The sequence below is a fragment of the Rhodanobacter aciditrophus genome, assembly GCF_050026795.1.
Classification (GTDB): domain Bacteria; phylum Pseudomonadota; class Gammaproteobacteria; order Xanthomonadales; family Rhodanobacteraceae; genus Rhodanobacter_A.
On the sequence record NZ_JALBWP010000007.1, the window covers coordinates 110056 to 222130 of the forward strand.

The 112075-nt window shown below is 68.6% G+C and carries 107 protein-coding genes and 1 tRNA gene (2 of these 108 running past the window's edge); 71 read left to right on the plus strand and 37 right to left on the minus strand.

Annotation, left to right across the window (positions count from 1 at the left end):
* Positions 1–190, plus strand: partial view of a histidine triad nucleotide-binding protein gene (locus ACQGNW_RS01045; RefSeq protein WP_426661206.1) — the 3' portion only. It extends 155 nt beyond the left edge of the window; the window shows 190 of its 345 coding nt (coding positions 156–345); the start codon falls outside the window, past its left edge; the stop codon is at positions 188–190.
* Between the two features lie 64 nt (positions 191–254).
* On the opposite strand, the gene ACQGNW_RS01050 is transcribed toward ACQGNW_RS01045, so the two are convergent.
* The 6 genes from ACQGNW_RS01050 to ACQGNW_RS01075 all read right to left on the minus strand — a co-directional run bounded on the left by ACQGNW_RS01050 (position 255) and on the right by ACQGNW_RS01075 (position 6018).
* Positions 255–842 (minus strand): Slp family lipoprotein, encoded by a 588-nt coding sequence (locus ACQGNW_RS01050; protein WP_426661207.1) that lies wholly within the window; start codon positions 840–842, stop codon positions 255–257.
* A gap of 47 nt (positions 843–889) precedes the next feature.
* Positions 890–2845: a transglutaminase TgpA family protein gene (locus tag ACQGNW_RS01055; RefSeq protein ID WP_426661208.1), complete on the minus strand. Its 1956-nt coding sequence runs from the start codon at positions 2843–2845 to the stop codon at positions 890–892.
* Positions 2842–3777 (minus strand): DUF58 domain-containing protein, encoded by a 936-nt coding sequence (locus ACQGNW_RS01060; protein WP_426661209.1) that lies wholly within the window; start codon positions 3775–3777, stop codon positions 2842–2844. Before ACQGNW_RS01060 ends, ACQGNW_RS01055 begins: the two co-directional genes overlap by 4 nt.
* 167 nt (positions 3778–3944) lie before the next feature.
* Positions 3945–4892, minus strand: a complete 948-nt coding sequence (locus ACQGNW_RS01065) for an AAA family ATPase (protein ID WP_426661210.1) — start codon at positions 4890–4892, stop codon at positions 3945–3947.
* Positions 4893–4981: 89 nt separating this feature from the next.
* Positions 4982–5572 carry a Maf family protein gene (locus tag ACQGNW_RS01070; protein WP_426661211.1) on the minus strand — a complete coding sequence of 197 codons (591 nt, stop codon included), beginning with the start codon at positions 5570–5572 and terminating at the stop codon, positions 4982–4984.
* The gene (locus ACQGNW_RS01075) at positions 5569–6018 is read right to left on the minus strand and encodes a hypothetical protein (protein ID WP_426661212.1); all 450 of its coding nucleotides are present in this window, start codon (positions 6016–6018) and stop codon (positions 5569–5571) included. Before ACQGNW_RS01075 ends, ACQGNW_RS01070 begins: the two co-directional genes overlap by 4 nt.
* A gap of 189 nt (positions 6019–6207) precedes the next feature.
* On the opposite strand from ACQGNW_RS01075, the gene ACQGNW_RS01080 reads away from it, so the two are divergent.
* The 52 genes from ACQGNW_RS01080 to ACQGNW_RS01335 all read left to right on the plus strand — a co-directional run bounded on the left by ACQGNW_RS01080 (position 6208) and on the right by ACQGNW_RS01335 (position 60029).
* Entirely contained in the window at positions 6208–6687 is a 480-nt protein-coding gene (locus ACQGNW_RS01080) for a YceD family protein (protein WP_426661353.1), read from the plus strand.
* Between the two features lie 64 nt (positions 6688–6751).
* Positions 6752–6946, plus strand: coding sequence for a 50S ribosomal protein L32 (rpmF, locus tag ACQGNW_RS01085; protein WP_367854592.1), 195 nt, complete (start codon positions 6752–6754; stop codon positions 6944–6946).
* A gap of 160 nt (positions 6947–7106) precedes the next feature.
* A complete protein-coding gene (locus ACQGNW_RS01090; RefSeq protein ID WP_426661213.1) occupies positions 7107–8081 on the plus strand; it encodes a beta-ketoacyl-ACP synthase III in 975 nt (324 codons plus the stop codon).
* An 86-nt stretch (positions 8082–8167) separates the two neighbouring features.
* On the plus strand, positions 8168–9118 hold the full coding sequence (gene fabD, locus ACQGNW_RS01095; RefSeq protein ID WP_426661214.1) for an ACP S-malonyltransferase: 951 nt from the start codon (positions 8168–8170) through the stop codon (positions 9116–9118).
* An 87-nt stretch (positions 9119–9205) separates the two neighbouring features.
* A complete protein-coding gene (locus ACQGNW_RS01100; RefSeq protein ID WP_426661215.1) occupies positions 9206–9544 on the plus strand; it encodes an ArsR/SmtB family transcription factor in 339 nt (112 codons plus the stop codon).
* Complete coding sequence (locus tag ACQGNW_RS01105; protein WP_426661216.1) at positions 9528–9962, plus strand: SRPBCC family protein; 435 nt, start codon at positions 9528–9530, stop codon at positions 9960–9962. The genes ACQGNW_RS01100 and ACQGNW_RS01105 overlap by 17 nt, the downstream gene beginning before the upstream one ends.
* Before the next feature lie 131 nt (positions 9963–10093).
* Positions 10094–10669, plus strand: a complete 576-nt coding sequence (locus tag ACQGNW_RS01110) for a dihydrofolate reductase family protein (protein WP_426661217.1) — start codon at positions 10094–10096, stop codon at positions 10667–10669.
* A gap of 12 nt (positions 10670–10681) precedes the next feature.
* Positions 10682–11494, plus strand: coding sequence for a DUF899 domain-containing protein (locus ACQGNW_RS01115; RefSeq protein WP_426661218.1), 813 nt, complete (start codon positions 10682–10684; stop codon positions 11492–11494).
* A gap of 62 nt (positions 11495–11556) precedes the next feature.
* Entirely contained in the window at positions 11557–12300 is a 744-nt protein-coding gene (gene fabG / locus ACQGNW_RS01120) for a 3-oxoacyl-ACP reductase FabG (protein WP_426661219.1), read from the plus strand.
* 230 nt (positions 12301–12530) lie between these two features.
* Positions 12531–12770 carry an acyl carrier protein gene (gene acpP, locus ACQGNW_RS01125; protein ID WP_077483687.1) on the plus strand — a complete coding sequence of 80 codons (240 nt, stop codon included), beginning with the start codon at positions 12531–12533 and terminating at the stop codon, positions 12768–12770.
* 193 nt (positions 12771–12963) lie between these two features.
* Positions 12964–14202, plus strand: a complete 1239-nt coding sequence (gene fabF / locus ACQGNW_RS01130) for a beta-ketoacyl-ACP synthase II (protein WP_426661220.1) — start codon at positions 12964–12966, stop codon at positions 14200–14202.
* Positions 14203–14472: 270 nt separating this feature from the next.
* Positions 14473–15825 (plus strand): aminodeoxychorismate synthase component I, encoded by a 1353-nt coding sequence (locus ACQGNW_RS01135; RefSeq protein ID WP_426661221.1) that lies wholly within the window; start codon positions 14473–14475, stop codon positions 15823–15825.
* On the plus strand, positions 15822–16637 hold the full coding sequence (gene pabC / locus ACQGNW_RS01140) for an aminodeoxychorismate lyase (protein ID WP_426661222.1): 816 nt from the start codon (positions 15822–15824) through the stop codon (positions 16635–16637). The genes ACQGNW_RS01135 and pabC overlap by 4 nt, the downstream gene beginning before the upstream one ends.
* Complete coding sequence (mltG, locus tag ACQGNW_RS01145) at positions 16634–17656, plus strand: endolytic transglycosylase MltG (RefSeq protein WP_426661223.1); 1023 nt, start codon at positions 16634–16636, stop codon at positions 17654–17656. The genes pabC and mltG overlap by 4 nt, the downstream gene beginning before the upstream one ends.
* Positions 17653–18288, plus strand: a complete 636-nt coding sequence (gene tmk, locus ACQGNW_RS01150; RefSeq protein WP_426661224.1) for a dTMP kinase — start codon at positions 17653–17655, stop codon at positions 18286–18288. The genes mltG and tmk overlap by 4 nt, the downstream gene beginning before the upstream one ends.
* The gene (gene holB / locus ACQGNW_RS01155; RefSeq protein WP_426661225.1) at positions 18285–19220 is read left to right on the plus strand and encodes a DNA polymerase III subunit delta'; all 936 of its coding nucleotides are present in this window, start codon (positions 18285–18287) and stop codon (positions 19218–19220) included. The genes tmk and holB overlap by 4 nt, the downstream gene beginning before the upstream one ends.
* 23 nt (positions 19221–19243) lie before the next feature.
* Positions 19244–20164, plus strand: coding sequence for a PIG-L deacetylase family protein (locus ACQGNW_RS01160; RefSeq protein WP_426661226.1), 921 nt, complete (start codon positions 19244–19246; stop codon positions 20162–20164).
* An 84-nt stretch (positions 20165–20248) separates the two neighbouring features.
* Positions 20249–20602, plus strand: coding sequence for a PilZ domain-containing protein (locus ACQGNW_RS01165; protein WP_077483679.1), 354 nt, complete (start codon positions 20249–20251; stop codon positions 20600–20602).
* 254 nt (positions 20603–20856) lie between these two features.
* On the plus strand, positions 20857–21213 hold the full coding sequence (locus tag ACQGNW_RS01170; RefSeq protein ID WP_426661227.1) for an NADH-quinone oxidoreductase subunit A: 357 nt from the start codon (positions 20857–20859) through the stop codon (positions 21211–21213).
* On the plus strand, positions 21204–21761 hold the full coding sequence (locus ACQGNW_RS01175) for a NuoB/complex I 20 kDa subunit family protein (RefSeq protein ID WP_426661228.1): 558 nt from the start codon (positions 21204–21206) through the stop codon (positions 21759–21761). Before ACQGNW_RS01170 ends, ACQGNW_RS01175 begins: the two co-directional genes overlap by 10 nt.
* A 10-nt stretch (positions 21762–21771) precedes the next feature.
* Entirely contained in the window at positions 21772–22503 is a 732-nt protein-coding gene (locus ACQGNW_RS01180; protein WP_426661229.1) for an NADH-quinone oxidoreductase subunit C, read from the plus strand.
* Positions 22504–22507: 4 nt separating this feature from the next.
* On the plus strand, positions 22508–23764 hold the full coding sequence (locus ACQGNW_RS01185; protein WP_426661230.1) for an NADH-quinone oxidoreductase subunit D: 1257 nt from the start codon (positions 22508–22510) through the stop codon (positions 23762–23764).
* 21 nt (positions 23765–23785) lie between these two features.
* Positions 23786–24313 carry an NADH-quinone oxidoreductase subunit NuoE gene (nuoE, locus tag ACQGNW_RS01190; RefSeq protein WP_426661231.1) on the plus strand — a complete coding sequence of 176 codons (528 nt, stop codon included), beginning with the start codon at positions 23786–23788 and terminating at the stop codon, positions 24311–24313.
* 7 nt (positions 24314–24320) lie between these two features.
* Positions 24321–25646, plus strand: coding sequence for an NADH-quinone oxidoreductase subunit NuoF (nuoF, locus tag ACQGNW_RS01195; protein ID WP_426661232.1), 1326 nt, complete (start codon positions 24321–24323; stop codon positions 25644–25646).
* Positions 25643–27970, plus strand: a complete 2328-nt coding sequence (gene nuoG, locus ACQGNW_RS01200) for an NADH-quinone oxidoreductase subunit NuoG (protein WP_426661233.1) — start codon at positions 25643–25645, stop codon at positions 27968–27970. The genes nuoF and nuoG overlap by 4 nt, the downstream gene beginning before the upstream one ends.
* 5 nt (positions 27971–27975) lie before the next feature.
* Complete coding sequence (gene nuoH, locus ACQGNW_RS01205; RefSeq protein WP_426661234.1) at positions 27976–28992, plus strand: NADH-quinone oxidoreductase subunit NuoH; 1017 nt, start codon at positions 27976–27978, stop codon at positions 28990–28992.
* A gap of 7 nt (positions 28993–28999) precedes the next feature.
* Positions 29000–29491 (plus strand): NADH-quinone oxidoreductase subunit NuoI, encoded by a 492-nt coding sequence (gene nuoI / locus ACQGNW_RS01210; protein WP_426661235.1) that lies wholly within the window; start codon positions 29000–29002, stop codon positions 29489–29491.
* A 12-nt stretch (positions 29492–29503) separates the two neighbouring features.
* Positions 29504–30142: an NADH-quinone oxidoreductase subunit J gene (locus tag ACQGNW_RS01215; protein ID WP_426661236.1), complete on the plus strand. Its 639-nt coding sequence runs from the start codon at positions 29504–29506 to the stop codon at positions 30140–30142.
* Positions 30139–30444, plus strand: coding sequence for an NADH-quinone oxidoreductase subunit NuoK (gene nuoK / locus ACQGNW_RS01220; RefSeq protein WP_426661237.1), 306 nt, complete (start codon positions 30139–30141; stop codon positions 30442–30444). Before ACQGNW_RS01215 ends, nuoK begins: the two co-directional genes overlap by 4 nt.
* A gap of 4 nt (positions 30445–30448) precedes the next feature.
* Entirely contained in the window at positions 30449–32485 is a 2037-nt protein-coding gene (gene nuoL / locus ACQGNW_RS01225) for an NADH-quinone oxidoreductase subunit L (protein WP_426661238.1), read from the plus strand.
* Positions 32486–32768: 283 nt separating this feature from the next.
* Positions 32769–34277 (plus strand): NADH-quinone oxidoreductase subunit M, encoded by a 1509-nt coding sequence (locus tag ACQGNW_RS01230; protein ID WP_426661239.1) that lies wholly within the window; start codon positions 32769–32771, stop codon positions 34275–34277.
* Between the two features lie 12 nt (positions 34278–34289).
* Positions 34290–35732, plus strand: a complete 1443-nt coding sequence (gene nuoN / locus ACQGNW_RS01235; RefSeq protein WP_426661240.1) for an NADH-quinone oxidoreductase subunit NuoN — start codon at positions 34290–34292, stop codon at positions 35730–35732.
* Between the two features lie 85 nt (positions 35733–35817).
* Positions 35818–35894: transfer RNA gene (locus ACQGNW_RS01240), tRNA-Met, on the plus strand.
* A 197-nt stretch (positions 35895–36091) separates the two neighbouring features.
* Complete coding sequence (locus ACQGNW_RS01245) at positions 36092–36628, plus strand: ribosome maturation factor RimP (protein WP_426661241.1); 537 nt, start codon at positions 36092–36094, stop codon at positions 36626–36628.
* Between the two features lie 170 nt (positions 36629–36798).
* The gene (gene nusA, locus ACQGNW_RS01250) at positions 36799–38304 is read left to right on the plus strand and encodes a transcription termination factor NusA (protein WP_426661242.1); all 1506 of its coding nucleotides are present in this window, start codon (positions 36799–36801) and stop codon (positions 38302–38304) included.
* 126 nt (positions 38305–38430) lie between these two features.
* Positions 38431–41205 (plus strand): translation initiation factor IF-2, encoded by a 2775-nt coding sequence (gene infB / locus ACQGNW_RS01255; RefSeq protein ID WP_426661243.1) that lies wholly within the window; start codon positions 38431–38433, stop codon positions 41203–41205.
* A 180-nt stretch (positions 41206–41385) separates the two neighbouring features.
* Entirely contained in the window at positions 41386–41754 is a 369-nt protein-coding gene (rbfA, locus tag ACQGNW_RS01260) for a 30S ribosome-binding factor RbfA (protein WP_426661244.1), read from the plus strand.
* A gap of 10 nt (positions 41755–41764) precedes the next feature.
* Positions 41765–42694 (plus strand): tRNA pseudouridine(55) synthase TruB, encoded by a 930-nt coding sequence (truB, locus tag ACQGNW_RS01265; RefSeq protein ID WP_426661245.1) that lies wholly within the window; start codon positions 41765–41767, stop codon positions 42692–42694.
* Positions 42695–42860: 166 nt separating this feature from the next.
* Entirely contained in the window at positions 42861–43130 is a 270-nt protein-coding gene (gene rpsO / locus ACQGNW_RS01270; RefSeq protein WP_367845079.1) for a 30S ribosomal protein S15, read from the plus strand.
* A 144-nt stretch (positions 43131–43274) separates the two neighbouring features.
* On the plus strand, positions 43275–45371 hold the full coding sequence (gene pnp / locus ACQGNW_RS01275; RefSeq protein ID WP_426661246.1) for a polyribonucleotide nucleotidyltransferase: 2097 nt from the start codon (positions 43275–43277) through the stop codon (positions 45369–45371).
* A 153-nt stretch (positions 45372–45524) separates the two neighbouring features.
* A complete protein-coding gene (locus ACQGNW_RS01280) occupies positions 45525–46481 on the plus strand; it encodes a glycosyltransferase family 2 protein (RefSeq protein ID WP_426661247.1) in 957 nt (318 codons plus the stop codon).
* Positions 46478–48091: a hypothetical protein gene (locus ACQGNW_RS01285; protein WP_426661248.1), complete on the plus strand. Its 1614-nt coding sequence runs from the start codon at positions 46478–46480 to the stop codon at positions 48089–48091. Before ACQGNW_RS01280 ends, ACQGNW_RS01285 begins: the two co-directional genes overlap by 4 nt.
* Positions 48092–48189: 98 nt before the next feature.
* Entirely contained in the window at positions 48190–49185 is a 996-nt protein-coding gene (locus ACQGNW_RS01290) for a poly(R)-hydroxyalkanoic acid synthase subunit PhaE (RefSeq protein WP_426661249.1), read from the plus strand.
* A gap of 12 nt (positions 49186–49197) precedes the next feature.
* Complete coding sequence (locus tag ACQGNW_RS01295; protein WP_426661250.1) at positions 49198–50265, plus strand: class III poly(R)-hydroxyalkanoic acid synthase subunit PhaC; 1068 nt, start codon at positions 49198–49200, stop codon at positions 50263–50265.
* Between the two features lie 26 nt (positions 50266–50291).
* Positions 50292–50477, plus strand: coding sequence for a PspC domain-containing protein (locus ACQGNW_RS01300; protein WP_426661251.1), 186 nt, complete (start codon positions 50292–50294; stop codon positions 50475–50477).
* A 31-nt stretch (positions 50478–50508) separates the two neighbouring features.
* Positions 50509–51522 carry an S-methyl-5-thioribose-1-phosphate isomerase gene (gene mtnA, locus ACQGNW_RS01305; protein ID WP_426661253.1) on the plus strand — a complete coding sequence of 338 codons (1014 nt, stop codon included), beginning with the start codon at positions 50509–50511 and terminating at the stop codon, positions 51520–51522.
* Entirely contained in the window at positions 51519–51929 is a 411-nt protein-coding gene (locus tag ACQGNW_RS01310) for a GtrA family protein (protein ID WP_426661254.1), read from the plus strand. The genes mtnA and ACQGNW_RS01310 overlap by 4 nt, the downstream gene beginning before the upstream one ends.
* Before the next feature lie 140 nt (positions 51930–52069).
* A complete protein-coding gene (gene gyrA, locus ACQGNW_RS01315; protein ID WP_426661255.1) occupies positions 52070–54679 on the plus strand; it encodes a DNA gyrase subunit A in 2610 nt (869 codons plus the stop codon).
* A 237-nt stretch (positions 54680–54916) separates the two neighbouring features.
* On the plus strand, positions 54917–55915 hold the full coding sequence (locus ACQGNW_RS01320) for a VirK/YbjX family protein (protein WP_426661354.1): 999 nt from the start codon (positions 54917–54919) through the stop codon (positions 55913–55915).
* Between the two features lie 48 nt (positions 55916–55963).
* Positions 55964–56518, plus strand: a complete 555-nt coding sequence (locus ACQGNW_RS01325; RefSeq protein ID WP_426661256.1) for an RNA polymerase sigma factor — start codon at positions 55964–55966, stop codon at positions 56516–56518.
* Positions 56518–57537, plus strand: coding sequence for a FecR family protein (locus ACQGNW_RS01330; protein ID WP_426661258.1), 1020 nt, complete (start codon positions 56518–56520; stop codon positions 57535–57537). The genes ACQGNW_RS01325 and ACQGNW_RS01330 overlap by 1 nt, the downstream gene beginning before the upstream one ends.
* Before the next feature lie 113 nt (positions 57538–57650).
* Entirely contained in the window at positions 57651–60029 is a 2379-nt protein-coding gene (locus ACQGNW_RS01335; protein WP_426661259.1) for a TonB-dependent siderophore receptor, read from the plus strand.
* A 22-nt stretch (positions 60030–60051) separates the two neighbouring features.
* Here ACQGNW_RS01335 and ACQGNW_RS01340 read toward each other — a convergent pair whose 3' ends face one another.
* On the minus strand, positions 60052–60465 hold the full coding sequence (locus ACQGNW_RS01340) for a DoxX family protein (protein WP_426661260.1): 414 nt from the start codon (positions 60463–60465) through the stop codon (positions 60052–60054).
* 111 nt (positions 60466–60576) lie between these two features.
* Positions 60577–61062: a peroxiredoxin gene (locus tag ACQGNW_RS01345; protein ID WP_426661261.1), complete on the minus strand. Its 486-nt coding sequence runs from the start codon at positions 61060–61062 to the stop codon at positions 60577–60579.
* Positions 61063–61238: 176 nt separating this feature from the next.
* On the opposite strand from ACQGNW_RS01345, the gene ACQGNW_RS01350 reads away from it, so the two are divergent.
* A complete protein-coding gene (locus tag ACQGNW_RS01350; RefSeq protein WP_426661262.1) occupies positions 61239–61688 on the plus strand; it encodes an Hsp20/alpha crystallin family protein in 450 nt (149 codons plus the stop codon).
* 93 nt (positions 61689–61781) lie between these two features.
* A complete protein-coding gene (locus tag ACQGNW_RS01355; RefSeq protein WP_426661263.1) occupies positions 61782–62687 on the plus strand; it encodes a DnaJ C-terminal domain-containing protein in 906 nt (301 codons plus the stop codon).
* 78 nt (positions 62688–62765) lie between these two features.
* Here the strand turns inward: ACQGNW_RS01355 and pilH are convergent, their stop codons facing one another.
* From pilH to ACQGNW_RS01400, 9 genes are all read right to left on the minus strand, one after another.
* Positions 62766–63131 (minus strand): twitching motility response regulator PilH, encoded by a 366-nt coding sequence (gene pilH / locus ACQGNW_RS01360; RefSeq protein ID WP_426661264.1) that lies wholly within the window; start codon positions 63129–63131, stop codon positions 62766–62768.
* Positions 63132–63201: 70 nt separating this feature from the next.
* The gene (locus tag ACQGNW_RS01365) at positions 63202–64197 is read right to left on the minus strand and encodes an oxidoreductase (protein ID WP_426661265.1); all 996 of its coding nucleotides are present in this window, start codon (positions 64195–64197) and stop codon (positions 63202–63204) included.
* Between the two features lie 20 nt (positions 64198–64217).
* Entirely contained in the window at positions 64218–64814 is a 597-nt protein-coding gene (locus ACQGNW_RS01370) for an LOG family protein (RefSeq protein ID WP_426661266.1), read from the minus strand.
* Between the two features lie 162 nt (positions 64815–64976).
* Positions 64977–66401: a dihydrolipoyl dehydrogenase gene (gene lpdA / locus ACQGNW_RS01375; RefSeq protein WP_426661267.1), complete on the minus strand. Its 1425-nt coding sequence runs from the start codon at positions 66399–66401 to the stop codon at positions 64977–64979.
* Positions 66402–66582: 181 nt separating this feature from the next.
* The gene (odhB, locus tag ACQGNW_RS01380) at positions 66583–67758 is read right to left on the minus strand and encodes a 2-oxoglutarate dehydrogenase complex dihydrolipoyllysine-residue succinyltransferase (protein ID WP_426661268.1); all 1176 of its coding nucleotides are present in this window, start codon (positions 67756–67758) and stop codon (positions 66583–66585) included.
* Between the two features lie 82 nt (positions 67759–67840).
* Entirely contained in the window at positions 67841–70678 is a 2838-nt protein-coding gene (locus ACQGNW_RS01385; RefSeq protein ID WP_426661269.1) for a 2-oxoglutarate dehydrogenase E1 component, read from the minus strand.
* A gap of 245 nt (positions 70679–70923) precedes the next feature.
* Positions 70924–71427, minus strand: a complete 504-nt coding sequence (locus tag ACQGNW_RS01390) for a DUF7931 domain-containing protein (protein ID WP_426661270.1) — start codon at positions 71425–71427, stop codon at positions 70924–70926.
* A complete protein-coding gene (locus ACQGNW_RS01395) occupies positions 71424–72632 on the minus strand; it encodes a JmjC domain-containing protein (protein WP_426661271.1) in 1209 nt (402 codons plus the stop codon). Before ACQGNW_RS01395 ends, ACQGNW_RS01390 begins: the two co-directional genes overlap by 4 nt.
* Positions 72633–72946: 314 nt before the next feature.
* A complete protein-coding gene (locus ACQGNW_RS01400; RefSeq protein ID WP_426661272.1) occupies positions 72947–73696 on the minus strand; it encodes a sulfite exporter TauE/SafE family protein in 750 nt (249 codons plus the stop codon).
* Between the two features lie 119 nt (positions 73697–73815).
* Here ACQGNW_RS01400 and ACQGNW_RS01405 point away from each other — a divergent pair, with 119 nt between their 5' ends.
* The 3 genes from ACQGNW_RS01405 (at position 73816) to ACQGNW_RS01415 (ending at position 78245) form a co-directional block, all read left to right on the plus strand.
* Positions 73816–75687 carry an assimilatory sulfite reductase (NADPH) flavoprotein subunit gene (locus ACQGNW_RS01405; protein ID WP_426661355.1) on the plus strand — a complete coding sequence of 624 codons (1872 nt, stop codon included), beginning with the start codon at positions 73816–73818 and terminating at the stop codon, positions 75685–75687.
* 138 nt (positions 75688–75825) lie between these two features.
* Positions 75826–77511: an assimilatory sulfite reductase (NADPH) hemoprotein subunit gene (gene cysI / locus ACQGNW_RS01410; RefSeq protein WP_426661273.1), complete on the plus strand. Its 1686-nt coding sequence runs from the start codon at positions 75826–75828 to the stop codon at positions 77509–77511.
* The gene (locus ACQGNW_RS01415) at positions 77508–78245 is read left to right on the plus strand and encodes a phosphoadenylyl-sulfate reductase (RefSeq protein ID WP_426661274.1); all 738 of its coding nucleotides are present in this window, start codon (positions 77508–77510) and stop codon (positions 78243–78245) included. The genes cysI and ACQGNW_RS01415 overlap by 4 nt, the downstream gene beginning before the upstream one ends.
* Here the strand turns inward: ACQGNW_RS01415 and ACQGNW_RS01420 are convergent.
* The gene (locus ACQGNW_RS01420; protein WP_426661275.1) at positions 78211–79254 is read right to left on the minus strand and encodes a LysR substrate-binding domain-containing protein; all 1044 of its coding nucleotides are present in this window, start codon (positions 79252–79254) and stop codon (positions 78211–78213) included. The genes ACQGNW_RS01415 and ACQGNW_RS01420 overlap by 35 nt on opposite strands.
* Positions 79255–79633: 379 nt before the next feature.
* On the opposite strand from ACQGNW_RS01420, the gene cysG reads away from it, so the two are divergent.
* Both cysG and cysK read left to right on the plus strand, forming a co-directional pair.
* Entirely contained in the window at positions 79634–81103 is a 1470-nt protein-coding gene (cysG, locus tag ACQGNW_RS01425; protein WP_426661276.1) for a siroheme synthase CysG, read from the plus strand.
* A 58-nt stretch (positions 81104–81161) separates the two neighbouring features.
* Positions 81162–82103 carry a cysteine synthase A gene (gene cysK, locus ACQGNW_RS01430; protein WP_426661277.1) on the plus strand — a complete coding sequence of 314 codons (942 nt, stop codon included), beginning with the start codon at positions 81162–81164 and terminating at the stop codon, positions 82101–82103.
* A gap of 3 nt (positions 82104–82106) precedes the next feature.
* Here cysK and ACQGNW_RS01435 read toward each other — a convergent pair whose 3' ends face one another.
* Positions 82107–82490, minus strand: a complete 384-nt coding sequence (locus ACQGNW_RS01435) for a winged helix-turn-helix transcriptional regulator (protein ID WP_426661278.1) — start codon at positions 82488–82490, stop codon at positions 82107–82109.
* Positions 82491–82661: 171 nt separating this feature from the next.
* Here ACQGNW_RS01435 and gstA point away from each other — a divergent pair, with 171 nt between their 5' ends.
* Positions 82662–83282, plus strand: a complete 621-nt coding sequence (gstA, locus tag ACQGNW_RS01440) for a glutathione transferase GstA (protein ID WP_426661279.1) — start codon at positions 82662–82664, stop codon at positions 83280–83282.
* Positions 83283–83443: 161 nt separating this feature from the next.
* Here gstA and purB read toward each other — a convergent pair whose 3' ends face one another.
* A complete protein-coding gene (gene purB / locus ACQGNW_RS01445) occupies positions 83444–84811 on the minus strand; it encodes an adenylosuccinate lyase (protein WP_426661280.1) in 1368 nt (455 codons plus the stop codon).
* Positions 84812–84912: 101 nt separating this feature from the next.
* Between purB and ACQGNW_RS01450 the strand changes: the two genes are divergently transcribed.
* Positions 84913–86295: a class II fumarate hydratase gene (locus ACQGNW_RS01450; RefSeq protein WP_426661281.1), complete on the plus strand. Its 1383-nt coding sequence runs from the start codon at positions 84913–84915 to the stop codon at positions 86293–86295.
* 145 nt (positions 86296–86440) lie between these two features.
* On the opposite strand, the gene ACQGNW_RS01455 is transcribed toward ACQGNW_RS01450, so the two are convergent.
* Genes ACQGNW_RS01455 through ACQGNW_RS01480 form a run of 6 tightly spaced genes read right to left on the minus strand, consistent with a single transcriptional unit; the run spans position 86441 to position 90336 of the window.
* A complete protein-coding gene (locus ACQGNW_RS01455) occupies positions 86441–86965 on the minus strand; it encodes a hypothetical protein (protein ID WP_426661282.1) in 525 nt (174 codons plus the stop codon).
* Positions 86966–87013: 48 nt separating this feature from the next.
* Positions 87014–87712, minus strand: coding sequence for a YggN family protein (locus ACQGNW_RS01460; RefSeq protein ID WP_426661283.1), 699 nt, complete (start codon positions 87710–87712; stop codon positions 87014–87016).
* Between the two features lie 34 nt (positions 87713–87746).
* Positions 87747–88724 (minus strand): hypothetical protein, encoded by a 978-nt coding sequence (locus tag ACQGNW_RS01465; RefSeq protein WP_426661284.1) that lies wholly within the window; start codon positions 88722–88724, stop codon positions 87747–87749.
* Positions 88721–89578: an ABC transporter ATP-binding protein gene (locus ACQGNW_RS01470; RefSeq protein ID WP_426661285.1), complete on the minus strand. Its 858-nt coding sequence runs from the start codon at positions 89576–89578 to the stop codon at positions 88721–88723. Before ACQGNW_RS01470 ends, ACQGNW_RS01465 begins: the two co-directional genes overlap by 4 nt.
* Positions 89575–89949, minus strand: coding sequence for a GntR family transcriptional regulator (locus tag ACQGNW_RS01475; RefSeq protein WP_077485172.1), 375 nt, complete (start codon positions 89947–89949; stop codon positions 89575–89577). The genes ACQGNW_RS01470 and ACQGNW_RS01475 overlap by 4 nt, the downstream gene beginning before the upstream one ends.
* Before the next feature lie 3 nt (positions 89950–89952).
* Positions 89953–90336, minus strand: a complete 384-nt coding sequence (locus ACQGNW_RS01480) for a hypothetical protein (RefSeq protein WP_426661286.1) — start codon at positions 90334–90336, stop codon at positions 89953–89955.
* 611 nt (positions 90337–90947) lie between these two features.
* Here ACQGNW_RS01480 and ACQGNW_RS01485 point away from each other — a divergent pair.
* From ACQGNW_RS01485 to ACQGNW_RS01495, 3 genes are read left to right on the plus strand one after another with little or no spacing between them, the layout of a single operon-like run.
* Entirely contained in the window at positions 90948–91913 is a 966-nt protein-coding gene (locus ACQGNW_RS01485) for a LysR substrate-binding domain-containing protein (RefSeq protein WP_426661287.1), read from the plus strand.
* 41 nt (positions 91914–91954) lie between these two features.
* Positions 91955–93100: a pyridoxal phosphate-dependent aminotransferase gene (locus ACQGNW_RS01490; RefSeq protein ID WP_426661288.1), complete on the plus strand. Its 1146-nt coding sequence runs from the start codon at positions 91955–91957 to the stop codon at positions 93098–93100.
* A complete protein-coding gene (locus ACQGNW_RS01495) occupies positions 93097–93903 on the plus strand; it encodes an amidohydrolase (RefSeq protein WP_426661289.1) in 807 nt (268 codons plus the stop codon). Before ACQGNW_RS01490 ends, ACQGNW_RS01495 begins: the two co-directional genes overlap by 4 nt.
* A 51-nt stretch (positions 93904–93954) precedes the next feature.
* On the opposite strand, the gene arsC is transcribed toward ACQGNW_RS01495, so the two are convergent.
* Genes arsC through ACQGNW_RS01515 form a run of 4 tightly spaced genes read right to left on the minus strand, consistent with a single transcriptional unit; the run spans position 93955 to position 97519 of the window.
* Positions 93955–94293, minus strand: coding sequence for an arsenate reductase (glutaredoxin) (gene arsC / locus ACQGNW_RS01500; protein WP_426661290.1), 339 nt, complete (start codon positions 94291–94293; stop codon positions 93955–93957).
* A gap of 20 nt (positions 94294–94313) precedes the next feature.
* Positions 94314–95714, minus strand: coding sequence for a pseudouridine synthase (locus tag ACQGNW_RS01505; protein WP_426661291.1), 1401 nt, complete (start codon positions 95712–95714; stop codon positions 94314–94316).
* Positions 95715–95726: 12 nt separating this feature from the next.
* Positions 95727–96542: an SMC-Scp complex subunit ScpB gene (scpB, locus tag ACQGNW_RS01510; protein WP_426661292.1), complete on the minus strand. Its 816-nt coding sequence runs from the start codon at positions 96540–96542 to the stop codon at positions 95727–95729.
* A gap of 17 nt (positions 96543–96559) precedes the next feature.
* Positions 96560–97519, minus strand: a complete 960-nt coding sequence (locus ACQGNW_RS01515; protein ID WP_426661293.1) for a segregation and condensation protein A — start codon at positions 97517–97519, stop codon at positions 96560–96562.
* Positions 97520–98258: 739 nt separating this feature from the next.
* On the opposite strand from ACQGNW_RS01515, the gene ACQGNW_RS01520 reads away from it, so the two are divergent.
* Positions 98259–98621 carry a PilZ domain-containing protein gene (locus ACQGNW_RS01520; RefSeq protein ID WP_426661294.1) on the plus strand — a complete coding sequence of 121 codons (363 nt, stop codon included), beginning with the start codon at positions 98259–98261 and terminating at the stop codon, positions 98619–98621.
* A 192-nt stretch (positions 98622–98813) separates the two neighbouring features.
* On the opposite strand, the gene ACQGNW_RS01525 is transcribed toward ACQGNW_RS01520, so the two are convergent.
* Positions 98814–100505: an AMP-binding protein gene (locus tag ACQGNW_RS01525; RefSeq protein ID WP_426661295.1), complete on the minus strand. Its 1692-nt coding sequence runs from the start codon at positions 100503–100505 to the stop codon at positions 98814–98816.
* 169 nt (positions 100506–100674) lie between these two features.
* Positions 100675–103359, minus strand: coding sequence for an aconitate hydratase AcnA (acnA, locus tag ACQGNW_RS01530; protein ID WP_426661296.1), 2685 nt, complete (start codon positions 103357–103359; stop codon positions 100675–100677).
* Between the two features lie 212 nt (positions 103360–103571).
* On the opposite strand from acnA, the gene ACQGNW_RS01535 reads away from it, so the two are divergent.
* Positions 103572–104477 carry a LysR family transcriptional regulator gene (locus ACQGNW_RS01535; protein ID WP_426661297.1) on the plus strand — a complete coding sequence of 302 codons (906 nt, stop codon included), beginning with the start codon at positions 103572–103574 and terminating at the stop codon, positions 104475–104477.
* On the opposite strand, the gene hflD is transcribed toward ACQGNW_RS01535, so the two are convergent.
* The 3 genes from hflD to ACQGNW_RS01550 are packed head-to-tail and all read right to left on the minus strand — an operon-like array spanning position 104478 to position 106734.
* Entirely contained in the window at positions 104478–105101 is a 624-nt protein-coding gene (hflD, locus tag ACQGNW_RS01540) for a high frequency lysogenization protein HflD (protein ID WP_426661356.1), read from the minus strand.
* A 20-nt stretch (positions 105102–105121) separates the two neighbouring features.
* On the minus strand, positions 105122–106249 hold the full coding sequence (gene mnmA, locus ACQGNW_RS01545; protein ID WP_426661298.1) for a tRNA 2-thiouridine(34) synthase MnmA: 1128 nt from the start codon (positions 106247–106249) through the stop codon (positions 105122–105124).
* Entirely contained in the window at positions 106246–106734 is a 489-nt protein-coding gene (locus tag ACQGNW_RS01550; RefSeq protein WP_426661299.1) for an NUDIX hydrolase, read from the minus strand. The genes mnmA and ACQGNW_RS01550 overlap by 4 nt, the downstream gene beginning before the upstream one ends.
* 116 nt (positions 106735–106850) lie before the next feature.
* On the opposite strand from ACQGNW_RS01550, the gene clpS reads away from it, so the two are divergent.
* Together clpS and clpA are read left to right on the plus strand one after the other, a co-directional pair.
* Positions 106851–107177 (plus strand): ATP-dependent Clp protease adapter ClpS, encoded by a 327-nt coding sequence (gene clpS, locus ACQGNW_RS01555; RefSeq protein WP_426661300.1) that lies wholly within the window; start codon positions 106851–106853, stop codon positions 107175–107177.
* A gap of 63 nt (positions 107178–107240) precedes the next feature.
* The gene (gene clpA, locus ACQGNW_RS01560) at positions 107241–109514 is read left to right on the plus strand and encodes an ATP-dependent Clp protease ATP-binding subunit ClpA (RefSeq protein WP_426661301.1); all 2274 of its coding nucleotides are present in this window, start codon (positions 107241–107243) and stop codon (positions 109512–109514) included.
* A 78-nt stretch (positions 109515–109592) separates the two neighbouring features.
* Here the strand turns inward: clpA and infA are convergent, their stop codons facing one another.
* Positions 109593–109811, minus strand: a complete 219-nt coding sequence (gene infA / locus ACQGNW_RS01565) for a translation initiation factor IF-1 (RefSeq protein WP_077485337.1) — start codon at positions 109809–109811, stop codon at positions 109593–109595.
* Between the two features lie 91 nt (positions 109812–109902).
* On the minus strand, positions 109903–110178 hold the full coding sequence (locus ACQGNW_RS01570; protein WP_426661302.1) for a polyhydroxyalkanoic acid system family protein: 276 nt from the start codon (positions 110176–110178) through the stop codon (positions 109903–109905).
* A 124-nt stretch (positions 110179–110302) separates the two neighbouring features.
* Between ACQGNW_RS01570 and ACQGNW_RS01575 the strand changes: the two genes are divergently transcribed.
* Together ACQGNW_RS01575 and serC are read left to right on the plus strand one after the other, a co-directional pair.
* Positions 110303–111070 (plus strand): FHA domain-containing protein, encoded by a 768-nt coding sequence (locus ACQGNW_RS01575; protein ID WP_426661303.1) that lies wholly within the window; start codon positions 110303–110305, stop codon positions 111068–111070.
* Between the two features lie 172 nt (positions 111071–111242).
* A protein-coding gene (gene serC / locus ACQGNW_RS01580) for a 3-phosphoserine/phosphohydroxythreonine transaminase (RefSeq protein ID WP_426661304.1) crosses the window boundary here: on the plus strand, positions 111243–112075 show its 5' portion. The gene runs 253 nt beyond the window's last position; 833 of the gene's 1086 nt are visible here — the first part of the coding sequence; its start codon is at positions 111243–111245; the stop codon falls past the right edge of the window.

A 112075-nucleotide genomic window follows, 5' to 3' on the forward strand; every position in this document is an offset into this window, starting at 1 on the left:
CGCCACGCCCGAGGACGCGGCGCTGCTGGGACGCCTGCTGCTGGCCGCGGCCCAGTACGCGAAGCGCGAAGGTTTTGCCGGCCAGGGCTATCGCACGGTGATCAACTGCAACGAATACGGTGGCCAGACCGTGTTCCACCTGCACGTGCACCTGCTGGCCGGCCGGCAGATGCACTGGCCGCCGGGCTGAGCCACGCGCTTCGACGGGTACGAAAAAGCCGGCCAGTGGGCCGGCTCTTTCGTCGGTGCGCCGCTTACTTCTTGGGCGGCGGCGGGGGCGGCGGCGGACGCACCACGATCACCCGCGGGGCGCCCCAGTACGGATACGGGCCGTAGCCCCACGGACCCCACGGACCCCAGAACGGGTCGTAGAAACCGGGTGGATAGGGCGTGCTCACGTACACCGGGCGCTTCGGCCACAGATAGACCACGTCGGCTTCCACGCGCGGATAGGGGTAGTCGTAGTCGCCCACCTTTTGCGTCACCGTGCCGTGGATGGTGCCGGTCACGGTCAACTCGCGGCCGCGGGTGAACACCTCGGGATCGTAGAAGCCGCTGTGGCAGGCCACGAAGCGGCCCTGGTCGTTGCCCGAACGGCCGGTCTCGGGGCGGGCCTGGCTGTCCAGCGGACGCGCCAGGACGTAGAAGCAGGTTTCCTGCGGGCCCGGTTCGGTCTTGATGATCTCGCCGCCCCAGCGTACGCGGGTGCCGCCGGCACCACCCTGCCGGGCGGCAGCGCTGGAGATGGCGGTGTAGTTGCCTTGCAGCGGTTGTGGAATGGTCGCGCAGCCGCCCAGCAGGGCGACGGCCGCGACTAGCGAGAGGGGGCGGTAGAGGGACATGGCGGTTTCTCCATCATGGATGTTTGTGTGCGCAACCCTGTCAACGCCTATTTGACCATGCGGACGGCAGGAAAATCCCGCACCGCGCGTCGCAGCGCGCGGAGGGATTCGGATGTCGGCTCGGAGTGGGCATAGCGCAGTTCGAGGTAGTGGTGCATGAGCTGGATCAACGTGTCGTGTTGTGCCGGCAACGCGCGGGCGGCGCGCTGCAGGTAGTCCCGCGGTCCTTCGCCGGCCTGCCGCGCCACCCCCAGCCGCGCCAGCTTGCGTTCCAGCCGGCGCAGCGCGGCGCGCGCAGCGTCCTCCGGTTCGCGCCGCCGCCACACCCATGCCAGTCCGGCAGCCATCGCCAGCACGCAGCCGATGGCCAGCAGCAGCGCAAGCGTGGACGTGTCCGCCTCGCGGATGCCGAACGGCTTCAGCAGGCCGCGCTGGCGCAGCGCGTCGAAGCCGTTAACGCCCAGGTTCCACCAGCGGTTGACGATGTCCCAGTGGTTGCGCAGCGACTGCAGCCAGCCGCTCTGGTACCAGGGCAGCTGACCCGCCACCGCGGCGGCGGCGCCCCGGCTGATCCGCTGCGGCCGCACCGCGGCGGTGGGGTCGACCCGCACCCAGCCGCGCCCGTCCAGCCACACCTCGCTCCAGGCGTGTGCGTCGGAATTGCGCACCAGCAGGTAGCGTCCCAGTGCATTCCAGTAGCCGCCCTGGTAGCCGGTGACCACGCGGGCGGGGATGCCGGCGGCACGCATCAGCACGGTGAAGGCCGAGGCGTAGTGCTCGCAGAAGCCTTCGCGGGTGTCGAACAGGAAATCGTCCATCGCGTCGCGGCCCAGTGGCGCGGGGGCCAGCGTGTAGCGGAAGCCGCCGTCATGGAACAGCGCGAGCGCGGCGTGCACGATGGCGGCATTGTCGCCGCCGTAGCGTGCGCGCCAGGAACGGCCCAGCGCCAGCGTGCGCGGGTCGAAGCCGGCGGGCAGCTGCAGCCAGCGGGCGCGATACCGGCCGAGTTGCGGTTCCAGCCGGTAGCGGGTGGCGGACTCCAGCGTGTAGTCGCGCAGGTTGTCCACCGGGTGGTCGGCGATCACCTCGCGGTCACGGCGCAGGCTGGCACCGGGCGGCGCGGCCAGCGGCACGTCCAGCGTGGGCAGCACGCGCTGCCGGGTCGGCTCCAGGCTGACGTGGTAGCGGATCACTTGCCCAGCCTCGACCGGAGCCGGTCGCTGCCTGGCTGCGTCGCGGTAGGTCCAGCTGCTGCCGTCGTAATGCTCCATGACGTAGGCGCGGAAATAGCGCTGATCCGGAGGCGGAAGCTGGCCATCGAAGCTCACCCGCAAGGCGGGACTGTCGTCGACCAGCAGCTGGGTGAAGCCGGCCGGGGTCATGCGGTCGCTCAGGCCGGTGCGCTGTTCGCCGGCATTCGGTGCGCCCCACAGCGGCGAGCTCAGCCGCGGCAGCAGCAGGAAGCCGAGCAGGGCCAGCGGCAGCGCGACGGCCAGCAGGCCGAGGCCGGGCAGCAATTCGCGCCACAACCTGGCGGGCTGCCGTCGCCCGGGCTCCAGTGCGCGCAGCGCAGCCAGCGGCGGCAGCAGGCCCAGTGCCACGGTGGTGGTGGCGGTGAGGCTCTGGTCGAACAGCAGCGCGGCCATCAGCGTGAAGCAGGTGAAGCTGGCGCCCACGCGGGCATCGCGTACGGTTTCGGTTTCCAGCAGCTTCAGCACCAGCAGGCCCACCGCCAGCGCGGCACCGGGAGCCTGGCCGAACAAGTTGCCGTACCAGCTCACGATGGCGAGCAGCAGGGCGGCCAGCAGCGGCAGCTTCAGCCAGACCGGCGCGCGCACTTGCCGCTGCCGTCGCAGCCACCAGCGCAGGCCGAGGATCGGGGCCAGCGTGGCGCCCAGCCACCACGGCAGGTGCGGCGCATGCAGCGCCAGCACGGCAGCGAGGCCGAGCGCGACCAGGTCGAAGCCGCGCGTGGTCAGCGGCGTGGTGGCGGGGTTCGTCACGGCAACACCGCCAGCGCGCTCATGCAGCGTGCGTAGTGGGCAGGGCCGCAGCCGACCTCGATGCGCTCGCTTGGCAGGTGCAGGCTGTAGCGCCGGCCCTCGGCCTCGGCCTCGCCCAGCCAGCGCGCCAGCCGGGCGATGCGCGCTTCGCGATCCAGCGCGCGCAGGGCGTTCCAGTCCAGGCGCCAGGTCTCGCGGGGCTCGGGACGGTCGAAATCCTTCACCAGCAGGTCGTGGTGGCGGGCGCTGGCCTTCCATGCGATGTGCCTGGGCGCATCGCCGCGGCGGTAGTCGCGCAGCGCGGCGAGTTCCTCGCCCGCCTGCGGGCGCAGGCGTTCGGGCGCATCGCCAGGCAACAGCGGCGGCGGACCGGCGGTTTCCGGGCGCGGCCACACCAGCACGGCGTGCTGCGGATGCAGCCAGCTCCAGGCGCGGAACAGGCCAAGCGGCCAGGTGCTCCACAGCTTCAGCCGCGGCAAGGGCTGCCAGCCGCGCCTGGTGGTGGCCAGCTGCATCCGCAGTTCCGTGGCGCCTTGCGGCGCGAAGGCGAGCGACTCGCCGACGCAATCCAGGCGCACGGCTTCGCGGGGACGCGGTGTCGCGAAGTCCAGCACCAGCTCCAGCGGTTCGCCGGCGATGGCGTGGCCGGCACGGATGCCGCGCAGGCACAGGCCGTCCAGGGTGCGGAACGCGAGCAGCATGCTCGCCGCGGCCGCCGAGCCCAGCATGCAGGTCAGCAGCAGCGCCGCGTTGTTGGCGTAGTTCAGCGCGCCCACCAGCATCACCAGCAGCAGCACGCCGAAGCCGAGGCCGAACGCGGTGGGCACGATGTAGATGCGCCGCCGGTTCAGTTCGATCGGCAGCGGTTCGGGCTGGCGCAGGCGGGTGAGTGCGGGCAGGCGGCGTTCGGCCCATTGCTGGATGTCTCGCAACGCCGCCTTCCAGGTGGCGCTGCGAGTCGGCGAGTCCGGTGCATGCCCGGACTCGCCGCCGCCGGCCGAGCCGCGGAGGGCTCGGTCGCGTGCGGCACCTCCTTGTGCCGCGTGCACATCGGCGTTGTCCGATGCGCCTCGTTTCGCGCGGCGCCAAGGGGCGCGCATCAATCCACCGCGACCTCGGCGAGCAGCTGGCGTGCCAGTGCCTCGCCGCCGGCACCGCGCGTGGCCACCAGCCGGTGCGCGGCCAGCGGCACGAACAGCGCCTGCAGATCCTCCGGCAGCACGTAGCCGCGGCCGTCCAGCAGCGCCCAGGCGCGCGCCGCGGCCAGCAGCGACAGGCCGGCGCGCGGCGACAACCCCGTGCGGATCTCGGCATGGCGGCGGCTGGCGGCGAGCAGCGCCTGCAGGTAGTCGAGCAGGGCGGGGCTGGCGGTAACCGCCTGCGCCTGCCGGCGCAGCGCGAGCAGGGCGGCGCCGTCCAATTGCGGCTTCAGCCTGGCCAGCAGGTCGTGGCGGTCGACACCGGTGAGCAGCTCGCGTTCCGCCGCGGGATCGGGGTAGTCCAACGACAGGCGCAGCATGAAGCGGTCGAGCTGGGAGTCGGGCAGCGGGAAGGTACCGGCCAGGTCCAGCGGATTCTGCGTGGCCACCACGAAGAACGGCTGCGGCAGCGCGTGCGTCTCGCCGTCCACGGTGACCTGGCCCTCGGCCATCGCCTCCAGCAGCGCGCTTTGCGTCTTGGGTGTGGCGCGGTTGATCTCGTCGGCCAGTAGCAGGCCGCCGAAGATCGGCCCGGGATGGAAGCGGAACTGGCCGGTCTCGCGCTCGTAGATGCTGACGCCGAGGATGTCCGAGGGCAGCAGGTCGCTGGTGAACTGCACGCGCTGGAACTCCAGCGCGAAGCTGGCCGCCAGCGCGTGTGCCAGCGTGGTCTTGCCCACGCCGGGCACGTCCTCAAGCAACAGGTGGCCGCCGGCGACCAGGCAGGCCAGCGCCAGCTTCACCTGCCGCGCCTTGCCCAGCACCACGCGGTTGAGCTGCGCCTCGGCGGCGGCGAGGCGCTGGCGCAGTTCGTCGGCGGGCGGGGCTACAGGCTGGGGCTGGCTCATCGATCGGGCTCGCGGCGGTTCGTGGACGGGAAGCCGTTCGGCAACGGCGGGTGAGGCGGCAGCGTACCCGGTTTGCGGCAAGCCAGGCTTCAGGGTACGGCCACGCCTGCCGCCCGCAGCAGCCGCGCCAGCGCGATCAGCGGCAGGCCGACGAGCGCGCTGGGATCCTCGCTGTCGATCCGTTCGAACAGGCTGATGCCCAGGCCCTCGCACTTGAAGCTGCCGGCACAGTCCAGCGGCTGTTCGCGTGCCACGTAGCGCTCGATTTCCGTGGCGGTGAGGGTGCGGAAATGCGCGCGGGTGTGGTCGACGTGGAGCTGCTGCTGGCCGTTGCGCGTGTCGAGCAGGCACAGCGCGGTGTGGAAACGCACCATGCGACCGGAGCTGGCGGCGAGCTGGGCGCGGGCATTCGCCGTGCTGCCGGGCTTGTCCAGCGTCTCGCCGTCCAGTTCGGCGACCTGGTCGGAGCCGATCACCAACGCATTGCGCAGATCGGCGGCGGCTGCCAGGGCCTTGGCGGCGGCGAGCCGTGCCGCACGTGCGTATGGCGCCTCGCCAGGCTGCGCCGCCTCGTCGATGCCGGGCGCGCGCTGCTCGAAATCCGGCAGCAGCCGGCGCAGCAGTTCGGCGCGGTAGCGCGAAGTGGAGGCCAGCACGATGCGGGGTGGCGATTGGCTCATTCGGCGTCGCGGTGGATGTGTTCGCGCATCGCGCTGTCCAGGTCGCGCTGGGCGGCACTCAGCGCCTGCAGCAACGGCTGCAGGCGGTCGCGGCTGGCGCGCATCGCGGTGGCGGTTTCGTCCAGTTCCTGCTGGCTGGCGCGGGCGGCGCGGTCGCGGATCCAGATGCGCTGGCGCAGCAGCGCCTGCAGCCCGGCATCGACCGCCTGGCGGGCGTCCTGCTCGCTGGCGCCGGGCAGGTCCGGGTTGATCGCCATCACCGCATGCGCCTGCTGCAGCCCGGTACGGCAGCTTTTCAGGTCGGTTTCCAGCCGGTCGGCCAGATCGAGCAGTTGCTGAAGGTCGGCGGCGCGCCGGTTCTGCCAGCGACGCGAGGAAAGGGCCCAGGCGGCCGCGACGACCAGCGTCAGCAGCGCGAGCACGCCGAGCGTCAGGGAAAGGTTCACGCGGCAGGACCCTGCTTGGGTGGACGTGCAGTCTGCCGCAAGCAGGGGGCACGAGGCAAAATGCACCGCCCGGGCGGCGTCCCGCGGATCACGCAAGCGCTTGATCCATCGGTTGACTTCGGTCGTTCACGAACTTACCATTCGCCGATTATGTCCGTGACGTTGCCAGAGTCCGTGGACGCTTGGCGCATGGTCTCGGCGCGGCGTTCGTTCGAAGGATCGATGCCCGTGGCCCAGCTTGCGCGCCTGTGCGGCGCGCTGGCCGGCAGCGAGGGCGAAGTGAGCTTCCGGCTGGATTTCGGGCGCGACGAGCTGGGCACGGACTACGTGGATGTCCATGCGAAGGCGCCGCTGACGATGGTCTGCCAGCGCACGCTCGAGCCGTTCGTGTTGCCCGTGTCGGTGGACAGCCGGCTCGGCCTGATCCGGCGGGAGCGCGACGAGGCCGGCCTGCCGCCCGGTTGCGAGCCGCTGCTGGTGGCCGAGGACGGTCGCCTGCATCCGGCGGACGTGATCGAGGACGAATTGCTGCTGGCCTTGCCGCTGGTGCCGGTGAATCCGGACAGCAGCCTGCCCGACGCGCTGGTGGATCACGGCGAGCCGGGACAGGACGAGGCGCAGATGCTTGAGAACAATCCGTTTGCGGTGTTGCGCGAACTGAAGAAGTAAACCGGTCGGGGCATGCAGCTCCGATCACGTAGAAATCGAACACAGGTTCAGTTGGAGAACTACCATGGCCGTTGCCAAGAGCCGCCGTACCCCGTCCACCCGCGGCATGCGTCGCGCGCACGACAAGCTGAAGACCGTGCAGCTGTCCACCGACCCGACCAGCGGCGAGGTGCACCTGCGCCATCACGTCACCGCCGATGGCTACTACCGTGGCAAGAAGGTCATCGAGACCAAGGGCGCGGTGGCGGTCGAGGATTGATCGTCGCGGCGGCTTTCCGCGGAAATCCGCCTGAGCGAACCCACCGGAACGGCGCGGCGACGCGCCGTTTCGCGTTATGGGTTCCGCCGTTGCGCCCGGACGGTTGCGCATGCGCCGCGCAGGGCGTTCAATTCACGGTTTACGTTTGACGGAAAACGGCATGGCCCCGATCTACTCACGCATCATCGCCACCGGCAGCGCCTTGCCCGAGCGCGTCGTCAGCAACGCCGATCTGGAGAAGATCGTCGACACCAGCGACGAATGGATCCGCACCCGCACCGGCATCCGCCAGCGGCACATCGCCGCCGAGGGGCAGACCACTGGCGACCTGGCGTTCCTCGCCGCGCAACGCGCGCTGGAAGCGGCCGGGGTGAAGGCGTCCGAACTGGACCTGATCGTGCTGGGCACCACCACGCCGGACATCATCTTCCCGTCCACCGCCTGTCTGGTGCAGCAGCGTCTCGGCGCCAACGGCTGCGCGGCGTTCGACGTCAACGCGGCCTGCTCGGGTTTCATGTACGCGCTCGGTATCGCCGACAAGTTCATCAGGAGCGGGCAGTCGAAGAAGGTGCTGGTGATCGGCGCGGAGACGCTGACCCGCATGATCGACTGGAACGAGCGCGAGACCTGCGTGCTGTTCGGCGATGGTGCCGGTGCGGTGGTGCTGGAGGCTTCCAGCGAGCCAGGCATCCACGCCACCTGCATGCACGCCGACGGCGGCTACAAGGAACTGCTGTGGAACCCGGTCGGCGTTTCCGCCGGTTTCCGCGACGAGCCCAACCACGGCGTGCGCATCAAGATGGCCGGCCGCGAGGTATTCAAGGTCGCGGTGAAGACGCTGGACTCGCTGGTCGGCGAGACGCTGGAGGCCGCCGGCATGCACGAGTCGGACATCGACTGGCTGATCCCGCACCAGGCCAACCTGCGCATCATCGAGGCCACCGCGAAGCGGCTGCAGATGCCGATGGACCGGGTGATCGTGACCGTCGACCAGCACGCCAACACCTCGTCCGGTTCGGTGCCGCTGGCGCTGGACTATGCGGTGCGCTCGGGCAAGGTGCAGCGCGGCCAGAACCTGCTGCTGGAAGCCTTCGGTGGCGGTTTCACCTGGGCATCGGCGCTGCTGCGCTACTGAGCCTGGGCCGGGGATTCTTAAAAGCCGTTTGCCTTGGACATCCGGGGTGAGGGCTTTTGCCTCTGCATTTTTCGGAGAACGTCTGCATGACCGTCACCCACTCCAACCTCGCTTTCGTCTTCCCCGGCCAGGGTTCGCAATCGGTCGGCATGCTGGCCGAGCTGGCTGCTGCGCATGGCGAAGTGAAAGACGCATTCGACGAGGCCTCGCAGGGTGCCGGCGTCGATCTGTGGACGCTCGGCCAGCAGGGGCCGGAAGACCAGCTCAACCGCACCGAGAACACGCAGCCCGCGCTGCTCGCCGCCAGCGTGGCGGTGTGGCGCGTGTGGCGGAAGCTCGGCGGCGCGCAGCCGGCGCAACTGTCGGGGCACAGCCTCGGCGAATACAGTGCGTTGGTCTGTGCCGGCGCCCTGTCGCTGCACGATGCCGCAGCGCTGGTGGCCGAGCGCGGCCGCCTGATGCAGGCCGCGGTGCCGGCGGGTACGGGCGCGATGGCGGCGATCCTGGGCGGCGACGATGCGCAGATTGCGCAGGTATGTGAAGAGGCGGCGCAGGGCCAGGTGGTGGCACCGGCGAACTACAACTCGCCGGGCCAGCTGGTGATCGCGGGCAACGCCGAGGCGGTGGATCGCGCGCTGGCCCGGCTCGCCGAACTGGGCGTGAAGAAGGCCATCAAGCTCGCCGTGTCGGTGCCCTCGCATTGCATGCTCATGCGCGAGGCGGCGGACAAGCTTGGTGAGCGCATGGCCTCGATTTCCTGGCAGTTGCCGACCATCCCGGTGGTGCAGAACGCGGAAGCGAAGCGTTACGGCAGCCTCGACGAGATCCGCGGGGCGCTGCAGCGCCAGCTCTACCTGCCGGTACGCTGGACCGAATGCGTGCAGGCGCTGGCTGCCGGTGGCGCCACGCGAGTCGCCGAATGCGGCCCGGGCAAGGTCCTGGCCGGCCTGGTCAAGCGCATCGACAAGGGGCTGGAAGCCCGTGCGATCGGGGCGCCGACGGAGCTCGATGGCGCGCTGGCCGACTGGCGCGGCTGAGGCTCGGCAAGAGTTGCAGGGAAGGGCGCGCTTGACGCGCCTTTTCGTTGGCGTATTATTCAACCAAAAGGTTGAATGATTGCTGCCATGTCGAACCTCGATCTCGCCTTCGCCGCGCTTGCCGACCCGACCCGCCGCCGCATCGTGGCGCGGCTGACCCGCGGCGAGTTGCGCGTGACCGACCTCGCCCAGCCGTTCGCGATGTCGCTGAACGCGGTGTCCAAGCACGTCAAGGTGCTGGAGGGGGCGGGCCTGGTGCGACGCCGCCGCGAAGGCCGCGAGCATTACCTGCGCCTGCATGCTGCGCCGCTGCGCGAGGTGGCGCGCTGGACCTCGCAATACGAACGCTTCTGGAACCAGCGCCTCGATGCGCTGGGCGAGTTCCTCAATCAGCATAAGGAGAACGACGATGAAGGGTCGCAATGAATCGGCGATGGGCGGGTTCCGTCTCGAGATGCCGCGCAATTACGACGCTTCGCCCGAGCGGGTGTTCCGGGCGTGGACCGATCCGGCCAGCCTGAAGGCCTGGTTGGCGGAAGGCGGCGACGTAGTGGCCGACCCGCGTTCGGGCGGCCTGTTCTACTTCGGCATGATGCATTCGGGCGCGATCCGCCCGCATTACGGCCGCTACCTGCGCGTGGAGAGTCCGCGCCTGCTCGAGTTCACCTGGGTCAGCGAGCACACGTACGGCAAGGAGTCGGTGGTCACGCTGGAATTCGTGCCGCACGGCCGCCGGACCGAATTGCGCCTCACCCACGAAGGCTTGCCCGACGAGCGGATGGCCATGGCGCATACCGAAGGCTGGACGTATTTCCTGGACTCGCTGCCGCAGCACCTGGCCTGACGCGTGGCGTTCACCTGCCGGCAAGTACCGGCATCAGGGATGCTGCCTCGCCGGCTTCTGTGCGGTTCGGTCGCGCGTCGGGCGTGCCGCATCCAACGCAATTCAATCAACGCATCGTGCAGGAGGGTGTCATGCGCAAGCTGATCGCAGGCATGAAGGTTTCCGCGGACGGCAAGGTGGAAGGGCCGGAGGGTTTTGCGGACTGGGTGGACGCCTGGTCGGAAGACTACGGCCTGACCGAACAGATCGACGCCTGCGTGCTCGGCGGCGGCATGTATCCCGGTTACGAGCAGTACTGGACCGCCATACAGGATGCGCCGCACGAACCGCTGCCGATGACCGGGAAGTTGCCGACGCAGGAGGAGGTCGCATGGGGCCGCTTCGCCGCGCGGACGCCGCACTACGTGCTCACGCGTACCCGGAGCGAAGCCAATTGGCCGCACACGCGTTTCCTGCGCGGCGTGGACGAACTGGCGGAGCTCAAGCGGCAGTCCGGCAAGGACATCTATCTGGTGGGCGGTGCGTTGATCACGGCCAGCCTGATCGAGGCCGGACTGGTGGACGAGCTCCGGTTGATCGTCTACCCACTGATCGCCGGCACCGGCAAGGCGTTGTTCGCGAGCGCGCAGCAGCGCCGCGGACTGGAATTGCGCAGCGCCAAGCCGTTGCAGGGCGGGCGGGTCGGCCTGAACTATGCCGTTGCCTGAGGAGAAGCGATCATGAGCACACACGTCGTCGGAACCCGCGAGGAGTGGCTCGCGGCGCGGCTTGAACTGCTGGAGGCGGAAAAGGAATTGACCCGTCGCAGCGACGAACTGGCGCGCCGGCGGCAGGCACTGCCGTGGGTACGCGTGGACAAGGACTACCGCTTCGGCACCGACGAGGGCGAGGCCACGCTGGCGGAGCTTTTCAAGGGGCGCTCGCAGCTGCTGGTCTACCACTTCATGTTCGGTCCCGATTACGCGGCAGGTTGCCCGTCCTGTTCGGCGATCGCAGACGGATTCAACGGGTTTGCCACGCATCTGGCGAATCATGACGTGATGCTGATGGCGGTGTCGCGTGCGCCACTGGCGAAGTTGCTGGCGTACAAGCAGCGGATGGGCTGGACTTTTCCCTGGGCGTCCTCGTTCGGCAGCGACTTCAACCTCGATTTCGCGGTTGGCATCACCGAAGAGCAGCAGCGCGAAGGCGGTGCGGAATACAACTATCGACGCGAAGCCGCCACGCGGAGTGCGCAGACGCCGGATGGTCCGAGCACGCAGTTCGGTGGCGAGCATCCGGTTTCGCAGTTCGCGCGGATGTGCGGCACCGATCCCTTCACCTACATCCGTGAACGGCCGGGCGTGAGCGCATTCGTGCTCGAGGAGGGCGTCGTCTACCACAGCTATTCCGCCTATGCGCGCGGGCTGGACGGCCTGTGGGGGATGTACCAATGGCTGGATCGCGCACCGCTGGGACGCAACGAGGCGGCGGGCATCTGGTGGCGGCGGCACGACGAGTACGCTGGCGCCACGCCTGCCTGCTGCCGATAGGGTGCAGCACGCCCCCGTTTCCGTGTAAGGTTCGCGGCTTTGAATCCTGACGGGACACGGCGATGGACAAGACACTGACGGGCGAGATCGCGCTGGTCACCGGTGCCAGCCGCGGCATCGGCGCCGCGATCGCGGACGAGCTGGCCGCGATGGGCGCCACCGTGATCGGCACGGCGACCAGCGAGTCAGGCGCGGCCGCGATCGGCGAACGGCTGGCCGCGCACGGCGGCCAGGGCCGCGTGCTCAACGTCACCGATTCCGCCGCGGTGGAGGCTCTGGTCGACGGCATCGCCAAGGAGTTCGGCGCAGTGAGCATCCTGGTCAACAACGCGGGCATCACCCGCGACCAGTTGCTGATGCGCATGCCCGAGGCAGACTGGCAGGCCATCCTCGACACCAACCTGAGCTCGGTCTACCGCACCTCCAAGGCGGTGATGCGCGGCATGATGAAGGCGCGCAAGGGCCGCATCATCTCGATCGCCTCGGTGATCGGCCTCACCGGCAACCCCGGCCAGTCCAACTACGCGGCGGCCAAGGCCGGCATCATCGCGTTCTCCAAGTCGCTGGCACGCGAGATCGGTTCGCGCGGCATCACCGTGAACGTGGTGGCGCCAGGTTTCATCGACACCGACATGACCCGCGCGCTGCCCGAATCGGCGAAGGAGGGCCTGCTGGGCCAGATCGCGCTGGGGCGCCTGGGCGAGGCCGGCGACATCGCCAAGGCGGTGGGCTTCCTCGCCTCGCCGGCGGCGGCCTACATCACCGGCGAGACGCTGCATGTCAACGGCGGCATGTACATGCCCTGAGCGCCGTGCGCGGCAGTTTGAAACGCCGCCGCTCCATACGGCGACGCATGCCAAAACTGTCGCGCGTGGGCGCGTTTTCGGCGACAATTGCGTTTTCGCGTCGGACGGAAGCCGGCGTCGCAACATGGCGGCGGACGCATGGCGGCCTGGCGGCTTAGCCACTACAATCCGCCGGTCCTGCCGGCCGCGGGCCGGCCTACAACACAATTCCCCGTGGGAGGTTTGGCAACATGAGCACCATCGAAGAGCGCGTCAAGAAGATCGTCGTCGAGCAGCTGGGCGTGAAAGAGGATGAAGTCACGGCGAACGCCTCGTTCGTGGACGACCTGGGCGCCGACTCGCTCGACACCGTCGAGCTGGTGATGGCCCTCGAGGAAGAGTTCGAGACCGAGATTCCGGACGAGGACGCCGAGAAGATCACCACCGTGCAGCAGGCCGTGGATTACATCAAGGCCCACACCAAGGAATGATCGAGCGGTGGCAGGACGGCGCGATGCGCTGCCGCCCACGTAGCGACACCGGAAGCTGCGCCGTCTCGGCGCAGTTTTCGTTTCTGCATACTGCAACGTCCGATCCCGTATGGTGTGCGGCGATCACGGGCATCCGCGAACGACGGGAGGCGGCCGCACGGCGCCACTCCCCGGAACACGAAGGAACAACAGCATGAGCAAGCGACGTGTGGTAGTGACCGGCATGGGCATCATCTCCCCGGTCGGCAACGATCTGGCCACTGCCTGGGACAACATCCTCAAGGGCGTCAGCGGCATCGTGCCGGTAACCCACTTCGACGCCACCTCCTATGCCACCCGCATTGCCGGCCAGGTGAAGGACTTCAACCCCGGCGACTGGATGGCGCCGAAGGACGTCAAGAAGATGGATCCCTTCATCCACTACGGCATCGCGGCGGGCACCCAGGCGCTGCGCGACTCCGGACTGGAGATCACCGAAGCCAATGCGCCGCGCGTCGGCGTGGCGGTAGGCGCCGGCATCGGCGGCCTCAACACCATCGAGGACACCTCGATCGAGCTGCACGAGAAGGGACCGCGCCGCGTGTCGCCGTTCTTCGTGCCCAGCTCGATCATCAACATGGTGTCCGGGCACCTGTCGATCATGTTCGGCCTGAAGGGCCCGAACATCGCCTGCGTCACGGCCTGCACCACGGCCACGCACAACATTGGCCTCGCCGCCCGGATGATCCAGTACGGCGACGCCGACGCGATGATCGCCGGCGGCGCCGAGTTCGCCACCACCGGCACCGCGATGGCGGGCTTCTGCTCGGCCAAGGCGATGTCCACCCGCAACGACGAGCCGACCAGGGCCAGCCGTCCGTGGGACAAGGACCGCGACGGCTTCGTGCTGTCCGACGGCGCCGGCGTGCTGATGCTGGAGGAATACGAGCATGCGAAGGCGCGCGGCGCGCGCATCTACGCCGAGCTGGTGGGTTTCGGCATGAGCGGCGACGCCTACCACATCACCGCTCCCAGCGAGGGCGGCGAGGGTGCGGCGCGCTGCATGGAGAACGCGCTGCATGACGGCGGCATCAATCCGTCCGAGGTGCAGTACATCAACGCGCACGGCACCTCGACGCCGCTGGGCGACCTCGGCGAGGTGCTGGCCGCCAAGCGCGTGTTCGGCGACCACGCCTACAGGCTGGCGATGAGCTCGACCAAGTCGGTCACCGGCCACCTGCTCGGCGCGGCCGGCGGCGTGGAGGCGATCTTCAGCATCCTCGCCATGCGCGACCAGGTGCTGCCGCCCACGATCAACCTCGACGAGCCGGGCGAGGGCTGCGACCTCGACTTCGTGCCGCACACTGCGCGCGAGGCCAAGCTGGACGTGGTGATCTCCAACTCTTTCGGCTTCGGCGGCACCAACGGCACGCTGGCGTTCCGCCGCGTTTGAGAGCCTGCCCCGTGCCTCCGCATAGCCCGCGTTGTCTTGCCGAGGCCGTCAGGTGGCAGTGCGGGGCGCGGCACCTGCCTGGCTGGCAGGTCGAGCCGCGCGCTGCCGCGTGGCGGCCGCGGCAGGACATCCCTCCGGGTCGGGCCTGTTTGCCCGCATCCCTGCGGCATCACCCGGTCGCGGATGGACGTCCATTTCCTCCTTCTTCCCTGGCCTGCGCGCAAACGGCTACCGGTGCGGGCCATGCGGAGGCATGGGGCAGGCTCTGACGTGACGAACTGCCATCGCCGCATCCTTGGTGGCCGGCGCGACCTGCTCGCACCGGCCGCTGCATTTCCTGGGCGCTATCCGTGCCTGCTGGAGAGCGTGCTGCACGGCACGCCGCAGGCGCGCTTCGACATCCTGTTCGCGTTTCCGCAGGACAGCCTCACGCTCGCGGCGGACGGCGACGTGCGCAACGGCGCCGGCGATGTCGTCGGCGCACGCTTCCTCGACGCGCTGGATGCCTCCTGGCAGGCCGGACGCCTGCCGCGCGAGGACGACGGCCTGCCGTTCCACGGTGGCTGGGCGCTGCTGCTGGGCTATGAGCTGGCCGGCGAGATCGAGCCGAGGCTGCACTTGCGCCCCGATACCGTGCTGCCGACGGCGCTGGCGCTGCGCTGCCCGGTGGCCGCGATCGTCGATCATGCGCGCGACTGCACCGTGCTGGTGGCCGAGGCGGGCAGCGAGCATCTGCTCGATGCGCTGGAGGCGGACCTGGCGGCGACGCCGTCGGTTCCCGCCTTGCCACCGACCGTGCGGCTGGTGGAGGACGAGCCCTCGCGCTTTCTCGACGGCGTGGCGCGTATCCACGAACACCTGCAGGTGGGCGACATCTTCCAGGTGAACCTGTCGCGCGCGTGGCGCGCGCATTACGCCGAACCGCCGGCGCCGGCGGCGCTGCACGCCGCCCTGCGTCGCGCCAATCCCGCGCCGTTCGCCGGCCTGCTGCAGCAGCCGCGCTGGGCGATCGCCAGCTCCTCGCCCGAGCGGCTGGTGGAAGTGCGCGACGGCATCGCGCAGACGCGGCCCATCGCCGGCACCCGCCCGCGCACGGCCGGCGACGACGACGTGGCGCGCATCCGCGAGCTCGCCGCGCATCCCAAGGAGCGCGCCGAGCATGTGATGCTGATCGACCTCGAACGCAACGACCTCGGGCGCGTCTGCATGCCGGGCACGGTCGAGGTGGACGAGCTGATGACGGTGGAGAGCTACGCCCACGTACACCACATCGTCTCCAACGTGCGCGGCTGCCTGCGCGAGGGCGTGACGCCGGGGCAGGCGATCGCTGCGGTCTTCCCGGGCGGCACCATCACCGGCTGCCCCAAGGTGCGCTGCATGGAGATCATCGCCGCGCTGGAGGACGCGCCGCGCGGCGCCTACACCGGTGCGCTGGGCTACCTCGACCGCAGCGGCGATCTCGACCTCAACATCCTGATCCGCACGCTGGCCCTGGCCGGCGACACGGTGAGCCTGCGTGCCGGCGCCGGCATCGTGGCCGATTCGGTGGCGGAGCGTGAGCTGGAGGAAACGCGTGCCAAGGCGCGCGGCCTGCTCCGCGCGCTGGGCGCGGCGGACGCATGATCCTGGTCGACGGCCAGCGGCAGGACACCGTCTCCGCGCTGGATCGCGGCCTGTTGTACGGCGATGGCCTGTTCGAGACGATCCGCTTCGTGGGCGATGCGGCGCCGCTGTGGCCGCGGCACATGCAGCGGCTGGCGCGCGGTTGCGCAAGGCTGCGCCTGCCCGTGCCCGATCCTGCGCTGCTGTGGCGCGAGGCGCAGGCGTCACGCGGTGACATGGCGCAGGCGGTGTTGCGCATCTCGCTCACCCGCGGCGTGGGCGAGCGCGGCTATGGGATGCCCGCGGCACCGCGGGTCACCCGCATCGTGGCGGCGTTTCCCATGCCGGCGCTGGACGCGGCGCCCTACCGCGACGGCGTGCGCCTGCATCTGTGCGAGATGCGCCTCGCGGAGCAGCCGCGGCTGGCCGGCATCAAGCACCTCAACCGCCTGGAGCAGGTGCTGGCGCGCGCCGAATGGAACGATCCCTCCGTCGCCGAGGGCCTGCTGTGCGACGCGCGCGGCAACGTGGTCTCGGCCACCGCGGCAAACCTGTTCGCGGTGGTGGACGGCGTGCCGGTGACGCCCGCGCTGGAGCGTTGCGGCGTAGCCGGCGTGCTGCGCGCCGAGTTGCTGGAGGCGTTCCCTGGGACGCGGGTCCGCGACCTGCCGCTGGCCGAGTGCCTCGGTGCCGGCGAGCTCTTCCTAAGCTCCAGCGTTCGCGGCATCCTGCCGGTTCAGGCCGTGGCGGATAAGGTGTTCGCCCCTGGCCCGGTGGCCCGCGCGATGCAGGCGCATTGGCAAGGGCTCGGCTTTTCGACGGAGCAGGCATGACCCGCAAGACGTGGCGCAACACGATCCTGGTACTGCTGCTGGCGCTGGTGGGTGCGGCGGTCTGGGGCTGGCGCGACTTCAGCCGCTTCGGCGGCGCGCCGCTGCGCGTCGCCACGCAGAACGAGAGCATCGACATCAGCCGCGGCAGCAGCTTCAAGGAGATCGTGCGCCAGTTGCGCGACCAGGGACTCAGCGCCGCCTCGCCGCTGTACTGGCGCCTGCTGGCCGTGCAGATGCGCGTGGCGGGCCGGCTGCACGCGGGCGAATACGCCACGCCGGTCGGCATCACGCCCCGCCAGCTGCTCGCCAACATGGCGGCGGGCAGGGTGCTGCAGCGCAATTTCACCATCGTCGACGGCTGGACCTTCCGCGAGCTGCTCGCGGCGCTGGGCAAGGCGGAGAAGCTCAAGCACGCGACTGCCGGCCTCGACGACGCCGCGATCATGCAGAAGATCGGCGCGGCCGGCGAGCAGCCGGAAGGCCGCTTCCTGCCCGAGACCTACGCTTACGTGAAGGGCGACAGCGACCTGGACATCCTCAAGCGCGCGCACGCGGCGATGACGAAGACCCTGGACGAGCTGTGGCCGCAGCGCGACAAGGACCTGCCGCTGGCCACGCCCTACGACGCGCTGATCCTCGCCTCCATCGTGGAGAAGGAGACCGGCCGCGCCGACGAGCGGGGGAAGATCGCCGGCGTGTTCGTGCGCCGCCTCGAGAACCACATGCTGCTGCAGACCGATCCCAGCGTGATCTACGGCATGGGCGACAGCTACCAGGGCAAGATCCACAAGACCGACCTCACCACCGACACGCCATACAACACTTACACCCGGCCGGGCCTGCCGCCCACGCCGATCGCGCTGCCCGGCAAGCCGGCGATCATGGCGGCGCTGCATCCCGCGCCAGGCACCGCGCTGTATTTCGTGGCGCGCGGCGACGGCACCCACGTGTTCGCCGACACCCTGGCCGAGCAGAACCGCAACGTCGACTGCTACCAGCTCAAGCGGTGCAGCCAGTGACCGCGCGCGGCCGCTTCATCACGCTGGAAGGCGGCGAGGGCGCCGGCAAGAGCACCTTGCTGGCGGGCCTGTGTGCACATCTGGAAAGCCGCGGCGTGGACCTGCTGCTCACCCGTGAGCCGGGCGGCACCGCGCTGGGCGAGGCGGTGCGCGCGATCGTGCTCGACCCCGCGCGGCAGGAGATCTGCGCCGAGAGCGAGCTGCTGCTGATGTTCGCTTCACGCGCGCAGCTGGTGCGCGAGACGGTGGCGCCGGCACTGGCTGCGGGGCGCTGGGTGCTGTGCGACCGCTATGTGGACGCCAGCTATGCCTACCAGGGCGGTGGCCGCGGCCAGCCGCTGTCGCGCATTGCCGCGCTGGAGGAATGGGCCTGTGCCGGCGTGGCGGCCGACCTCACGCTGCTGCTCGATCTGCCCGTGGCGGACGGTCGCGCGCGTGCCGCGGGCCGTGGTGCGGCGGATCGCATCGAGGTCGAGGCCGACGGCTTCTTCGAGCGAGTTCGTGCGGCATATCGCGCGCGCGCCGCGGCCGAACCGCGGCGCTTCCGCGTGATCGATGCCGGCCAGCCGGTCGAGGCGGTGCTGCGCGACGCCGTCGCCGCCACCGCGCATCTGTTCGAGGAACGGGCATGAGTGCGATGCCCTGGCACGCGGCGGACTGGGCGCGGCTGCAGGCGCGCCGGCAGCGCGGTGCCTTGCCGCACGCCCTGCTGCTGTGCGGGCCGGCCGGCCTGGGCAAGCGCGCGTTCGCGCAGCGTTTCGTGCGCGGCCTGCTGTGCGAGCGCGCTCAGGACGGCGAAGCCTGCGGGCAATGCCGCAGCTGTCTGCTGCTCGATGCGGGCACGCATCCCGACGTGGTCACGCTGGGTTTCGGCCAGCGCAAGGACGGCACGCCACGCACCGAGATCGTGATCGAGCAGGTCCGCGAGCTGTCCGCGCGGCTGGCAATGAGCAGCCAGTTCGGCGGCTGGCAGGTGGCGCTGGTCGATCCCGCCGACGCGATGAACGCGGCGGCGGCGAACGCGCTGCTGAAGACGCTGGAGGAGCCGGCCGGGCAGACCCTGCTGATCCTGCTGGCCGATGCGCCCTGGCGCCTGCCGCAGACGATACGCAGCCGCTGCCAGCGCATCGAGTTCGCGGTGCCGGCGGCCGCCGAGGCGCGCGCCTGGCTGGAGGCGCAGGGTGTGGCGCAGGCGCACGCCGCGCTGGACGCCGCGCTGGGCAATCCCGGCCTGGCCCTGGCCTGGGCGCAGCAGGGCGCGCTGGAACGCCGTGCCGAGGTGCGGCGCGACCTGGCGGCGCTGGCCGCTGGTCGTGGCCAGGTCACCGAGATGGCGCGGCGCTGGCTGGACGACGAGGTCGCGCAGCGCCTGTGGTTCGCCGCGCAGGCCGCGGCCGACGAGCGCCGCGCCCAGGCCACGCAGGCCGCCGCGCCGCTCGCCAGCGCGATGGATGGCGAGGCGCTGGTGCACTGGTACGACGCCGCGAACCGCACCCGCGATGCTCTGCGCGGCCCCTTGCGCGGCGATCTGCTGCTGCTGGAATTGCTGGCGCAATGGCGCTGACGGCCGGGCCAGAGGCGTCGCCGTTGCCGTCTTTCACGGCGCAGACCCGCCTGCTGGTGGTGGCGCCGCATCCCGACGACGAGACGATCGCGAACGGCCTGCTGATGCAGCGCGTGCGTGCGGCCGGCGGCTCGGTGCGCGTGCTGCTGCTCACCGATGGCGACAACAACCCCTGGCCGCAGCGCTGGCTGGAGCGGCGCTGGTCGATCGGGCCGGCCGAACGCGCGCGCTGGGGGCGGCGTCGCCGTTCCGAGCTGGACGAGGCGCTGCACCGGCTGGGCCTGCCGCCTGCGGCGCTGCAATCGCTGGGTTGGCCGGACATGGGCGTGCTCGATCGCCTGCTGCAGCCAGGGCAGGAAGCGCTGGCCGAACTGGCGGCGGTGCTGGGTGGCTTCGCCCCCGACTTGGTTGCGTTGCCGGCGCTGGGCGACCGCCACCCCGACCATGGCGCGGCGCACGTGCTGGTGCGCATGGCGCTGGCCAGGCTGGGTCACGCACCGGGGCTGCTCGGCTATCTGATCCACGGCCGCGACGACGGCGTGCCGGTGTCCGGGCAACCCGGCACGCCCGCGCAACGGGACGCCAAACTGCATGCGCTGGCTGCCTACGCCAGCCAGCTGGCCCTGAGCGGCGGCCGCCTGCGCGAACTGGCCGGGCGTCCGGAATGCCATGCGCGGCCGGGCCCGGCACCTTCCGCGGCGCCCCGGATCCTGCCGTGGCGGCCGTCGCCCCTGCTGCAGCCGCGCCTGCGGCTGGCCGCGGCGAGTACTTCCGGCCAGGCACAGCAATGGCCGTGGCACGCCGCGCCGCTGCGACGTGACGGGCAGGGCGGCTGGCGGCTGGACTGGCCGGTGGCGCGGGCGGGCGACGCCTGTTTCGTGCGGTTGTCGCTGGCGCTGCCTTCGCCATGGATCTTCGATCACTGGGGCTGGCGCGAAGTGTGAGCGCGAGTGCTTTGCGCCGCGCGCCGTGCTCGCTAGCATGAAGCGTCGCCGCACCGGCGGCCGAGACGCCGTCCAGGAGCACGCATGAATCCCGTCGCCGCCCGCCAGGGCATCATCTCGCTGAAGATCAAGGACGCCGCCACGCTGTACAACGCGTACATGCCGTTCCTGCGCAACGGCGGCCTGTTCGCGCCCACCGCGCAGCCCTACGCGCTGGGCGACGAGGTGGTGCTGCTGGTGAGCCTGGCCGACGAGAGCGAGCGGCTGTCGGTGGTGGGCAAGGTGGCCTGGATCTGCCCGCCGGGCGCGCAGGGCAACCGCACCGCGGGCATCGGCATCCATTTCAACGATTCGCCGGACGCCGAGGTGGCGCGCCAGCGCATCGAGAACATGCTCGCCGGCGTGCTCAATTCCGAGCGACCCACCCACACCATGTAACGACGCCGCGCTGGGCCGCGCATGAGCGGTCCCATGCCCTGCCGGTGCTCGTCAAGCTGTTGTGGTGTCGGCATGCGCTGATACAATGCGTCGGTTCACGACCCCCGTATCGTGGAGAGTCGGGCGCTCGTCGTCACAAGAGATTGCGAGCGCGGCCGCGAGGCCCATGGTCGTCATGGCCTGCCGAAACGAATTGCCGGACCGTCGCCCCACGGTCACTGATGCGCCCCGATGGCGCGGAGGTAGGTTGCATCGTGATTGCCGAATACTGGCCTGTACTGCTGTTCATCGCCGTGGCCGCCGGCCTCGGCCTCGTCCTGCTGGCGGTCGGCATGCTCGCCGGTCCGCGCCGCCCCGAGTCGGAAAAGCTCTCGCCCTACGAGTGCGGCTTCGAGGCCTTCGAGGATGCGCGTGCACGCTTCGACGTGCGCTACTACCTGCTCGCGATCCTGTTCATCATCTTCGATCTGGAAATCGCCTTCCTGTTCCCCTGGGCGGTGGTGTTCAAGCAGATCGGCATCGTGGCGCTGGTCGAGATGGCGCTGTTCCTGCTGCTGCTGGTGATCGGTTTCGCTTACGTCTGGAAGAAGGGAGCACTGGAATGGGAGTGATCTCCTCCATCGACAAGGTGATGCACAACCCACAGCCGCTGGACGTGGTGGACGACATCCTGCGTCCGGCCGGCGACAACCCCGTCGTGCAGCGCGGCTTCGCCACCACCAGCGTCGATGCGCTGATGAACTGGGCGCGCACCGGCTCGATGTGGCCCATGACCTTCGGCCTGGCCTGTTGCGCGGTGGAAATGATGCACGCCGGCGCCGCGCGCCTGGACCTCGACCGTTACGGCGTGATCTTCCGCCCGTCGCCGCGCCAGTCCGACGTGATGATCGTGGCCGGCACCCTGGTCAACAAGATGGCCCCCGCGCTGCGCAAGGTCTACGACCAGATGCCCGACCCGAAGTGGGTGATCTCGATGGGCAGCTGCGCGAACGGCGGTGGCTATTACCACTACTCCTATTCCGTGGTGCGCGGCTGCGACCGCATCGTGCCGGTGGACATCTACGTGCCGGGCTGCCCGCCCACGGCCGAAGCCCTGATCCACGGCATCCTGCAGTTGCAGAAGAAGATCCGCCGCACCAGCACCATCGCGCGTTCCTGAAGGCGCTGCCATGACCGATACGCAAAAGACCCCGCTGGCCGAGCGGCTGGCCGCACGGTTCGGCGACACGCTGAAGATCAGCGTCGTCCGCCACGAGACCACCGCCGAACTGGCGGCCGCCGACCTGCTCGCCGTGGCCGCCGCGCTGCGCGACGAACCGGGCTTCCGCTTCAGCGAGATGGTCGACCTGTGCGGCATCGACTACCTCGGCTATGGCCAGGTCGAATGGGACACCGTCGACGTCACCAGCACCGGCTTCTCGCGCGGCGTGGAAGGCGAGGCGTTGGGGCGCTTCGACTGGAGCGACCGGCCGCGCGGCGCAAGCCTGCCGCGCCGCTTCGCCGCGGTGATCCACCTGCTCTCGATCGAGCACAACCAGCGCCTGCGCCTGCGCGTGTTCTGCGAGGACGACAGCCTGCCGCTGGTGCCCTCGGTGACCGGCATCTGGCCGGGCGCGAACTGGTTCGAGCGCGAGGCGTTCGACCTCTACGGCATCATCTTCGACGGCCACCCCGACCTGCGCCGCATCCTCACCGACTACGGCTTCGTGGGGCACCCGTTCCGCAAGGACTTCCCGCTGATCGGCAACGTCGAGGTGCGCTACGACCCCGAGCAGAAGCGCGTGGTGTACGAACCCGTGACGTCGGTGGTGCCGCGCGTGCTGGTGCCGCGCGTGATCCGCGACGACGCCGACCTCATGCAGGCCAAGGCCGAAGCCGCCGACGACTGGCGCAGGAACTGATTCGATGGCCCAGGAAATCCGCAACTACACGATGAACTTCGGTCCGCAGCACCCGGCTGCGCACGGCGTGCTGCGCCTGGTGCTGGAGATGGACGGCGAGACCATCGTCCGCGCCGACCCGCACATCGGCCTGCTCCACCGCGGCACCGAGAAGCTGGCCGAGTCCAAGCCGTTCAACCAGTCGATCGGCTACATGGACCGCCTCGACTACGTGTCGATGATGTGCAACGAGCACGCCTACGTGCGCGCCATCGAGACCCTGATGGGGATCGAGGCGCCGGAGCGCGCGCAGTACATCCGCACGATGTTCGACGAGATCACCCGCATCCTGAACCACCTGATGTGGATCGGCTCGAACGCGCTCGACCTCGGCGCGATGGCGGTGTTCCTGTACGCGTTCCGCGAGCGCGAAGAGCTGATGGACGTCTACGAGGCGGTATCCGGCGCGCGCATGCACGCCACTTACTACCGCCCGGGCGGCGTCTACCGCGACTTGCCGGCGAAGATGTCGCAGTACCGCGAGTCGCCGTGGCACAAGGGCAAGGACCTGAAGCGCCTGAACAGCTGGCGCGAAGGCTCGATGCTCGATTTCCTCGACGCGTTCGCCGACGACTTCCCGACCAAGGTGGACGAGTACGAGGAGCTGCTCACCACCAACCGCATCTGGAAGCAGCGCACCGTGGGCATCGGCGTGATCTCGCCGGAACAGGCCCAGGCCTGGGGCATGACCGGCGCGATGATCCGCGGCTCAGGGCTGGCCTGGGACCTGCGCAAGAAGCAGCCCTACGCGAAGTACGCCGAAATGGACTTCGACATCCCGGTGGGCGTCAACGGCGACTGCTACGACCGCTACCTCGTGCGCGTCGAGGAGATGCGCCAGGCCAACCGCATCGTCAAGCAGTGCGTGCAGTGGCTGAAGGCCAACCCCGGCCCGGTGATGGTGGAGAACTACAAGGTCGCCCCGCCGCCGCGCGCGCGCATGAAAGAAGGCATGGAAGAACTCATCCACCACTTCAAGCTGTTCTCCGAAGGTTACGGGGTGCCGGCCGGGGAGACCTACTGCGCGGTGGAGGCACCCAAGGGCGAGTTCGGCTGCTACCTCGTCTCCGACGGCGCCAACAAGCCGTTCCGCGTGCACCTGCGCGCGCCGGGCTTCGCCCACCTGTCGTCGATCGACCCCATCGTCAAGGGACACATGCTGCCCGACGTGGTGGCGATGATCGGCACCTACGACCTCGTGTTCGGCGAAGTGGACCGCTGAGCCGGCGCGACGGAGAAACGCATGAAAGCCACCGGACATTACGACCAGGTCAAGAACGTCGATCCGCTCGTCGTGCTCACCGAGCACACGCGCCACCACATCGACCACTGGCTGACCAAGTTCCCGCCGGACCGCAAGCGCTCGGCGCTGATCCAGGCACTGTTCGCCGCGCAGGAACAGAACCAGGGTTTCCTCACCGACGAGCTGATCGCGGCGGTGGCAAAGTATCTCGACCTGCCCGCGGTGTGGGCCTACGAGGTCGCCAGCTTCTACTCGATGCTGGAGACGAAGCCGGTCGGCCGCAACAACGTCGCCATCTGCACCAACATCTCGTGCTGGCTCAACGGCGCCGACGAGCTGGTGAAGCATTGCGAGAAGAAGCTGGGCATCAAGCTCGGCGAGAGCACCCCGGACGGCCGCGTCTACCTCAAGCGGGAGGAGGAGTGCATCGCCGCCTGCGTGTATGCGCCGGCGATGACGGTGAACGGTCATTACCACGAGCATCTCACCACCGAGAAGCTCGACCAGATTCTGGACGGCCTGGAGTAAGCGCGAGATGGCAAGCACTACCGGTCCGGTCGGACCCGCCCCCCAGGACCACCAGGTCGTCTACACCACGCTGCATTTCGACAAGCCGTGGGCGATGGACAGCTACGAGAAGGTGGACGGCTACAAGGCCTGGCGCAGGATCCTCGCCGAGAAGCCCGACCCGGCCGCGCTGGTCGAGGAGGTCAAGAAGTCCAGCCTGCGCGGCCGCGGCGGCGCGGGCTTTCCCACCGGGCTGAAGTGGAGCTTCATGCCCAAGGGCGACATGCAGAAGTACATCCTGTGCAACTCGGACGAGTCGGAACCCGGCACGGCCAAGGACCGCGACATCCTGCGCTACAACCCGCATGCGGTGATCGAGGGACTGGCGATCGCCTGCTACTGCACCGGCTCCACGGTGGCCTACAACTATCTGCGCGGCGAGTTCCATCACGAGCCGTTCGAGCATTTCGAGGAAGCGCTGAAGGAAGCCTATGCGGCGGGGCTGCTCGGCAAGAACGTGCAGGGCACGGGCATCGACGTGGACATCTATGCCGCGCTGGGCGCCGGCGCCTACATCTGTGGCGAGGAAACCGCGCTGATGGAGTCGCTGGAGGGCAAGAAGGGCTGGCCGCGGTACAAGCCGCCGTTCCCGGCCAACTTTGGCCTGTACGGCAAGCCCACCACGATCAACAACACCGAGACCTACGCTTCGGTGCCGGCGATCCTGCGCAACGGCGCCGACTGGTTCCTCAACCTGGGCAAGCCGAACAACGGCGGCCCGAAGATCTTCTCGGTCTCCGGCCACGTGAATCGCCCCGGCAACTACGAGATCCGCCTCGGCACGCCGTTCGCGGAACTGCTGGAGATGGCCGGCGGCGTGCGCAACGGACACAGGATCAAGGCGGTGATCCCGGGCGGCTCCTCGATGCCGGTGCTGCCGGGTGAGGTGATGATGGGCCTCACCATGGATTACGACGCGATCCAGAAGGCCGGCTCGGGCCTGGGCTCGGGCGCGGTGATCGTGATGGACGAAACCACCTGCATGGTGCGCGCCTGCGAGCGCATCAGCCAGTTCTACCACATGGAGTCCTGCGGCCAGTGCACGCCCTGCCGCGAGGGCACCGGCTGGATGCACCGCGTGCTCACCCGCATCGTGGCGGGCAAGGGCGTGCCCGACGACCTGCATCGCCTGAAGGCGGTGGCCGGCCAGATCGAGGGCCACACCATCTGCGCCTTCGGCGAGGCGGCTGCGTGGCCGGTGCAGGGGTTCCTGCGCCACTACTGGAACGAATTCGAATACTACGTCGAGCACGGCCGCTCCATGGTCGACGACAAGCTTGGAGCCGCGGCATGAGCGCGCAGCCGACCCCCACCCCCGCGCCCGCCCTCGTCAACATCGAGGTCGACGGCAAGCCGATCCAGGTACCGAAGGGCTCGATGATCATCGAGGCCACCGACAGGGCCGGCATCCCGATCCCGCGTTTCTGCTACCACCGCAAGCTGCCGATCGCGGCGAGCTGCCGCCAGTGCCTGGTGGAGGTGGAGATGGGCGGCCGGCCGATGCCGAAGCCGCAGCCGGCGTGCGCCACGCCGGTGGCCGAGGGCATGAAGGTGCTGACCCGTTCGGACAAGGCGTTGCACGCGCAGCGCAACGTGATGGAGTTCCTGCTCATCAACCATCCGCTGGACTGCCCGATCTGCGACCAGGGCGGCGAGTGCGAGCTGCAGGACATGGCGCTGGGCTATGGCCGCAGCGTGTCGCGCTTCACCGAGCGCAAGCGCACCATCGCCGACGAGGACATCGGGCCGCTGGTCGCCACCGAGATGACGCGCTGCATCCACTGCACGCGTTGCGTGCGCTTCATCAGCGAGATCGCCGGCACCTACGAGTTCGGCAGCATGGACCGCGGCGACCGCCACGTGATCGGCACCTACATCGGCAAGAACGTCGAGAGCGAGCTGTCCGGCAACATCATCGACGTCTGCCCGGTGGGCGCGCTCACCAACAAGCCGTTCCAGTTCAAGGCGCGCGCCTGGGAAATGGTCGCCAAGCCGTCGATCGGCTACCACGACGCGCTGGGCTCCAACCTGTGGCTGCACATCCGCCGCGGCGAGGTGCTGCGCACGGTGCCGCGCGACAACGAGGTGGTCAACGAGTGCTGGCTGTCCGACCGCGACCGCTACAGCCACCAGGGCATGTACGCCGCCGACCGCATCGGCGCGCCGGAGGTGAAGCGCAACGGCCAGTGGCAGCAAACCACCTGGGACGACGCGCTCGCCGCCGCCGCCGAATCGCTGAAGGGCGTGCCGGGCAGCGAACTGGGCGTACTGGTGCACCCCGCGACCACGAACGAGGAAGGCGACCTGCTGTTGCGCCTCGCGCGCGGCCTCGGCAGCGCCCATGTCGATCATCGTCTGCGCCAGCTCGACTTCGCCGACAACGCCGTGGCCGCGAGCTTCGGCCTGCCGGTGGCCGACGTGCCGCAGGTCAAGGCCGCGCTGCTGGTCGGTTCCGACCTGCGCCGCGAGATGCCGCTGCTCAACCATCGCCTGCACCAGGCGACCAAGCAGGGCGCCAGGGTGTACGCGGTCAACCCGGCCGCGTTCGAGTTCAACTACACGCTGGCCGGCGCCACCATCGTGCCGCCGCAGGGCATGGTCGACGCGCTGCTGGCACTGGCCCGCGCCGCAGTGGCGGAAGGCGCCGCCGCACCGGCCGCGCTGGCCGGGGCGATCAACGCCGCGGCCAGCGGCGAGGGCGACCACGCCGCCATTGCCGCGCTGAAGGCGGGCAGGGCGGTGGTGATCCTCGGCGAGGCCGCGGCCACCCATCCGGAAGCCTCGTGGCTGCGCGCCATCGCCCGCTTCATCGCCAGCGCCACCGGCGCCGGCTACGACGAGCTGCCGGTGGGCGCGAACGCGATCGGCCTCGGCCAGCTCGGCGTGGTGCCGGGCAATGGCGGGTTGGACGCGCAGGCCATGCTGGCGCAGCCGCGCAAGGGCTATGTGCTGTACGGCGTGGAGCCGCCGCACGACTTCGCCGACGGTGCACAGGCGCTCGCGGCGCTGCGCGGCGCGCAGCAGGTGGTGGCGTTCAGCGCCTATGCCAGCCCCGCGCTGCGTGAGGTGGCGAACGTGATCCTGCCGATCGCGCTGCTGCCGGAAACCGACGGCACCCTGGTCAATGCCGACGGACTGGCGCAGACGGTGCCAGCCGGTGCGAAGGCGCCGGGCGACGCCCGCCCGGGCTGGAAGGTGCTGCGTGCGCTGGGCGGCCTGATGCAACTCGCCGGCTTCGAGTTCGACGACCTCGCCGGCTTGCGCGACGGCATCGTGGCGCGTGGCGCTCCGCTGCGCGACACGCTGGCCGTGCGCAGGTCGGCCAGCGGCTTCTCCCGCATCGCCACCTGGCCGATCTACCGCAGCGATGCGGTGCTGCGCCGCGCCACCGCGCTCAACGCGCACCCGCTGAATCGCGCACCGGCCGTGCGCATCAACGCGGCCGAGGCCGCCCGGCTGGGGCTGGCCGATGGTGCACCGGTGCGTGTCGCCGACGCGACGCTGCCGCTGGTCGTCGACCACGCCGTGCCCGACGGCGCCGCGTGGATCGAGGCTGCGCAGGACACCACCGCCACGCTGCCGCCCTACGGTGCGGCCATCACCCTGGGCAAGGCATAAGCATCATGGCTGATCAACTCATCAACCAGCTCGTCTGGCCGGTCATCCACATCCTGTGCATCGTGCTGCCGCTGGTGATCGCGGTGGCGATGTTCGTGTACTGGGAGCGCAAGGTCATCGGCTGGATGCACGTGCGCATGGGGCCGAACAAGGTCGGTCCCTGGGGCCTGCTGCAGGCCTTCGCCGACGTGGTCAAGCTGCTGCTGAAGGAAGTGATCCTGCCGAGCAAGGCGAACCGCGCGCTGTACTACCTGGCGCCGCTGCTTGCGCTGATCCCGGCGCTGGCGGCATGGGCGGTGATCCCCTTCGGCGCGAAGCTGGTGCTGTCCAACGCGAACGCCGGCCTGCTCTACCTGCTGGCGATGACGTCGCTGGGCGTGTACGGCATCATCCTCGCCGGCTGGGCGTCGAACTCGCGCTACGCGCTGCTCGGCGCGATGCGCTCGGCGGCGCAGGTGATCTCCTACGAGCTGGCGATGGGCCTGTGCCTGGTCTGCGTGCTGGTGCTGGCCGGCTCGCTGAACCTCACCGACATCGTCAACGCGCAGGCCGGCGGCAAGGGCATCCTCGGCTGGTTCATGTGGCCGCTGCTGCCGGTGTTCGTGATCTATTTCATCTCCGGCGTGGCCGAGACCAACCGCGCGCCGTTCGACGTGGCCGAGGGCGAATCGGAGATCGTGGCCGGCTTCCACGTGGAGTATTCCGGCTCGGCGTTCGCGCTGTTCTTCCTCGCCGAGTACGCGAACATGATCCTGGTGAGCTTCCTTGCCTCGATCCTGTTCATGGGCGGCTGGCTCAGCCCGTTCCCGGAGAGCTGGGGCTTCATCGGCCACGGCGGCTTCATCTGGCTGTTCGCCAAGGCCTTTGCCTTCGCCTTCCTGTTCCTGTGGTTCCGCGCCACCTTCCCGCGCTACCGCTACGACCAGATCATGCGGCTGGGCTGGAAGGTGTTCATCCCGATCGCGATCGTCTGGGTGCTGGTGGCCGGTTGCATGAAGTACTACGGCATCGCGGGGGTCTGAGGTTCCGATGAAACGCGTAATCAGTTATTTCAACAGCCTGCTGCTGATCGAGCTGCTCAAGGGCATGGCGCTGACCTGGCGCTACATGTTCAGCCCGAAGTACACGATGCGCTACCCGATGGAGCACATCCCCAAGTCGAACCGCTTCCGCGGCCTGCACGCGCTGCGCCGCTACGCGAATGGGGAGGAGCGCTGCATCGCCTGCAAGCTGTGCGAGGCGGTGTGCCCGGCGCTGGCGATCACCATCGATTCGGCGCCGCGCGAGAGCGACGGGCAGCGCCGCACCACGCGCTACGACATCGACCTGTTCAAGTGCATCTTCTGCGGTTTCTGCGAGGAAAGCTGCCCGGTGGACTCCATCGTCGAGACCCACGTGCACGAGTACCACTTCGAGCACCGCGGCGAGAACGTGGTGACCAAGCCGCAGCTGCTCGCCATCGGCGACCGCTTCGAGGCGGAGATTGCCGCCGCCCGCGAGCAAGACGCGGCCTATCGCTGAGGACGGAACATCATGATCGATCCGAATCTGTTCCAACTCGTGTGCTTCTATGCCTTCAGCGCGGTCACGGTGGCCTCGGCGCTGGCGGTGATCAGCCTGCGCAACTCGGTGCACGCGGTGCTGGCGCTGGTGCTGACCTTCTTCAGCACCGCCTGCATCTGGATGCTGGCCGAGGCGGAGTTCCTCGCCATCGCGCTGATCGTGGTCTACGTGGGCGCGGTGATGGTGCTGTTCCTGTTCGTGGTGATGATGCTGGACATCGACCAGGAGAAGCTGCGCGAAGGCTTCGTGAGGTTCCTGCCGGTGGGCCTGGTGGTGGCGGTGGTGATGCTGGTCGAGATGCTGGCGCTGATCGGCGTGCGCGTGATGCACGCGCAGACGATGGGTGCAAACCCGGCCGGCGATTCCAATACCGCATGGCTGGGCAAGGCGCTGTACACGCAGTACCTGCTGCCGTTCGAGATCGCCGCGCTGATCCTCACCGTGGGCGTGATCGCCGCCGTGGCGCTGACGCTGCGCGAGCGCAGCGGCGTGAAGCGCCAGCTGGCCAGCCAGCAGGTCGCGATCAACCCGCGCGACCGCGTGCGCGTGGTGAAGATGGCGGCCGAGCGTCCCGTCGATGCCGCACCGGCCCAGGAGCCCCTGCCATGATTACCCTTTCGCACTTCATCGTGCTCGGCGCGATCCTGTTCTGCATCGCCGTCGCCGGCCTGTTCATCAACCGCAAGAACGTGATCGTGCTGCTGATGGCGATCGAGCTGATGCTGCTCGCGGTGAACATCAACTTCGTGGCGTTCTCCCGCTTCGGCCACGATGTGGCTGGGCAGGTGTTCGTGTTCTTCATCCTCACCGTGGCCGCGGCGGAGTCCGCGATCGGCCTGGCGATCCTGGTGTTGCTGTTCCGCAATCGCGGCACGGTCAACGTCGCCGAAATCGACAGCATGAAGGGTTGACCCAATGCCGCTTTCGACATCCATCCTGCTGACGATCGCGCTGGCGCCGCTGGTGGGCTGCCTGCTCGCCGGCTTCCTCGGCAAGCAGATCGGCCGAGCCGGCGCGCACAGCGTCACCATCCTGGGCCTGCTGGTCTCCTGCGGCCTGTCGTTCTACGTGCTGTACCAGCTGGTCTGGGGCGGCGCGGCGAACTACGACCAGAACCTCTACACCTGGTTCGAGATCGGCAAGTTCAACGCCAGCGTCGGCTTCATGATCGACCGCCTCACCGCGATGATGATGGTGGTGGTCACCTTCGTGTCGCTGCTGGTGCACGTCTACACCATCGGCTACATGGCGGACGACCCGGGCTACCAGCGCTTCTTCAGCTACATCTCGCTGTTCACCTTCTCGATGTTGATGCTCGTGATGAGCAACAATTTCCTGCAGCTGTTCTTCGGCTGGGAGGCGGTGGGCCTGGTGTCCTATCTGCTGATCGGCTTCTGGTTCAAGCGGCCGACCGCGATCTTCGCGAACCTCAAGGCCTTCCTGGTCAACCGCGTGGGTGATTTCGGCTTCCTGCTCGGCATCGCCGCGGTGCTGTACTTCCTCAACACGCTGGACTACGCCGCCGCGTTCGCGGCGGCGCCGACCCTGATCGGCAAGACGCTGGCGATCACCCAGGGCACGCAATGGGATGCCGCCACGGTGATCTGCATCCTGCTGTTCATCGGCGCGATGGGCAAGAGCGCCCAGGTGCCGCTGCACGTGTGGCTGCCCGACTCGATGGAAGGCCCGACGCCGATCTCCGCGCTGATCCACGCGGCGACGATGGTGACCGCGGGCATCTTCATGGTGGCGCGCATGTCGCCGCTGTTCGAGTTGTCGCAGGGCGCGCTCAGCTTCGTGATGGTGATCGGCGCTACGGGCGCGCTGTTCACCGGCCTGATCGGCATCGTGCAGAACGACATCAAGCGCGTGGTGGCGTACTCCACGCTGTCGCAGCTGGGCTACATGACGGTGGCGCTGGGCGTGTCGGCCTATGCCGGCGCGGTGTTCCACCTGATGACCCACGCGTTCTTCAAGGCGCTGCTGTTCCTGGGCGCCGGTTCGGTGATCATCGCCATGCACCACGAGCAGGACATGCGCTACATGGGTGGCCTGCGCAAGTACATGCCGATCACCTGGATCACCATGTGGATCGGCTCGCTGGCGCTGGTGGCGGTGCCGTTCACCTCGGGCTTCTACTCGAAGGACGCGATCATCGAGGCGGTCGGCGAGTCGCACCGCTGGGGCTCCGGATACGCCTACTTCTGCGTGATGGCCGGCGCCTTCGTCACCGCGCTGTACACCTTCCGCCAGATGTACCTGACCTTCCACGGCAGGGAGCGCTTCACCGTGGTTGAGCACCACGGCCACCACGACCATGACGACCATGGCCACCACAAGCCGGGCGAGCTCGCGCACGCACCGCACGAGTCGCCGTGGGTGGTGACGCTGCCGCTGGTGCTGCTGGCGATCCCGTCGCTGCTGGTCGGCTTCTTCTCGGTGAAGCCGCTGCTGTTCGGCGGCTGGTTCGGTCCCGCCATCCACGTCGACGAAGCGAACAACGTGCTGGGCGAGATGGGCGCGCATTTCGAGGGTGCGGCGGGGATGGCGCTGCGCGGGCTCCTGAGCGTGCCGTTCGGCCTCGTGCTGCTGGCCTTCGCGATCCAGACCTACATCTACCTGTTCAACCCCGCGCTGGCCGGCCGCATCAAGGGCGCGCTGAAGCCGCTGTGGACGGTGCTCGATCGCAAGTACTGGGTCGACGACCTCTACTTCGCGGTGTTCGCCCGCGGCGGCGTGAAGCTGGGCCGCCTGTTCTGGAAGGCCGGCGACGCCGCGGTGATCGACGGCGTGATGATCGATGGCACCACGGCGATGACCCGCCGTATCGCCTCGGGCATGCGCCGGCTGCAGTCGGGTTACCTCTACCAGTATGCCTTCGCGATGATCATCGGCCTGATCCTGCTGCTCGGCGGGTACTGGCTGTTCGGTCCCATGCTGGCTGCGCAATGAAGAGCCTGTTTATGATCCCCAAGCACCCCGCGTTGTCATCGAGTGGCGGTCAGGTGGCAGGGCGTGGCGCCGGCCTGCCTGGCTGGCTGGCCAAGCCGCGCGCTACCGCATGGCGGCCACTCGATGGCAACCCGCAGGGCCGGGTCTGTTTGCCCGCATGCCTGCGTCATCACTCAGTCGTGGACGGACGTCCACTCCATCGTTCCTCCTTGGCCTGCGCGCAAACAGTTCCCGGCGCGGGGCGCTTGGGGATCATAAACAGGCTCTAAGGAAGCAAGCACTCATGTTCAATCACTTGCTCAGCCTGCTGATCTGGCTGCCCATGGCCGGCGCGGTGCCGGTGCTGCTGGCCGGTTCCGCCCGCCCCAATGCCGCGCGCTGGCTCGCGCTGCTGTTCATGGTGCTCACCTTCGTGGTGAGCCTGTTCCTGCTGCCGCAGTACGACGCCACGCAGGGCGGCATGCAGCTGGTCGAGAGCCACCTGTGGATCGCCTCGCTCAATGTGCACTACGGCCTCGCCGTGGACGGCATCTCGGTGGCGCTGATCCTTCTCACCACCATCGTCGGCATCCTCGTGGTGGTCGGCGCGTGGGAGGTGATCCAGAACAAGCCGCACCAGTACATGGCCGCGATGCTGGCACTCGAAGGTCTGATGATCGGCGTGTTCTGCGCCACCGACGCCTTGCTGTTCTACGTGTTCTTCGAGGCGATGCTGATCCCGATGTTCATTCTGATCGGCATCTGGGGCGGCCCGCGGCGCGTGTACGCCACGCTGAAGTTCTTCATCTACACGTTCCTCGGCTCGATCTTCATGCTGATCGCGCTGCTGTATCTCTACCACAAGGCCGGCACGTTCGACCTGCGCACGCTGGCCGCGCTGCCGCTGACGTTCACCGAGCAGACCTGGATCTTCTTCGCGTTCCTGCTCGCGTTCGCGATCAAGGTGCCGATGGTGCCGGTGCACACCTGGCTGCCGGATGCCCACGTGGAGGCACCGACCGGTGGCTCGGTGGTGCTGGCGGCAGTGATGCTGAAGGTCGGCACCTACGGCATGCTGCGCTTCATCCTGCCGATCGTGCCGGACGCCGGCGCGCACTTCGTGTGGCTGGTGGTGGTGCTTAGCCTGGTGGCAATCGTCTACATCGGCTACGTGGCGCTGGTGCAGGAGGACATGAAGAAGCTGGTGGCGTACTCGTCCGTGGCGCACATGGGCTTCGTCACCCTGGGCATCTTCATCGCGTTCATGCTGGCGCGCGGGCTCGGCGATGCCGACTCGGCGCGCCTCGGCATGCAGGGTGCGATGGTGCAGATGGTCTCCCACGGCTTCGTCTCCGGCGCGATGTTCACCTGCATCGGCGTGATGTACGACCGCCTGCATACCCGCCTGATCAAGGACTACGGCGGCCTTATCAACGTGATGCCGTGGTTCGGCTTTTTCTACGTGCTGTTCGCGATGGCGAACTGCGGCCTGCCGGGCACCAGCGGTTTCGTGGGCGAGTTCATGGTGGTGCTGGCGAGCTTCAAGGCGAACCCGTGGATCGCGCTGTTCGCCGCGTTCACCCTGATCATCGGCGCAGCCTACACGCTGTGGCTGGTCAAGCGCGTGCTGTGGGGCGAGATCCACAACCCGCACGTGGCCGAGATGAAGGACATCGGCGGTCGCGAAACCTTCGTGCTGGGCACCTTCGCCGCACTGGTGCTGGCGCTGGGCATCTGGCCGGAACCGCTGATCCACCTGATGGACAGCTCGGTGACGCAGCTGGTGCAGCAGCTGGCCATCCACAAGATTTAAGCAGGATCGAACATGCCTACTCTCAACGACGTCCTGGTCCTGTTGCCGGAGTTCTACCTGGTGGCGGCGGCGTGCCTGCTGCTGCTGCTGGATGCCTTCATGCGGCCCGAGCAGCGCGGCACGCTGCACTGGATCTCCATCGTGGTGCTGCTGGTGGCGGCCTACATGGTGATCGCGGGCCAGCCCGACGTCACCGTGACTGCGTTCGGCGACATGTTCGTGCGCGACCAGACTTCGGAAATCCTCAAGGTGTTCGCGCTGCTGTGCACGGTGCTGGTGTTCGTCTACGCACGGCCGTACCTGCTCGAACGCAGGCAGTTCGTGGGCGAGTTCTACACGCTGATGATCTTCGCGGTGATCGGCGTGATGCTGCTGGTGTCGGCCGGCAACCTGGTGATGGTCTACCTGGGCCTGGAGCTGCTGACGCTGTCGTCCTACGCGCTGGTGGCGCTGAACCGCGACTCGCCGTTGTCCTCGGAGGCGGCGATCAAGTACTTCGTGCTGGGCGCGCTGTCCTCGGGCATGCTGCTGTACGGCATGTCGATGGTGTACGGCGCCACCGGTACGCTGGATCTGGCCCAGCTGCACGCCGCGGTGACCCACAGCGCGATGCCGCACCTCCTGGTGTTCGGCCTGATCTTCATGCTGGTGGGCATCGCGTTCAAGCTAGGCGCGGCGCCGTTCCACATGTGGATCCCCGATGTCTACCAGGGCGCCTCCACGCCGGTCACCACCTTCATCGCCTCCACCTCGAAGCTGGCTGCGTTCGGCATGGCCTGGCGCCTGCTGGAGTCCGGGCTGGGCGACCTGTCGCAGTATTGGCAGCCGATGCTGGCCGTGGTCGCCGTGCTGTCGATGGCGATCGGCAATCTGGTCGCGATCGTGCAGAGCAACCTCAAGCGCATGCTCGCCTACTCGACCATCTCGCATATGGGCTATCTGCTGATGGGCCTGGTCAACGCGGGGCCGGAAGGCTATTCCGCCGCGATGTTCTACGCGATCAGCTACGCGCTGATGAGTACGGTGGCGTTCGGCGTGATCCTGGCGCTGGCCCGCGCGGGCTTCGAGTGCGAGGAGATCGCCGACCTCAAGGGCCTGAACCAGCGCTCGCCGTGGTTCGCCGCACTGATGGCGCTGTCGATGTTCTCGCTGGCCGGCGTGCCGCCGCTGTACGGCTTCTACGCGAAGTACCTGGTGCTGCAGGCGGCGATCGACGCGCACATGCTGTGGCTGGCCCTCGCCGGCGCGGTCTTCGCGATCATCGGCCTGTACTACTACCTGCACGTGGTCAAGGTGATGTACTTCGACAAGCCGGTCGAAGGCGGCGCCGACCAGTCCACCCCCGACGGTTCGCTGCGCGTGGTGCTGTCGATCAATGCGCTGGCGCTGCTGGTGCTGGGCGTGTACTGGGGCCCGCTGCTGGGCTGGTGCCGCCACTCGTTCGGGCTTGGTTGAGCCTTTCCATCGAACGGTTCGATGGAAAGGCCGGCGGCGAGGCTTGCAGTCAATCGCGAGCCTCGCTACAATCTCCGGACTCTGATGCGGGGTGGAGCAGTCTGGCAGCTCGTCGGGCTCATAACCCGAAGGTCGCAGGTTCGAATCCTGCCCCCGCTACCAGATACTTTCTTGGAACAAGAAAGCCTCCTCGCGAGGCTTTTTTGTTGGGCGCCAGGATGGCGCCGCGTTTTCCGCGGCTTGCCGCGGGCAAACGCCCGGGAGCTGCCTGGAGTCGGGACATCGGCGAGGACGCTCCGTCAAGGGGCAGGGAATGGGCCGTCGAGCCCATTTTTTGTTTTCGCGACCTGGAATGCATGATGGACACGCACGCACTCGCACAACGCTTCAGCACCGTTCTGGCCGATCTCGGGCTGGAATGCCTGGGCGTGGAATTCACGCCGTCGCAGGGGCAGAGTACCCTGCGCGTCTACCTGGACATTCCCGAGGGCGCGACCGCCGACGGCGAGCGGCGCGAGGTGGGCATCGAGGATTGCGAGGCGGCCAGCCGCGAGCTTTCCGCGCTGCTGGACGTGGAGGATCCGATCCCCGGCCATTACGTGCTGGAGGTCTCCTCCCCCGGCCTCGACCGCCCGCTGTTCACCGCCGCGCAGTTCGCGCGGGTGCTCGGCCAGGAGGTGAAGCTGCTGCTGCGCGCGCCGCTGGAAGGGCGTCGCCGGCTGCGCGGCAGACTGCTGGCGGTGGAGGGCGAGCGCATCTCGCTGGAGGCCGAGGGCAAGGTGTTCGTCTTCGAGCACGCGCAGGTGGAAAGCGCACGGGTGGTGCCGGACTGGATGGCGCTGGGCTATGCGCCCAAGCCCAAGCCCGGCAAGGCGCCCGGCAAGAAGAAGGCCTGAGCCGTCCCGTCCAGCCGTGCGATCATGAGCGGTCGCTGCCTGACTTTCGTGTTCACGGATGAGTGCAAAAATTGAAGAGTGCAGCCACGGATGGCGGCTTCTTGATCTTCGCGGTCACGGATGAGCGCAAAAACAACGGCCGCCGTTTGGGCGCCCATGGAGTTGCTGCAATGAGCAAAGAACTTTTGCTGGTGGTCGACGCGGTTGCCAACGAGAAGGGCGTGCCGCGCGAGGTGATCTTCGAGGCGATGGAGGCTGCGCTGGCCTCGGCTGCCAAGAAGCGCTACCCCGACGAGGAGCCGGACATCCGCGTGTCGATCGACCACGACACCGGTGAGTACGAGACCTTCCGCCGCTGGGAAATCATCGCAGACGACGGCGAGATGGAGTCGCCGTACTACCAGCTGCGCCTGATGGACGCGCTGGACGAGCGCGCCGACGCCCAGGTGGGCGAGTACATCGAGACGCAGATCGAGAACGCCGAGTTCGGCCGCATCGCGGCGCAGGCCGCGAAGCAGGTGATCGTGCAGCGCGTGCGCGAGGCCGAGCGCCAGCAGGTGGTGGACGCCTACAAGGACCGCGTGGGCGAGCTGATCACCGGCATCGTCAAGCGCGTCGAGCGCGGCAACATCTACCTCGACCTGGGCGGCAACGCCGAGGCCTTCATCCCGCGCGACAAGACCATTCCGCGCGAATCGGTGCGCGTGGGCGACCGCGTGCGCGGCTACCTGTACGAGGTGAAGTCCGAGGTGCGCGGACCGCAGCTGTTCGTGTCGCGCGCCGCGCCGGAATTCATGATCGAGCTGTTCAAGCTCGAGGTGCCGGAAGTCGGCCAGGGTCTGGTCGAGATCAAGGGCTGCGCGCGCGATCCGGGCGACCGCGCCAAGATCGCCGTGGTGGCCCACGACAGCCGCACCGATCCGATCGGCGCGTGCATCGGCATGCGCGGCTCGCGCGTGCAGGCGGTGTCCAACGACCTCAACGGCGAGCGCGTGGACATCATCCTGTGGCACGAGAACCAGGCGCAGTTCGTCATCAACGCGATGGCGCCGGCCGAGGTGCAGTCCATCATCATGGACGAGGACAAGCATTCGATGGACATCGCGGTGGCCGAGGACAAGCTGTCCCAGGCGATCGGCCGCGGCGGCCAGAACGTGCGCCTCGCCAGCAAGCTCACCGGCTGGCAGCTCAACGTGATGACGCAGGACCAGGTGGCCGCCAAGAGCGAGGCCGAGCAGGAGGCCGCGCGGCAGCTGTTCATGGACAAGCTCGAGGTGGACCAGGAGATCGCCAACATCCTGGTGCAGGAGGGCTTCTCCAGCGTCGAGGAAATCGCCTACGTGCCCAGCGCCGAGCTGCTGGCGGTCGAAGGCTTCGACGAGGACATCGTCGAGGAGCTGCGCGCCCGCGCCCGCGACGCGCTGCTCACCGAGGCGCTGGCCGTCGAGGAGACCATCGACGAGCACCAGCCCAGCGAGGAACTGCTCGAGCTGAAGGGCATGGACGAGACCACGGCCTACGCGCTGGCGGCTCGCGGCGTGGCCACGGTCGACGACCTCGCCGACCAGGCGGTGGACGACCTGATCGACATCGAGGGCATGACCGAGGAGCGAGCCGCGGCGCTGATCATGGCAGCGCGCGCGCCGATGATCGAACAACTGGAGAAGGGCGGCTAACCGCGAACGGCGGCGTCCGGGACGGGCGCGCCGAGGAAGGCCGCAGGCCTTCCACCAGGGATGGCGGTGTACGTGCAGGCTAGGCCGCACGGACGACAAGCGCGGGAACGGCGGAGAAAGAACACGATGTCGGATGTCACGATCAAACAACTCGCCCAGGTGCTGGGCATGCCGGTCGACAAGCTGCTGGGCCAGCTTGGCGAGGCCGGCATGAAATTCTCCGATCCGGAGCAGGTCATCAGCAGCACCGAAAAGGTGAAGCTGCTGGGCTTCCTGCGGCGCACCCACGGCAAGAACGAGCCGGCCGCGGAAGTCGCCGACAGCGCGCCGCGCCAGATCACCCTGAAGCGCCGCACCGTGGGCGAACTCAAGGTTTCCACGCCGGGCGGCCGCGGTGCCGCCAGCGCGGCCAAGACGGTCAACGTCGAGGTGCGCGCCAAGCGCACCTACGTCAAGCGCAGCGTGATCGCGGAAGAGGCGAGCGCCGAGCCCGAGCGCGAGGAGGCTGCGCGCAAGCTGGCCGAGTCGCGCGAGCAGCGCAAGCTGGAGGAGCAGGAGCGCCACGAGGCCGAGCAGCGCCGTCAGCAGGAGGCGCATCAGCGTGCGCTGGAGGAACAGCGCCGCGAGCAGGCGGAGGCCGAGGAGCGCCGCCGCCAGGTCGAGGCCGCATCCACTGCCGAAGCCGAGCCCGCCGGCGAACCCGAGAACGTGGCCGGACTGGCGGAGCCGGCCGAAACCGCGGTCGGCGACCTCGCCGGCGAGACGCAGCCCGCGGTACAGCGCATCGACCCGCGCGAGCTGGGCATGATCGTTCCGCGCGTGCACGAGCCACGCAAGCGCGAGAAGCTGGTCAAGCCGGCACCTGCGCCCGCCCCGGCACCTGCACCGGCGCGTCCGGCGGCGGCTGCCGCCGGCGACAGCGCGCGCGGCAAGGCGCGCCATGGCGGCGGTCGCGAGCGCGACGACACGCCGGGCGGCAAGCGTTTTGCCGCCGGCGAGCTGCACCTGAGCGACGCCGACCGTGCCCGCCGTTCCAGCGGCAAGCGCGGCAAGCCCGGCAAGGGCGCCGTGCGCGAAATCGCGCGCGGTGCATCGCCCGCTGGTGGCGCGCATGGCTTCACCCGCCCCACCGCCGCCGTCGTGCGCGAGGTGGTGGTGGGCGACGCCAACGTGGTCGCCGAACTGGCGCAGAAGATGGCGGTCAAGGGTTCCGAGGTGGTCAAGGCGCTGTTCAAGATGGGCGTGATGGCCACCATCAACCAGACCATCGACCACGACACCGCGGCGCTGGTGGTGGAGGAGCTCGGCCACAAGGTGGTCGAGGCCAACGCCAACGACGCCGAGGCCGCACTGGCCGCCCATACCCAGAGCGTGGAGCTGGAGGGCGAGAAGCTGCCGCGTCCGCCGGTGGTCACCATCATGGGCCACGTCGACCACGGCAAGACCTCGCTGCTGGACTACATCCGCCGCACCAAGGTCGCCGCCGGCGAGGCTGGCGGCATCACCCAGCACATCGGCGCGTACCACGTGGACACGCCCAAGGGCGTGATCACCTTCCTCGACACCCCGGGTCACGCCGCGTTCACCGCGATGCGCGCCCGCGGCGCGCAGTCCACCGACATCGTGGTGCTGGTGGTGGCCGCCGACGACGGCGTGATGCCGCAGACGGCGGAAGCCGTGCAGCACGCGCGCGCCGCCAAGGTGCCGCTGATCGTGGCGCTCAACAAGATGGACAAGTCCGACGCCAACCCGGACCACGTCAAGCAGGGCCTCGGCAACCTCGAAGTCATCCCCGAGGAGTGGGGCGGCGACACGCCGTTCGTGCCGGTGTCGGCGAAGACCGGCATGGGCATCGACGCGCTGCTCGACGCGATCTCGGTGCAGGCGGAGGTGATGGAGCTCACCGCCGTGGTGGACGGCCCCGCCTCGGGCGTGGTGATCGAGTCCAGCCTGGACAAGGGCCGCGGCCCGGTGGCCACGGTGCTGGTGCAGCAGGGCACGCTGAAGCGCGGCGACTTCGTCGTCTGCGGCATCGAATACGGCCGCATGCGCGCGCTGGTCGACGAGACCGGCAAGGCCGTGCAGGAAGCCGGCCCGTCGATCCCGGTGCAGGTACTGGGCCTTTCCGGCGTGCCGGAGGCGGGCGACGACTTCGTGGTGGTGGCCGACGAGAAGCTCGCCAAGCAGGTGGCCGCCGAGCGCCAGCAGAAGCGCCGCGAGACGCGCATGGTCAGCAAGGCCAACCGCCTCGAGGACATCATGGCGCAGATGGGCCAGGGCAACGAGCAGCAGACGCTCAACATCCTGGTCAAGGCCGACGTGCAGGGCTCGGTCGAGGCGCTGCGCGAGGCGCTCGGTGCGATCGGCAACGAGAACGTCAAGGTCAACGTGATCTCCGCCGGCGTCGGCGGCATTACCGAGTCCGACGCCACGCTGGCTGCGGCCTCAAAGGCGCTGGTGATCGGCTTCAACGTGCGCGCCGACGCCTCGGCGCGCAAGGTGATCGATACCGCCGGCCTGGACGTGCGCTATTTCTCGATCATCTACGACGTGATCGACCAGGTGAAGCAGGCGGCATCCGGCCTGCTGGGCGTGGAGGTGCGCGAGGAGATCATCGGCATCGCCCAGGTGCGCGAGGTGTTCCGCAGCTCCAAGTTCGGTGCGGTCGCGGGCTGCATGGTCACCGAGGGCCACGTCAAGCGCAACAAGCCGATCCGCGTGCTGCGAGACAACACGGTGGTTTTCGAGGGCGAGCTGGAATCGCTGCGCCGCTTCAAGGACCTGGTCGACGAGGTGCGCAACGGCATGGAATGCGGCATCGCCGTGAAGCAGTACAACGACGTCAGGGTTGGCGACCAGATCGAGTGCTTCGAAAGGATTGAAGTCGCCCGCACCCTCTGACGCCAGCGCCCGGGCGACCCATGGATGGTTGCCCGTTTGGCCTTGGCATTTGTCATGGCCAAACGGAGGCGCCCCGGCATGTGCCGGGGCGCCGAGTCAATCAAGTGCAGGACTGCGCTTTGATTGACATGGATAACGCAGCTCTTGCTCTTCGTTTTCGATAAGGATTCCGATTCCTTCATGCCCTCCCGCGACTTCAAACGTACCGACCGCGTAGGCGCCGAGCTCCGCCGCGAGCTGGGCCTGCTGGTGCATGCCGCGGTGCGCGACCACGGCCTGCCGTCGTGCAGCGTGTCGGACGTGGAGGTGAGCCGCGACCTCGACTTCGCCTCGGTGTGGGTGACCGCGCTGCTGCCCGCGCAGTCGGCAGCGGCGGTGAAGGCGCTCAACACGCTGGCGGGCGAGTTCCGCCGTGCGCTGTCGCGCAGCATGCGGCTGCGCCGCGTGCCCGAGCTGCGCTTCAAGTACGACGACTCGGTGGACAAGGGCGAGCGCATCGACGCGCTGCTGCGCGATGCGGGCGATGCCGCGCCGCCGGACGAATCCTGATCCGAGTTCCATGCCCCGCGAACGCAAGCTCCCCCGCATCGCCTGGCGCGACCTGCACGGCATCGTGCTGCTCGACAAACCCGAAGGCCTGAGTTCCAACCAGGCCCTGCAGGAAGTGCGTCGCCTGCTGCGCGCCGCCAAGGGCGGCCACACCGGCGCGCTCGATCCGATGGCCACCGGCCTGCTGCCGCTGTGCTTCGGCGAGGCCACCAAGCTGGCCGGCAACCTGCTCGGCGCGCGCAAGGCCTACCGGGCCGAGTGCCGGCTGGGCCTCACCACGACCACGGCCGACCGCGAGGGCGAGCCGTTGCGGCAGCGTCCGGTGCCGGCGCTGGATGCCGCGGCCGTCGAGGCGGCGCTGGCGCCGCTGCGTGGCCGCATCGTGCAGGTGCCGCCAGCGTACTCGGCGCTGAAGCAGGGGGGCGAGCCGCTGTACCTCAAGGCGCGCCGCGGCGAGGTCGTGGAGGCGCCGCCGCGCGAGGTGGAGATCCACCGGCTGGAACTGCTGTCCCGCTCGGCGGACACCCTGGTGTTCGAGGTGGAATGCGGTTCGGGCACCTACGTGCGTTCGCTGGCGGTCGATCTGGGCGAGGCGCTGGGGTGCGGCGCCCATCTCACCGCGCTGAGACGGCTGTGGGTGGAGCCGTTCCGCGAGCCGCGCATGGTCACGCTGGCCCAGCTGGAGCAGGCGGCCGGGCAGGGCGACCAGGCCTTGCTGGCCTGGCTGCTGCCCGTGGCGGCAGGGCTGGCCGACTGGCCGAAGCTGCAGCTGGACGAGGCGCAGAGCCAGGCCATCGCGCGGGGCCAGCCCATCGTAGTGAGCGGGGTCGTCGGACGTTGCGCCGCGTTCGCCAGCGACGGCGCCCTGCTGGCGCTGCTGGAGCTGGATGCGGACGGTCGCAGCCGCATCCTGCGCGGCTTCAACCTGCCGCCGCCGTGAGTCAGGCCGATCCGCCTTTGTCGCCCTTGTTGCAAGGGCCTTGCCGCCGCTAGAATAAGCAGGTTATTCCAGTACTTTCATCCATCAGGCGAAGCTTGCGCTTGCGTCACTCCCGGTGGCGCAAACGCAAGCTTCGCATCGCTTTTTCAAGGAAACAGGTATCACCATGTCTCTTACCGCAGAACAGACCGGCAAGATCATCGCTGACTTCGGCCGCGTGCCGAACGACACCGGCTCCACCGAAGTGCAGGTGGCGCTGCTGTCGGCCCGCATCGACCATCTCACCGACCACTTCAAGTCGCACAAGCAGGACCACCACTCCCGCCGCGGCCTGCTGAAGCTGGTCAACCGCCGCAAGAGCCTGCTTGCCTACCTCAAGGATCGCGATCTGGCCCGCTACCAGAGCCTGATCGAGCGCCTCGGCCTCCGGAGGTAACTTTTGCGTTCGTCCTGAACGCGAGAGTCAAAAGGGCGGCCATCCCTGGCCGCACTCTCCAAAGGTTCTGCGTTCGCCCGTGAACGCAAAGATCAAGAGGCGGCCATCCTTGGCCGCCCTCTTCAAAGAGGGCAGGAAATCAACATGGCGAAAGTAACCAAGTCATTCCAGTACGGTAATCACGAGGTCACGCTGGAGACGGGCGAAATCGCCCGCCAGGCGTCCGGTGCGGTGGTGGTCAGCATGGGCGGCACCGTGGTGCTGGTCACCGCGGTGGCGGCGGCCAAGGCGAAGGAAGGGCAGGACTTCTTCCCGCTCACCGTCGACTACGTCGAGAAGTTCTACTCCGCCGGCCGCATCCCCGGTGGCTTCTTCAAGCGCGAAGGCCGTCCGACCGAGAAGGAGACGCTGACCTCGCGCCTGATCGATCGTCCGGTGCGCCCGCTGTTCCCGGAAGACTTCAAGAACGAAGTCCAGGTCATCGCCCAGGTCATCTCGCTCAACCCCGAGATCGACGGCGACATCCCCGCGATGCTTGGCGCCTCCGCCGCGCTGAGCCTCGCCGGCATCCCGTTCAAGGGGCCGATCGGCGCCGCCCGCGTCGGCTACGCCAATGGCCAGTACCTGCTGAATCCGACCGCCGCCGAGCTGGCCGGCTCCAAGCTGGACCTGGTCGTCGCCGGTACCGCCGGCGCGGTGCTGATGGTGGAGTCCGAAGCCGAGCTGCTGTCCGAGGACGTGATGCTCGGCGCGGTGATGTACGGCCACCAGCAGATGCAGGTCGCGATCCGCGCGATCGCCGAGCTGGCCACCGAGGCCAGCCGCCCGTCGATGGACTGGCAGCCGCCGGCACGCAACGAGTCGCTGGTCGCCGCGGTCAAGGGCGCGGTCGGCGACAAGCTGGAGGCCGCCTTCCAGGTGCGCGACAAGCTGCAGCGCCGCGACGCGATCGCCGCGATCAAGGCCGACGTGCTGGAGTCGCTGAAGGCCGATGCCGAGGCGAAGGGCTGGGACAAGGCCGAGCTCGCCAAGGAATTCGCCGAGCTCGAGTACCGCACCCTGCGCGACAGCGTGCTGAAGACCAAGGTGCGCATCGACGGCCGCCAGCTCGACGACGTGCGTCCGATCACCGCCCGCGTCGGCGTGCTGCCGCGCACCCACGGCTCGGCGCTGTTCACGCGTGGCGAGACGCAGGCGCTGGTCGTCGTCACGCTGGGCACCACGCGCGACGCGCAGATCATCGACGCGCCGGCCGGCGAGTCGAAGGACGCGTTCCTGTTCCACTACAACTTCCCGCCGTTCTCGGTGGGCGAAGCCGGCCGCTTTGGCGCGCCGAAGCGCCGCGAGATCGGCCATGGCCGTCTCGCCAAGCGCGGCGTGCAGGCGGTGAAGCCGTCGATGGACGAGTTCCCCTACGTGCTGCGCGTGGTCTCGGAAATCACCGAATCCAACGGTTCGTCCTCGATGGCCTCGGTGTGCGGCTCCTCGCTGGCGATGATGGATGCGGGCGTGCCGCTGAAGGCGCCGGTGGCCGGCATCGCGATGGGCCTGGTGAAGGAGGGCGGCGACTTCGTCGTGCTGTCCGACATCCTGGGCGACGAGGATCACCTCGGCGACATGGACTTCAAGGTGGCCGGTTCGTCCGAGGGCATCAGCGCCCTGCAGATGGACATCAAGATCGACGGCATCACCGAGGAAATCATGCGGGTGGCGCTGGCCCAGGCCAAGCGCGGCCGCCTGCACATCCTCGGCGAGATGGCCAAGGCCATCAGCACCGCGCGCACCGAGATGAGCGAGTACGCGCCGCGCCTGATCACCATCAAGATCCATCCCGACAAGATCCGCGAGGTCATCGGCAAGGGCGGCGCCACCATCCGCTCGATCACCGAGGAGACCGGCGCCACCATCGACATCAACGACGACGGCACCGTGGTGATTGCCTCGGTGAACCGCGACGCGGGCGAGGCGGCGAAGAAGCGCATCGAGCAGATCGTCTCCGACGTCGAGCCGGGCCGCATCTACGAGGGCAAGGTCGCCAAGCTGATGGACTTCGGCGCGTTCGTCACGATCATGCCGGGCAAGGACGGTCTGGTGCACGTGTCGCAGATCTCCAACGAGCGCGTCGAGAAGGTCTCCGACAAGCTCAAGGAAGGCGACATCGTCAAGGTCAAGGTGCTGGAAGTGGACAAGCAGGGCCGCATCCGCCTGTCCATGAAGGCGGTGGCCGAGGGCGAAGGCTGAGCCGCACCGCAGCATTGTGTATCCGTTAGTCTGCGACGCCCGGCATCGAAAGATGCCGGGCGTCGTCGTATGCGGCGACGACAAGCTTGCAGCTGATCGTGCAGCCGATGCTTTGCTAGAATCGCCGCCCGACCGCACCGATCAGGGATTCCGATGCCAGCCAGCAGGACGCCACGCGTGGCCGTGCTGATCCCATGTTTCAACGAGGCCGTCGCCATTGGCAAGGTGGTGTGGGATTTCGCCGGGAGCCTGCCGCAGGCCCGCATTGTCGTATACGACAACAACTCGACCGACGACACGGCGGCGGTGGCGCGTGCGGCAGGCGCCGAGGTGCGTTTCGAGCGTCTGCGGGGCAAGGGTAACGTGGTGCGGCGGATGTTCGCCGATGTGGACGCCGACGTCTATGTGATGGTGGATGGTGACGCCACGTACGATGCCGGCGATGCTCCGGAGATGATCCGCCGCCTGCTCGACGGACATCTCGACCTGGTGGTCGGCAGCCGCGTCACTGGACAGCAGCAGGCCTATCGCTCCGGGCACCGGCTCGGCAATCGCATGCTGACCGGCCTCGCCGGCTGGATTTTCGGGCGCAGCTTCACCGACATGCTGTCGGGTTACCGCGTGATGTCGCGCCGCTATGTGAAGTCGTTCCCGGCCCACGCCCAGGCATTCGAAATTGAGACCGAGCTGGCGGTGCATGCGCTCGAACTGCGCATGCCGGTGGCGGAAATGCCCAGCCGCTATTGCGCGCGCCCGGAGGGTTCGCACAGCAAGCTCAACACCTGGCGCGATGGCTGGCGCATCCTGCTGGCGATCGTCGGGCTGGCCAAGAACGGCAAGCCGCTGGCGTTCTTCTCGCTGGCGTGCGCCATGTGCCTGCTGCTGGCGGTGGTGCTTGCATGGCCGCTCCTGGAGACCTATCTGGCGACGGGCCTGGTGCCGCGTTTTCCGACGGCGATCCTGTGCGCCTCGCTGGGTCTGCTGGGCGGCGTGTTCCTGGTTTGCGGGCTGGTGCTTGACACGGTGACGCTGGGCCGGCGCGAGCAGAAATACCTGGCCTATCTGCGTCAGCCCGCCCCCGATAGCCAGTCTGCAAACGGCCACTCATGATGCCGGTACGCGGCTTGCGAGGCGTTGTAGATCGCTACGGGTTGCCGATCTGCCTGCTGCTCGGCGTGCTTGGCTCGGTGTTGCAGAAGCAGGACGCAAGCTGGGACCTGAGGAATTACCACCTGTACAACGCCTGGGCCATGCTGCACGGACGGCAGTCGCTCGATCTGGTAGCCGCCGGCATGCAGAGCTTCTTCAATCCGCTGCTCGACTTGCCCTACTACCTGCTGGGCACCGGCCCACTTGAACACATGCCGCGCGTGCTCGCCGGCTTGCAGGGGCTATGGTACGGCGGCCTTGTTTTCGTGTTGCTGCGGATCGCTGCGAGGCTTGCCGATTTGCAAGGGCGGGTGTTCGACGCGAGCGACCTGTTCGCTGTCCTGATCGGCGCGACGGGCACCATGGCGGTATCACAGTTGGGTATGAGTTCGAACGAGATGCCGCTGGCCCTGCTGGTGCTGCTGGCCATCTGCCTGTTGCTTCCGATATGCGTGAGCGAGCCGACGGCGCGATCGGGTCGGCGTGTGTTGCTGGCCGGCCTGCTATGCGGCCTAGCGGCAGGCCTGAAACCAACGGCCATCGTCTATCCGCCGGCCATGATGTGCGCCTTGCTGGCGGCATCTGGGTGGCGCCACAGGGCCTGGCGTCTGGGCCTGTTGTTCGCCGGTGCTGCACTGGGCGGATTCCTTGTCGCCTACGGCTGGTGGGGCTGGGCGCTCTATCGCCTCACGGGGAATCCGGTGTTTCCGATGTTCAACCAGGTCTTCCGTTCGGGCTGGGTGCCGACTGTCAGTGGAACCGATGGCCAGTTCTTGCCACGCAGCATCGGGCAGTGGTTGTTCTATCCGTTCTACTGGGTGCGCGAAAACCAGAGGGTGGTCACCGAGGTCAGCTTTGCAGATCCCCGCTATGCCTTGGGTATGCTTGCTTTGCTTGGACTCGCATTATCCGCTTGGTTTCGGCGCCGGCAGCCACCGCGGGGCAGGGAGGCGATGCGCCTGTTGGCGGTGTTCGTGGCGTTGGCCTATGTGGCGTGGCTGGCGCTGTTTTCTATCCTGCGGTATGCCATTCCGATCGAGGCGTTGACCGGATTGCTGGCGCTGGCGGCGTTGCGGGCATTGTCATGGCGTGCGCATGGGGGCGGTGCGTGGCGTCCCTGGTTGGCGTGGTGCATGGCGGGTCTGTTCCTGCTGTCGGCCGGTTGCAGTCGCTATCCGAACTGGGGGCATGTCAGGTATGCCGGTGCAGTTTTCGACGTGCGTGCCCCGGCAGTCGAACCCGGCAGCCTGGTGCTGGTAATGGGGCAGCCGTTGGCCTACGTCGTTCCTTTCATCGGGAACGCGCAATCCAGCCGTTTTGTCGGGCTGACCTGGTTCAACCAGAAGGCTGCGGACGAACGGCTCGGCGTGTTTACCCGCGAGCGGCTGCATGACCACATCGGCCCGGTCTATGCCTTGTTGAACGGACATGCCGCGGCGAGTTTGCCGGTCTTGCGGCAGTGGCTGCCCGGGGCGCAGCTTGCCGGAAAATGCGAAGCGATATCGAGCGCCATGGAGCGCTATCCGCGCGACGGCATCGGTGTGCAGCTGTGCAGGGTTTCGCGCCGCTGATTACGGTTGCGTGACGCCACGCCTCGAGACGTGGATGCCGACACGAGAAGATTCGCCAGACGCGCTAGGATAGCGAGGGCGGCAAACGAGGAAGCGCGATGAGCGGACAGGCAGGCGATTTCATCAAGGACTGGCAGGTGCTTGCGCAGCAATCCTGGGATGCGTGGCTGCGCCAGTTGCAGCCGCCACCCGCCGCCGCGCCGCCGCCCGCAGGCAGCGAGTCGCTGGAGCGCACGCTGGCCGGGCTCAAGGGCTGTTTCGACTGGATGCAGGGCGTGGCGGCGGCCGGTGCCAGCCAGCCCGGCGCGGACTGGCAGACGCTGCTGCGTGCCTGGGCGGGTTCCGGCAATCAGCCGTTTACCCAGGCCTTCAATGGCATCGACAACGCCGCCGCACAGGGCTTCGTGCAGCAGTGGCAGGCCTGGCTGCAGTCGGTGCAGGCCGGCGGTTTTGCCATGCCGGGCGCGGTGAACGGCCCGGTGCCGGCGTTCGGCCTGCATCGCGAGCAGTTGATGAAGCAGCAGGAGCTGGCCGCAGCGATCCAGGCGGCGGTGGAAGCGAACGCGCGCTACCAGGAGCTGATCCAGCGCGCGAACGCACAAGGCCTGGAGCGCCTGCAGGCGCGGCTCGTGCAACGCGACCCGGCCAGTCCGCCGGTCGAATCGCTGAAGGCGCTGTACGACCTGTGGGTCGACGCCGCCGAGGATGCCTACGCCGAGATCGCGCTGTCCGACGAGTTTCGCTCGGTCTACGGCGAGATGGTCAACACGCAGATGCGCGTGCGCCAGCTGCAGCAGCACCAGACCGGTCAACTGTGCCGCGAACTGGGCCTGCCCACCCGCGAGGAGGTCTCGTCGCTGGGGCAGCGACTGCAGCAGCTGCGCCGCGACGTGCGCAAGCAGGGTGCGGGAGAGGCGGGCGCGGAGATCCTCGCGCTGCGCCGCGAGGTGGCGGCATTGAAGCGCGAACTGGCCGCGCTGTCCGCCCCGCCGGCATCGAAGCCCACGCCGGCGACCAGACGCGCCGCGACTCCCGCGAAGGCGCCTGCGCGGGGCAAGCCGGCTTCATCCGCCACCAGCCCGCGCAAGCGCTGACAGGGAGCGCCCATGGATACCCCGCTTCACCTCGACCCGACCCGGCTGATGCAGGAGATCGGAGCGTTCCAGCGCAAGCTCAGCGCCGGCATGGGCCAGCTGCGCGGCATGCGCGAGCCAAGCTATGCCAACACGCCGCGTGAGTTGGTGTACGCCGAGGACAAGCTGAAGCTGTGGCACATGCAGGGCGACCGCGCACCCACCGCGAAGACGCCCACGTTGATCGTCTACGCGCTGGTCAACACGGTATGGATGACTGACCTGCAGCCCGATCGCTCGCTGGTGCGCAACTTGCTGGCGCAGGGCGAGGATGTCTATCTGATCGACTGGGGCTACCCCGACGGCGCCGACCGCTGGCTGACGCTGGACGACTACCTCAACGGCTACCTCGACCGCTGCGTGGACGCGGTGCGCCAGCGCCACGGGCTGGATGTGATCAACCTGCTCGGCATCTGCCAGGGCGGCGCGTTCTCGCTGTGCTACGCGGCGATGCATCCGGACAAGGTGAAGAACCTCGTCACCATGGTCACGCCGGTGGACTTCCAGACGCCGGACAACATGCTGTCGCACTGGTGCCGCGAACTGGACGTGGACCTGTTTGTCGACACCCTTGGCAACGTGCCGGCGATGCTGATGAACTGGGTCTACCTCACGCTGAAGCCGGTGCGGCTGAACCAGCAGAAATACGTGGGCCTGGTGGACATCCTCGACAATCCGGCGGAGCTGGAGAACTTCCTGCGCATGGAGCGCTGGATCTTCGACTCGCCCGACCAGGCCGGCGAGACCTTCCGCCAGTTCGTCAAGGACTTCTACCAGGGCAACAAGCTGGTGAAGGGCGGCCTGGTCATCGGCGGCCACGAGGTCGATCTCGACATGGTCGTCCAGCCGGTGCTGAACATTTACGCGGAGCAGGACCATCTGGTGCCGCCGGACGCCTCGCGCGCGCTGCGTCGGCGCGCCGGCAGTACCGACTACACCGAGCTCGCGTTCAAGGGCGGCCACATCGGCATCTACGTCTCCGGCCGCGCGCAGCGCGAAGTGCCGCCGGCGATCCACCAGTGGCTGCGTGCGCGCGACTGATCCCCCAACCCGCAGGATTCACGAGCATGGAAAAACGTCTCTGCCGTTCCCGCCAGAACCGCACGCTGGCCGGCGTCTGCGGCGGCATCGCCGAATACCTGGGCTGGGACCCGACCCTGGTACGGGTGGCCTGGATCATCCTCACCCTGCTGGGCGGTTCGGGCATCCTGATCTATTTGATCCTGTGGCTGGTGATGCCGGAATCGCCCTGATCTCCCTCCGTTTCACGACACGAACATTCCGATGGATTACGACCGTTACGACCGCGTCCGCGCCGTGCAATGGCGCGGCGCCTACCTGCACTTGCTCGACCAGCGCCTGCTGCCGCAGGAGGAACGCTGGATCGAGTGCCGCGACGCCGCCGAGGTGACGCAGGCGATCCGGGATCTCGCCGTGCGCGGCGCGCCGGCCATCGGCATCGCTGCCGCGTGGGGCGTGGTGCTGGCCGCGCGGCAGGGTGCGACGCTGGATGAAGCTCTGGCGATGCTGCGCGCGGCGCGCCCCACCGCCGTGAACCTGATGTGGGCGCTGGACCGCATGAAGGCACGCATCGCTGCGGGTGCCGATGCCCAGGCGCTGGAACACGAGGCGCAGGCGATCCAGGACGAGGATCTGGCCGCCAACCGCCGCATGGGCGAACTGGGAGCCGCGTTGATCGCCCCGGGTTCCGGCGTGCTCACCCATTGCAACACCGGCTCGCTGGCCACGGCGGGTTTCGGCACTGCGCTGGGCGTGATCCGCGCCGGCGTGGCGCAGGGGCGCGTCGCGCGCGTGTTCGCGGGCGAGACGCGGCCGTGGCAGCAGGGCGCGCGGCTCACCATGTACGAGCTGGTACGCGACGGCATTCCCGCAAAGTTGATCGCCGACTCCGCGGCGGCGCACCTGATGAAGTCCGGTGCGGTGCAGTGGGTGATCGTCGGCGCCGACCGCATTGCCGCGAACGGCGACACCGCGAACAAGATCGGCACCTACCAGCTGGCGATTGCCGCGAAGCATCACGGCGTGAAGTTCATGGTGGTGGCGCCGTCCTCCACGGTGGACATGGCCACCGTTTCCGGCGACGACATCGAGATCGAACTGCGCGATCCCGCGGAGCTGCTGGCCATCGGTGGCCGGCGGGTGGTGGTCGAGGGCGCCGAGGCCTGGAACCCGGTGTTCGACGTGACGCCGGCCAGCCTGATCGACGCCATCGTCACCGAGCGCGGCGTGATCGAGCGGCTGGACGCGGCGTCGATGCGCGCGGTCTTCGACCGGTGAAGCTGCGCCGCGAGATCGCACTGTTCGCGGTGGGCGGTGCGATCGGCTTCGTGGTGGATGCCGGGGTGGTGCAGGCCCTGGTTTCGCTGGCGGACTGGAATCCGTACCTGGCCCGCGTGCTGTCCTTCCTCTGCGCCGCCAGCGTCACATGGTGGTGGAATCGCCGACACACCTTTGCCCATCGCCGCAGCGGTCGCTCGGCAGGATCGGAATGGCTGCATTGGATGGGCCTGATGGGGTTTGGCGCGCTGGTGAATTACGGCATATACGTGGTGGCGCTGCTGGAGTTTCCGCTGACGCACCGCTGGCCGGCGCTGGCTGTGGCCGCGGGTTCGGCGGTCGCTTCGGCGGCGAACTTCGCGAGCGCGCGCGCGATGCTTTTCCGTCACCCCGAAAGTCACATGTAAGTTGTTGATTATCAAGGCGCAAAGACTGTCAATTTGGCGCCGTTCGTGGTAGTCTTCCTCGGCTGTCTTCCACAGGTCTGCACGCGGGTGCGCGCACCCGCGCAAGACAGCCTTTCATCCATTTCCAGGGAAGCCGATTGATGGCAGAACTCGCCAAAGAAGTCATCCGCGTCAACATCGAAGACGAGATGCGCCAGAGCTATCTCGACTACGCGATGAGCGTGATCGTGGGCCGCGCGCTGCCGGACGTGCGCGACGGCCTGAAGCCGGTGCATCGCCGCGTGTTGTTCGCGATGAACGAGCTGGGCAACGCCTGGAACAAGCCCTACAAGAAGTCGGCCCGCGTGGTCGGCGACGTGATCGGTAAATACCACCCGCACGGCGACGCCTCGGTCTACGACGCCATCGTGCGCATGGCGCAGCCGTTCTCGCTGCGCTACATGCTGGTGGACGGCCAGGGCAACTTCGGTTCGGTCGACGGCGACAACGCGGCGGCGATGCGTTACACCGAGGTGCGCATGGCGCGCCTCACTCACGAGCTGCTCGCCGACATCGACAAGGAAACCGTCGACTTCGGCCCGAACTACGACGAGAGTGAGCACGAGCCACTGGTGCTGCCCACCCGCGTGCCGAACCTGCTGGTGAACGGCTCGGCGGGCATCGCCGTGGGCATGGCCACCAACGTGCCGCCGCACAACTTGAACGAAGTCATCGCCGCGACCATCGCGCTGATCGACGAGCCAGCGCTCTCGGTCGACGAGCTGATGCATCACATCCCCGGCCCGGACTTCCCCACCGCCGGCATCATCAACGGCTCCTCCGGCATCGTCGAGGCATACCGCACGGGCCGCGGCCGCATCCTGGTCCGCGCCAAGACCGAGATCGAGACCGAGAGCAACGGCCGCGAGACCATCCTCGTCCACGAGCTGCCCTACCAGGTGAACAAGGCGCGGCTGATCGAGAAGATCGCCGAGCTGGTCAAGGAAAAGAAGCTCGAAGGCATCAGCGAGCTGCGCGACGAGTCCGACAAGGACGGCATGCGCATCGTCATCGAGGTCCGCAAGGACGCGATGGCCGACGTGGTGCTGAACAACCTGTTCCAGCAGACCCAGCTGCAGGTGACCTTCGGCATCAACATGGTGGCGTTGCTGGACGGCCAGCCGCGGCTGCTGAACCTCAAGGACATCCTCGAGGCGTTCATCCGCCATCGCCGCGAAGTGGTGACCCGCCGCACCATCTTCGAACTGCGCAAGGCCCGCGCCCGCGCCCACATCCTGGAAGGCCTCACCGTCGCGCTCGCCAACATCGACGAGATGATCGAGCTGATCAAGACCTCGGCCTCGCCGGCCGAGGCGCGCGAACGCATGCTGGCACGCAAGTGGCAGCCCGGCATGGTGGGCGCGCTGCTCGCCGCCGCCGGCGCCGAGGCTTCGCGGCCGGAGGACATGGATCCACGCGACGGCCTCAAGCCCGCGGGCTACCAGCTCTCCGAGGTGCAGGCGCAGGAAATCCTCGCGATGCGCCTGCACCGCCTCACCGGCCTGGAGCAGGAGAAGCTCTCCGACGAGTACCGCGAGATCCTCGAAACCATCCGCGGCCTGATCGAGATCCTGGAAAACCCCGAGCGCCTGCTCGCGGTGATCCGCGAGGAGCTCGAGACGGTCAAGAACGAATTCGGCGACGCCCGCCGCACCGAGATCCAGCATTCGCAGGAAGACCTGAACGTCCTCGACCTGATCGCGCCGGAGGACATGGTGGTGACGCTGTCGCATACCGGCTACATCAAGCGCCAGCCGGCCAGCGCCTACCGTGCCCAGCGCCGCGGCGGCAAGGGCCGCTCGGCCTCGGCGCTGAAGGACGAGGACGTGGTCGAGCAGTTGTGGGTGGTGAACACCCACGACACCCTGCTCACCTTCACCTCGACCGGGCGCGTGTACTGGCTCAAGGTCTACCAGATGCCGGAGGCCGGCCCTGGCGCGCGCGGCAAGCCGATCATCAACCTGCTGCCGCTGGCCGCGGGTGAGAAGGTGCAGGCGGTGCTGCCGGTGCGCGAATACGCGGAGGATCGCTACGTGTTCTTCGCCACCCGGCATGGCACGGTGAAGAAGACCCCGCTCACCGAGTTCGCGTTCCAGCTGCAGAAGGGCAAGCAGGCGATCAAGCTGGACGAGGGCGACGCGCTGGTCAACGTGGAGCTCACCGACGGCAACAGCGACATCCTGCTGTTCGCCTCCAACGGCAAGACGGTGCGCTTCGACGAGAACACCGTGCGCTCGATGGGCCGCACCGCCACCGGCGTGCGCGGCATGCGCCTGGCGGAGGGCGAGGAAGTGGTGTCGCTGATCGTGGCGGCCGAGGGCGACATCCTCACCGCCACCGCCCGCGGCTACGGCAAGCGCACGGCGTTGGACGAGTTCCCGAAGAAGGGCCGCGGCACCCAGGGCGTGATCGGCATCCAGTGCTCCGAACGCAACGGCGCGCTGGTCGCCGCGGTGCAGGTGAGCGAGAAGCACGAGCTGATGCTGATCTCCGGCCAGGGCACCCTGGTGCGCACCCGTGTGGCGGAAGTCTCGCAGCTCGGCCGCAACACCCAGGGCGTCACCCTGATCCGCCTGCCGGCCGAGGAATCGCTGGTCAGCGTGGTGAGGCTGGAGGCCGACGAGGACAATGGCGAGGAAGCCGGACCGACGGCCGGCGACCTGCCGCCCGAAGGTGGCGCAGAGGCGGGAGCAGGCACGCACGAAACCTGATTCCAGTCCGGCAAGTCGTGCGCAAAGAGCCCCGGCCGGTCCGGGGCTCTTTGCGTTTGGGGAATGCGGCCATGGATGGCCACATGTCTGTCTCTCGCGATCAGGGACCAGCGCAAGGATCGAGGGACCTGCACCGCGGCGGCGCCATTTCAAATTTTTGCGCTGCAAACGTCTTGCTGGCGACGTGATTGCCGCGAGTCGACGACCTTGAACGAAATGGATTCTTCCGTGCGCCGGATGGTGGATGCCGCGCTACTGGGCGGCCGCCCGGCGCCGCGGCGCGCGGTCGGCCACGCGCCGGCCGGCGGCTGGCACGGCGCCGGGATGGCCTGCTTCCTGCGATCGCTGCGCGGCCGTTTCGACTGGCGTGGCGATGCGGCCAAGCGCATGCTGACGGCGGCCAAGTACATCGCCCGCAGCCTGCTGATGTTCCGCGAGCATGCGGATTTCCTCTCCCATGTCGAAAGCGAACCGGCGCTGCAGGCGTTCCGGCGACGCGATCCGCGCATGCAGGAACGCCACCTGCATCGCTACCTCAACCTGGGATGGAGCCGCCGGCGGCGCCTGCGCGCGATCCGCCAGCACTACCGCCACCTGCTCGCGGCGATGCCGGCAGCGCTGTTCCACGCGGTCTATGCGGAAGGCGGTGCCCCGCTGGGCCTGCTGTCGCTGAAGGACGGCAGTCGGCTGATCCTCAGCCTGCAGCCACCGATCTTCCTCGGCTGCGAAGGCGAGCTCGGAATCCAGCTCGGCGACGAACTCGGCAACCCGCTGTACCGCATCGTGGTCACCGTGATCGACGAACGCACACTGGCGATCGGCTGCATCCAGGGTCCGGTCGGCGCCACCGCTCGCGAAGCGGTGCGCCAGCTCACGCGCCAGCTGCACGGCCTGCGCCCGAAATGCCTGATGCTGGCGCTGGCCTGCGTGCTGGCACGGCATTGGGGCCTCGCGCGGGTGCTGGCGGTCGGCAATGCGGCCCACCCGCTGCGCAACGCGCGCCGACGCTTCGTGGCGGATTACGATGCGTTCTGGCAGGAGCAGCAGGGCAGGGACGTCGGCGGCGGCTGGTACGAGTTGCCGCTGCGGCCGCAACGCCGGACCGAAGTGGAAGTGCCCAGCCAGCACCGCTCCGCGTTCCGCAAGCGCGAAGCCTTGCGCGAGGAAGCCGAACGCCTGCTGGTCGAGGCGCTGTGCGTGGAGGCGGAACGCCACGTGCTGTGCGCGGCGGCCTGAAACACCGAACTCCCGTCGCCCGCCCCAGGAAATCGGCGCAATAGCCACATGAAGCAACCGGACACCCTGACCGACGCCGCGATACCGCACGGGCACGTGGCCAGCGTGGCGGCGCTGTTCCGCGAACACAACCGCGCGCTGCTGGCGTTCCTGCAATGCCGGCTCGGTTCGCTCGCCGACGCGCAGGAGCTGGCGCAGGAAGCCTACGTGCGCATGCTCACGCTGGAACATCCCGAACAGATCGATTCGCTGCGCGCCTTCCTGTTCCGCGTCGCGACGAACCTGGCGATCGACCGGCTGCGCATGCGCAAGCTGCGCGAGGCGACGGCCGCCGACGAGGCGGTGGAGCCGGCACCCGAGCTGCACCTGGCGCCGGTACCCGAGCGCCACGCGGCGGCGGCCGAGCAGTGGCGCGAGCTGCAAGAGGCGCTGCGCGAGTTGCCGGCCAAGACCAGTCGCGCCTTCGTGCTGCACGCGATCGAGGGGCGCGATTTCGAGTCGATCGCGCAGAGCATGAATCTCAGCGCGCGCATGGTGCGCTACCACGTTACCCGTGCGCTGGCGCATTGCCGTGTACGGGTCGAAGAACGGGAGATGCCGTGATGGCCAACACCCCCCAACATCCCGACGAACAGTTGCTGCTGGCCGCCGCCGATTGGTGGGCGCGCCTGCGCGATCCGCATGGCGCCGAGGCCGTCCTCGAGCAGTGGCTGGAGTGGACGGCGCAAGACGAGCGCCATCTTGCGGCCTTCGAGTACGTCAGCGCATTCGGCGAGCGGCTGGGCGTGCTGGACGCCGCTGCGCGCCGCCGGCTGCTGGACGAGTTCGCCCCGTCCGCCGTGCCGCGCCGCCGCTGGTTGCCGTTCGCTGTGGCGGCAGCCGTGGCGGTACTGGCGGTCGGTATGGGATTCCTGTTGTGGGACCGCGTCGCCGGCGATGCGGAGGCACCCGTAGTCTATGCCAGCGCGACCGGACAGGACCGCGACATCGTGCTGGCCGACGGCAGCAAGGTGGCGCTGGGCGGTGCCAGCCGACTCAGCGTGCGTTTCGATCGCGGCGGGCGCAAGGTGGCGCTGGAGGCGGGCGAGGCGTATTTCCAGGTAGTGCACGACGCGCGGCGTCCCTTCGAGGTTGCCGCTGGCGACGTCACGGTGCGCGATATCGGCACCGCGTTCGACGTGCGCCGCACCGGAGGCGAGGTGGTCGTGGCGATCACGCGGGGCGAGGTGCGGGTCGCCGCGCCGGGTGGCGCGGCGGCGCCGGCCCGCGTGCTCGATGCCGGGGCGGATCAGCGCGTGGCCTGGAACCCGGTCGCGCGCACCCTGAGCCTGGGCACGGTCACGCCGGAGCAGGCGGTCGGCTGGCGCAGCCACCGGCTGGAATTCGTCGACGAACCGCTGGCGGTGGTGATCGCCAACGTCAATCGCTACAGCCGCCGAGCGGTGCGGCTGGACGGCAGCAGCCTGGCCGGGCTCAGCTTCACCGGCACGGTGCGCACCGACGAGATCGACGGCTGGCTGCGCGCCTTGCCGCAGGTCTTCCCGCTGCAGGTGCGGGAAGACGGGCACGCGGTGACGCTTTCCGCGAATTCCGCGAACGGACCGGTACCGTCGCGGCGCTGACTCGGCCGACTGCCGCCCCGCCCGGCGTTCCGGTCGGGCGTGGCAAAAATCCCGCTGCGTAGCCGTGCGGCGCATGCCACACTTGTCGCTTTCGCCAGGGACAAGCGGATGCCATGAGCCGGTTCGGCCTGCTGCCAGCCTATGCGTGCCTGCTGGCCGCGCTCGGTGCCGCGGCGGTGCCTGGCCATGCCGCCGGCGCGGCCGCGCTGCGTTTCGCGATACCGCCGCAAGCGCTGTCCACCGCACTGATCGCGTTCGGCCGGCAGGCTAACCTGCAGGTGCTTACTGCCGGCGGCGAGGTCGACGCCCTGCGTTCCCGCGGGGCGAGCGGCGACTTCACCGCGGCGGCCGCGCTCGAACGTCTGCTGCAGGGCACGGGGCTGGGTTACCGGTTCGTCGATACCGGTACGGTGGTGGTGATACCGCTGCTTGCCGGCGCACCGGACAGCAGGCACGCCGCGGCACGTGCCGACGTCCGGCAACTGGCGCCGGTGGTGACCACCGGTGTCGTCGACACCGGCGGCTACATGGCCGATGTCGGCAGCGGCACGCGCGTCGACACCGACCTGCTCGAGCTGCCGGCCTCGGCGGGGGAGGTGACGCACGAGCTGCTGGATTCGCAGCAGGCCCGCGACGTGGCCGATGCGGTGCGCAACGTGGCCGGTGTGCAGTACCTGGACGGCGCGGACGCACTGCCGGTGTTCCTGGTACGCGGCTTCCAGGTCGGCAACGGCATGATCGACGGCCTGCCGAACAGCATCGTGTCCTACGGCGACTTCCCGCCGTTGATCGGCATCGAACGCGTGGAAGTGCTGAAAGGGCCCCAGGCGATCGTCGGCGACGCCTCGGTCAACAACAATTTCGGCGGCCTGATCAATCTCGTGACGAAGCAGCCGACGGCCGTGCCCGTGCACCGACTCGAATTCGCGCTGGGCCGGCACGGTGACCGCCAGCTGGGACTCGACCTCGGCGGCACGCTGGGCAGGAGCGGGCACTGGACGTATCGCCTGATTGCCTCGGGCGGATACGCCACCCGTACCCGCCAGGGGCGGCGCGGTCCGCGCCGCGGCTACCTCGCGCCGTCGCTCGGCTGGCGCGACGAGGCGAGCCGGCTGGTGGTGTCCGTGCAGCGCCTCGTGCGGCGCGAGCCGATTCCCGATCACGCGGTGATGCTCGGCGCCAGCCTGTCCAGCGCGACACCACCAGGCCTGATGACCGGCAACCCGGATGACCACTCGCTGTTCCGCACCACGCGTCTGTCGTACACGTTCGCGCACCGCTTCGGCACGGCCTGGACGTTCCGCAGCCGCGGCCAGTACGTGTGGCAGGACTCCGCGGTGCGGGAGTGGAGCCTGGGCAGTCTCTCCCCGAACGGCGATGCGGTTCCGCTCGCCGAGCAGTTCCGCTACCGCGATGCGTTCTACACCGTGCAGAACGACGTGGTGGGGCGCTTCGGCGGCGATGCGGTCCGCCATGTGCTGGTCGCGGGACTCGACTACTCGCGGGCATTGTCCGGCGGCGTCGACGACGTGTTCGGTTTCCTGCCGCAGTCCAGCTACAACCTGCATGCCGGTCCGCCGCTGCCGCCGGTGTCGTCGGTGACCGGCGCGGATACGCGCGTCGGCCTGCACCTGCCCGGCGGCCCGTGGTCGACCGACCACGCGTTGTTCCTGCAGGACCAGATCGCGCTGGGCGGACGCTGGGACGCGCTGCTGGCCCTGCGGCGCACCACCTACGAACTTGCCACCGTGGACGCCGACGGCAACACGCGGACCGCGCACAAGTCGCAATGGGTGCCGAATGCCGGGTTGCTGTACCGGCTCACGCCGGCGTTGTCGCTGTACGCCAGCGCCACCAGCGGTTTCCAGGCCGACGAGGTGCTGGGCAAGGACGGCCAGCCGTTGCTGCCTTCGCGTTCGCGCCAGCTGGAGGCCGGGGCGAAGCTGATGCTGTTCGACCAGCACGCCATGCTCACCGTGGCGGCCTACCGCATCATGCTCGATCACAGCACGGACCTCAGCTCGCCCAGACCGCCGTACTACGGCGTTCCCGGTCCGGGACAGAGCAATCGCGGGATCGAACTGGAATTCAACGGCAGGCCCGCGCCGGGGTTGGACCTGAGCGCCGCCTATACGGACGCGATGGTGCGCAACCACGACGGCTCGTTGCCTACCGGCACGCCGCGGCAGCGCTTCAACCTGTGGGCCAGCTACCGGCTCCGGCGCGGGGTGCTGCGCGGTTGGGGCATCGCCGCCGGCGTGCTGGCGCGCAGCGCCAGCCGCGGCCAGCTGTCGGACGGCTCGGCGTACTTCGCGATACCGGGACAGGCCCGCGTGGACGCGAACCTGTCCTGGCGAGGCGTGCGCTGGAGCGCGACGCTGGGCGTGCGCAACCTGTTCGACCGCGATCTGCACGATGCCGACTTCGACGAGACCTTCGTGCCGCTGCATCGCGGCCGCAGCGTGCTGCTGAGCGGCATCCGGGATTTCTGAGCGTCCCGCGGCACCGCCGCGCCTAGCGGCGATCGACCGAATACCGGCCCGGTCCGGTGAGGCACAGCAGCAACAGGCCGCCGATGATCGAGAGGTTCTTGTAGAAGTTGATCATGTTGGCCATGTGCTCGGCGCCCGCCATCGTCCAGTAGTGGTGCCCGATCAGCGCGGTTCCCAGCGTGTACAGCGCCAGCAGCAGCGCCAGTGGCCGCGTCCAGAAACCGAACGCGATCGCCAGGCCCACGAAGAACTCCATCGCGATGACCACGACCGCGGCCAGTACGGGCAGCGGCAATCCCTCGGCTGCCATGTAGGCGCTGGTGCCGGCGTAGTCGGTAAGTTTTTCCCAGCCGAACAGCACGAACAGCAACACCAGCAGGATGCGGGCCACGAGCAGCAGCGTGTCCCGCTGGCTTTCGAACAGGGCGTAGCGCATGGCGATTCCCCTCGGGTGACGGAAGGCGCGGCCGGCCCGCGCGGACCACGATCCGCCCGGCATCGGCAGGGCGGACTATATCGCGTGCGCTGGTCCGTCGCCCGGACCGGCTCAGTCCCCGAGCGCCGCCAGCATCGCCTCCGCCCCGGAGACGCGGAACTCGCCAGGTGCTTCCACGTGCAGCTGGCGCACCACGCCATCCTCCGCATACAGCGCGAAGCGGCGTGCACGCAGGCCCATGCCGTAGGCGCTGCCGTCCCGCTCCAGGCCAAGCGCGCGGGTGAAGTCGGCGTTGCCGTCGGCGAGCAGCAGCAGGCCAGGCGGCACGTGCTGCGCGGAAGCCCAGGCCTGCATCACGTAGGCATCGTTGACGGCGAGGCAATACACCGCGATACCGCGTGCGCGGAAAGCCTCGTGATGCTGCACGTAGCCCGGCAGGTGCTTTTCCGAACAAGTCGGGGTGAACGCACCGGGCACGGCGAACAGCACGGCCTTGCGGTCGGCAAACAGCGCCCCGGTGCGGGCGGGCTCGATGCGGCCGTCGACGATGGCCTTGATCTCGATGTCGGGCAACGACTGGCCGATCTGGATGCTCATAAGTCCGGTCTGGCGATGGGGGCCGTCCATCCTAGCGCTTGCGCCGGGAGCGGGGCGAGGCGTTTGCCGGCGATCGCCCGGGACGGGCTTCCAAGGGGGCTTGAATCATGTTAGGCGACACCCATTTTCCAGCGATGCGGCGATGGTGCCGCGGTTCAATGCAGAGGAGAATCGAGATGAACATCACCCGTCATGTGGCGTGGGGCATGCCCCGTGATGTGCAGGCGTTTCGCCAGGCCTTCGAGCGGTTCCTCGGTCAGGAGGAAAACGACCAGTCGAACGTGGTGACCAGCCAGTGGGCGCCACAGGTGGACATCAAGGAGGAGGACAGGCGCTTCGTGATCTATGCGGACATCCCCGGCGTCGACCCCGCCTCCATCGAGGTGAGCATGGACAAGGGCATTCTTTCCATCAAGGGCGAGCGCACCGTGGAAAGCAGCGAGCAGCCCGGCCAGTTCACCCGCCAGGAGCGGCTGCACGGCCTGTTCCATCGCCGCTTCGGCCTGCCGGACAGCGCCGACGCGGACGGCATCACCGCCACAGGTCGGCATGGCGTGCTGGAAATCTCCATTCCGAAGAAGCCGGAGACCACGCCTCGACGCATCAACATCGAAACGGGTCACTGAGCAGGCTCCGGCGATTGCGAAAGCGGCCCGCGGCGGAGATGATCCGTCGTGGGCCGTTTCATGATTGACGACCCGAATGGCTTGGAGCCGGCGGTGGAATTCAAAGACTATTACGAGATCCTGGGCGTGAAACCCGAGGCCAGCGAGGCGGAGATCAAGACCGCCTATCGCAAGCTGGCGCGCAAGTACCATCCGGACAAGAACAAGGAGGCTGGCGCCGAGGAGAAGTTCAAGGCCGTCAACGAGGCGCAGGAGGTGCTGCTGGACGCCGAGAAGCGCCGCGCCTACGACCAGCTGCGTGCCGGCGGCTATCGCGGCGGCGAGCAGTTCCGGCCGCCGCCGGGCTGGGGCCAGGGGCAAGGCCAGTCCTTCGATTTCGGCGGCGACGGCGACTTCAGCGATTTCTTCGAGAGCCTGTTCGGCCGGGCTGCCGGCGGCCACAGCCAGCGCGGCCAGCCCCGCGCGCGGCGCGGGCAGGACGTGCAGGCCAGGGTGGAGATCGACCTGCAGACCGCGTTCGACGGCGGCCGCACCCGCCTGTCCCTGCACGGCGGTCGCGGCGAGGAGCGTGTGCTGGAGGTGAAGATCCCCGCCGGCATCCAGCCGGGGCAGGTGATCCGCCTGGCGGGGCAGGGCCATCCCGGTGCCCACGGCGGCCCGAGTGGCGACCTGTTGCTGGAAGTGGGCATCCGCGACGACGCCCGTTTCAAGCTCGACGGTCACAACGTGCTGCACGTGCTGCCGATCAGCCCGTGGGAGGCGGCGCTGGGCGCCACGGTGCCGGTGCCGACCCTGGCCGGCACGGTGGACCTGCGCATTCCGGCGGGATCGCAGTCGGGACGCAAGCTGCGCCTGAAGGGGCGCGGCATGCCGGGCGCGCATCCGGGAGACCAGCTGGTGGAGCTGTCGATCCGCGTGCCCGTGGCCGCCAGCGACGCGCAGAAGGCGGCCTACGAGGCGCTGCGTGCGCAGTTCGCGGACTACGATCCGCGCGCCTGACCGCGGTTGCCGGCGGCGGCCCGAAAACCAGAACGGCGCCGCGAGGCGCCGTTCTCCATCGGCCCGCAGGGAACCGGCTCAGGCCGGCAGCAGTTCCTTCAGCGTGGCCATCAGTTCTTCTTCCTTGATCGGCTTGGTGACGTAGGCGCGCGCACCCTGGCGCATGCCCCACACCTTGTCGGTTTCCTGGTCCTTGGTGGTCACCAGCACCACCGGGATGTGCGCCGTGGCGGCGTCCTTGCTGATCGTGCGGGTGGCCTGGAAACCATTGAGGTTCGGCATCACCACGTCCATCAGGATCAGGTCGGGGATCTCGCGCCTGGCCACCTCGACGCCGGCGGCACCGTCCTCGGCAGTGAGGGTTTCGTGGCCGAGCTTCTCGACAATGCGCTTCAGGCCCAGGAGCTGCGACGGCGAATCGTCGACGATCAGGATGCGTGCCATAAGGTGGGTGTCCCCTTGTTGTTTCGGTGGATTCTATGCCGGTGACGCGGTGCTTCCAAGCCGCGCCACGTCAGTGACCGGCGACGCGCACCACGGTACGGCCGAAGGAATCGCCGGCCAGCATGCGTGCAAACACCCCGGGCAGCTCGTCCAGCGTCGCCTCGCGGGTGGCGATGCGCTCCAGGTGGCGCGGCTTCCAGTCGCCGGCCAGGTGCTGCCAGACGCGCTCGCGCATGGCGCGGGCCGTGCCGGCCGAGGCCACGCCCAGCAGGTTCACGCCGCGGATGATGAAGGGCATCACCGTGCTGTCGAACGCGATGCCGCCCGCGTTGCCGCAGATCGCCACGTTGCCGTAGGGCGCGATCAGCGGCAGCAGGCCGGCGAGCATCGCGCCGCCCACGTTGTCCAGCGCACCGCCGAAACGGGCCGAATCCATCGGCTTGCCGCTGAAGGCCAGCTGGTGACGGTCGATGCATTCGACCGCGCCCAGCGAGCGCAGGAAGTCGAAATGGTCGGCCTTGCCGCTGATCGCGTGCACCTGGTAGCCGGCGCGGCTGAAGATGTCGATGGCAAGCTGTCCCACGCCGCCGCTGGCGCCGGTCACGGCGATCGGACCCAGTGCGGGCGTCTGGCCGTTGTCCAGCATGTGCACCAGTGCCAGCGCGGCGGTGAAGCCGGCGGTACCCAGGATCATGCTCTCGCGCAGGTCGAGGCCGGCAGGCAGCGGGATCGTCCAGCGCGCGTCCAGCCGCGCGTATTCCGCATAGCCGCCGTCGCGCGTCTCGGACAGGCCGCTGCCGGTACAGAGCACCGCGTCGCCTTCCTTGAACTTCGGATCGGTGGAGGCGACCACGTGGCCCGCGACATCGATGCCGCCGTTGAGCGGGTACTGGCGCAGGATCCTGCCCTTGCCGGTGCCGGCCAGCGCGTCCTTGTAGTTGACCGAGGAGTACGCGACCTTGACCAATACTTCGCCGGGCGTCAGTGCGTCGGTGGGCATCTGCTCGATGCCGGCGCGGTAGCCCGCGTCGTCGTTGTGGATGCGGAAGGCGCGGAACATGGTCATGGGGACTCCTCGCGGCCGGTTCAGGCGTGGACGCTGTCGCGGTCGATCCACTTGGGCTGGTAGCTGCCCTCGTAAGCCTGCATCCAGTCGAACAGCGCGTCGATCTCCTCGCCGAACCAGACGCTGGCGCGCTGTTCGGGGCGCACGAAACGCTCGTCGACCATGTGGTCCATCATCACGCGCAGGTCGCGGTAGTAGCCGCGCACGTCGAGGAAGGCGCAAGGGTAGCGGTGCAGGCCGAGCTGCGCCCAGGTCAGCATCTCGAACATCTCGTCCATCGTGCCGAAGCCCCCGGGCAGCGCGACGAAGGCGTCGGACAGCTCGAACATGCGCGTCTTGCGCTGGTGCATGGTGTCGACCACCACCAGTTCGCCAAGGCCGGTGTGCGCCACCTCACGCTCCACCAGCTGGCGCGGGATCACGCCGGTGACCTTGCCGCCGCCCGCCAGCACCGCATCGGCGACGATGCCCATCAGCCCCACGTTGCCGCCGCCGTAGACCAGCGCGATGCCTCGGCTGGCCATCTCGGCGCCGAAGGCGCGCGCCTGTTCGGCGTATTCGGGATGCTTGCCGGCGCTGGAGCCGCAGTAGACGCAGAGGGCGGTAGGTTGGGGCATGGCGGAGGCTTGATCGGTTGCTGGGTCGAAAGCGTACTGTACCGATTTGTCGTTTTCGGTTTCACCGAAAGCGACGCGGCCCGCCCATGTCGCCAGGAGCGGGCCGCGTGGATTCCGGATCAATGCACGTCCATGTGCGCTCCGGATGAGCGCATCATGCGCTCAATTGCCCTTGTGGATGGCGCGCTTGTCCACCGAGAGGGCGGCTTCATGCACGGCTTCCGACAGCGTCGGGTGGGCGTGGACGATGCGGGCGAGATCCTCGGACGAACCCTTGAACTCCATCGCCACCACGCACTCGGCGATCAGCTCGGACACGCCTGGGCCGACCATGTGCACGCCGAGGATGCGGTCGGTCTCGGCGTGGGCGAGCATCTTCACCTGACCCACGGCCTCGTTCATCGCGACGGCGCGACCGATGGCGGCGAACGGGAAGGTGCCCACCCTGTACGGCACGCCCTCGTCCTTGAGCTGCTTCTCGGTCTTGCCGGCCCAGGCGATCTCCGGCTCGGTGTAGATCACCCACGGGATGGTGTCGAAGTTGACGTGGCCGGCCTTGCCGGCGATCCACTCGGCCACCGCCACGCCTTCCTCGGAGCCCTTGTGCGCCAGCATCGGGCCGCGCACGGCGTCGCCGATGGCCCACACGCCGTCGACGCCGGTGTGGCAGTGCTCGTCCACCACGATGCGGCCGCGCTCGTCCAGCTTCACACCGGTGTCGTCGGCCAGCAGGCCGGCGGTGTAGGCGCGGCGGCCCACGGCCACCAGCAGCTTGTCGACTACCAGCTCGTGGGCGCCGTCCTTGTCCTCGTAGGTGAGGTGGACTTCGTTCTTCTTCACCTCGGCCTTGGTCAGCTTGGCGCCGAGCTTGATGGCCAGCCCCTGCTTCTCGAATTCCTTCTTGGCGACCTTGGCCACGTCGGCATCGGCCACCGAGAGGAAGTCGGGCAGCGCCTCGAGGATGGTGACCTCGGCACCCATGCGCTTCCACACGCTGCCGAGTTCCAGGCCGATCACGCCGGCGCCGATCACGCCCAGGCGCTTCGGCACCTCGGCGAAGTCCAGCGCGCCGGCGTTGTCGACGATCATCTTGCCGTCGAACTTGGCGAACGGCAGCTCGATCGGCACCGAACCGGAAGCGAGGATCACGTTGGTGGCGCTGATGGTCTGCTTGCCGCCATCGGGTGCGGTGATCTCGACCTCGTTGCCCTTCAGCAGCTTGCCGGTGCCGAAGTACGGGGTGACCTTGTTGGCCTTGAACAGCTGGCCGATGCCGCCGGTGAACTGCTTGACGATCTTGTCCTTGCGGCCGATGAAGGTAGCCATGTCGACCTTGGCGCCTTCCACGCTGATGCCGTGCACCGGCAGGTTGTGCGCGATGTTCCAGTACTGGCGCGAGGAGTCCAGCAGCGCCTTGGACGGGATGCAGCCCACGTTGAGGCAGGTGCCGCCCAGCGCCTGCTTGCCATCCTTGCCGGTGAAGGCGTCCACGCAGGCGGTCTTCAGGCCCAGCTGCGCGGCGCGGATCGCGCCGACGTAGCCGGCGGGGCCGGCGCCGATGAAGATGACGTCGAATTTGTCGCTCATGTCGTTTCTCGCTTTGTCCCTCTCCCGTCGGGAGAGGGTGCCCAAAGGGGCGGGTGAGGGTATGTGCGGAGCGAGGCGTTGCGGCGGTGCCGGACCCTCACCCCAACCCCTCTTCCTCGCTCTTCAAAGCAGGGCCATCCATGGCCCTTCTTCGCGTCCGGTGGGAGAGGGGCTCGAGGACTCAGATACCCAACAACATCTTGTGCGGGTTCTCAAGCTGGTTCTTGATGTCGACCAGGAACAGCACCGCGTCCTTGCCGTCGATGATGCGGTGGTCGTAGCTGATCGCGATGTACATCATCGGTGCGGCGATCACCTGGCCGTTCTCGACCACGGCGCGTTCCTTGATCGTGTGCATGCCGAGGATGGCGCTCTGCGGCGGGTTCACGATGGGCGTGGAGAGCAGCGAGCCGAAGGTGCCGCCGTTGGTGATGGTGAAGGTGCCGCCCTGCAGGTCTTCCAGGGTGAGCTTGCCGTCGCGCGCCTTCTTGGCGTAGTCGGCGATCGCCTTCTCGATGTCGGCGAAGCTCATGTTCTCGGCGTTGCGCAGCACCGGGGTCACCAGGCCCTTGTCGGTGGACACCGCGATCGAGACGTCCTGGTAACCGTGGTAGATGATGTCGTTGCCGTCCACCGAGGCGTTGACGATCGGGTGGCGCTTCAGCGCCTCGACCGTGGCCTTGACGAAGAAGCTCATGAAACCGAGCTTGACGCCGTGCTCCTTCTGGAACTGCTCGCCGAGGTCCTTGCGCATCTTGCTGACCGCCGCCAGGTTCACCTCGTTGAAGGAGGTGAGCATGGCGATCGAGTTCTTCGACTGCATCAGGCGCTCGGCGATCTTCGCGCGCATGCGGGTCATCGGCACGCGCTCTTCCGGACGCGCGCCCGGGGTCGGGGCCGCGGCCGGCGCGGCGGGAGCCGCAGCCGGACGCGAACCGGCGGCGACCACGTCCTCCTTGATGATGCGGCCGTCGCGGCCGGTGCCGACGATGGCGGAGGTGTCGACCTTGTTCTCGGTGGCGACGCGCTGCGCGGCGGGCGACAGCTCGGCGGCAGACTTCGGCGCGGCCGGGGCGGGCGCCGGGGCGGCGGCAGCCGGTGCTGGCGCGGCGGCCACGGCGCCTTCCTCGATGATCGCGATCACCTGCTGGCTGTTCACCGTGGCGCCGGTGTCCTGCCTGATCTCCTTGATCACGCCGTCGACCGGGGCGGGAACTTCCAGCACCACCTTGTCGGTTTCCAGGTCGACCAGGTTCTCGTCGCGCTTCACCGCATCGCCGGCCTTCTTGTGCCAGGTGGCGATGGTGGCGTCGGAGACCGACTCGGGCAGGACGGGGACTTTGACTTCGATGGACATGACGGGCCCTTGGGTTGGTGCGCTCGCCCTGGAGCGCAAGAATTCGGAAGCGGCCATCCCTGGCCACGCAATGCTTTGAAGCTTACTCCGCGGAGTGGTCGGTGCCGATCGGCGCGACCAGCGCCTGCTCGACCAGCGCGGCCTGCTCGGCGACGTGGGTGTTGAGGTGGCCGGCGGCCGGCGCCGCCGAACGCGCGCGGCCGGCGTAGGAGAGGCTGTGCTTCGGACCCACGCAGGCCTGCAGGTGGTGACGGATCTGGAACCAGGCGCCCTGGTTCATCGGTTCCTCCTGGCACCACACCACTTCCTTCGCCGCCGGGTACTTCTCCAGTTCGGCGGAGACCTCGGCGCGCGGGAACGGGTAGAGCTGCTCCACGCGCACGATGGCCACGTCGGCGAGCCCGCGCTTCTCGGCTTCCTCCAGCAGGTCGTAGTAGACCTTGCCGGCGCACAGCACCACGCGCTTCACCTTCTTCGCGGCCAGCTCGCGGTGCTCGCCGATCACCAGCTGGAAGCTGCCGCTGGCCAGCTCGTCCAGCGTGGACACCGCCAGCTTGTGGCGCAGCAGCGACTTCGGCGTCATAACGATCAGCGGCTTGCGCACGTTGCGCAGCATCTGGCGGCGGATCATGTGGAAATCCTGCGCCGGCGTGGTCGGCACGCAGACCTGCATGTTGTCCATCGCGCAGAGCTGCAGGAAGCGCTCCAGGCGGGCGGAGGAATGCTCCGGACCCTGGCCCTCGTAGCCGTGCGGCAGCAACAGCACCAGCCCGCACAGGCGGTTCCACTTCGCCTCGCCGGAGCTGATGAACTGGTCGATCACCACTTGGGCGCCGTTGGCGAAGTCGCCGAACTGGGCTTCCCAGATGTTGAGCGTATCGGGGTCGGTGGTGGCGTGGCCGTATTCGAAGGCCATCACCGCCTCCTCGCTGAGCAGCGAGTCGATCACTTCCACGTTGGCGCCGTCGCGGATCGTGGCGAGCGGCATGAAGGTGTGGCCGTCCTTCTGGTCGTGCAGCACGGCGTGGCGGTGGAAGAAGGTGCCGCGGCCGGAGTCCTGGCCGACCAGGCGCAGGTTGTGGCCGGCATCGACGACGCTGGCGTAGGCCAGGTTCTCGGCGAAGCCCCAGTCGCCCGGCTGCTGGCCGGAGGCCATCTTGCGGCGGTCGTCGTAGATCTTCGCCACGCGCGACTGCAGGACGATGTCCTTGGGCACGTCCAGCAACCGGTTGGCCAGCTCCAGCAGCTTCTGCTTCGGCAGCGTGGTGTCGGTCTTGTCCGACAACTTGCCCTTGGCGAAGCGTACCCAGTCGATATGGATGTCGCGCTTCGGGGAAGGGTCCAGCTCGGTCATCGGCTTGCCCGCTTCCAGGCGGTCGCGGTAGGCGTCGAAGCGCTTCTGCACGTCGCCGTCGGCGATCACGCCTTCGGCCACCAGCTGCTTGCCGTACAGCTCGCGGGCCGGCGGCAGCTTCTTGATGACCTGGTACATCACCGGTTGCGTGGCGGTGGGCTCGTCGGCCTCGTTGTGGCCGTGGCGGCGGTAGCACACCAGGTCGATCACCACGTCCTTGCGGAAGGTCTTGCGGAACTCGTAGGCGAGGCGGGTCACCTCGATCACCGCCTCGGGGTCGTCGCCGTTCACGTGGAACACCGGCGCGTTGACCATCTTGGCCAGGTCGGTGCAGTACATCGTGGAACGCGCGTCCTGCGGGTTGGACGTCGTGAAGCCCACCTGGTTGTTGATCACGATGTGCAGGCTGCCGCCGATCTTGAAACCGCGCGCCTGCGACATCTGGAACAGTTCCATGTTGACGCCCTGGCCGGCGAAGGCCGCGTCGCCATGGATCAGCACCGCCATCGACTGGGTGCGTTCGCCGTCGTGGCGGCGGACCTGCCGCGCGTGCACGGAGCCGGCCACCACCGGGTTGACGATCTCCAGGTGCGAGGGGTTGAACGCCAGCGCCACGTGGGTGCCGCCCTTCGGCGTCCTGACGTCGGCGGAGAAGCCCATGTGATACTTCACGTCGCCGGAGTGCGCGGGATCGTCGGGATGCTCGAAACGGCCCTCGAACTCGTCGAACAGGGTCTTCGGCGGCTTGCCGAGGATGTTGACCAGCACGTTGAGGCGGCCGCGGTGGGCCATGCCGATCACCAGTTCCTTGATGCCGTTGTCGCCGGCGGCGCAGACCACGTCGTCCAGCATCGGGATCAGGCTGTCGCCGCCTTCCAGCGAGAAGCGCTTCTGGCCCACGTACTTGGTGTGGAGGTAGCGCTCCAGGCCGTCGGCGGCGGTAAGGCCGTCCAGCACGCGCCGCTTGCCGGCGGCGTCGAGGCCGGCGCTGCCGTTGGCCTGTTCCAGCCGGGTGTAGATCCAGTTGCGCTGCGCGTGGTCGGAGATGTACATGAACTCCGCGCCGATGCCGCGCGCGTACACCTTCTTCAGGCGCGCCCACAGTTCGCGCAGCTTCAGGCGCTGGCCGCCACCAGCGTAGGTGCCGCAGTCGAACTCGGTGTCGAGGTCGGCCTCGCTGAGGCCGTGGAACGCGAGGCCGAGGTCGGGCGCCTCCATCTTGCGCGCCAGGCCCAGCGGGTCGAGGTCGGCGGCCAGGTGGCCGCGCGAACGGTAGGCCGTCAGCAGGCGCAGCACGCCGGCCTGCTTGCGCGCATGCTCGTCGCCGACCGGCGCGGCAACTGCCACATGGCGCTGCTTCTGTGCCGCCTCGATGCGCGCGATGGCGCCGGTGTGCGAGACGTCGCCGGCCTCGCGGCCCTTGAAGGTCTCGAAATACTTGCTCCACTCGGCCGGCACCGACGTGGGGTCGGCCAACCAGGTGTCGTACAGGGATTCGACGTAATCGGCGTTGCCGCCAGCGAGTTGGGAGGATTCGAAGAACTCGCGGATCAGGTTTGTACTCACGTCACCACCGGCAGGGGAAGGGAGGCTTGCGGCGATCCTTCGGCAGCGCGGATCGCCGGCGAAAAATCCTGTTAATTATAGCCTTGGGCTGCTGCGCCGCGGCAACCCACGCACGGCCCGGATCGGGCCTGCCGCAAGGGAATTCCGGCCGCGGACTGCCCCGACTTTGGTCGCAAACGGCACCCGGCCGGGCTTTGCGGCGGCCGGGGCCGGCTCTGCGACGCAAGCCGCCCGTTCAGCAGGCGCTACAAGTCGAGCGGCTGCAGCTCGCTGGCGCGGGCGGAGCGTTCCCAGATCTCGTCGAACTGCTGCTGCAAGGGCGCCTGCGCGGCGCGGTCGGCGAGCGCCATGCGCCCCTGCGGCCGGCCGGCATCCGGCAGGAACAGGTAGCCGCCGGTATCGGTGAGCAGCCAGGCACTGGTGCACTGGCGGTCCACGTCCTCCACCGGCGTGCGGATCTGGATCGCGCTGGACAGGCGCTGGAACAGCGCGACCAGCCGGTGATCGTCGCGCAGCGCGGCGGCGGGGTCGTGCAGCAGGATACGGATCCCGGCACGACGGCCGGAGGTGGCGATGCGCTTCAGCTCGGCCAGTTCCGCGTCGTTGCCGTACTCGTCGCGGCCGAGCAGCGGCAGGTGCAGTGCCAGCCGATGGCGCGCGGCGGCGAGCAACTGCAGCCGCGCGGCGGCCAGCGCCTCGCGGCCGTCGATCGCGCGGCGCCCGGTGTCGTCGTCGGCTGGCGCGTTCACCGCCGGCGCGCCCTGCGCAACACCAGGTGCCCCTCGTTGACCAGCGCCAGCAGCAGGGCGACGGCTGCGGCAGACGGCGCGGCATCGACCGCGATCTCGCGCTGCGCGCACAGCTGCCGCGCCAGCGCCGGCGGGGCCGGCCAGGCCTGGCCGTTCGCATACAGGGTGCAGCCGGACCTGCCTCGGCTCCATGCCATGCGCGACCACGGGTGGCGCAGCAGCCGCGCGCCGCCGGCGAGCTGCTTGCGCAGGGTGGCCTCGCTGGTGGTGCGCTCGGGCAGGGCCGGCGTCTGCGCGTTGCGATAGCGGGTGATGAAGCGGCCGAACCAGTCGCGCAGCGTGTCCTCGTCCAGCGCGGCGGCGAACGGCAGCGCCCGGCGCAGCCGCGTCAGCGCTGCGGCGTCGATCTCGCCGGGGGCGGTGGCCGGGGCAAGGTCGGGGTCGGCGTAGCGCTGCTCCTCGGCGAGGCGTTCGGCGAGATAGTCGGCGAGGTCGCCGGTGAGTTCCGCTTGCGAGGGCGCGCGCATGCCCACCGAGATCGTCATGCAGGGGCCGCCGAAGGCCACGCCGTCGTGCGGCACGTCGGGCGGCAGGTAGAGCATGTCGCCCGGGTCGAGCAGCCACTCGTGGTCGGGCTCGAAGTGCACCAGCTGCTTCAGTTCCACGTCGGGGCGGAAATCCTTCGGTGCCGCGGGGTCGGTGCTTATCGCCCAGTGCCGCTGGCCCAGGCCCTGCAGCAGGAACACGTCGTACTGGTCCACGTGGGCGCCAACGCCGCCGCCTGGCTCGGCATAGGAGATCATGATGTCGTCCACCCGCCAGCTCGGCAGGAAGGCGAAGGCATCCAGCAGGGCGGCCACGTCGGCGTCCCACTTGTCCACGTCCTGCACCAGCAGGGTCCAGTTCGCGTCGCCGGTCTTCGCGAAGTCGGCCTCGTCGAGCGGGCCGGTCTTCACCTGCCAGCGCCCGCGCGCCTCGTCGTGGCGGATCAGCCGCGACAGCGCGCCTTCCTCGCAGGCCAGGCCAGCCAGGTCCTCGGGCTGGATCGGCGGCACAAAATCCGGGAACGCGTTGCGGATCAGCAGCGGGCGTTTCTGCCAGTAGTCGCGCAGGAACTGCGCGGGCGGCATGCCCAGCGGCTGGCGGGCGGAGCCGCGCACTTCGATGGGTGGTGTGGTCTTGCGGGGAGTGGGGGCGCGTTTCATGCGCGCATTGTAGTGGGGTGCGGTGATGCTGTTGGCTTTCTCCCCTCTCACGCTCGCGGGTATGCGGGGAGGGGGCATGGATGGCCCTGCTTTGAGGATCGAGGAAGAGGGGTTCTTCGCTCTTCACTCGCAAGTTTCAAAGCGGTTTCGTCCGCCGGCAGGCGCTCGAAACCGCCTTGTTCCTTGCGGGCAGGCGTCCGAAACCGCCTTGTCGTCTGCGCCAGGCGCTCAAACCCGCCTTGTCGTCAGCGACAACCGCCACTTCGTGCGAACACCGAAATTCATCGCGCACCAAGTGCGCCCACAGCCAAGCCTCAATGCAGCACACGCACCGCGTTGTTGATGCCCAGCGCCAGCACCGCCAATCCCGCCAGCACGGTGGCGGCCCGAGCCGGGATGCGCCGGACGAAGAACGCGCCGAACGGCGCAGCGAGGATGCCGCCGGCGATCAGGCCCAGCACGGCCGTCATGTGGCCGGCGCCGATGCCGGCCAGGAAGCCGGTGCTGGCGGCGATGCTCACCGCGCACTTGGCCAGGTGGACGCTGCCGATCACCACGCGCGGCTGCAGTCCGCGCGCGAGAAGGGTGGTGGCGGTGAGTGCGCTCCAGCCGCCACCGCCGATCGCGTCGACGAAGCCGGCGGCAGCACCCAGCAATGGCGTGCCGCGCGGCGGTTCAGCCCGCTCGCCGGGACGCCTTGCGCCGCGCAGCAGCAGGAACAGGCCCATGCCCAGCAGGTAGGGCGTCAGCGCAACGCGCATCCATGGCGCCGGCAGGTGCACGGCCAGCCACACGCCGACCAGGGCGCCGATCACGCCCGGGATCGCCAGCGCCAGGAACAGCCTGCGCCGCACGTTGCCCGCCGCGAGGTGGCTGAGTCCCGAGGCGCCGCAGGTGAAGGTCTCGGCGTAATGCACGCTGGCGCTGGCCATCACCGGCGGCATGCCCAGGCCCAGCAGCAGCCCGGCCGAGGTCACGCCGTAGGCCATGCCCAGCGCACCGTCCACCAGCTGCGCGAGCGCACCCACGATGGCGAAGGTGAGGAATTCCGGCAGGGCGCTCATCGGCACTCGCAAGGAAACGGACGAGGCATGTCAGCACGCGCGCCGGTGCGCGGGAAATGAGCGGCCCGCATAAGCACATGACCACAAGTGTTTTCAGGCTGGCTGGCGGCGGTCATAGCATGGCCGCCAAGACGTATGGACGTCCAAAAGGAAAGATCGTGAGCGTTGCCACACGACCGATACTGCCGACGCCCGGCCTGACCGCGGAACGGGTGGCGCTGCTGCACCGGCTGACCGAGGGGTTGCCGCCCGCGGATCTGTACTGGATCTCGGCGTGGAGCGCCGCGCTGGCGGCGCAGGCCACACGGGTCGTGCTGCCGGCAGGAGCCGTCGTGGCCGAGGCGCCGAATGCGGCCACGGGCGAACGGCTGACCGTGCTGTACGGCAGCCAGACCGGCAATTCGCGCAGGGTGGCCGAGCGGCTCACCGAACGCGCCACGGCGGCTGGCCTGAACGTGCGGTTGCTGCGCACCGGTGCCTATCCCGTGCGCGAGCTTGCGCAGGAGCGCCATCTGGCGCTGGTGATCAGCAGCCAGGGCGACGGCGACCCGCCCGACGACGCGCTGGGCTTCGTCGAGTTCCTCACCGGCAAGCGTGCCCCGAAGCTGCCGTTGCTGAAGTTCGCGGTGCTGGGCCTGGGTGATTCCAGCTATCCGCAGTTCTGCGCGGTGAGCCGCCGGCTCGACGCGCGTTTCGCCGAGCTGGGTGCGCAACGTTTCGCTCCGCTTGGCGAAGCCGACGTGGACTTCGAGGCGGTCGGTGCGAGCTGGAGCGACGGGGTGCTGGAAAGGACGCGCGAGGCGCTCGGTACGCCGGCCGCGTCCGCGGCGGCCGGCCAGCGTCCGGTGGCCCTGCATGCGGTGGGCGGTGCGCTGCACGACCGTGAGAAGCCGTTCGCCGCCGAGGTGCTGGACAACCAGCGCATCGTCTCGCGCGACAGCGCGCGCGAGGTGCGCCACATCGAACTTTCGTTGCAGGGCTCGGGCCTGCGCTACGAACCGGGCGACGCGCTGGGAGTGTGGCCGTGCAATCCGCCCGCGCTGGTGGAGGAGTTTCTGCGCCTGCAGCGCCTGGACGGTGGGCAGGAGGTCGCGCACGAGGGGCGCCGCCTGCCGCTGGCGCGTTGGCTGGGGCAGGAGCGCGAACTGACGCGGCTGAGCCGCCCGCTGCTGACGGCGCATGCCGCCGCCAGCGGCAATGCCGAACTGGCGCGTGTGCTGGAACCGGAGCGGCGCGAGGCGCTGACCCGGCTGCTCGACACCGACCAGCCTATCGATCTGCTGCGCCGCCATCCGGTGAGCTGGGACGCCGCGCAGCTGGTGGCCGCACTGCGCCCGCTCACCCCGCGGTTGTACTCCATCGCCTCCAGCCCGAAGGTGGTGGGCGAGGACGAGGTGCATCTCACGGTTGCCATTCTGGAGTACCACGCGCATGGAAGCGCACACCTGGGCGCGGCCTCGTCCTTCCTTGCCGCGGCGGGCGACGAGCGGCGCGTGCCGGTGTTCGTGGAACCGAACGAGCGCTTCCGCCTGCCGGCCGACGCCAGCCGCGACATCATCATGATCGGCCCGGGCACCGGCGTGGCGCCGTTCCGTGCCTTCGTGCAGGAGCGCCAGGCCGTGGGCGCCGCGGGGCGCAACTGGCTGCTCTTCGGCAACCGCCATTTCGCGCAGGATTTCCTCTACCAGGCCGAGTGGCAGCAGGCGCTGCAGGACGGCGCGCTGCATCGCCTCGATCTTGCCTTCTCGCGTGATTCCGCCGCCAAGACCTACGTGCAGCACCGAGTGCGCGAGCACGGCCGCGAACTGTACGCCTGGCTGCGCGAAGGCGCCCATCTCTACGTATGCGGCGACGCGACGCACATGGCGAAGGACGTGCACGAGGCGCTGGTCGATGTGGCCGTCGCCCACGGCGGGCTCTCCGCCGAGGACGCCCGCGACTGGCTGGCCGAGCTGCTGCAGGAAGGGCGTTACGCCCGTGACGTTTACTAATGCGCTCATCCTTGAACGCGGGAATCAAGAGGCTGCCATCCATGGCCGCACTCGAGGAGTTCGTGCGCTCATCCATGAACGCGGGAATCGGGAAGCGGCCATCCGTGGCCGCACTTTCAAGATAAGCAAGCCATTCTCATGCCCTCCCACCTCGAAGACATCAAGACCGCCAGCCGCTTCCTGCGCGGCACCATCCTTGAAGGACTGGCCGATCCGGTCACCGGTGCGATCGGCGAGGACGACAACAAGCTGCTGAAGTTCCACGGCAGCTACCAGCAGGACGACCGCGACCTGCGCGACGAGCGCCGCCGGCAGAAGCTGGAGCCGGCCTACGCCTTCATGGTGCGCGCGCGCCTGCCGGGCGGCGTGATGACGCCGGCGCAGTGGCTGGCCTTCGACGGGATCGCCAGCGACTACGCCTCCAGCGGCCTGCGCATCACCACGCGGCAGACCTTCCAGTGGCACGGCATCGTCAAGCGCAACCTCAAGCCCACCATCGCCGCGATCAACGCCGCGCTGGCCAGTACCATCGCTGCTTGCGGCGACGTCAACCGCAATGTGGTGTGCAACACCAACCCGGTGCAGTCGCAGGCGCACGCCGCCGCGTATGCCTGGGCGGCGAAGCTGTCCGAGCACCTGAAGCCGAAGACCCGCGCGTACCACGAGATCTGGCTGGACGGCGAGAAGCTGGTGGGCGAGGCTGCCGCGGCCGAACACGAGCCGCTGTACGGGGCCACCTACCTGCCGCGCAAGTTCAAGATCGGCGTGGCGATCCCGCCACTCAACGACATCGACGTGTTCGCCCAGGACCTGGGCCTGATCGCGATCGTCGAGCAGGGCGAACTGGCCGGCTTCAACGTGGCGATAGGCGGCGGCATGGGCGCCACCCATGGCGATCCATCGACCTATCCGCGCCTCGCCGACGTGATCGGCTTCGTGCCGCCCGAGCGTCTCGTGACGTTGGCCGAGGCCACCATCGCGGTGCAGCGCGACTGGGGCGACCGCGAGGAGCGCAAGCATGCGCGCTTCAAGTACACCATCGATACGCGCGGCTTGGCCGCGGTGCAGGCGGAGATCGAGCAGCGCGCCGGCTTCGCGCTGGAACCGGCGCGGCCGTTCCGCTTCGAACACAACGGTGATCGCTACGGCTGGATCGAGGGCCACGAAGGCCGCTGGCACCTCACCCTGCAGGTGGAATCCGGCCGCTTGCTGGACACCGGCGAGGCGCGCTGGCTGAGCGGCATGCGCGAGATCGCGCGCGTGCACACGGGCGACATCCGGCTCACCTGCAACCAGAACCTGATCATCGCCAACGTGGAGGCAGCCGACCGCGCGCGCATCGACACCATCGTGGCGGCGCACGGCATGGACGGCTACCGTCGCAACAGCGGCATCCGCCGCCACGCCATCGCCTGCGTGGCATTGCCCACCTGCGGGTTGGCGATGGCCGAGAGCGAGCGCTACCTGCCGCAGCTGCTGCCGAAGCTGGAAGCCTCGCTGGACCGTCACGGCCTGCTCGATGCGCCGATCCTGCTGCGCCTGTCCGGCTGCCCGAACGGCTGCTCGCGCCCGTACCTCGGCGAGATCGCCCTGGTGGGCCGCGCGGTGGGCCGCTACGACCTGCGCCTGGGCGCGGATTTCCGCGGCCAGCGGCTCAACCAGGTCTACCGCGAGAACGTCGACGAGCCGACCCTGCTCGACGCGCTGGACCGGTTGTTCGCGCGCTATGCCGGCGAACGCGCGCCGGGCGAACACTTCGGCGACTTCCTGCTGCGCAGCGGCGTGCTCGCACCGAAGAAGATCGCGCTGGGGATCATCGCATGAGCGTACCGGTCCTTCCTGCCGACGGCGACGACATCGAGGCGCTGCTCGCGCTCAACCACTGGCTGGCGCACCGTGACGCCGAGGCGCGCGTGCGCTGGATGCTGGAGCACGTGCCGGGCGCGCACGCGCTGTCTTCCAGCTTCGGTGCGCAGGCGGCGGTGTCGCTGCACCTGCTGGTGAGCCAGGCGCCGGACATTCCGGTGATCCTGGTCGACACCGGCTACCTGTTTCCCGAGACCTACCAGTTCGTCGACACGCTGAGCGCGCGGCTCGCGCTCAACCTCAAGGTCTACCGCCCGGCGATCGGCCGCGCCTGGGCCGAGGCGCGCTACGGCAAGCTGTGGGAACAGGGCATCGAGGGGCTCGACCGCTACAACCGCATCCGCAAGGTGGAGCCGATGCAGCGCGCGCTGGCCGAGCTGGGCGTGCGGGGGTGGTTCGCCGGCCTGCGCCGCAGCCAGTCGCGCAGCCGCCGCGCCATCGATTTCGTCGAGTGGCGCCCGGCGGCGTCAGGCACGGGCCGCTGGAAGCTGCATCCCATCGCCGACTGGAGCGACCGCGACGTGGGGCGCTATCTGCAGAAGCACGGCTTGCCCTACCACCCGTTGTGGGAGCAGGGCTACGTCTCCATCGGCGACACCCACACCACGCAGCGCTGGGAGCCGGGCATGGACGCCGAGGACACCCGCTTCTTCGGGCTCAAGCGCGAGTGCGGCCTGCACGAACTGCCGTGAGCGGTGCCGCCGTTGCAGCGTGTGCCGCGACGGCATCCTGGCGCTCGCGCCAGTGCGGCACGCGAGGCGGCGTCTCCGGCACGATGCCCAGCGTGAGCAGGCGGCGCACGTCGTTGCGGTCCAGGTGCGGTGCGAACTGCGCGATCCATTCCAGTGTGTAGTCGCGCAGCACGCTGTCCTTGCGCAGCACGATCCACGTGGTGCACAGCGGCAGCAGCGCGTCCGCCTCGATCACGCGCAGGTCAGCGTCCTCACCCGGCTGCAGCGCCATCTCGGCCAGCACGCCGATGCCAAGGCCGGCACGCACGTAAGTCTTGATGAGGTCGGCGTCGGCGGCGGTCATCGCGATCTGCGGCGCGAGCCCGGCGGCGGCGAAGGCGCGACGCAGCGAGGATTCCGGCCGCTTCGAGGAGTCGTAGCTCACCAGCGGTTGCGCGGCCAGTTCGGCCAGGGTGGGAGCACGACCCAGCGTGGCGAGCGGGTGGCCCTGCGGCACCAGCACCACGCGGCTCCAGCGATAGGCGGGCAGGGCGATGCCGCCGGCCGGCGCGGCGCCGGAGGTGCTCACCACGGCCAGGTCGACGCGGCCGCTTTCCAGCAGGGCCAGCACCTCGGCGTCGCCGCTGGGCTGCAGGTGCACGCTGACTTGCGGGTAGCGGCGGTTCAGCGCGGCGATCGAGCCGGGCAGGGCGAAGCGCGCCTGGGTGTGCGTGGTGGCGATGCGCAGCTCGCCATGCGCCTCGTTGCGCAGGTTCGCCGCGATCGAGCGGATGTTCAGCGCCTCGGCCAGGATCACCCGCGCGCGCTCGATCACCCGCACGCCGGCGTCGGTGATCGCATCCAGGCTCTTGCCCTTGCGCACGAACAGCTGCAGGCCGAGTTCGTCCTCCAGCTGCTTGAGCTGCTTGCTCACCCCGGGCTGGGTGGCATGCACGTGTTCCGCGGCGGCGGTGATGTTGAGCCGGCAGTCGGCGATGGCGACAAGGTAGCGAAGCTGGGTCAGGGTCATGGCGATCCAGGAAATCGGGGCGGCGGGAGATGCGGTGTGGCAGCGAGCTGCACACGCATACATCGCGTCGTCCTGGCCTGCGTGACGCCGGCGCTGGATGGGCTGGATTCGGCACGGGTGATGGCCATGCGGTCGAGTGTATATGCATTTTTGTTCGGACGTCTATCCGTATAAACGTGCATAAATGCGCTGATTGCTGCGCGGCTTCCCATGCCTTCCGTTCGCTCCAGTCGCGCTGGCCGGCGGCGGGCCGCGCCCGGCATGAGCGGAGTCCGGGTTCATGCTGCTGCGGCATATGTGCCGGCGCGATCGTCATTTCCGCGGGCGAGGCGCGACACGTAGCGTGACCCGTTCCAGGGCCATGCCGTCGGAACCCGCCATGAAGCTGTATCCGCTGTTCGCCGATCTGTCCCGCCGCGCCGTGCTGGTGGTGGGCGGCGGCGGCGTGGCCGAGCGCAAGGTTGCCGCCTTGCTGGCTGCGGGCGCGCAGGTGACCGTGGGTGCGCCGGAGCTGACGCCGCAATTGCAGCGCTGGGTGCGCCAGGGGCGCGTCGCGCATCGCGCCGGCGAATTCACGCCGGGCTGGCTCGACTACGTGTGGCTGGCGGTGGCCGCCACCTCCGACCGCGCCTTGAACGCCCGCGTCGCGGAACTGGCCGGACTGCGACGCGTGTTCGTGAATGTGGTGGACGACGCGGAGCTCTCCAGCTTCCACGTGCCGGCGGTGATCGACCGCGCGCCGCTGGTGGTGGCGATTTCCAGCGGCGGCGCCGCACCGATGCTGGCGCGGCTGGTGCGCGAACGGCTGGAAACCCTGCTGGACCATTCGCTGGGGCCGCTGGCGCTGCTGGCCGCGCGCCTGCGCAGGCGCATCCGTCGGCGCCATCCGGATCTCGCCGCGCGGCGGCGTTTCTACACGGAGCTGTTCACCGGGCCGGTGGCCGCACTGTTGCGCAAGGGACAGGCCGCGCAAGCCGCCGTCGCCGCCGAACAGGCATTGCGCGCCGCGCCCATCGGGCAAGCCGGCTCGGTGGTGCTGGTGGGCGCCGGCCCCGGCGATCCGGGCCTGCTGACCCTGCGCGGACTGCGCGCGCTGAACGAGGCCGACGTGATCCTTCACGACCGCCTGGTGAGCGCCGAGGTGCTGGAACTCGCGCGCCGCGACGCCGAGCGCATCGAGGTGGGCAAGCAGGCGGGCCACCATCACGCCGCGCAGGACGAGATCCACGCACTGCTGCTCGAGCATGCGCAGGCCGGGCGCCGGGTGGTGCGGCTGAAGGGCGGCGATCCCTTCGTGTTCGGCCGCGGCGGCGAGGAGCTGGAGTTCCTGCGCGACCACGGCATTCCCTACGAGGTGGTGCCCGGCATCACCGCCGCGCTGGCCTGCGCCGCGCACGCCGGCGTGCCGCTCACCCATCGCGATCACGCGCAGTCGGTGCGCTTCGTCACCGCGCACTGCCGCGATTCGCTGGACACGCTGGACTGGCGCGCGCTGGCGCAGGAGCGGCAGACCCTGGCGGTGTACATGGGCGTGGCCGGCCTCGAAGGGTTTCGGGAGCAATTGCTGGCGCACGGACGTGCACCCTTCACCCCGTTCGCCCTGGTCGAGAACGGCACCCGCGCGGACCAGCGGGTGGTCACCGGCACCCTGGCCAACCTGCCCGAACGCGCGCAGGCGCATGCGGTGCGCTCACCCGCGCTGCTGATCCTGGGCGAAGTGGCCGCGCTGGCCGGGCGCCTGGCCTGGTTCGGTGCGCCGCCTCTGGGCGAAGCGCTTGCCGCACCGCCGCGCCTGCGGCCGCTGCGCACGACCCCGGCAGCCTGCGAACCCGCCCGCCGCCGCGCTTGACGAAAACATTGCACCACCGCGCGCATGATCGCGTGCGGCCATCATCCGGAGCCCCGCCATGATCCACGACAGCATCCTCGACACCATCGGCAACACCCCCATCGTGCGCCTGCATCGACTGGCACCGAAGCACGTGGAGCTGTACGTGAAGGTGGAGGCGTTCAACCCCGCCGGTTCGGTGAAGGACCGCCTCGCGCTCGCCATCATCCTCGACGCCGAGCAGCGCGGCACGCTCAAGCCTGGGCAGACCGTGATCGAGGCTACCTCGGGCAACACCGGCGTGGCCCTGGCGGCGGTGTGCGCGGCGCGCGGCTATCCGTTCGTGGCGGTGATGAGCGAGACCTTCTCGATCGAGCGGCGCAAGTTGATCCGCGCCTATGGCGGCAAGGTGGTGCTCACGCCCGCCGCCGCGCGCGGCACCGGCATGGTGAAGTTGGCCGAAGAGCTGGCGCGCAAGCACGGCTGGTTCCTCGCCAGGCAGTTCGAGAACCCGGCCAATCCGGCTTACCACCGGCAGACCACCGCGCCGGAGATCCTGCTCGACTTCGCCGGCCGCCGCCTCGATTACTTCGTCAGCGGCTGGGGCACCGGCGGCACGCTCACCGGCGTGGGCGAGGTGCTCAAGGTGGCGCGGCCGGAAGTGAAGGTGATCGGTGCGGAACCCGCGGTGGCCGCGCTGCTGGCCGGCAAGGACTGGGCGTCGCACAAGATCCAGGGCTGGACCCCGGACTTCGTGCCCGCCGTGCTGAACGCCAAGGTGGTCGACCAACTGGTGACGGTGGACGACACCGTGGCCCGCGACACCTCGCGCGCGCTGGCGCAGCAGGAAGGCATCTTCACCGGCATCTCCTCCGGTGCCACCCTGGCCGCCGCGCTGCAGGTGGCGCAGACCGCGCCCGAAGGCTCGGTGCTGCTGGCCATGCTGCCGGATACCGGCGAGCGTTATCTGTCGACCTTCTTGTTTGAGGGTGTCAACGAGGGCTCGGACGAGGTGGGGTGAACCTCACCCCACCACCCGCGCCTGCTTTCCCACCGAAGCCCTTGAGTCCCACTCTGCAATCAGCTTCTGTCCCACCCGCGCCAGCGCATTGATCGCCGGCAGCAGTTCGCGGCCCAGTTCGGTGAGCGCGTATTCGGCGGAGGGCGGCGAGGTGTCGAGCGGGCGGCGACTCACCAGGCCGCGCGATTCCAGTTCGCGCAGGCGGGCGCTGAGCACGCGGGCGGAGATGCGCGGGATGTCGTGGCGCAGTTCGCCGAAGCGGCGGGGTTCGCCGCTCAGATACCAGATCACGTTGGGCGCCCAGGCGCCGCGCAGCAGCGCCAGGCTTTCGGTGAGCGGACAGGCGGGCGGCGGCACCACTTTGCTCTTGCGTACGGGGAGTCCCATGGGATCGCTCGTTGTGGTTGGGGCGGTGGTTACCGCGGGGTTACCGCATTCTGCGGCAGGCGGGTGGATCGGCGGTATCCAATGGTAACCATGGCGGCGTAGCATGGGGGGCTGGACGTGCGGTTTCGACCGGAGCGCGTCCGTTTTCCGTCCCCTACCAGGAGTCATCGCATGAAGCTTTACTACTCCCCCGGCGCCTGTTCGCTTTCCCCGCACATCGTGGCGCTCGAGGCTGGCATCAGGCTGCAGCTGGAGAAGGTCGACGGCAAGGCCAAGCGTACCGAGAGCGGCGCGGATTTCTGGCTGGTCAATCCCAAGGGCTACGTGCCGGTGCTGGAGCTGGACAGCGGCGAAGTGCTGACCGAAGGCCCGGCGATCGTGCAGTACCTGGCCGACCAGAATCCCGCCAGCAAGCTCGCGCCCGCCAGCGGCACGCTGCCGCGCTACCACCTGCAGGAGATGCTGGGCTACATCAACTCCGAGTTGCACAAGAGCTACAGCCCGCTGTTCAAGCCGGACACGCCCGAAGCCACCCGCGCCGAGCGCAAGGAGTACCTGACGAAGCGTTACCGGTTCATCGAGAACGTGCTGGCGAAGCAGCCGTTCCTGCTGGGCGACGCGTTCACCGTGGCCGATGCCTACCTGTTCACCGTGACCAACTGGGCGAAGCACGTGGAGCTGGACCTGTCGGGTTTCCCGGCGCTGCTGGCGTTCCAGAAGCGCGTGGCCGAGCGCCCGGCGGTGCGCGAGGCGATGGAGGCCGAAGGCTTGGTGAAGAAGGCGCACGCCTGATATGCCACGGGCCGCGCGTGGAAACGTGCGGCCCGTGGTTTCTCGTCGTTCCTGCGAGGCGCTTTTCAACAGCCGAAGGGCTGGTCAAGCAGGAGCCCGGCGCCTCTGCCGCAGATGGCTCAAGGCGCTGGGCCCTGGCCTGCGCCGGGGCGGCGGCGGGATCAGATATCCCGCGCCAGTCCCTCGGCCAGGCCGATGTAGCCGCCCGGCGTGAGGTCGAGCAGACGCTGCTTCGCTTCGGCGGGGAGCTCCAGCTTGCCGATGAATTCGCGCATCGATTCCTTCGTGATGCCCTGGCCGCGGGTCAGCGCCTTGAGCTGTTCGTAGGGCTGCGGCAGGCCGTAGCGGCGCATCACGGTCTGCACGGCCTCGGCCAGCACTTCCCAGCTGGCGTCGAGGTCGGCGGCGAGGCGGTCGGCGTTCACGGTGAGCTTGCCCAGGCCCTTCTGCAGCGATTCCAGCGCCACCAGCGTGTGGCCGAAGGCGGTGCCCAGCGCGCGCAGCACGGTGGAGTCGGTCAGGTCGCGCTGCCAGCGGCTGATCGGCAGCTTCTCGGCGAAATGGCCGAGCAGGGCGTTGGCGAGGCCGAAGTTGCCCTCGGCGTTCTCGAAGTCGATCGGGTTCACCTTGTGCGGCATGGTGGACGAGCCCACCTCGCCCTCCTTGAGTTTCTGCTTGAAGTAGCCCAGCGAGATGTAGCCCCACACGTCGCGCGCCAGGTCGATAAGGATGGTGTTGGCCCGGCGCACCGCGTCGCAGTATTCGGCGACGCCGTCGTGCGGCTCGATCTGCGTGGTGTACGGGTTGTAGTCCAGGCCCAGGCTTTCCACGAAGCGCTGCGAGAACGCGCGCCAGTCCATCTCCGGGTAGGTGATCGCGTGGGCGTTGTAGTTGCCCACCGCGCCGTTGATCTTGCCGGGAATTTCCAGCGCGACGAGCTGCCTGCGCTGGCGCTCCAGCCGCGCCACCACGTTCGCCAGTTCCTTGCCCAGCGTGCTGGGCGAGGCGGTTTGGCCGTGGGTGCGCGAGAGCATCGGCAGCGCGGCATTGACGTGGGCGAGCTCGCGCAGCTTGGCGATGATGCCGTCGAAGGCCGGCAGCAGCACCTGCGCGCGGGCGTCGCGCAGCATCAGCGCGTAGGAGAGGTTGTTGATGTCTTCGCTGGTGCAGGCGAAGTGCACGAACTCCCTGGCCTGGGCCAGGGCGGGATCGGAACCGATGCGTTCCTTGATGAAGTACTCCACCGCCTTCACGTCGTGGTTGGTGGTGGCTTCGATGGTCTTGATGCGCGCGCCGTCCTCCACCGCGAAGCCGCTGGCGATGGCCTGCAGCTGCTTGACTTGGGTTTCCGTGAACGGCGGCAGCTCGGCGATGCCCGGCTCGGCGGCCAGCGCCAGCAGCCACTCGATCTCCACGTGCACGCGGCGATGCATCAGGCCGAACTCGCTGAAGATCGGGCGCAGCGGCTCGGCCTTGCTGGCGTAGCGGCCGTCCAGCGGCGACAGGGCGGTGAGGGCGGGGTTGGACATCGGGGCGTTCCGGCACGGGGAAACGGCCATTTTACATTGACGGCGGCGCGATGCCTGGCGGCCTATAGTCAGCGGGTTCCCATCCCTCCGAAGGACCATCCATGAGCGGCTTCCGCATCGAACACGACAGCATGGGCGAACTCAAGGTGCCCGCCGACGCGCTGTACGGCGCGCAGACCCAGCGTGCGATCGACAACTTTCCGATCTCCGGCCTGGCGCTGCCACGCGAGTTCATCCGTGCGCTGGGACTGATCAAGGCCGCCGCCGCCGAAGCGAACCTCGCGCTGGGATACCTGAAGAAGGGCCAGGCCGCGGCGATCCGCAAGGCCGCGCTGGCGGTGGCGGGTGGCGAACACGACGCGCAGTTCCCCATCGACGTGTTCCAGACCGGCTCGGGCACCAGCACCAACATGAACGCGAACGAGGTGATCGCCCACCTCGCCGCGCGCGCCGGCGCCAAGGTGCATCCGAACGACCACGTCAACTACGGGCAGAGCTCGAACGACGTGATCCCCACCGCGATCCACGTCAGCGCCACCCTGGTGGCGCACGAACGGCTGCTGCCGGCGCTGAAGCACCTGAAGAAGACCATCGATCAGCGCGCGCGCCAGTTGCGCTACGTGGCCAAGACCGGCCGCACGCACCTGATGGACGCGATGCCGGTGACCTTCGGGCAGGAGTTGTCCGGCTGGGCCGCGCAGATCGGTTCGGCCATCGCGCGCATCGAGGATGCGCTCAAGCGCATGCGCCGCCTGCCGCAGGGCGGTACCGCGGTGGGCACCGGCATCAATGCCGATCCGAAGTTCGGCGCGGCGGTGGCGCGCGAGCTGAAGAAGCTCACCGGCGCGCGCTTCGAGGCGATGGAAAACCCGTTCGAGGGCATGGCCGCGCAGGACGATGCGGTGGAGCTTTCCGGCGCACTGAAGGCCCTTGCCGTGGCGCTGATGAAGATTGCCAACGACCTGCGCTGGATGAACTCCGGTCCCTTGGCGGGTCTGGGCGAGATCGAGTTGCCCGCGCTGCAACCCGGCTCGTCGATCATGCCGGGCAAGGTGAACCCGGTGATCCCGGAGGCCGCCGCGATGGTGGCCGCGCAGGTGATCGGCAACGACGCGGCCATCGCCATCGCCGGCCAGTCCGGCAATTTCCAGCTCAACGTGATGCTGCCGCTGATCGCCTACAACCTGCTGCAGTCGCTGGGCCTGCTGGCCAATGTGTCGCGTCTGCTGGCCGACAAGGCCATCGCCGGCTTCAACGTCAACAAGGCGCGGGTGAACCAGGCGCTGGCGATGAACCCGATCCTGGTCACCGCGCTCAACCCGGTGATCGGCTACGAGAAGGGTGCAGCCACCGCCAAGCAGGCCTACAAGCAGCACCGGCCGATCATGGACGTGGCGCTGGAGACCACGGGCTTGTCGAGGGCCGAACTGGCGAAGCTGCTCGACCCGCTGGCGCTGACCAGGGGCGGCATCCACGGGGAATGAGGATCGAACGACCCACGCGGGGATCGGGACATACCAGCGCGGTCAGTTCGCCGTTGGCCACAGGAAGCCGCGGCTGTTGTGGCCTCGGCGCACGGCCTGGCTGCAGGCGTCTCGACGGGTGGCGGGCGCGCAGGGGGAGGGCGCGTCAGCCTTTCAGGCCCTTCGCGCAGTCCGCCGCGTCGTCGTTGCCGACGATGCCGGCGTAGGGCTTGAACGCCGCCAGCTGCGCCGCGAGCTGGTCCTGCGCGACCTTGATGGCGGCAGTGTCCTTGCAGATGTCGCGGGTCAGGTCCTGCATCTTGCTGGCTCCCGTCTTGGCCGCCTCGTCGGCCTTGCCAGGCGTGGACGACGCCTTGGCCGCGATGGCCTTGGCAGCCGTCTCGATGCCGGCCGTGCCCATCGCCATGCCGGTTTCACGCACGGCGCGCACGCTGCGGTTGTATTGCGCCAGCAGATCGCGCTCGGCGGGCGTGATGGCCACCGCCTTGCCGTCGATGACGAAACCGCCGTCGGAAGCGATGTCCGCTTGCGGCGCGCCATCGACGTGCAGGGTCACCACGTCCCCATACAGCTTGATCGCGCCGTTTTCCATGGTGGTGTCTGGCATGCTGCAGGCGGCGAGGGTGCATGCCAGAGCAGTGGCGAGCAATGGTCGGACGGTGACTCTCATGGCAGTTCCTGTGCTGGTCGAGGAGGGCGTCGGCAGTCGTGGCAAGGCTCAGTCGGAGAATACGGCAATACCCTTCTTGCCGTTCTGGTCGATGTCCTTGCCGCAGTCGTCCACGTCCTTCTGCGTCATCGTGGCGTAGGGCTTGAACGCGGGCATGGCGGCGGCGAGTTTCTGCTGCGAGGCCAGCATGTCGGGCAGGCGCTTGCACAGTTTCATGGCGTCGGCCTGGATCTTGTCGGTCTGCGGCTTGATGCTGGCCTCGATCTCCTTGTCGCTCTTGCCGCTCAGGGCGCCGAAAATCGCCTGCTTCGCCGCGCTAACCCCGAGGTCGGCGCCGCTCGCGCCGATGTCCATGCCGGCCTCGGCGATGCCGATGATCTGCTGGCGATAATCCACCAGCATGGCGTGCTGCTCGGGGGTGGCATCGACCGGCTTGCCGGCGATCACCAGGTTGCCTTGCGGGGTGATGACCGCCTTGGGCAGGTTGCTGCCGTCGTCGTGCCGGCCCTTGTCGTTGATGTGCACGCTGCTGACGTCGATATCCTTGGTGAGCAGTTCCTGCTTGGCCTTGTCGATGCCCTTCTGCACTTCCGCGCCGATCACCGACGAGGATGTCTGTTTCTGCGCCTCCTTCATGGCCTGGGCCACGTTGTCGCTGGAACTGCTGTCGGGCGACTGGCTGCAGGCCGTGAGCGGCAACAGCAGGGCGAGCGCAAGGATGGTGCCGGTGGTTGCGATGCTCTTCATGGTGTATGCCTCCCCGTGTGGTTTCGATGGGATATCAGGTGTCGTCGCGCCAGCGGCGCAGCCAGATGGCACCGGCGATCAGGGCGAGGCCGGCGATGGCACCGATCCAGAAGCTGGGCGCGGCCATCACGGAGTAGGAGTTGCCCAGGCTCAGGAAGTCCATCGGGTGCGCCGCGTTGCCGCCCATGTCGGAGAAGTGCTGCAGACCCAGCCAGCCGCCCGGAAACACGCTGAGCAGGATGCGGCCGAAGACGTCGCTCCAGTACCAGTCGCTACCCAGAATGTGGCCGGCCAGCAGGTTGAACCAGCCCAGCATCAAACCCACCGCCACTGGCAGCACCGCGGCCCACAGGAAGGGCTTGCTGCGTGCCCAGGCAGAGCAGAGCAGCAACCAGCCGGTGGCGGGCAGCGCCCACAGCGTGTACAGCGGGATGGTGCCGATCAGGTTGGCGGTGACGCGGAATGGGTGTGCATAGGTCAGCAGATGCCACAGGCTGACGCCATGGAACGACAGCGTGATGGTGAACAACAGCAGCATGCCGATGCCGGTCAGTACGCCGCAGACAACCGCGATCACGGGCGCCAGGATGGTGCCGGCCACGACCTTGGAGAGCACGGTGGCAGTGTCCGACAGCGGCAGCGACTTCCAGAATAGCAGGCTGCGGTCGCGACGGTCGTCGTAAAGAGCGCCGAGGAAATAGAAGAACACCACGAACCCCAGCACGATGCTGATGATGGCGGTGGTGGAGAACATCATGATGTCCAAGCCTGCGCCGATCTTGTCCGCATCGGCGTCTTTCAGCGCCTGGTCGAACAGGTGCATGTTGTTGCCGATGAAATCGGCATGGCCGTTGAAATGGCCGCCGAGCACCTCGCCGGCGATGACGCCCATGATGTTGAGCAGCAGGAACACGCCGCCCACGATCACCGGCGCCCACAGGAAGCCGCCGCGGTGCTCCCAGAACTCGCGCTTCACGAGCCAGTACATTTCGTTCAGAACCGGGGTTTTCATGCGTAGGTCCCTTTCATGGTGGCGACGAACAGGTCGCTCACGGAGGGGCGGCGGATCTCGCCCAGTGCCTCCAGCCGCGATTTGTCGACGCCGTCGAACAGGAAGATGCTCTTGCCGAACACCTGGCGCTCGTCCAGCGGCTTGAGCTGGCGGGCCTCGGCGGCCTTGTCGGCGCCCACCATCAGCTCGGCGAAACGTTCGCCCACCGTGTCCATGTCGGTGTCCAGCACGATCCTGCCGCCCTGGATGAACATCAGGTCGGTGAGGATGTGCTCGACTTCCTCCACCTGGTGGGTGGTGACGATGATGGTCTTGTTCTCGTCGAAGTAGTCTTCCAGCAGGCTCTGGTAGAACTGCTTGCGGTACAGGATGTCCAGGCCGAGCGTGGGCTCGTCCAGCACCAGCAGCCGGGCGTCGATGGCCATCACCAGCGCGAGGTGCAGCTGCACGATCATGCCCTTGGACATCTGCTTGACGCGCATCTCGGGTGTGAGCTTGGTGCGGGCGAGGAAGGCCTCGCACTTCTTGCGGTCGAAGCGCGGGTGCACGTGGGCGACGAAGTCGACCGCCTCGCGCACGCGGATCCAGCGCGGCAGCACCGCCACGTCGGCGATGAAGCAGACCTGTTCCATCAGCTTGCCGCGCTGCCTGCGCGGGTCGAGGCCCAGTACGGAGAGCTCGCCCTGGAAATCGGTGAGGCCGAGGATGGCTTTCAGCGCGGTGGTCTTGCCGGCGCCGTTCGGGCCGATCAGGCCCACGATGCGGCCGGGCTGGATCTCGAAGCTCACGTTGTCCAGCGCGGCGGTGTTCTTGTAGCGCTTGGAGAGGCCGCTGGCGGCGACGACGGCGTTCATGCGTGCTTCTCCGGCTCGGACGGCGCTTCGCGCAGCAGGGTCTTCAGGTCCAGGCCCAGCCGTTGCAGGCGGGCGTACAGCGCGGGCCATTCTTCGCGCAGAAAACGTTCGCGCTCGGATTTCAGCAGTTCCTCGCGCGCTCCCTCGATGACAAACATGCCCAGGCCCCTCCTTTTCTCAACCAAGCGTTCGTCGACCAGCTCCTGGTACGCCTTCGACACGGTCAGCGGATTGATCTGGAAATCCGCGGCAACCTGGCGCACCGACGGCAGCGGGTCGCCCTCGTTCAGGGCGCCATCCAGGATCATCGCCACCACGCGTTGGTGCAGTTGGCGATAGATCGGGATGCTGTCGTTCCAGGTGATGGTCATGGATTATTCCTTGCTGCTGGCAATGCCGGCCGTCGTGGTGCCAAACGAATAGTAGGGCATGGCCAGTTGCGCCCCGAGCCGGGCGGCGCTGCCGCCGTCGGGCAGGGTGACGGCGCCCACGGCGGCATGTTCCAGCAGGGCGGCGGCCTTCAGTTCGGCGCTGGTGGGCGTCACCTCGACCGGCGCCAGGTTGGTCACGTGGATGCCGTTGATCCAGGCGAGTTCGGGCGTGCGGACCGGCAGGTTCACCACGGCCAGGGTCAGGGTAGTCATCAGCAGGGCGGCAGCGGAAGCGATCCAGTGCCGGGCCGGAATCAGGGTGGAGACGAAGACGTCATCGGCGACGATGGCGGGGCGGTTCGTGCTGGGCTGGGACTTCGCGTTCATGTCGGCTCTCCTCTAGTGAGCTCGTTGACCGGTGTTGTAGTGGACTATAACACTAGAAAAAGAACCGTCAAGCACTGCGAGCGGGATTGGCACCATGACTGATGGCAGGGGCGCAAGGCCGACGCCGGGCTATTCCATGCGGGCCTCCTTCTTCGTGCCGACGGACGGAGGCTGGAGCAAGCCGGGCGACACAGCCGAGGGTGCCGACAGCTTGGGTGAGCCGAGGCCAAGGCCCTGGTCTTGCGTCTGGGGTCGATGTTCACGCCGCCGGCCCGCACGAATTTCCCCGGTCGATAGCCTGGAAGCCGGGCAGGGCGCGCAGATGAGGATTTGTGGAAATCCGGCGGTTGGTGGCGTGCATGCCGCCACGTCTGGAGGTCGCGATCCCCGCTTGCGCCGGCCAGGCGCTCGGGATCAGCGGTGCTGCAACGGATTCTTGCCCGTCACCGCGATACGACCCCGCCACGCCTCGCGTTGGCAGGAAACGCCGAGGCTGTGCGTCGGCGCGCTGATCGAGCCGAGGTTGCCGGCGACGGGATCAAGGTATATTTGGAACAATCTGGCGATCAGCCGGCAAGACTCGAACCTGTCGTTCGAAAAGGGAAACGGTGATGACGCTGTTGAACGGGGCGCTGCAGGACCTCAACGACCTGTATTTCTTCGCTGCGGTGGTGGATCACGGCGGTTTTTCCGCGGCGGGGCGGGCGCTGGGCGTACCCAAGTCGCGACTCAGCAAGCGGGTGGCCCAGCTGGAGGACCGCCTCGGCGTGCGCCTGCTGCAGCGAACCACCCGTCGCTTCGTGGTCACCGAAGTGGGCGAGCGCTTCTACGCACACTGCCGCGCGGTGCTGGAGGAGGCGCGCGCCGCGCAGGAAGCGGTTGACGAGTTGCGTGCCGAGCCGCGCGGCGTGGTGCGGTTGAGCTGCCCGGTGTCGCTCACCCAGACCATCCTGGCGCACGTGTTGCCGGACTTCATGGCGCGCTATCCCAAGCTGCAGGTGCGTGTGCTGTCGAGCAACCGGCGCGTGGACCTGCTGGGCGAAGGTTACGACCTTGCGATCCGCGTACGCAGCAAGCTCGATACCGACGCCAACATGGTGGTGCGCAGCTTCGGCCAGTCGCGCGTGCTGCCGGTGGCCAGTCCCGCGCTGCTCGACGCGCTGGGGCGGCCGCAGCACCCCGACGAGCTGGCCAAGCTGCCGGCGTTGTCGATGCAGGAGCACGAAGGTCCGCAGACCTGGGAGCTGCTCGACGCGGCGGGGGAACGCGTGAGTGTGGAGGTGCAGGCGCGGCTCATTTGCGGCGACTTCGCCGTGCTGCTGGAAGCGGCGCGGCGCGGTGTCGGCGTGACCCTGCTGCCGGAATTCGTCTGCGCGCCGGCGGTGACCCGCGGCGAGCTGGAGGTGCTGCTGCCGGAATGGAGCGCGCCGGAAGGCACCATGCACTTCATCTACCCCAGCCGCCGCGGCATGCTGCCGGGCGTGCGCGCGCTGGTGGACTTCCTCGCCGAGCGGCTGCCCGACGCCGCCCTGCGCAAGCACGAGGAGTGCAAGGTGCGGCCGCTTTCCGCCATGTGAGCATGCTAGGCTTTCCGTTTGGACTTCCATACGGCGGCGCGATGAAGATCGACACCAAGCTTCCCAAGGTCGGCACCACCATTTTCAGCGTGATGAGCCAGCTCGCGCTGGAGCACAAGGCGGTGAACCTGGGGCAGGGCTTTCCCGACTTCGAGCCGCCGCAGGGCTTGCGCGACGCGCTGGCGCGCGCGATGAACGAAGGCAGGAACCAGTACGCGCCGATGCACGGTACGGCTGCGTTGCGTGAGCAGATCGCGACCAAGACCGAGCGCATGTACGGCCATCGGCCCGACGTGGACGCCGAGATCACCGTCACTTCCGGCGCCACCGAGGCGCTGTTCGCGGCGATCGCCGCCGTGGTGCGCACGGGCGAGGAGGTGATCGTGTTCGATCCCGCCTACGACAGCTACGAGCCGGCGATCGAACTGCAGGGTGCGAAGGCGGTGCACATCCCGCTGGTCGCGCCGACGTTCGCGGTGGACTGGCAGCGCGTGCGCGACGCGCTGACGCCGCGCACGCGCATGATCCTCGTCAACAGCCCGCACAACCCGTCCGGCGCGGTGCTGTCGGCGGCCGATCTCGACGAGCTGGCGGCAATCGTGCGCGACACCGGCATCGTGGTGCTCTCCGATGAGGTGTACGAGCACATCGTCTACGACGGCAGGCAGCACGAGAGCGTGCTGCGCCATCCCGAACTCGCCGCGCGCAGCATCGTGGTGTCCTCCTTCGGCAAGACCTACCACTGCACCGGCTGGAAGCTGGGCTATGCGGTGGCGCCGCGCGCGCTCACCGCGGAGTTCCGCAAGGTGCACCAGTACCTCACGTTCTGCAGCTTCCATCCCGCGCAGCAGGCGTTCGCCGAGTTCCTCGCCAGCGACCCGCAGCATTACCTCGATCTGCCCGCGTTCTACCAGGCCAAGCGCGATCGCTTTCGCGCACTGCTCAAATCCTCGCGCTTCAAGCTGCTCGACGTGCCAGGCGGCTACTTCCAGCTGGTGGACTACTCGGCCATCCGCGACGAGGACGACCTCGCTTTCAGCCGCTGGCTGGTGGAAGAGGGTGGAGTGGCGGCGATCCCGCTGACGCCGTTCTGCGAGACCGCACCGGGCACGCGCCTGCTGCGCCTGTGCTTCGCCAAGAGCGACGCCACCATGGAGGCGGCCGCCGAACGGCTGTGCAGGCTGTGAGCCTCGAACCGCTGACCGTGTCGCTGGTGCAGGGAGCCACCCGCTGGCACGACGCGCCGGCCAACCGCGATTACTACGGCGCACTGGTGCGCCGCGCCCGCGGCAGCGATCTGATCGTGCTGCCGGAAACCTTCCTGTCCGGCTTCAGCAACGACATCCGCGCCAGCGCGGAAACCATGGATGGCGAAGGCGTGGCCTGGCTGCGCGCCCTGGCCATCGAGATGGAAGCGGTGATCTGCGGCAGCCTCGCGATCCGCGAAGGCGGCATCGTCTACAACCGCCTGTTGTGGATGCGCGCGGACGGCACGTTCGAGCAATACGACAAGCGCCACCTGTTCCGCATGGCCGGCGAGCACACCCGCTACGGCGGGGGCAAGGATCGGCTGGTCGTGGAGCTGAAAGGCTGGCGCATCCTGCCGCAGGTCTGCTACGACCTGCGCTTTCCGGTGTGGCTGCGCAACCTCCGGCTGGAAAGCGCGGCGGGCGGCATGGACTATGACCTCGCGATCTTCGTGGCCAACTGGCCCGCACCGCGCCGCCAGCCCTGGCGCACCTTGCTGCGCGCCCGCGCCATCGAAAATCTCGCCTGCGTGATCGGCGTGAACCGCGTGGGCGTGGATGGCAACGACCTGCCTTATGCCGGCGACAGTGCGGTGATCGATCCGCTGGGCGAGCCGCTAGTGGAGTGCGGCGCGCTGGAGCAGGTCGCCACCGTCACCCTCGACCCTGCACCATTGCTGGCCCATCGCGAGCGCTTCCCGGCATGGATGGATGCAGACCGGTTCACGCTCGATCCGAACTGAAGCTCCTTGCAGGAAGCCCCGCATCCTGCAGGGCTCTCTGCAAGCGCTGTTTCAGAGTATCGCCAGCACCGCCTCCGGCGGCCGGCCGATCGCGGCCTTGCCGTTGGCGACCACGATGGGGCGCTCGATCAGGATAGGATGCGCCACCATCGCGGCGATCAGCGCATCGTCGTCGAGTGCGGGGTCGGCAAGGCCGAGCTCCCGGTAAACGGCCTCGCCGCTGCGCAGCAGCTGCCGCGCGGGGATGCCCAGCAGCTTGAGCAGCCGCTGCAGATCGACCGCGTCAGGCGGGTTCTCGAGGTAGTTCACCACCTCGACCTTGCGGTCTTCGAGCAGCGCCAGCGTGGCGCGCGACTTGCTGCAGCGGTTGTTGTGATAGATGCGGATCACGGGCGTCGCAGCCGCGGTGCTCAGCGGTTGCCCGAGCGGCTGCCGCCGCGGCCGTGCGGGCGGTTGCCGCCGGGGCGGCTGGCGCCGTGCGGCGGGCGATTGCCGCCCTGGCCTTGCGGCCGGCCGCGGCCGGGACGGTTGCCGCCGGGGCGAGCCTCGTTGCCGTGGCTGCCGCCGAAGCCGCCGTGAGGATTGGCCGGCGCGAAGCCGCCCTGGCTTGCGCCGCCGCGGGCACCGGCTGGCTTGCCGCTGCGGCGCTTGCCGGGGACGCCGGCCGGGCGGGCGGCGCCGTCGCGGCTGTCGCCGGCGAACCAGGTGCGCACCGAGGGCAGCTCCTGGCCGGGCGCGACGCCGCGCTTGTTCTTCTTGCGCCTCGCGGCGCCGGGGCCGCGCTCGGGCAGCGCCACGTTGCCGTTCACTTCCTGGCCGGGACGGCGCTGCTTCTGGCGACCGCGCGGCGGTTCCTCGCGGATACGGTCGAAGGCGCGCAGCTCGCGCGCCTCGTCGTGGTAGCCGCCGCTCCAGGCGCCGGTCGAACCGCGCTCGGGGCGGTATTCGGTGACGTTGCGCGGGGCACGGCGCTGGTGCAACACCGGGCTCAGGGTCAGCACGGGCTGCGGTGCGCCGAGGCCGCTGGTCTGGCGCAACTGCTTCACCGCCTCCTCGTCCAGCGCCTCGCAGTCGCCGCGGCGCAGGGTGCGCGGCAGCTCGATGCCGCCGTAGCGGATGCGCTTCAGGCGGCTGACCAGGAAGCCCTGCGAATCCCACAGTCGGCGCACTTCGCGGTTGCGCCCCTCGCGGATCACCACGCGGAACCAGCTGTGGCTGCCGCCGCGGCTGATCACCGCGATCTCGTCGAAACGGGCGGGGCCGTCCTCCAGCTCCACGCCGGCCTTGAGCTTCTCGATCACCTCGTCGGGCACCTCGCCATGCACGCGGCAGAGGTACTCGCGCTCGATGCCGCTCTTCGGGTGCATCAGCGCGTTGGCCAGTTCGCCGTCGGTGGTGAGCAGCAGCAGGCCGGTGGTGTTGATGTCGAGGCGGCCCACGGCGACCCAGCGCGCGCCCTTCAGGCGCGGCAACTGCTCGAACACGGTGGGGCGGCCCTCGGGATCGTCGCGGGTGGTCAGCACGCCCTCGGGCTTGTGGTAGATCAGGACCTCGGCGTCGCCGCGGTTGTCGGTGGCGACCACGAACTGCTTGCCGTCGACCACCACGCGGTCGCCCGCGTGCACGCTGGTGCCGATGGTGGCGGGGCTGCCGTTGAGTTCGATCTCGCCGGCCTGGATGCGCTGTTCGAGCATGCGGCGCGAGCCGAGGCCTGCATTGGCAAGCACCTTGTGCAAGCGCTCTTCGAGCGGCGCCGCGTCGCTGAGCGGCGCGCGCTTGAGGGAAAGGATGGATTTCTGCTGCGCAGTCATGCGCGATACTCCTCAGGAATGCTGTGTGGCGGTGTCGTGGTCGACGTCCGCGGGGGCCGCTGCCTCGTCGGCAGTGGTGGTGGGTTCGGATGCATCGGACGCGATTGCCACGTCCCCGGCGGTTTCGGCCGAAGGCGCAGCCTCGTGGTCCGCCGTGTTGTCGTCGAGCAGCGGTTCGCCGATCTCCTCATCGGTTTCGGCGGTTGCTTCCCCGGCCGGCGCCTCTTCGTCCGGATCGATCGGCAGGTCCTTGATCACGCGGGCCGGCAACGGGGTCTGCTCGAAGCCCATCTGCGGATCTTCCATGTCGCGGATTTCGGAAAGCGGCGGCAGCTGGTCCAGCGATTTCAGGTTGAAGTAGTCGAGGAACGCGCGGGTGGTGCCGAACAGCGCCGGCTTGCCGGGCACGTCGCGGTAGCCGACCACGCGGATCCACTCGCGCTCCTCCAGCGTCTTGATGATGTTGCTGGAGACCACCACGCCGCGGATCTGTTCGATCTCGGGGCGGGTGATCGGCTGGCGATAGGCGATCAGCGCCAGCGTTTCCAGCAGCGCGCGCGAGTAGCGGCTGGGCTTCTCGGTCCACATCCGCGAGATCCAGGGGTGCACATCCTGGCGTACCTGGTAGCGGAAACCGGAGGCGACCTCCTTGAGTTCGACGCCGCGGCCGTCGCAGTCGGCGGCGAGGGCTTCCAGCGCGCGGGCGATCTGCTCGTGGCCGACCTCGTCGGCTTCGGCGAACAGGTCGCCAAGCTGGGCGACCGTCATCGGCTGGCTGGCGGCGAGCAGGGCCGCCTCGACGATGGGTTTGAGTTGCTCGATCTGCATGGGCCTGCGGTGCCGATTCAGTGAGTGCCGTTGCCGGCGGTGTCCGGGGTCTCGAACGCCGATTCCTCTGCGACGGGGTCGTTCGCCCCGTCGGTTTCCATGCGGTCGGGGAGGGGCTCCTCGCCGTGTTCCACCCGCGCCTTCAGGTAGATCGGCGCCAGTGGGGCTTCCTGCACGATCTCGATCAGCATTTCCTTGGCCAGCTCCAGCATGGCGAGGAAGGTGACCACCACGCCGAGGCGGCCTTCGCTGACGTCGAACAGCGTCTCGAAACGGTGGAAGGCGTGACCTTCCAGCTTGCCCAGCAGCTCGCCCATGCGCTGGCGCACGCTGAGCGCCTCGCGCTTGATGGCGTGGTGGCCGAACAGCTCGGCGCGGTGCAGCACGTCCTTCAGCGCCAGCAGCATTTCCTTGAGGTCGAGCGGCGGGGGCAGCTTGATCACGTTGCGTTCGCCGGTGTCGGCCTGCGCCGGCGCGGTGTCGCGCTCCATGCGGGGCAGGGTGTCGATGTCCTCCGCGGCCTTCTTGAAGCGCTCGTACTCCTGCAGGCGGCGCACCAGCTCGGCACGCGGATCTTCCTCGACGCCTTCCTCGGCTGGCGGCCGTGGCAGCAGCAGCCGCGACTTGATCTCGCCCAGTATCGCGGCCATGAGCAGGTACTCCGCGGCCAGTTCCAGCCGCATCGTCTCCCGCATCATGTCGATGTATTCCATGTACTGCCGGGTGATCTCGGCAATCGGAATGTCCAGGATGTCCAGGTTCTGCCGGCGGATCAGGTACAGCAGCAGGTCCAGCGGCCCCTCGAACGCCTCCAGGAACACTTCCAGTGCATCCGGCGGGATGTACAGGTCCTGCGGCATCTGCAGCACCGGTTCGCCGCGCACGATCGCCAGCGGCATCTCCTGCTGCTGGGGAGGCGCTGCGTGATTGTCCTGCGATACGACCGGGCCCTGCGGCCCGACTGGCTCGGTGCTCATCGATACGTGTCGTTGGGCCGCCCGGCGGCCGGCAATGCGTCTTGGTCCATGGGGCGAAACGGTTGCCTCGCCGCGCGATCCTGGCTGGGCCTGTGCACGGATCGTGGCGCCGAGGCGGCACTTCGGTAAAGCGGTTTCGCACGATGCCGTGCGGACAGCGTCCGGCTCCCCCTTGCCGCCGCCGGCGTGACGAAGCCGCGCGTCGCGGTTCGATCAGGCGTGCGGGCGTTGCAGCCAAGTGCCGCCGCGGGATGCTGGTCGCGTCTGGCGGGAACAAGGCGATGCGGTGGCGAACGGGACGTCACCGACAAGTCGGACGATCTGCCTGGGGCATCGGGTGGGCGCCATCGCCGCCGGAACGAACGGCCGGCGTCTGACCGTGGCGCCACGCGTGTCGCACAGAGTAGCGACTGCCCGGCGACAAGTCCAGCGCACGGGACCATGGTTGATGCGCGGTACGCGCGTGCACGTGGGTACAATGCCCTTCTCGCATGGACGGCAGCGACCCGTTCCGCTCACGACGGTGCGAACCGGGCGGCGGGCCGCACAGGTGACCATGAGTGTCCGACTCGGCGAGCACGCGTCAGTCACCGTGGCGAAAAATGCGGGCAGAAGGCGTGCCACACCACCGTTTCAAGGGTGTGGCACACGGCTTGCTTGAACGTGATGGCGGACACAGCAGGCAAGCCGTTCCGCAGGGCCGCCACAGTGGCGGAATGCAACAGAAAAGGAGCCCGGCATGGCGAAGGACGACAACAAGTTCAGCGACGAATCCGAGCGCTTGCGTCCGGCGCGCATGCAGATCGAAACAACCGTGCTGATGAGCCGCGGCGTCGAATCGCATCCCACCGAGCTGGTGGACATTTCCGCTACCGGTGCGCTGCTGCGCCGGCCGCTGGGCTGGAGCGGCGAGGTGGGACAGACCTGGCTGCTGGACATGATCTTCGGCAACGACCTGCACATCCATCTGGAGGCGCAGGTGGCGCGCGTCGCCGACCACAACATCGGCTTTTCCTACGTGTGCATCCCGGAGGACAAGCAGGTGCCGCTGTGGAACCTGCTGGGTGGCTACGCCGACATCCTGGAGGCATGGAAGAACTGAGAGGCGGTGAATTGCCCGCCTCCCGACCCGGCTGCGGGTGGCCGGTCGCACAGGCGGCTGGCTCGCGGGGCGTGCTTGCAGCTGCCGGACGTGCCAGCGGGAAATTCCGCGGGATGCGGGTTCTTTCGCGAACCATGAGCCCGATGCCGCCGGCGGGTCGCCGTGCGCGACGGCGCGGCGGCCGGAGCGGGATCAGCCGGCCACGGCCGCGCTTTTCTTCTCGTCGCGCAGCTCGCGACGCAGGATCTTGCCCACGTTGCTCTTCGGCAAGGTGTCGCGGAACTCGATGAACTTGGGCCGCTTATAGCCGGTGAGTCGTTCGCGGCAGAACTGCTTGAGCGCGTCCTCGGTGAGGCCCGGGTCCTTGCGTACCACGAACAGCTTCACCACCTCGCCGGAATGCTCGTCGGCCACACCCACCGCGGCCACCTCGGCCACGCCCGGGTGCTGCATCACCGCATCCTCCACCTCGTTCGGGTACACGTTGAAGCCGGACACCAGGATCATGTCCTTCTTGCGGTCGACGATGTAGAAGTAGCCGTTCTCGTCCATCTTCGCGATGTCGCCGGTGTGCAGCCAGCCGTCGGGGCCGAGCACCTTCGCGGTCTCGTCGGGGCGGTTCCAGTAGCCCAGCATCACCTGGGGGCCTTTCACCATCAGCTCGCCCACCTCGCCAACCGGCAGCGGGCGGTTGTCTTCCGACCAGATCGCGACGTCGGTGGACGGAATCGGCAGGCCGATCGAGCCGTTGTAGTCCTTGAGGTCGAGCGGGTTGATGCAGGCGGCTGGCGAGGTTTCGGTGAGGCCGTAGGCCTCGGCCAAGGTGCAGCCGGTGATCTTCTTCCAGCGCTCGGCCACCGCGCGTTGCACGGCCATGCCGCCACCCAGCGTCAGATGCAGACGCGAAAAGTCCACCTCGGCGAAACCGGGCGTGTTGAGCAGGCCGTTGAACAGGGTGTTGACGCCGGTGATCGCGGTGAAGCGCGAGGCCCGCAGTTCCTTGACGAAGCCCGGCATGTCGCGCGGGTTGGTGACCAGCCAGTTGAGCCCGCCCAGGCGCATGAACACCAGCCCGTTCGCGCACAGCGAGAAGATGTGATACAGCGGCAGGGCGGTGATGATGACTTCCTCGCCCGGCTTCGCGTTCCGGGCGATCCAGGCGCCCGCCTGGAGCATGTTGGCCACCATGTTGCCGTGACTGAGCATGGCGCCCTTGGCCACGCCGGTGGTGCCGCCGGTGTATTGCAGGAAGGCGATGTCGCCATGGCCCAGTTCCACCGGCAGCAGCGGGTGCGCGGCACCTTGGGCCAGCGCGTCGCGGAAGCGCACGGCGTGCGGCAGCCGGTAGGCCGGCACCATCTTCTTGACGTGCTTGATGACGAAGTTGACCAGCGTGCCCTTGGGGAAGCCGAGCAGGTCGCCGATGCCGGTGGTGATGATGTGCTGCACCGGAGTGTCCGCCAGCACCTGCTGCAGCGTGGCGGCGAAGTTGTCCAGCACCACGATCGCCCTGGCGCCGGAGTCCGCCAACTGGTGCTTCAGCTCGCGCGCGGTGTACATGGGGTTGGTGTTGACCACCACCAGGCCGGCGCGCAGCGCACCGAACAGGGCGATCGGGTACTGCAGCACGTTCGGCATCATGATCGCGATGCGATCGCCCTTGCCGAGCTTGAGCACGCCGGTGAGGTAACCGGCGAAATGGCGGCTCAGTTCGTCGATCTGGTGGTAGCTGAGCCGCTTGCCGAAATTGGCGAACGCGGGACGGTCGCGGAAGCGCTGGAAGGCTTCTTCCAGCACGGCGGCCACCGAGGCGTAGGCATCGAGGTCGACCTCGGCGGGCACGCCTTCCGGGTAATGGTCCAGCCACGGACGCTCGTTGCTCATGTGCTTGTTCGACTCCTGAATCATGGCCGCCAAGGCAGTGTGGAGATGGCGGCACCCCCTGCAGGCATTGGAGCATGCGCGCGCGTATGCGGCAAGGCGACGTGGCAGAAAAAAGCCGCCCCGACTGGTCGGGGCGGCTCGGGTTTCCGGCGTGCGGCGCGCGCCTGCGTCAGGCGGCCTTCCTGCCGGCCAGCTGGCGCAGCACGTACTGCAGGATGCCGCCGTGGCGGAAGAAGTCGCGCTCCTTCGGGGTGAGCAGCAGCACCTTCACGGTGAACTCCTTCTTCTGGCCGTCGGCACCGGTGGCGACCACCTTGGCTTCCTTCGACTCGCCGCCTTCCAGGCCGGTGATCTCGAAGCTCTCGTAGCCCGTCAGGCCCAGCGACTTGGCGCTTTCGCCGTCCTTGAACTGCAGCGGCAGCACGCCCATGCCGACCAGATTGGAGCGATGGATGCGCTCGAAGCTCTCGGCGATCACCGCCTTCACGCCCAGCAGCAGGGTGCCCTTGGCGGCCCAGTCACGGCTGGAGCCGGTGCCGTATTCCTTGCCGGCCAGCACGATCAGCGGGGTCTTCTCGGCCTTGTACTTCATCGCCGCGTCGTAGATCGCCATCTGCTCGCCCGAGGGCACGTGCTTCGTGTAGCCGCCCTCGACGCCGTCCAGCATCTGGTTCTTGATGCGGATGTTGGCGAAGGTGCCGCGCACCATCACGTCGTCGTTGCCGCGACGTGAGCCGTAGGAGTTGAAATCCTTCGGCGCCACGCCCTTCTCGATCAGGAAGCGGCCCGCCGGGCTGTCCTTCTTGATCGAGCCGGCCGGCGAGATGTGGTCGGTGGTGATCGAATCGCCGAACAGGCCGAGCACGCGGGCGCCGCGGATGTCCTCCACCTTGCCCGGCGCCATCGTCATGCCGTCGAAGTAGGGCGGGTTCTTGATGTAGGTGGAGTCGTCCCAGCGGTACACGTCGCCGCCGGGGAAGGCGATGCCGTTCCAGCGCTCGTCGCCCTTGAACACGTCGGCATAGTTCTTGGCGAACATGGCCGGGTTGATCGCGCCGGCGATGGCGTCGGAAATCTCCTGGTTGGTCGGCCAGATGTCCTTCAGGTAGACCGGCTTGCCGTCGCTGCCGGTGCCGATGGCGTCGGTGGCGAGGTTGATGTCCAGCGTGCCGGCCAGGGCGTAGGCCACCACCAGCGGCGGCGAGGCGAGGTAGTTCATCTTCACCTCGGCGTGCACGCGGCCCTCGAAGTTGCGGTTGCCCGAGAGCACCGCGCCCACCGCGAGGTCGCCTTCGGCGATGCCCTTGCTCACTTCCTCGGGCAGCGGGCCGGAGTTGCCGATGCAGGTGGTGCAGCCGTAGCCGACCACGTAGAAGTTGATCTTCTCCAGTTCCTTCAGCAGGCCGGTCTGCTCGAGGTAGTCGGTGACCACCTTGGAGCCGGGCGCCAGCGAGGTCTTCACCCAGGGCTTCGCCTTCAGGCCGCGTGCGGCGGCCTTCTTGGCCACGATGCCCGCGCCCAGCATCACCGCCGGGTTGGAGGTGTTGGTGCAGGAGGTGATCGCGGCAATCACCACCGAGCCGTCGTTGACGCGGAAGCTCTCGCCGTGGCGGGTCACCGCCACGCCGGCGGCATCGTGCGGCTTGCTGCGGCTGGCGGTGAGCGGGCCCACGATCTCGTGGAAGTTCTTCTGCACGTCGGTGAGCAGCACGCGGTCCTGCGGACGCTTGGGACCGGCCATCGAAGGCTTGACGTCGGCCAGGTCGAGCTCCAGCACGGCGGAGTATTCGGCATCCTGGGTGTGCTCGTCGTGCCACATGCCCTGAGCCTTGGCGTAGGCCTCAACCAGCGCGATGTGCTCCTCGCTGCGGCCGGACAGGCGCAGGTAGTTCAGTGCCTCCTGGTCGACCGGGAAGATGCCGCAGGTGGCGCCGTACTCGGGCGCCATGTTGCCGATGGTGGCGCGGTCGGCCAGCGCCAGGTGCTTCAGGCCCGGGCCGAAGAACTCCACGAACTTGCCCACCACGCCCAGCTTGCGCAGCATCTGGGTGACGGTGAGCACGAGGTCGGTGGCGGTGACGCCTTCGCCGAGCCGGCCCGAGAGCTTCACGCCCACCACCTGCGGAATCAGCATGGAGGAGGGCTGGCCCAGCATCGCGGCCTCGGCCTCGATGCCGCCCACGCCCCAGCCCAGCACGCCCAGGCCGTTGACCATGGTGGTGTGCGAGTCGGTGCCGAACAGCGTGTCCGGGTAGGCCCAGGTCTCGCCGCCCGCTTCCTTGGTGAACACCACGCGGGCCAGGTGCTCCAGGTTCACCTGGTGCACGATGCCGGTGCGCGGCGGCACCACCTTGAAGTTGTGGAAGGCCTTCTGGCCCCAGCGCAGGAAGCTGTAGCGCTCCTGGTTGCGCTGGAATTCGATCGCCACGTTCTGCTCCAGCGCATCCTCGGAGCCGAACACGTCCACCTGCACCGAGTGGTCGATCACAAGCTCCACCGGGTTCAGCGGGTTGATCTGGGTGGCGTCGCCGCCCAGCTTCACCACCGCGTCGCGCATCGCGGCGAGGTCGACCACGCAGGGCACGCCGGTGAAGTCCTGCAGGATCACGCGTGCCGGCATGAAGGCGATCTCGGTGGAGGGTTCGGCCTTGGCGTCCCACCTGGCGATCGCCTCGATCTCCTTCGCGGTGACGTCCACGCCGTCCTCGTGGCGCAGCAGGTTCTCCAGGAGGATCTTCAGCGAGTAGGGCAGGCGCTTGATGTCGAAGCGCTGGCCCAGCCTGGCGAGGCTGGCGAAGCTGTACCGCTTGCCGTTGGCCTCGAAGGTGTCGCGTACCTGGAATGAATCTTTCATGGGAAGGCTCCTGGCGAAATCCTGCTGGGATGGGTGGGAGGGGCTACGGGCACGCCGTGACGCACCGGACAGGCAAAGATCGCAATTATCGCGCAAACGCCGTGTGATCGCTGCGGGGCGGGCCATGACATCGCACGCCGGGGGGAGGCGGCTTGTCCGGATGCCGGATAGCATGGGCGCCGGAACGGTCCGGCACAAACGCATTTGATGACATGCAGCATTCGATGATTTCGACGGCGCTGGCGGCGGTCTCGCTGCGCGACCTCGCGCTGGTGCAGGCGGTGCATCGCCACGGCAGCTTCAACAGCGCGGCGCGGGCCATGCACATCAGCCCGTCCGGGCTGTCGCACCAGGTGCAGAAGGTGGAACAGGCGCTGGGCGCGCCGCTGTTCGAGCGCGGCGGCCGCAAGGTGGTGCCCACTGCCGGCGGCTGTCGCCTGCTGGAGCGCATCGACGCCGTGCTCGCCGCGGCCGGGCTGCTGCAGCAGGCCGCCCGCGCGGGCGCGGTGGCGTTCGGCGGCGAATTGCGCCTCGGCGTGCCGGCGTCGCTCGGACCGTACCTGCTGCCGCACCTGATCGCGCCGTTCCCGCAGCATTTTCCGGGCGTGCGGCTGGGCATTTCCGAAGGCAAGCCGCGCGGCCTGTTGCGACGCCTGCACGAGGCCGAACTCGATGCGGTGCTGGCGCCGCTCGCGCCGGTGGCCAGCGGCATCGCGATGCGGCCGCTCTTCTTCGAGCCGTGGGAGGCGATGCTGCGCGCCGATCACCCGTTGGCTGGCCGGCGCAGCGTAGCGCTGAACCAGCTGGAAAAGGTCGATGCGATCCTGATGGCCGAGAGCCACGCCGACGGTGACGGCCACGTGCAGGACGTGAGCCTGGAGAGCCTCGCCGCCCTGGTCAGCCTGCGCGGCGGCCATGCCCTGGTGCCTGCGCTGGCGCACGCGCGGCTGGCCTCGAAACCCGACATCGTGCTGGCGAAGATCAGGGGCCAGGCGCCGGGCCGCGAGATCGCGCTGTACTGGCGCGAGGCCACGCCCTGGGGCGCCGACCTTGCGGCCTTCGGCGCCCTGCTGCGCACGCTGGCGCGGCAGTTGCCCGGGCTGAAGCTGATCGGCTAGCTAGCGGCCGTCGAGCGTGGCCCCGGTGAGCAGGCCGCGCGCCAGCATGCTGCACTGGCGACGGAACAGCAGCAGCTGCCACTGGCGGCCGCCAAGCTGGCGCCACAGCACCGCCGAGCGCACCGCCGCGAGCAGGTTGCTGCGCACCTTCTCGACGATGGCCGGCTGCTGCAGGTACTGCGGGTTGCCGTTGACCATCACGCGCGGCCGCAGGATGGAGAGCGTGGAGGCGTAGAGCTCGGCCAGTCGTGCGGTGACCTGACTGGAACCTTGGCCGAAATGCTCCGCCTGGCGCTGCGCGGCGCGGATGCCCTGTCGCAGCCGGTCGAGCAGTTCCGGGCGGCCGGACAGGCTGCGTTCCAGCCGCATCACGGTCATCGCCATGCGGGTCACCGCCATGTCCTCGCTCTGTTCGTCGAGCTGCGACACCAGGCTGCGCAGGCCCAGCCGCACGCCGGCGATGTTGCCGTACACGGCCACCACCGACGGAGCGTCGATGCGGAACACGCTGGCGATGCCGGCGTCCATCGCGCTCTCGTCGCAGCGGCCCTGGTTGGCCAGCTGCTGCACCAGTGCGCAGGCCTGGTAGAGGCCGGCCAGGGCCAGCACGCGTTCCTCGTTCACCGAAAAGGTATCAAGCACAGTCAACTCTCGCTCCGGATGGGGGAAGGCCGGGCAGGGGCAAGGCCGCCGAAGGGGGCGTCGGTGGCGGCGATCACGGCGCCGCCGAGGCAGGTTTCGCCGTCGTACAAGACCACCGACTGGCCGGGGGTCACGGCCCGTTGCGGGGTGTCGAAGCGTACTTCCAGGCCGGCGTCCAGCAAGCGCACCTCGCAGGCCTGGTCGGCCTGGCGGTAGCGGGTCCTGGCGGTGCAGCGGAACCGGTCGGCGGGAGCGCGGCCGGCGACCCACTGCGGCGTCTCGCTGTGCAGCAAGCGCGAATCCAGCCAGCGGTTGGCGTTGCCCTGGGCCACGTAAAGCAGGTTGGCCGCCACGTCCTTGCCCACTACGTACCACGGCTCGCCGCTGGCGTCCTGGCGCCCGCCTATCCCGAGGCCACTGCGCTGGCCCAGCGTGTAATACATCGCGCCCTGGTGTTCGCCCACGAGCCTGCCCTCGGGCGTGCGCATCTCGCCGGGCCGGGCCGGGATGTACTGCGCCAGGAAACTGCGGAAATCGCGTTCGCCGATGAAGCAGATGCCGGTGGAATCCTTCTTCGCATGCGTGGGCAGTCGCGCTTCCCGCGCCAGTTCGCGCACCCGCGATTTCTCGATCTCGCCGATCGGGAACAGCGTGGCGGCGAGCTGGGCCTGGCCCAGCGCATGCAGGAAGTAGGTCTGGTCCTTGGCCGCATCCACTGCGCGCAGCAGGCGGTATTCGCCGTCGCGGCAGTCGATGCGGGCGTAGTGGCCGGTGGCGATCTTTTCCGCGCCCAGCGCGCGCGCTTCGTCGAGGAAGGTCTTGAACTTGATCTCGCGGTTGCACAGCACGTCGGGGTTCGGCGTGCGGCCGGCGCGGTATTCGGCGAGGAAGTGCGCGAACACGCCGTCCCAGTACGCGGCGGCGAAGTTGCGCGCGTGGAACGGAATGCCCAGGCGGCCGCACACGGCCACAGCATCCTTGCGGTCGGCATCGGCGGTGCAGGGGCCGCTGCGCTCGTCCTCTTCCCAGTTCTGCATGAACAGGCCCTCGACCTCGTAGCCGGCCCGCTGCAGCAGCAGCGCCGCGACCGAGGAGTCGACGCCGCCGGAAACGCCCAGCATCACCTTCATGGCGTCGTGCCGTCCGGCCAGCCGTGCAGCGTGTCCAGCGGCAGCCTGGCGCCAGCCAGCCATGCATCGATGCTCGCCAGCACCAGCGGGCTGCGCAGGCGTCCGCCCAGCGCGGCGATTTCGGCGCGATCCAGCCACAGGGCGCGGCGGATGCCGGCATCCAGCGGCCGCGCCGGATCGTGGCTGAGGGGACGTGCCGCGAAACTGAAGCGGATCACGCCTTCGCCGTGCTCGGTGCTGCGCCACTGGTGCACGCCGATCAGGTGGGTGGGCTGCACCGTCCAGCCGGTCTCCTCCAGCGTCTCGCGCACGGCCGCATCGACGAGGCGCTCGCGATCCTCCAGGTGGCCGGCGGGCTGGTTGTACGCGAGCCGGCCGCGCACTTCCTCCTCCACCATGAGGTAGCGCGCGCCGTCGCTCACCACGCAGGCCACGGTGACGTGGGGGCGCCAGATTGCATCGGTGGTGGCAACGGCAGACGGCATCGGGAACGGCGGACTGGAAAAGCGGTCATTGTGCCATTACCTGAGCATCCGATCGCCGTGGGGCGCGCAGCCGGCACGGCGTATAATCGCAACCGTCGAAGGAACACCCGTCATCCATGGCCCACGAACCCGAAAACGAGCAGGACAGCGGCCACGGCCTGGCGCTGCAGACCGCGAAGCCGGAGGTGGCGCGGCCGCCCTTGTTCCAGGTGGTGCTGCTCAACGACGACTTCACGCCGATGGATTTCGTGGTGGAGGTGCTGCGCGGCTTCTTCGGTCTGGACCAGGAGCGCGCGGTGCAGGTGATGCTGCATGTGCATACCCGCGGGAAGGGCGTGTGCGGGGTGTTCACCCGCGAGGTGGCCGAGACCAAGGTCACCCAGGTGAACGAGTATTCACGCTCCCACCAGCACCCGTTGTTGTGCACTATGGAAAAGCTCTGAGCGCCCCCACTATGTAGCCATCGCGGCACAGCCGCCCACGCCATTGCAACGGAGACGGTCCGGATGTTCAGCAAGGATCTCGAAGTCACCATCGGCCAGTGCTACAAGCAGGCCCGCGAGCAGCGCCACGAGTTCATGACCGTGGAGCACCTGCTGCTTGCGCTCACCGGCAACCAGTCCGCGTTGGGCGCGCTGCGCGCCTGTGGCGTGGATCTGCCGCGGCTCACCCATGAGCTGGAAAAGGTCATCGCCGAGACCGTGCCGGTACTGCCGCACGGCGACGAGCGCGATACCCAGCCCACGCTGGGCTTCCAGCGCGTGTTGCAGCGCGCGGTCTACCACGTGCAGTCCTCGGGGCGGAAGGAGGTCACCGGCGCCAACGTGCTGGTGGCGATCTTCGGCGAGAAGGATTCCCATGCCGTGTACTTCCTGCACCAGCAGGAGATCACCCGGCTGGACGTGGTCAACTACATCTCGCACGGCATCGCCAAGGTGGGCGACGAAGCCTCCACCGGCACGCCCGGCGGCGGCGAGCGCGAGGGCGAGGAGGGTGGCGAGGCGAAGGGCAACCCGCTCTCCGAGTACGCCAGCAACCTCAACGAACTGGCGCTGGAAGGCAGGATCGACCCGCTGATCGGCCGCGCCGACGAGATCGAGCGCACCATCCAGGTGCTGTGCCGCCGGCGCAAGAACAACCCGCTCTACGTCGGCGACGCCGGCGTGGGCAAGACCGCGCTGGCCGAGGGCCTGGCCAAGCGCATCGTGGACGGCGAAGTGCCCGAGGTGCTGGAGAACGCCACCATCTGGTCGCTGGACCTCGGTGCGCTGGTGGCCGGCACCAAGTACCGCGGCGACTTCGAGAAGCGCCTCAAGGGCGTGATCGCCCAGCTGAAGAAGCAGCCGGGTGCGATCCTGTTCATCGACGAGATCCACACCATCATCGGCGCCGGCTCCGCCTCGGGCGGCACCATGGACGCCAGCAACCTGATCAAGCCGCTGCTGGCCTCGGGCGAGCTGCGCTGCATCGGCTCGACCACGTTCCAGGAATACCGCGGCGTGTTCGAGAAGGACCGCGCGCTGGCGCGGCGCTTCCAGAAGATCGACGTGGTCGAGCCTTCCGTGGCCGACAGCATCGAGATCCTCAAGGGCCTGCGCTCGCGCTTCGAGGAGCACCACAACGTCATCTACACCAACGAATCGCTGAAGGCGGCGGTGGACCTGGCGGTGAAGCACATTCCCGACCGCCTGCTGCCGGACAAGGCGATCGACGTGATCGACGAGGCGGGTGCCCGTCAACGGCTGCTGCCCGAAGACCAGCGCAGCGGCAAGGTGGACGTGGCCGAGGTGGAGTACATCGTGGCCAAGATGGCGCGCATCCCCGCCAAGCAGGTCTCCGCCTCCGACCGCGACGTGCTGAGGAACCTGGAGCGCAACCTGAAGATGGTGGTGTTCGGCCAGGACGCCGCGATCGAGGCGCTGGCCGCGTCGATCAAGATGGCGCGTTCGGGCCTGGCCGACCCCGCCAAGCCGATCGGCTGCTTCCTGCTCGCCGGCCCCACCGGCGTGGGCAAGACCGAGGTCACGCGCCAGCTCGCGCTGCAACTCGGCATCGAGATGATCCGCTTCGACATGTCCGAGTACATGGAGGCGCACTCGGTGTCGCGCCTGGTCGGCGCGCCCCCGGGCTACGTGGGCTTCGACCAGGGCGGCCTGCTCACGGAGGCGGTGACCAAGCACCCGCACGCCGTGCTGCTGCTCGACGAGATCGAGAAGGCCCACCCGGACGTCTACAACATCCTGCTGCAGGTGATGGACCGCGGCGTGCTCACCGACACCAACGGGCGCGAGGCGAACTTCAAGAACGTGATCCTGGTGATGACCACCAACGCCGGCGCGGCGCAGGCTTCGCGGCGCAGCATCGGCTTCGTGGCGCAGAACCACCGCACCGACGCGATGGAGGTGATCCGTCGCAGCTTCACGCCGGAGTTCCGCAACCGGCTGGACGCCATCATCCAGTTCAACGCGCTGGACTTCGAGCATATCCTGCGCGTGGTGGACAAGTTCCTGATCGAACTGGAAGCGCAGCTCGCCGAGAAGCACGTGAGCCTGGACGTGGACGCCGAGGCGCGCCGCTGGCTGGCCGAGCACGGCTTCGACGCGCAGATGGGCGCCCGCCCGATGGCGCGGGTGATCCAGGAGAAGGTGAAGCGCGCGCTGGCCGACGAGCTCCTGTTCGGCAAGCTGGCGGAAGGCGGCAAGGTGATGCTGGGCGTCAAGGACGGCGAGCTGTCGGTGAACTGCGACGCCGCCGAGAAGCTCCCCGCCGTGGTGGAATGACCACGGCGGCGTGCCGGCCGCAGACAACACAAAAGGCCGCGCGATGCGCGGCCTTTTCGTGCCGGTGCGGCGTCCGCCTTATTTCATGCGGTAGGTGATCCGCCCCTTGCTCAGGTCGTACGGGGTCATCTCGATCTTGACCTTGTCGCCCGTGAGGATGCGGATGTAGTGCTTGCGCATGCGCCCGGAGATGTGGGCGATGACTACGTGCCCGTTCTCCAGCTGCACGCGGAACATGGTGTTGGGCAGGGTTTCCAGCACCGTGCCTTCCATTTCGATGACGTCGTCTTTGGCCATGTGTTCCGGGTCGGAGAGCGGCCGTGGTGGCCGCACAAGCCGGCGATTATGCCACGGCCGGGCGTCCGGGCAAAGAATCGCCGAAAACCGCTCAGGCGAAATGCTCGTCCAGCTTGCGGCGGATCTCCTGTTCGATCATGCCTTTGAGCGGCGACAGCAGCAGGCCCAGATCGGCGCGCACGCGGATCGCGTCGGCGCCCACGGCGATCTGGCCGTTCACGCCGGGGCGGGAGAAGTACAGCGTGTCGCCCTGCCAGCGCCCCTCGAGGTCGAACTTCTCGTGCATGCGTGCGGCCACCTTTTCGACCACGGCGCGGGCTTCCGGCAGCGGCAGGCGATGCGGGCGGTGGATGTCGATGCTGGGCATGCGGGGCTCCGTCGGGGGTGGGCATGATAAGTCTTTGCGCGCGGCGATTCGATGCCGCGCGAAAGGCGAACGGGTCCGTGGGAGCCGCATGCTAGAGTGCGGCGGTCAATGGACTGGTAAGGCGATGCGCATCGAGTTTCTCCATTCCGCCCGCGAAGATTTCCTTTGGGCAAAACCGCAACTGCGGATAGGCAGCGCGGCGGACAACGATCTGGTGCTGTCGGCGAAGCAGGCCGCGCCGCGGCACCTTCGCATCGAGCAGGACCGGCGTGGCTGGGTGCTGCAGGTACTGCCCACGGCCACGCGCGTGTACGTGAACGCGCGGCCGGTGCGCGAATGTGCCCTGCTGCGACCGGGCGACATGCTGAGCGTGGGCGACTGCCGCATGCTGCTGCGCGACGACGTGTCGCCGGAACAGCGCGAAGCCATGACGGCACCGGCGCAGGCGCGTTGCACCGCGGCCCTGCGCGCACTGTCCGGTGCCCTGTCCGGGCGGGTCCTGCCGATCGGGAGCAGCCTGGAACTGGGGCCCTACGGCCGCTTCCCGCTGGAACTGCCGCAGGGCGAGACGGCGAGCCTGAAGCTGGCATGGGAGGACGGCGGCCTGATGCTCGAGGCGGCGCAGGCGTCGATGGCCTATCCGCTGCGGGTGAACGGCGCGCCGGTGCAGCGCGTGGCGCTGAGGCCTGGCGACCAGCTCAGCCTGGGGCCGCACCGCTTCGTGCTCGACGCGCCCGGGATGGAGGCGGAGCCTGCGATCGCGCCGCCCGAGCCCTCCACCCCGGTCCTGCCCGAGGATGTCGCCGGCCCGCGCGGCGAAGTGTGGTGGCTGATCCTCACGGCCGCGTTGCTGGCGCTGGGCATCGCGCTGGTGTTGTGGATACGTTTCTGAGTCCGGCGGCCATCCTTGGTCGCACTATCCGAAGCCTTGCGATCATCCATGATCGCAGGAGTCAAACGGGCGGTCATCCCTGGCCGCACGACGCGATAAGGAGCGATCCCATTGACGGCTCGATGCTGCGGCGCGGCATAATGCAGCGGACGCAGCCACGGGAACAGCTTCGGTGAGCCAGGTGTGGAATTTCAGTGCGGGTCCGGCGGCGCTGCCGCGCGAAGTCCTCGAGCGCGCGCAGCGCGAGCTCCTGGACTGGAACGGCAGCGGCATGTCGGTGATGGAGCAGTCGCATCGCGGCAAGCGCTTCATCGCCATGGCCGCCCGGGCCGAGGCCGATCTGCGCGAACTGGCTGCGATCCCCGACGACTACGCCGTGCTGTTCCTGCAGGGCGGCGCCACCCAGCACTTCGCGCAGATCCCGATGAACCTGGCCGGCGAGGGCGACAGCGCCGACTACATCGTCAACGGCCACTGGGGTGCCAAGGCGGCCAGCGAGGCCGCACCCTACGTCAGGGTCAACGTGGCCGCCGACAGCAAGGCCGACGATTACCGCAGCCTGCCGCCGCGCGGGGCATGGAAGCTCGACCCGCGCGCCGCCTACGTGCACTACACGCCCAACGAGACCATCCACGGCGTGCAGCACCATGTCGTCCCCGACGTGGGCGGGGTGCCGCTGGTGGCGGACATGTCCTCCGACATCCTTTCGGCGCCGCTGGACGTGCGCCGCTACGGCCTGATCTACGCCGGCGCGCAGAAGAACATCGGTCCCTCCGGCCTGGTGCTGATGATCGTGCGCCGCGACCTGCTGATGCGCGCCGGGCGGCCGATGGCGCGGATCTTCCGCTACGCCGAGCACGCGGCGAACGACTCCATGCTCAACACGCCGAACACCTGGGGCTGGTACCTCGCCGGACTCACCTTCCAGTGGCTGAAGGCGCAGGGTGGCCTCGCCGCGATGGCCGAGCGCAACCGCGCCAAGGCCGAACGGCTGTACGCCGCCAT

Excerpts from the sequence above, each read along its gene's own strand:
- ACQGNW_RS01050 (WP_426661207.1), bottom strand. The coding sequence starts at position 842 with ATGTCCCTCTACCGCCCCCTCTCGCTAGTCGCGGCCGTCGCCCTGCTG.
- ACQGNW_RS01065 (WP_426661210.1), bottom strand. The coding sequence starts at position 4,892 with ATGAGCCAGCCCCAGCCTGTAGCCCCGCCCGCCGACGAACTGCGCCAG.
- ACQGNW_RS01070 (WP_426661211.1), bottom strand. The coding sequence starts at position 5,572 with ATGAGCCAATCGCCACCCCGCATCGTGCTGGCCTCCACTTCGCGCTAC.
- ACQGNW_RS01080 (WP_426661353.1), top strand. The coding sequence starts at position 6,208 with ATGGTCTCGGCGCGGCGTTCGTTCGAAGGATCGATGCCCGTGGCCCAG.
- rpmF (WP_367854592.1), top strand. The coding sequence starts at position 6,752 with ATGGCCGTTGCCAAGAGCCGCCGTACCCCGTCCACCCGCGGCATGCGT.
- ACQGNW_RS01090 (WP_426661213.1), top strand. The coding sequence starts at position 7,107 with ATGGCCCCGATCTACTCACGCATCATCGCCACCGGCAGCGCCTTGCCC.
- fabD (WP_426661214.1), top strand. The coding sequence starts at position 8,168 with ATGACCGTCACCCACTCCAACCTCGCTTTCGTCTTCCCCGGCCAGGGT.
- ACQGNW_RS01100 (WP_426661215.1), top strand. The coding sequence starts at position 9,206 with ATGTCGAACCTCGATCTCGCCTTCGCCGCGCTTGCCGACCCGACCCGC.
- ACQGNW_RS01105 (WP_426661216.1), top strand. The coding sequence starts at position 9,528 with ATGAAGGGTCGCAATGAATCGGCGATGGGCGGGTTCCGTCTCGAGATG.
- ACQGNW_RS01110 (WP_426661217.1), top strand. The coding sequence starts at position 10,094 with ATGCGCAAGCTGATCGCAGGCATGAAGGTTTCCGCGGACGGCAAGGTG.
- ACQGNW_RS01115 (WP_426661218.1), top strand. The coding sequence starts at position 10,682 with ATGAGCACACACGTCGTCGGAACCCGCGAGGAGTGGCTCGCGGCGCGG.
- fabG (WP_426661219.1), top strand. The coding sequence starts at position 11,557 with ATGGACAAGACACTGACGGGCGAGATCGCGCTGGTCACCGGTGCCAGC.
- acpP (WP_077483687.1), top strand. The coding sequence starts at position 12,531 with ATGAGCACCATCGAAGAGCGCGTCAAGAAGATCGTCGTCGAGCAGCTG.
- fabF (WP_426661220.1), top strand. The coding sequence starts at position 12,964 with ATGAGCAAGCGACGTGTGGTAGTGACCGGCATGGGCATCATCTCCCCG.
- pabC (WP_426661222.1), top strand. The coding sequence starts at position 15,822 with ATGATCCTGGTCGACGGCCAGCGGCAGGACACCGTCTCCGCGCTGGAT.
- mltG (WP_426661223.1), top strand. The coding sequence starts at position 16,634 with ATGACCCGCAAGACGTGGCGCAACACGATCCTGGTACTGCTGCTGGCG.
- holB (WP_426661225.1), top strand. The coding sequence starts at position 18,285 with ATGAGTGCGATGCCCTGGCACGCGGCGGACTGGGCGCGGCTGCAGGCG.
- ACQGNW_RS01165 (WP_077483679.1), top strand. The coding sequence starts at position 20,249 with ATGAATCCCGTCGCCGCCCGCCAGGGCATCATCTCGCTGAAGATCAAG.
- ACQGNW_RS01175 (WP_426661228.1), top strand. The coding sequence starts at position 21,204 with ATGGGAGTGATCTCCTCCATCGACAAGGTGATGCACAACCCACAGCCG.
- ACQGNW_RS01180 (WP_426661229.1), top strand. The coding sequence starts at position 21,772 with ATGACCGATACGCAAAAGACCCCGCTGGCCGAGCGGCTGGCCGCACGG.
- ACQGNW_RS01185 (WP_426661230.1), top strand. The coding sequence starts at position 22,508 with ATGGCCCAGGAAATCCGCAACTACACGATGAACTTCGGTCCGCAGCAC.
- nuoE (WP_426661231.1), top strand. The coding sequence starts at position 23,786 with ATGAAAGCCACCGGACATTACGACCAGGTCAAGAACGTCGATCCGCTC.
- nuoF (WP_426661232.1), top strand. The coding sequence starts at position 24,321 with ATGGCAAGCACTACCGGTCCGGTCGGACCCGCCCCCCAGGACCACCAG.
- nuoG (WP_426661233.1), top strand. The coding sequence starts at position 25,643 with ATGAGCGCGCAGCCGACCCCCACCCCCGCGCCCGCCCTCGTCAACATC.
- nuoH (WP_426661234.1), top strand. The coding sequence starts at position 27,976 with ATGGCTGATCAACTCATCAACCAGCTCGTCTGGCCGGTCATCCACATC.
- nuoI (WP_426661235.1), top strand. The coding sequence starts at position 29,000 with ATGAAACGCGTAATCAGTTATTTCAACAGCCTGCTGCTGATCGAGCTG.
- ACQGNW_RS01215 (WP_426661236.1), top strand. The coding sequence starts at position 29,504 with ATGATCGATCCGAATCTGTTCCAACTCGTGTGCTTCTATGCCTTCAGC.
- nuoK (WP_426661237.1), top strand. The coding sequence starts at position 30,139 with ATGATTACCCTTTCGCACTTCATCGTGCTCGGCGCGATCCTGTTCTGC.
- nuoL (WP_426661238.1), top strand. The coding sequence starts at position 30,449 with ATGCCGCTTTCGACATCCATCCTGCTGACGATCGCGCTGGCGCCGCTG.
- ACQGNW_RS01230 (WP_426661239.1), top strand. The coding sequence starts at position 32,769 with ATGTTCAATCACTTGCTCAGCCTGCTGATCTGGCTGCCCATGGCCGGC.
- nuoN (WP_426661240.1), top strand. The coding sequence starts at position 34,290 with ATGCCTACTCTCAACGACGTCCTGGTCCTGTTGCCGGAGTTCTACCTG.
- ACQGNW_RS01245 (WP_426661241.1), top strand. The coding sequence starts at position 36,092 with ATGGACACGCACGCACTCGCACAACGCTTCAGCACCGTTCTGGCCGAT.
- nusA (WP_426661242.1), top strand. The coding sequence starts at position 36,799 with ATGAGCAAAGAACTTTTGCTGGTGGTCGACGCGGTTGCCAACGAGAAG.
- infB (WP_426661243.1), top strand. The coding sequence starts at position 38,431 with ATGTCGGATGTCACGATCAAACAACTCGCCCAGGTGCTGGGCATGCCG.
- rbfA (WP_426661244.1), top strand. The coding sequence starts at position 41,386 with ATGCCCTCCCGCGACTTCAAACGTACCGACCGCGTAGGCGCCGAGCTC.
- truB (WP_426661245.1), top strand. The coding sequence starts at position 41,765 with ATGCCCCGCGAACGCAAGCTCCCCCGCATCGCCTGGCGCGACCTGCAC.
- rpsO (WP_367845079.1), top strand. The coding sequence starts at position 42,861 with ATGTCTCTTACCGCAGAACAGACCGGCAAGATCATCGCTGACTTCGGC.
- pnp (WP_426661246.1), top strand. The coding sequence starts at position 43,275 with ATGGCGAAAGTAACCAAGTCATTCCAGTACGGTAATCACGAGGTCACG.
- ACQGNW_RS01280 (WP_426661247.1), top strand. The coding sequence starts at position 45,525 with ATGCCAGCCAGCAGGACGCCACGCGTGGCCGTGCTGATCCCATGTTTC.
- ACQGNW_RS01285 (WP_426661248.1), top strand. The coding sequence starts at position 46,478 with ATGATGCCGGTACGCGGCTTGCGAGGCGTTGTAGATCGCTACGGGTTG.
- ACQGNW_RS01290 (WP_426661249.1), top strand. The coding sequence starts at position 48,190 with ATGAGCGGACAGGCAGGCGATTTCATCAAGGACTGGCAGGTGCTTGCG.
- ACQGNW_RS01295 (WP_426661250.1), top strand. The coding sequence starts at position 49,198 with ATGGATACCCCGCTTCACCTCGACCCGACCCGGCTGATGCAGGAGATC.
- ACQGNW_RS01300 (WP_426661251.1), top strand. The coding sequence starts at position 50,292 with ATGGAAAAACGTCTCTGCCGTTCCCGCCAGAACCGCACGCTGGCCGGC.
- mtnA (WP_426661253.1), top strand. The coding sequence starts at position 50,509 with ATGGATTACGACCGTTACGACCGCGTCCGCGCCGTGCAATGGCGCGGC.
- gyrA (WP_426661255.1), top strand. The coding sequence starts at position 52,070 with ATGGCAGAACTCGCCAAAGAAGTCATCCGCGTCAACATCGAAGACGAG.
- ACQGNW_RS01320 (WP_426661354.1), top strand. The coding sequence starts at position 54,917 with ATGGTGGATGCCGCGCTACTGGGCGGCCGCCCGGCGCCGCGGCGCGCG.
- ACQGNW_RS01325 (WP_426661256.1), top strand. The coding sequence starts at position 55,964 with ATGAAGCAACCGGACACCCTGACCGACGCCGCGATACCGCACGGGCAC.
- ACQGNW_RS01330 (WP_426661258.1), top strand. The coding sequence starts at position 56,518 with ATGGCCAACACCCCCCAACATCCCGACGAACAGTTGCTGCTGGCCGCC.
- ACQGNW_RS01335 (WP_426661259.1), top strand. The coding sequence starts at position 57,651 with ATGAGCCGGTTCGGCCTGCTGCCAGCCTATGCGTGCCTGCTGGCCGCG.
- ACQGNW_RS01340 (WP_426661260.1), bottom strand. The coding sequence starts at position 60,465 with ATGCGCTACGCCCTGTTCGAAAGCCAGCGGGACACGCTGCTGCTCGTG.
- ACQGNW_RS01345 (WP_426661261.1), bottom strand. The coding sequence starts at position 61,062 with ATGAGCATCCAGATCGGCCAGTCGTTGCCCGACATCGAGATCAAGGCC.
- ACQGNW_RS01350 (WP_426661262.1), top strand. The coding sequence starts at position 61,239 with ATGAACATCACCCGTCATGTGGCGTGGGGCATGCCCCGTGATGTGCAG.
- pilH (WP_426661264.1), bottom strand. The coding sequence starts at position 63,131 with ATGGCACGCATCCTGATCGTCGACGATTCGCCGTCGCAGCTCCTGGGC.
- ACQGNW_RS01365 (WP_426661265.1), bottom strand. The coding sequence starts at position 64,197 with ATGACCATGTTCCGCGCCTTCCGCATCCACAACGACGACGCGGGCTAC.
- ACQGNW_RS01370 (WP_426661266.1), bottom strand. The coding sequence starts at position 64,814 with ATGCCCCAACCTACCGCCCTCTGCGTCTACTGCGGCTCCAGCGCCGGC.
- lpdA (WP_426661267.1), bottom strand. The coding sequence starts at position 66,401 with ATGAGCGACAAATTCGACGTCATCTTCATCGGCGCCGGCCCCGCCGGC.
- odhB (WP_426661268.1), bottom strand. The coding sequence starts at position 67,758 with ATGTCCATCGAAGTCAAAGTCCCCGTCCTGCCCGAGTCGGTCTCCGAC.
- ACQGNW_RS01395 (WP_426661271.1), bottom strand. The coding sequence starts at position 72,632 with ATGAAACGCGCCCCCACTCCCCGCAAGACCACACCACCCATCGAAGTG.
- ACQGNW_RS01400 (WP_426661272.1), bottom strand. The coding sequence starts at position 73,696 with ATGAGCGCCCTGCCGGAATTCCTCACCTTCGCCATCGTGGGTGCGCTC.
- ACQGNW_RS01405 (WP_426661355.1), top strand. The coding sequence starts at position 73,816 with ATGGCCGCCAAGACGTATGGACGTCCAAAAGGAAAGATCGTGAGCGTT.
- cysI (WP_426661273.1), top strand. The coding sequence starts at position 75,826 with ATGCCCTCCCACCTCGAAGACATCAAGACCGCCAGCCGCTTCCTGCGC.
- ACQGNW_RS01415 (WP_426661274.1), top strand. The coding sequence starts at position 77,508 with ATGAGCGTACCGGTCCTTCCTGCCGACGGCGACGACATCGAGGCGCTG.
- ACQGNW_RS01420 (WP_426661275.1), bottom strand. The coding sequence starts at position 79,254 with ATGACCCTGACCCAGCTTCGCTACCTTGTCGCCATCGCCGACTGCCGG.
- cysG (WP_426661276.1), top strand. The coding sequence starts at position 79,634 with ATGAAGCTGTATCCGCTGTTCGCCGATCTGTCCCGCCGCGCCGTGCTG.
- cysK (WP_426661277.1), top strand. The coding sequence starts at position 81,162 with ATGATCCACGACAGCATCCTCGACACCATCGGCAACACCCCCATCGTG.
- ACQGNW_RS01435 (WP_426661278.1), bottom strand. The coding sequence starts at position 82,490 with ATGGGACTCCCCGTACGCAAGAGCAAAGTGGTGCCGCCGCCCGCCTGT.
- gstA (WP_426661279.1), top strand. The coding sequence starts at position 82,662 with ATGAAGCTTTACTACTCCCCCGGCGCCTGTTCGCTTTCCCCGCACATC.
- purB (WP_426661280.1), bottom strand. The coding sequence starts at position 84,811 with ATGTCCAACCCCGCCCTCACCGCCCTGTCGCCGCTGGACGGCCGCTAC.
- ACQGNW_RS01450 (WP_426661281.1), top strand. The coding sequence starts at position 84,913 with ATGAGCGGCTTCCGCATCGAACACGACAGCATGGGCGAACTCAAGGTG.
- ACQGNW_RS01455 (WP_426661282.1), bottom strand. The coding sequence starts at position 86,965 with ATGAGAGTCACCGTCCGACCATTGCTCGCCACTGCTCTGGCATGCACC.
- ACQGNW_RS01460 (WP_426661283.1), bottom strand. The coding sequence starts at position 87,712 with ATGAAGAGCATCGCAACCACCGGCACCATCCTTGCGCTCGCCCTGCTG.
- ACQGNW_RS01465 (WP_426661284.1), bottom strand. The coding sequence starts at position 88,724 with ATGAAAACCCCGGTTCTGAACGAAATGTACTGGCTCGTGAAGCGCGAG.
- ACQGNW_RS01470 (WP_426661285.1), bottom strand. The coding sequence starts at position 89,578 with ATGAACGCCGTCGTCGCCGCCAGCGGCCTCTCCAAGCGCTACAAGAAC.
- ACQGNW_RS01475 (WP_077485172.1), bottom strand. The coding sequence starts at position 89,949 with ATGACCATCACCTGGAACGACAGCATCCCGATCTATCGCCAACTGCAC.
- ACQGNW_RS01480 (WP_426661286.1), bottom strand. The coding sequence starts at position 90,336 with ATGAACGCGAAGTCCCAGCCCAGCACGAACCGCCCCGCCATCGTCGCC.
- ACQGNW_RS01485 (WP_426661287.1), top strand. The coding sequence starts at position 90,948 with ATGACGCTGTTGAACGGGGCGCTGCAGGACCTCAACGACCTGTATTTC.
- ACQGNW_RS01490 (WP_426661288.1), top strand. The coding sequence starts at position 91,955 with ATGAAGATCGACACCAAGCTTCCCAAGGTCGGCACCACCATTTTCAGC.
- ACQGNW_RS01505 (WP_426661291.1), bottom strand. The coding sequence starts at position 95,714 with ATGACTGCGCAGCAGAAATCCATCCTTTCCCTCAAGCGCGCGCCGCTC.
- scpB (WP_426661292.1), bottom strand. The coding sequence starts at position 96,542 with ATGCAGATCGAGCAACTCAAACCCATCGTCGAGGCGGCCCTGCTCGCC.
- ACQGNW_RS01515 (WP_426661293.1), bottom strand. The coding sequence starts at position 97,519 with ATGAGCACCGAGCCAGTCGGGCCGCAGGGCCCGGTCGTATCGCAGGAC.
- ACQGNW_RS01520 (WP_426661294.1), top strand. The coding sequence starts at position 98,259 with ATGGCGAAGGACGACAACAAGTTCAGCGACGAATCCGAGCGCTTGCGT.
- ACQGNW_RS01525 (WP_426661295.1), bottom strand. The coding sequence starts at position 100,505 with ATGAGCAACGAGCGTCCGTGGCTGGACCATTACCCGGAAGGCGTGCCC.
- acnA (WP_426661296.1), bottom strand. The coding sequence starts at position 103,359 with ATGAAAGATTCATTCCAGGTACGCGACACCTTCGAGGCCAACGGCAAG.
- ACQGNW_RS01535 (WP_426661297.1), top strand. The coding sequence starts at position 103,572 with ATGCAGCATTCGATGATTTCGACGGCGCTGGCGGCGGTCTCGCTGCGC.
- mnmA (WP_426661298.1), bottom strand. The coding sequence starts at position 106,249 with ATGAAGGTGATGCTGGGCGTTTCCGGCGGCGTCGACTCCTCGGTCGCG.
- ACQGNW_RS01550 (WP_426661299.1), bottom strand. The coding sequence starts at position 106,734 with ATGCCGTCTGCCGTTGCCACCACCGATGCAATCTGGCGCCCCCACGTC.
- clpS (WP_426661300.1), top strand. The coding sequence starts at position 106,851 with ATGGCCCACGAACCCGAAAACGAGCAGGACAGCGGCCACGGCCTGGCG.
- clpA (WP_426661301.1), top strand. The coding sequence starts at position 107,241 with ATGTTCAGCAAGGATCTCGAAGTCACCATCGGCCAGTGCTACAAGCAG.
- infA (WP_077485337.1), bottom strand. The coding sequence starts at position 109,811 with ATGGCCAAAGACGACGTCATCGAAATGGAAGGCACGGTGCTGGAAACC.
- ACQGNW_RS01570 (WP_426661302.1), bottom strand. The coding sequence starts at position 110,178 with ATGCCCAGCATCGACATCCACCGCCCGCATCGCCTGCCGCTGCCGGAA.
- ACQGNW_RS01575 (WP_426661303.1), top strand. The coding sequence starts at position 110,303 with ATGCGCATCGAGTTTCTCCATTCCGCCCGCGAAGATTTCCTTTGGGCA.